96 protein-coding genes, 2 tRNA genes and 2 pseudogenes (2 of these 100 running past the window's edge) are annotated in these 112719 nt (G+C 64.6%); 49 read left to right on the top strand and 51 right to left on the bottom strand.

Going from position 1 to position 112719, the window contains the following annotated elements; all coding sequences use genetic code 11:
- Positions 1-1089: the 5' portion of a murein transglycosylase A gene (locus ACFJI2_RS30825; protein WP_377703222.1), read on the bottom strand. 174 nt of this gene lie to the left of the window's left edge; the window shows 1089 of its 1263 coding nt (coding positions 1-1089); it begins with the start codon at positions 1087-1089; the stop codon falls past the left edge of the window.
- 163 nt (positions 1090-1252) lie between these two features.
- Positions 1253-1627, bottom strand: a complete 375-nt coding sequence (apaG, locus tag ACFJI2_RS30820; protein WP_107876034.1) for a Co2+/Mg2+ efflux protein ApaG — start codon at positions 1625-1627, stop codon at positions 1253-1255.
- A gap of 150 nt (positions 1628-1777) precedes the next feature.
- On the opposite strand from apaG, the gene rpe reads away from it, so the two are divergent.
- The 8 genes from rpe (at position 1778) to ACFJI2_RS30780 (ending at position 8649) form a co-directional block, all read left to right on the top strand.
- Positions 1778-2443 carry a ribulose-phosphate 3-epimerase gene (gene rpe / locus ACFJI2_RS30815; protein ID WP_107981289.1) on the top strand — a complete coding sequence of 222 codons (666 nt, stop codon included), beginning with the start codon at positions 1778-1780 and terminating at the stop codon, positions 2441-2443.
- Entirely contained in the window at positions 2443-3216 is a 774-nt protein-coding gene (gph, locus tag ACFJI2_RS30810) for a phosphoglycolate phosphatase (RefSeq protein WP_377703221.1), read from the top strand. The genes rpe and gph overlap by 1 nt, the downstream gene beginning before the upstream one ends.
- Positions 3217-3416: 200 nt before the next feature.
- A complete protein-coding gene (trpE, locus tag ACFJI2_RS30805) occupies positions 3417-4913 on the top strand; it encodes an anthranilate synthase component I (protein ID WP_107981288.1) in 1497 nt (498 codons plus the stop codon).
- Between the two features lies 1 nt (position 4914).
- A complete protein-coding gene (locus ACFJI2_RS30800; RefSeq protein ID WP_377703220.1) occupies positions 4915-5478 on the top strand; it encodes an anthranilate synthase component II in 564 nt (187 codons plus the stop codon).
- An 83-nt stretch (positions 5479-5561) separates the two neighbouring features.
- The gene (gene trpD, locus ACFJI2_RS30795) at positions 5562-6632 is read left to right on the top strand and encodes an anthranilate phosphoribosyltransferase (protein ID WP_107981287.1); all 1071 of its coding nucleotides are present in this window, start codon (positions 5562-5564) and stop codon (positions 6630-6632) included.
- An 11-nt stretch (positions 6633-6643) separates the two neighbouring features.
- Complete coding sequence (locus tag ACFJI2_RS30790; protein WP_377703219.1) at positions 6644-7303, top strand: LysE family translocator; 660 nt, start codon at positions 6644-6646, stop codon at positions 7301-7303.
- A 10-nt stretch (positions 7304-7313) separates the two neighbouring features.
- A complete protein-coding gene (gene trpC, locus ACFJI2_RS30785; protein WP_377703218.1) occupies positions 7314-8114 on the top strand; it encodes an indole-3-glycerol phosphate synthase TrpC in 801 nt (266 codons plus the stop codon).
- A gap of 19 nt (positions 8115-8133) precedes the next feature.
- Positions 8134-8649: a hypothetical protein gene (locus ACFJI2_RS30780; RefSeq protein ID WP_377703217.1), complete on the top strand. Its 516-nt coding sequence runs from the start codon at positions 8134-8136 to the stop codon at positions 8647-8649.
- Positions 8650-8660: 11 nt separating this feature from the next.
- Here the strand turns inward: ACFJI2_RS30780 and ACFJI2_RS30775 are convergent, their stop codons facing one another.
- On the bottom strand, positions 8661-9230 hold the full coding sequence (locus tag ACFJI2_RS30775; RefSeq protein WP_377703216.1) for a GGDEF domain-containing protein: 570 nt from the start codon (positions 9228-9230) through the stop codon (positions 8661-8663).
- Positions 9231-9502: 272 nt separating this feature from the next.
- Here ACFJI2_RS30775 and ACFJI2_RS30770 point away from each other — a divergent pair, with 272 nt between their 5' ends.
- The 5 genes from ACFJI2_RS30770 (at position 9503) to ACFJI2_RS30750 (ending at position 17384) form a co-directional block, all read left to right on the top strand.
- Positions 9503-10528, top strand: a complete 1026-nt coding sequence (locus ACFJI2_RS30770; protein ID WP_377703215.1) for a restriction endonuclease — start codon at positions 9503-9505, stop codon at positions 10526-10528.
- A gap of 299 nt (positions 10529-10827) precedes the next feature.
- Positions 10828-13059, top strand: a complete 2232-nt coding sequence (locus tag ACFJI2_RS30765) for an ATP-dependent endonuclease (protein WP_377703214.1) — start codon at positions 10828-10830, stop codon at positions 13057-13059.
- Positions 13041-14939 (top strand): UvrD-helicase domain-containing protein, encoded by a 1899-nt coding sequence (locus ACFJI2_RS30760; protein WP_377703213.1) that lies wholly within the window; start codon positions 13041-13043, stop codon positions 14937-14939. Before ACFJI2_RS30765 ends, ACFJI2_RS30760 begins: the two co-directional genes overlap by 19 nt.
- Positions 14940-14992: 53 nt before the next feature.
- Positions 14993-15949: a hypothetical protein gene (locus ACFJI2_RS30755; protein ID WP_377703212.1), complete on the top strand. Its 957-nt coding sequence runs from the start codon at positions 14993-14995 to the stop codon at positions 15947-15949.
- A gap of 67 nt (positions 15950-16016) precedes the next feature.
- The gene (locus ACFJI2_RS30750) at positions 16017-17384 is read left to right on the top strand and encodes an RES family NAD+ phosphorylase (protein WP_377703211.1); all 1368 of its coding nucleotides are present in this window, start codon (positions 16017-16019) and stop codon (positions 17382-17384) included.
- Between the two features lie 316 nt (positions 17385-17700).
- Here the strand turns inward: ACFJI2_RS30750 and ACFJI2_RS30745 are convergent.
- The 4 genes and pseudogenes from ACFJI2_RS30745 to tnpA (ACFJI2_RS30730) all read right to left on the bottom strand — a co-directional run.
- Positions 17701-18126, bottom strand: a pseudogene (locus tag ACFJI2_RS30745) (transposase); the annotation flags it as partial.
- Between the two features lie 83 nt (positions 18127-18209).
- Complete coding sequence (gene tnpC, locus ACFJI2_RS30740) at positions 18210-19751, bottom strand: IS66 family transposase (protein WP_377700834.1); 1542 nt, start codon at positions 19749-19751, stop codon at positions 18210-18212.
- A gap of 29 nt (positions 19752-19780) precedes the next feature.
- Positions 19781-20128 (bottom strand): IS66 family insertion sequence element accessory protein TnpB, encoded by a 348-nt coding sequence (gene tnpB, locus ACFJI2_RS30735; RefSeq protein WP_377700833.1) that lies wholly within the window; start codon positions 20126-20128, stop codon positions 19781-19783.
- Positions 20125-20511, bottom strand: coding sequence for an IS66-like element accessory protein TnpA (tnpA, locus tag ACFJI2_RS30730; protein ID WP_377700832.1), 387 nt, complete (start codon positions 20509-20511; stop codon positions 20125-20127). The genes tnpB (ACFJI2_RS30735) and tnpA (ACFJI2_RS30730) overlap by 4 nt, the downstream gene beginning before the upstream one ends.
- A 424-nt stretch (positions 20512-20935) precedes the next feature.
- Here tnpA (ACFJI2_RS30730) and tnpA (ACFJI2_RS30725) point away from each other — a divergent pair, with 424 nt between their 5' ends.
- Genes tnpA (ACFJI2_RS30725) through tnpC (ACFJI2_RS30715) form a run of 3 tightly spaced genes read left to right on the top strand, consistent with a single transcriptional unit; the run spans position 20936 to position 23237 of the window.
- On the top strand, positions 20936-21322 hold the full coding sequence (gene tnpA, locus ACFJI2_RS30725) for an IS66-like element accessory protein TnpA (RefSeq protein WP_377700832.1): 387 nt from the start codon (positions 20936-20938) through the stop codon (positions 21320-21322).
- Complete coding sequence (tnpB, locus tag ACFJI2_RS30720) at positions 21319-21666, top strand: IS66 family insertion sequence element accessory protein TnpB (protein ID WP_377700833.1); 348 nt, start codon at positions 21319-21321, stop codon at positions 21664-21666. Before tnpA (ACFJI2_RS30725) ends, tnpB (ACFJI2_RS30720) begins: the two co-directional genes overlap by 4 nt.
- A gap of 29 nt (positions 21667-21695) precedes the next feature.
- The gene (gene tnpC / locus ACFJI2_RS30715; RefSeq protein ID WP_377700834.1) at positions 21696-23237 is read left to right on the top strand and encodes an IS66 family transposase; all 1542 of its coding nucleotides are present in this window, start codon (positions 21696-21698) and stop codon (positions 23235-23237) included.
- Positions 23238-23898: 661 nt separating this feature from the next.
- On the opposite strand, the pseudogene ACFJI2_RS30710 reads toward tnpC (ACFJI2_RS30715), so the two are convergent.
- The 11 genes and pseudogenes from ACFJI2_RS30710 to ACFJI2_RS30660 all read right to left on the bottom strand — a co-directional run.
- Positions 23899-24830, bottom strand: a pseudogene (locus tag ACFJI2_RS30710) (IS3 family transposase); the annotation flags it as partial.
- Positions 24831-24893: 63 nt separating this feature from the next.
- Positions 24894-25625, bottom strand: a complete 732-nt coding sequence (locus ACFJI2_RS30705) for a hypothetical protein (RefSeq protein WP_377703210.1) — start codon at positions 25623-25625, stop codon at positions 24894-24896.
- Entirely contained in the window at positions 25625-27445 is a 1821-nt protein-coding gene (locus ACFJI2_RS30700) for a M61 family metallopeptidase (RefSeq protein ID WP_377703209.1), read from the bottom strand. Before ACFJI2_RS30700 ends, ACFJI2_RS30705 begins: the two co-directional genes overlap by 1 nt.
- A gap of 2 nt (positions 27446-27447) precedes the next feature.
- Positions 27448-28023, bottom strand: coding sequence for an NTP transferase domain-containing protein (locus tag ACFJI2_RS30695; protein ID WP_377703208.1), 576 nt, complete (start codon positions 28021-28023; stop codon positions 27448-27450).
- Positions 28023-30284 (bottom strand): molybdopterin cofactor-binding domain-containing protein, encoded by a 2262-nt coding sequence (locus ACFJI2_RS30690; RefSeq protein ID WP_377703207.1) that lies wholly within the window; start codon positions 30282-30284, stop codon positions 28023-28025. The genes ACFJI2_RS30695 and ACFJI2_RS30690 overlap by 1 nt, the downstream gene beginning before the upstream one ends.
- Positions 30285-30294: 10 nt before the next feature.
- Positions 30295-30753, bottom strand: a complete 459-nt coding sequence (locus ACFJI2_RS30685) for a (2Fe-2S)-binding protein (protein WP_107875966.1) — start codon at positions 30751-30753, stop codon at positions 30295-30297.
- Positions 30754-30780: 27 nt separating this feature from the next.
- The gene (locus ACFJI2_RS30680) at positions 30781-31506 is read right to left on the bottom strand and encodes a DsbC family protein (protein ID WP_107875964.1); all 726 of its coding nucleotides are present in this window, start codon (positions 31504-31506) and stop codon (positions 30781-30783) included.
- A gap of 25 nt (positions 31507-31531) precedes the next feature.
- A complete protein-coding gene (locus ACFJI2_RS30675) occupies positions 31532-32767 on the bottom strand; it encodes an FAD-dependent monooxygenase (protein WP_377703206.1) in 1236 nt (411 codons plus the stop codon).
- Between the two features lie 44 nt (positions 32768-32811).
- Complete coding sequence (locus ACFJI2_RS30670) at positions 32812-33762, bottom strand: TIGR03571 family LLM class oxidoreductase (RefSeq protein WP_377703205.1); 951 nt, start codon at positions 33760-33762, stop codon at positions 32812-32814.
- A gap of 2 nt (positions 33763-33764) precedes the next feature.
- Positions 33765-34577 (bottom strand): 2,5-didehydrogluconate reductase DkgB, encoded by an 813-nt coding sequence (gene dkgB / locus ACFJI2_RS30665; RefSeq protein WP_377703204.1) that lies wholly within the window; start codon positions 34575-34577, stop codon positions 33765-33767.
- Positions 34578-34679: 102 nt separating this feature from the next.
- On the bottom strand, positions 34680-35831 hold the full coding sequence (locus ACFJI2_RS30660) for a ScyD/ScyE family protein (RefSeq protein WP_377703203.1): 1152 nt from the start codon (positions 35829-35831) through the stop codon (positions 34680-34682).
- Between the two features lie 166 nt (positions 35832-35997).
- On the opposite strand from ACFJI2_RS30660, the gene ACFJI2_RS30655 reads away from it, so the two are divergent.
- The 3 genes from ACFJI2_RS30655 to ACFJI2_RS30645 all read left to right on the top strand — a co-directional run bounded on the left by ACFJI2_RS30655 (position 35998) and on the right by ACFJI2_RS30645 (position 37729).
- Positions 35998-36073: transfer RNA gene (locus ACFJI2_RS30655), tRNA-Phe, on the top strand.
- Positions 36074-36280: 207 nt separating this feature from the next.
- On the top strand, positions 36281-36913 hold the full coding sequence (locus tag ACFJI2_RS30650; RefSeq protein WP_377703202.1) for a DUF1326 domain-containing protein: 633 nt from the start codon (positions 36281-36283) through the stop codon (positions 36911-36913).
- Complete coding sequence (locus ACFJI2_RS30645; protein WP_377703201.1) at positions 36914-37729, top strand: DUF2182 domain-containing protein; 816 nt, start codon at positions 36914-36916, stop codon at positions 37727-37729.
- Positions 37730-37784: 55 nt separating this feature from the next.
- On the opposite strand, the gene ACFJI2_RS30640 is transcribed toward ACFJI2_RS30645, so the two are convergent.
- From ACFJI2_RS30640 to ACFJI2_RS30625, 4 genes are read right to left on the bottom strand one after another with little or no spacing between them, the layout of a single operon-like run.
- Complete coding sequence (locus ACFJI2_RS30640) at positions 37785-38123, bottom strand: YkvA family protein (protein ID WP_377703200.1); 339 nt, start codon at positions 38121-38123, stop codon at positions 37785-37787.
- Complete coding sequence (locus ACFJI2_RS30635; RefSeq protein ID WP_377703199.1) at positions 38116-38400, bottom strand: YkgJ family cysteine cluster protein; 285 nt, start codon at positions 38398-38400, stop codon at positions 38116-38118. The genes ACFJI2_RS30640 and ACFJI2_RS30635 overlap by 8 nt, the downstream gene beginning before the upstream one ends.
- Positions 38397-38789 (bottom strand): hypothetical protein, encoded by a 393-nt coding sequence (locus tag ACFJI2_RS30630; RefSeq protein ID WP_132138856.1) that lies wholly within the window; start codon positions 38787-38789, stop codon positions 38397-38399. Before ACFJI2_RS30630 ends, ACFJI2_RS30635 begins: the two co-directional genes overlap by 4 nt.
- A 16-nt stretch (positions 38790-38805) precedes the next feature.
- Positions 38806-39660, bottom strand: a complete 855-nt coding sequence (locus tag ACFJI2_RS30625) for a hypothetical protein (protein WP_377703198.1) — start codon at positions 39658-39660, stop codon at positions 38806-38808.
- Positions 39661-39935: 275 nt separating this feature from the next.
- Between ACFJI2_RS30625 and ACFJI2_RS30620 the strand changes: the two genes are divergently transcribed.
- The 6 genes from ACFJI2_RS30620 (at position 39936) to ACFJI2_RS30595 (ending at position 45856) form a co-directional block, all read left to right on the top strand.
- Complete coding sequence (locus ACFJI2_RS30620) at positions 39936-40763, top strand: type 1 glutamine amidotransferase domain-containing protein (protein WP_377703197.1); 828 nt, start codon at positions 39936-39938, stop codon at positions 40761-40763.
- Between the two features lie 117 nt (positions 40764-40880).
- Positions 40881-41294, top strand: a complete 414-nt coding sequence (locus ACFJI2_RS30615; protein ID WP_377703196.1) for a MarR family winged helix-turn-helix transcriptional regulator — start codon at positions 40881-40883, stop codon at positions 41292-41294.
- A complete protein-coding gene (locus tag ACFJI2_RS30610) occupies positions 41291-43048 on the top strand; it encodes a chloride channel protein (RefSeq protein WP_377703194.1) in 1758 nt (585 codons plus the stop codon). Before ACFJI2_RS30615 ends, ACFJI2_RS30610 begins: the two co-directional genes overlap by 4 nt.
- Before the next feature lie 62 nt (positions 43049-43110).
- Entirely contained in the window at positions 43111-44124 is a 1014-nt protein-coding gene (locus tag ACFJI2_RS30605; protein WP_377703193.1) for a cyanophycinase, read from the top strand.
- 44 nt (positions 44125-44168) lie between these two features.
- Positions 44169-44753 (top strand): TetR/AcrR family transcriptional regulator, encoded by a 585-nt coding sequence (locus tag ACFJI2_RS30600; protein ID WP_377703192.1) that lies wholly within the window; start codon positions 44169-44171, stop codon positions 44751-44753.
- Between the two features lie 80 nt (positions 44754-44833).
- A complete protein-coding gene (locus tag ACFJI2_RS30595; protein WP_377703191.1) occupies positions 44834-45856 on the top strand; it encodes an NADP-dependent oxidoreductase in 1023 nt (340 codons plus the stop codon).
- Positions 45857-45869: 13 nt separating this feature from the next.
- On the opposite strand, the gene ACFJI2_RS30590 is transcribed toward ACFJI2_RS30595, so the two are convergent.
- Both ACFJI2_RS30590 and ACFJI2_RS30585 read right to left on the bottom strand, forming a co-directional pair.
- Positions 45870-46382 carry a YgjV family protein gene (locus ACFJI2_RS30590; protein WP_377705932.1) on the bottom strand — a complete coding sequence of 171 codons (513 nt, stop codon included), beginning with the start codon at positions 46380-46382 and terminating at the stop codon, positions 45870-45872.
- On the bottom strand, positions 46382-48199 hold the full coding sequence (locus tag ACFJI2_RS30585; protein WP_377703190.1) for a DUF885 domain-containing protein: 1818 nt from the start codon (positions 48197-48199) through the stop codon (positions 46382-46384). The genes ACFJI2_RS30590 and ACFJI2_RS30585 overlap by 1 nt, the downstream gene beginning before the upstream one ends.
- A 120-nt stretch (positions 48200-48319) precedes the next feature.
- On the opposite strand from ACFJI2_RS30585, the gene ACFJI2_RS30580 reads away from it, so the two are divergent.
- The 3 genes from ACFJI2_RS30580 to ACFJI2_RS30570 all read left to right on the top strand — a co-directional run bounded on the left by ACFJI2_RS30580 (position 48320) and on the right by ACFJI2_RS30570 (position 51568).
- A complete protein-coding gene (locus ACFJI2_RS30580) occupies positions 48320-50083 on the top strand; it encodes a tetratricopeptide repeat protein (protein WP_377703189.1) in 1764 nt (587 codons plus the stop codon).
- Between the two features lie 92 nt (positions 50084-50175).
- Entirely contained in the window at positions 50176-50922 is a 747-nt protein-coding gene (locus ACFJI2_RS30575) for a 3-oxoacyl-ACP reductase family protein (protein WP_377703188.1), read from the top strand.
- A gap of 52 nt (positions 50923-50974) precedes the next feature.
- Complete coding sequence (locus tag ACFJI2_RS30570; RefSeq protein ID WP_377703187.1) at positions 50975-51568, top strand: TetR/AcrR family transcriptional regulator; 594 nt, start codon at positions 50975-50977, stop codon at positions 51566-51568.
- Here ACFJI2_RS30570 and ACFJI2_RS30565 read toward each other — a convergent pair.
- Positions 51528-53003: a tetratricopeptide repeat protein gene (locus tag ACFJI2_RS30565; protein WP_377703186.1), complete on the bottom strand. Its 1476-nt coding sequence runs from the start codon at positions 53001-53003 to the stop codon at positions 51528-51530. The genes ACFJI2_RS30570 and ACFJI2_RS30565 overlap by 41 nt on opposite strands.
- Before the next feature lie 140 nt (positions 53004-53143).
- Between ACFJI2_RS30565 and ACFJI2_RS30560 the strand changes: the two genes are divergently transcribed.
- Positions 53144-54496 (top strand): diguanylate cyclase domain-containing protein, encoded by a 1353-nt coding sequence (locus ACFJI2_RS30560; protein WP_377703185.1) that lies wholly within the window; start codon positions 53144-53146, stop codon positions 54494-54496.
- A 66-nt stretch (positions 54497-54562) separates the two neighbouring features.
- Here the strand turns inward: ACFJI2_RS30560 and ACFJI2_RS30555 are convergent, their stop codons facing one another.
- Positions 54563-56821 (bottom strand): pectinesterase family protein, encoded by a 2259-nt coding sequence (locus ACFJI2_RS30555; protein ID WP_377703184.1) that lies wholly within the window; start codon positions 56819-56821, stop codon positions 54563-54565.
- A gap of 227 nt (positions 56822-57048) precedes the next feature.
- Here ACFJI2_RS30555 and ACFJI2_RS30550 point away from each other — a divergent pair, with 227 nt between their 5' ends.
- From ACFJI2_RS30550 to ACFJI2_RS30540, 3 genes are all read left to right on the top strand, one after another.
- Positions 57049-59865: a TonB-dependent receptor plug domain-containing protein gene (locus tag ACFJI2_RS30550; protein ID WP_377703183.1), complete on the top strand. Its 2817-nt coding sequence runs from the start codon at positions 57049-57051 to the stop codon at positions 59863-59865.
- 2 nt (positions 59866-59867) lie between these two features.
- Positions 59868-63359 (top strand): family 43 glycosylhydrolase, encoded by a 3492-nt coding sequence (locus tag ACFJI2_RS30545; RefSeq protein WP_377703182.1) that lies wholly within the window; start codon positions 59868-59870, stop codon positions 63357-63359.
- 77 nt (positions 63360-63436) lie between these two features.
- Entirely contained in the window at positions 63437-65074 is a 1638-nt protein-coding gene (locus ACFJI2_RS30540; protein ID WP_219915198.1) for a M28 family metallopeptidase, read from the top strand.
- 78 nt (positions 65075-65152) lie between these two features.
- On the opposite strand, the gene ACFJI2_RS30535 is transcribed toward ACFJI2_RS30540, so the two are convergent.
- The 7 genes from ACFJI2_RS30535 to ACFJI2_RS30505 all read right to left on the bottom strand — a co-directional run bounded on the left by ACFJI2_RS30535 (position 65153) and on the right by ACFJI2_RS30505 (position 73331).
- Positions 65153-65644, bottom strand: coding sequence for an SRPBCC domain-containing protein (locus ACFJI2_RS30535; protein WP_377703181.1), 492 nt, complete (start codon positions 65642-65644; stop codon positions 65153-65155).
- Positions 65641-65970 carry an ArsR/SmtB family transcription factor gene (locus tag ACFJI2_RS30530; protein WP_377703180.1) on the bottom strand — a complete coding sequence of 110 codons (330 nt, stop codon included), beginning with the start codon at positions 65968-65970 and terminating at the stop codon, positions 65641-65643. The genes ACFJI2_RS30535 and ACFJI2_RS30530 overlap by 4 nt, the downstream gene beginning before the upstream one ends.
- 114 nt (positions 65971-66084) lie before the next feature.
- Positions 66085-68619 carry a TonB-dependent receptor plug domain-containing protein gene (locus ACFJI2_RS30525; protein ID WP_377703179.1) on the bottom strand — a complete coding sequence of 845 codons (2535 nt, stop codon included), beginning with the start codon at positions 68617-68619 and terminating at the stop codon, positions 66085-66087.
- Between the two features lie 279 nt (positions 68620-68898).
- Entirely contained in the window at positions 68899-69120 is a 222-nt protein-coding gene (locus ACFJI2_RS30520; protein ID WP_107875915.1) for a hypothetical protein, read from the bottom strand.
- A gap of 13 nt (positions 69121-69133) precedes the next feature.
- Positions 69134-70765: a M28 family peptidase gene (locus ACFJI2_RS30515; RefSeq protein ID WP_377703178.1), complete on the bottom strand. Its 1632-nt coding sequence runs from the start codon at positions 70763-70765 to the stop codon at positions 69134-69136.
- Positions 70766-70784: 19 nt separating this feature from the next.
- Positions 70785-71483: a glutathione S-transferase N-terminal domain-containing protein gene (locus tag ACFJI2_RS30510; protein ID WP_377703177.1), complete on the bottom strand. Its 699-nt coding sequence runs from the start codon at positions 71481-71483 to the stop codon at positions 70785-70787.
- A gap of 204 nt (positions 71484-71687) precedes the next feature.
- A complete protein-coding gene (locus ACFJI2_RS30505; protein ID WP_377703175.1) occupies positions 71688-73331 on the bottom strand; it encodes an isovaleryl-CoA dehydrogenase in 1644 nt (547 codons plus the stop codon).
- 69 nt (positions 73332-73400) lie between these two features.
- On the opposite strand from ACFJI2_RS30505, the gene ACFJI2_RS30500 reads away from it, so the two are divergent.
- The 4 genes from ACFJI2_RS30500 (at position 73401) to ACFJI2_RS30485 (ending at position 77784) form a co-directional block, all read left to right on the top strand.
- Positions 73401-74153 (top strand): TetR/AcrR family transcriptional regulator, encoded by a 753-nt coding sequence (locus ACFJI2_RS30500; RefSeq protein WP_377703174.1) that lies wholly within the window; start codon positions 73401-73403, stop codon positions 74151-74153.
- Positions 74154-74251: 98 nt separating this feature from the next.
- Positions 74252-76114, top strand: coding sequence for a hypothetical protein (locus ACFJI2_RS30495; RefSeq protein ID WP_377703173.1), 1863 nt, complete (start codon positions 74252-74254; stop codon positions 76112-76114).
- A 207-nt stretch (positions 76115-76321) separates the two neighbouring features.
- Entirely contained in the window at positions 76322-76996 is a 675-nt protein-coding gene (locus ACFJI2_RS30490) for a DUF4197 domain-containing protein (protein WP_377703172.1), read from the top strand.
- A gap of 125 nt (positions 76997-77121) precedes the next feature.
- A complete protein-coding gene (locus tag ACFJI2_RS30485; protein WP_377703171.1) occupies positions 77122-77784 on the top strand; it encodes a PEP-CTERM sorting domain-containing protein in 663 nt (220 codons plus the stop codon).
- Here the strand turns inward: ACFJI2_RS30485 and ACFJI2_RS30480 are convergent.
- A complete protein-coding gene (locus tag ACFJI2_RS30480) occupies positions 77759-78664 on the bottom strand; it encodes a LysR family transcriptional regulator (RefSeq protein ID WP_377703170.1) in 906 nt (301 codons plus the stop codon). The two genes, ACFJI2_RS30485 and ACFJI2_RS30480, sit on opposite strands and share 26 nt — an antisense overlap.
- Before the next feature lie 110 nt (positions 78665-78774).
- Between ACFJI2_RS30480 and ACFJI2_RS30475 the strand changes: the two genes are divergently transcribed.
- Positions 78775-79563, top strand: coding sequence for an SDR family NAD(P)-dependent oxidoreductase (locus ACFJI2_RS30475; protein WP_377703169.1), 789 nt, complete (start codon positions 78775-78777; stop codon positions 79561-79563).
- 10 nt (positions 79564-79573) lie between these two features.
- Here the strand turns inward: ACFJI2_RS30475 and ACFJI2_RS30470 are convergent, their stop codons facing one another.
- Positions 79574-81103, bottom strand: coding sequence for a histidine kinase dimerization/phospho-acceptor domain-containing protein (locus ACFJI2_RS30470; RefSeq protein WP_377703168.1), 1530 nt, complete (start codon positions 81101-81103; stop codon positions 79574-79576).
- Positions 81104-81276: 173 nt separating this feature from the next.
- Between ACFJI2_RS30470 and ACFJI2_RS30465 the strand changes: the two genes are divergently transcribed.
- Entirely contained in the window at positions 81277-81906 is a 630-nt protein-coding gene (locus ACFJI2_RS30465; protein ID WP_377703167.1) for a GIN domain-containing protein, read from the top strand.
- Between the two features lie 153 nt (positions 81907-82059).
- Here ACFJI2_RS30465 and ACFJI2_RS30460 read toward each other — a convergent pair whose 3' ends face one another.
- Both ACFJI2_RS30460 and ACFJI2_RS30455 read right to left on the bottom strand, forming a co-directional pair.
- The gene (locus ACFJI2_RS30460) at positions 82060-83346 is read right to left on the bottom strand and encodes a hypothetical protein (protein ID WP_377703166.1); all 1287 of its coding nucleotides are present in this window, start codon (positions 83344-83346) and stop codon (positions 82060-82062) included.
- A 122-nt stretch (positions 83347-83468) separates the two neighbouring features.
- Entirely contained in the window at positions 83469-84932 is a 1464-nt protein-coding gene (locus ACFJI2_RS30455; protein WP_377703165.1) for a cytochrome P450, read from the bottom strand.
- Between the two features lie 88 nt (positions 84933-85020).
- Between ACFJI2_RS30455 and ACFJI2_RS30450 the strand changes: the two genes are divergently transcribed.
- Positions 85021-86064: a hypothetical protein gene (locus tag ACFJI2_RS30450; protein WP_377703164.1), complete on the top strand. Its 1044-nt coding sequence runs from the start codon at positions 85021-85023 to the stop codon at positions 86062-86064.
- A 35-nt stretch (positions 86065-86099) separates the two neighbouring features.
- On the opposite strand, the gene ACFJI2_RS30445 is transcribed toward ACFJI2_RS30450, so the two are convergent.
- Positions 86100-86909 (bottom strand): substrate-binding periplasmic protein, encoded by an 810-nt coding sequence (locus ACFJI2_RS30445; protein ID WP_377703163.1) that lies wholly within the window; start codon positions 86907-86909, stop codon positions 86100-86102.
- Positions 86910-87015: 106 nt separating this feature from the next.
- On the opposite strand from ACFJI2_RS30445, the gene ACFJI2_RS30440 reads away from it, so the two are divergent.
- Positions 87016-87091, top strand: a tRNA-Phe gene (locus ACFJI2_RS30440).
- A gap of 434 nt (positions 87092-87525) precedes the next feature.
- On the opposite strand, the gene ACFJI2_RS30435 is transcribed toward ACFJI2_RS30440, so the two are convergent.
- The 3 genes from ACFJI2_RS30435 to ACFJI2_RS30425 all read right to left on the bottom strand — a co-directional run bounded on the left by ACFJI2_RS30435 (position 87526) and on the right by ACFJI2_RS30425 (position 89963).
- A complete protein-coding gene (locus ACFJI2_RS30435) occupies positions 87526-87888 on the bottom strand; it encodes a hypothetical protein (RefSeq protein WP_377703162.1) in 363 nt (120 codons plus the stop codon).
- Positions 87889-87897: 9 nt separating this feature from the next.
- Complete coding sequence (locus tag ACFJI2_RS30430) at positions 87898-88089, bottom strand: hypothetical protein (RefSeq protein WP_377703161.1); 192 nt, start codon at positions 88087-88089, stop codon at positions 87898-87900.
- 98 nt (positions 88090-88187) lie between these two features.
- Positions 88188-89963 (bottom strand): ABC transporter ATP-binding protein/permease, encoded by a 1776-nt coding sequence (locus tag ACFJI2_RS30425; protein WP_377703160.1) that lies wholly within the window; start codon positions 89961-89963, stop codon positions 88188-88190.
- A 303-nt stretch (positions 89964-90266) separates the two neighbouring features.
- On the opposite strand from ACFJI2_RS30425, the gene ACFJI2_RS30420 reads away from it, so the two are divergent.
- The gene (locus ACFJI2_RS30420) at positions 90267-92366 is read left to right on the top strand and encodes a GDSL-type esterase/lipase family protein (protein WP_377703159.1); all 2100 of its coding nucleotides are present in this window, start codon (positions 90267-90269) and stop codon (positions 92364-92366) included.
- 74 nt (positions 92367-92440) lie between these two features.
- Here the strand turns inward: ACFJI2_RS30420 and ACFJI2_RS30415 are convergent, their stop codons facing one another.
- Positions 92441-92848, bottom strand: a complete 408-nt coding sequence (locus tag ACFJI2_RS30415; protein ID WP_377703158.1) for an SRPBCC domain-containing protein — start codon at positions 92846-92848, stop codon at positions 92441-92443.
- Positions 92845-93168 (bottom strand): metalloregulator ArsR/SmtB family transcription factor, encoded by a 324-nt coding sequence (locus ACFJI2_RS30410; protein WP_107875884.1) that lies wholly within the window; start codon positions 93166-93168, stop codon positions 92845-92847. The genes ACFJI2_RS30415 and ACFJI2_RS30410 overlap by 4 nt, the downstream gene beginning before the upstream one ends.
- A gap of 159 nt (positions 93169-93327) precedes the next feature.
- Between ACFJI2_RS30410 and ACFJI2_RS30405 the strand changes: the two genes are divergently transcribed.
- Both ACFJI2_RS30405 and ACFJI2_RS30400 read left to right on the top strand, forming a co-directional pair.
- On the top strand, positions 93328-95007 hold the full coding sequence (locus ACFJI2_RS30405; RefSeq protein ID WP_377703157.1) for a hypothetical protein: 1680 nt from the start codon (positions 93328-93330) through the stop codon (positions 95005-95007).
- Positions 95008-95076: 69 nt separating this feature from the next.
- Positions 95077-95328 carry a DUF1059 domain-containing protein gene (locus tag ACFJI2_RS30400; RefSeq protein ID WP_377703156.1) on the top strand — a complete coding sequence of 84 codons (252 nt, stop codon included), beginning with the start codon at positions 95077-95079 and terminating at the stop codon, positions 95326-95328.
- Between the two features lie 15 nt (positions 95329-95343).
- Here the strand turns inward: ACFJI2_RS30400 and ACFJI2_RS30395 are convergent, their stop codons facing one another.
- Complete coding sequence (locus ACFJI2_RS30395; RefSeq protein WP_377703155.1) at positions 95344-96171, bottom strand: class I SAM-dependent methyltransferase; 828 nt, start codon at positions 96169-96171, stop codon at positions 95344-95346.
- A 111-nt stretch (positions 96172-96282) separates the two neighbouring features.
- Positions 96283-97230: an MYG1 family protein gene (locus ACFJI2_RS30390; RefSeq protein ID WP_377703154.1), complete on the bottom strand. Its 948-nt coding sequence runs from the start codon at positions 97228-97230 to the stop codon at positions 96283-96285.
- 184 nt (positions 97231-97414) lie between these two features.
- Between ACFJI2_RS30390 and ACFJI2_RS30385 the strand changes: the two genes are divergently transcribed.
- Complete coding sequence (locus ACFJI2_RS30385) at positions 97415-97756, top strand: DUF1840 domain-containing protein (protein ID WP_132138816.1); 342 nt, start codon at positions 97415-97417, stop codon at positions 97754-97756.
- Between the two features lie 19 nt (positions 97757-97775).
- Here ACFJI2_RS30385 and ACFJI2_RS30380 read toward each other — a convergent pair whose 3' ends face one another.
- The gene (locus tag ACFJI2_RS30380) at positions 97776-100334 is read right to left on the bottom strand and encodes a hypothetical protein (protein WP_377703153.1); all 2559 of its coding nucleotides are present in this window, start codon (positions 100332-100334) and stop codon (positions 97776-97778) included.
- Positions 100335-100629: 295 nt separating this feature from the next.
- Between ACFJI2_RS30380 and ACFJI2_RS30375 the strand changes: the two genes are divergently transcribed.
- On the top strand, positions 100630-102207 hold the full coding sequence (locus ACFJI2_RS30375; protein WP_377703152.1) for a hypothetical protein: 1578 nt from the start codon (positions 100630-100632) through the stop codon (positions 102205-102207).
- Here ACFJI2_RS30375 and ACFJI2_RS30370 read toward each other — a convergent pair.
- Together ACFJI2_RS30370 and ACFJI2_RS30365 are read right to left on the bottom strand one after the other, a co-directional pair.
- Positions 102179-102850, bottom strand: a complete 672-nt coding sequence (locus tag ACFJI2_RS30370; RefSeq protein ID WP_377703150.1) for an acetyltransferase — start codon at positions 102848-102850, stop codon at positions 102179-102181. The two genes, ACFJI2_RS30375 and ACFJI2_RS30370, sit on opposite strands and share 29 nt — an antisense overlap.
- Before the next feature lie 2 nt (positions 102851-102852).
- On the bottom strand, positions 102853-103695 hold the full coding sequence (locus ACFJI2_RS30365; protein ID WP_377703149.1) for a 3-keto-5-aminohexanoate cleavage protein: 843 nt from the start codon (positions 103693-103695) through the stop codon (positions 102853-102855).
- A 285-nt stretch (positions 103696-103980) separates the two neighbouring features.
- Between ACFJI2_RS30365 and ACFJI2_RS30360 the strand changes: the two genes are divergently transcribed.
- Positions 103981-105561 carry an isocitrate lyase gene (locus ACFJI2_RS30360; protein WP_377703148.1) on the top strand — a complete coding sequence of 527 codons (1581 nt, stop codon included), beginning with the start codon at positions 103981-103983 and terminating at the stop codon, positions 105559-105561.
- 97 nt (positions 105562-105658) lie between these two features.
- On the opposite strand, the gene ACFJI2_RS30355 is transcribed toward ACFJI2_RS30360, so the two are convergent.
- Positions 105659-106627, bottom strand: coding sequence for a GlxA family transcriptional regulator (locus ACFJI2_RS30355; RefSeq protein ID WP_377703147.1), 969 nt, complete (start codon positions 106625-106627; stop codon positions 105659-105661).
- Positions 106628-106733: 106 nt separating this feature from the next.
- On the opposite strand from ACFJI2_RS30355, the gene ACFJI2_RS30350 reads away from it, so the two are divergent.
- Entirely contained in the window at positions 106734-107342 is a 609-nt protein-coding gene (locus ACFJI2_RS30350) for a cysteine hydrolase family protein (RefSeq protein WP_377703146.1), read from the top strand.
- 17 nt (positions 107343-107359) lie between these two features.
- Here ACFJI2_RS30350 and ACFJI2_RS30345 read toward each other — a convergent pair whose 3' ends face one another.
- Positions 107360-107896 (bottom strand): DUF2058 domain-containing protein, encoded by a 537-nt coding sequence (locus ACFJI2_RS30345; RefSeq protein ID WP_377703145.1) that lies wholly within the window; start codon positions 107894-107896, stop codon positions 107360-107362.
- A gap of 152 nt (positions 107897-108048) precedes the next feature.
- Between ACFJI2_RS30345 and ACFJI2_RS30340 the strand changes: the two genes are divergently transcribed.
- Both ACFJI2_RS30340 and ACFJI2_RS30335 read left to right on the top strand, forming a co-directional pair.
- Positions 108049-108492, top strand: coding sequence for a nuclear transport factor 2 family protein (locus ACFJI2_RS30340; RefSeq protein ID WP_107875862.1), 444 nt, complete (start codon positions 108049-108051; stop codon positions 108490-108492).
- A gap of 71 nt (positions 108493-108563) precedes the next feature.
- Complete coding sequence (locus ACFJI2_RS30335; protein ID WP_377703144.1) at positions 108564-109817, top strand: erythromycin esterase family protein; 1254 nt, start codon at positions 108564-108566, stop codon at positions 109815-109817.
- Positions 109818-109823: 6 nt separating this feature from the next.
- Here ACFJI2_RS30335 and ACFJI2_RS30330 read toward each other — a convergent pair whose 3' ends face one another.
- Positions 109824-112719 carry the 3' portion of a TonB-dependent receptor gene (locus ACFJI2_RS30330; RefSeq protein ID WP_377703143.1) on the bottom strand. The gene runs 92 nt beyond the window's last position, so the window shows 2896 of its 2988 coding nt (coding positions 93-2988); the start codon falls outside the window, past its right edge — the gene reads right to left on this strand; its stop codon occupies positions 109824-109826.

Here is a 112719-nt window from a genome sequence, read left to right as displayed (position 1 = left end):
CATGACCAGGCGCTGCAGCGGGATGTCGCTGTTGGGCTGGGTGGTCGACAGGAACACCGGCGCCCCCAGCGGCAGCTGCGAGGCGTCGATGGCCACCGAGCGCTGCGGCGTGAGCGGCACGCCCAGCGCGCCTTTCGGGCCGACTTTCGGGTCCGGCAGCTTTTCTTCCTTGAAGAACACGTAGGACGGGTTGGCGTTGAACAGCTCGGACTGGCGCGTCGGATGGCCGGCGATCCAGGCCTTGATGCCCTGCGCGGAGGCTTGCTCCAGCGTCAGCTCGCCCTTGTCCACCAGGTAGCGGCCGATCGATTTATACGGATGGCCGTTCTGGTCGGCGTAGGCCACGCGCACGGTTTCCTGGGTGTCGGTCAGCTGCACGCGGCCCGAGCCCTGCACTTGCAGGAAGAACGCTTCCACCGAATCGTCCACCCACAGCAGCTCCTTGCCGGTGAAGCTGGCACGCTCGATCTCGGCGCGGGTGGAGTACGGCACCACTTTCTTGCCCTGCAGGCGGCCGCGCAGGCGCATGCCTTTCAGCTCGGGATAGACGCTGGCCAGCTCCACGGTGAGCAAATCGTCCGGCACCTTGTACAGCGGGGTCTGGTAGGGGCCGCCCTTTTTGCGGGCGCCGCGCAACAGCGGCTCGTAGTAGCCGGTGACCAGGCCGTTGTCCGCGCCGTCCGGCGCGATCACTTGCTGCGGCTCGAAGAAGCTCTCGAAGAACAGGCGGATGGCTTTCTCGTCGTTGGCGTTGACCTGGCGCGCCACGCCGCACGGCTCCTTCCATTCGGCGCGCTTGGCCAGCACCGCGCACGACGACATGAACGCAGGCCAGGCCGCGCGCAGATCGTCGCGCTCCCAGCCGGGCAGTGCCGAGAAGGCGGACGGCACGAAACGGATGGCGGCGGGCGGGGCCGGGGTCTGCGGCGCGGCGGGCGGCACAGGCGGGGCCGGCGGCTGCTCCGGCGGGCGCGGCGGCGCCGGCGGCGCGGGCTGAGAAGGCGCTTGCGGCATCGGGGAAGTACAAGCTGAGAGCGCCAGCGCCACAGCGCTCAGGGAAAGGATTAAACTACTGCGTGCAAATAACATGGGGGACTGGATATGTGGGTGTTGATGTTGGAAGCGTTTGTGGCGCTGTTCCTGCTGGTGTTCATCGTCTGGTGGACTTTGCCAGCCAAGAAAAGCCGGCCGCCAGGCAGGCCGCCAAGCCGCTGCCCGGTCCCGATGCAGGCGGCAAGGACGACAAACAGGCTTAATGCAGCGTGCGCGGCAGCGACAGCACGAACTCGGGGATCTTGGCTTCGAACTGGTGGCCGTCCTCGGCCACGCAGAAGTACTCGCCGACCATGGAGCCTTGCGGCGTAGCCAGCGCGGTGCCGCTGGTGTACTCGAACTGTTCGCCCGGCTGCAGCAGCGGCTGGTGACCGACCACGCCCAGCCCGCGCACCTCTTCGGTGTGGTTGTTGGCGTCGGTGATCACCCAATGGCGCGAGATCAGCTGCGCGGCCACCGTTCCCGTGTTCTTGATCGTGATCGAGTAGGTGAACACGAAATTGGTGCGTTCGGGATCGGACTGTTCGGGCAGATACTGGGTTCTGACCGACACAGTGAATTCATAATTGGCCATCTGCAATCCTTAGTAATTCCTCGGTAATTCTTCAGTAATTCTTCAGCAAGCGTAACGAATTGTTATCGTCTATCTGACATTGCACCGCAAATCCGGCGCGCGCGCAAGGGTCAGCGTAAAATAGCGCATCTTTTTATCGCAGGCCCATCCATGACTACCTTCCGTATCGCCCCGTCCATCCTGTCCGCCGATTTCGCCCGCCTGGGTGAAGAAGTGCGCAACGTCGTCGCCGCCGGTGCCGACATCATCCACTTCGACGTGATGGACAACCACTACGTGCCCAACCTGACCATCGGCCCGTTGGTGTGCCAGGCCATCCGCCCGCACGTGGACGTGCCGATCGACGTGCACCTGATGGTCAAGCCGGTGGACCGCATTATCCCCGACTTCGCCAAGGCCGGCGCCAACATCATCACCTTCCACCCGGAAGCGTCGGACCACATCGACCGCTCGCTGCAGCTGATCCGCGACCACGGCTGCAAGGCCGGCCTGGTGTTCAACCCGGCCACGCCGCTGAGCTACCTGGAACACGTGATGGACAAGGTGGACATGATCCTGATCATGTCGGTCAACCCCGGCTTTGGCGGCCAATCCTTCATCCCGCAGGCGCTCAAGAAGATCGCCGAGGCGCGCCGCATGATCGACGAGTCCGGCCGCGACATCCTGCTGGAAGTGGACGGCGGCATCAAGATCGACAACATCGCCGCCGCCGCCAAGGCCGGCGCCGACACCTTCGTCGCCGGTTCGGCCATCTTCGGCCAGCCGGACTATAAAGCAGTCATCGACGCCATGCGCGCACAACTGGCGGGCGTGTAATGACGATGGCGGCCCCTGCTCCGGCATCGCACCCGCTGCGCGGCGTACGGGCCGCCATCATCGACCTGGACGGCACAATGCTGCACACCATGCCGGACTTCCACGTCGCCATCAACCGCATGCTGGCCGAGCTGTCGCCCCAGTGGCTGGCATGGGGTCAGGTCCGGCATCGCGCCATAAATGGCGCGATGCCGGACCTGACCCCGGAGGTGATTGCGCTGATGGTGGGCAAGGGGTCGGAGCATCTGATCCGCTCGGTGCTGGCGGTGTTTCTGGAGCCGGAGGGGGTGCAGCAGCACTTCGGCGCGGCGATGGAGGCTTATCAGCGCCATTATCTGGCCATTAACGGCGACCACAGCACGCCGTATCCGGACGTGGCCGCCGGGCTGGACGCGCTCAAGGCGCAGGGGCTGCGCCTGGCTTGCGTGACCAACAAGCCGATCGCTTTCGCCAGGCCGCTGCTGGAGCAGAAAGGCCTGGCCGGCTATTTCGACGTGGTCTATGGCGGCGATTCGCTGGCGCAGAAAAAGCCCCATCCGCTGCCGCTGCTGCAGGTGTGCCGCGATTTTTCGCTGGAACCGGCCCAGGTGGTGGCCATCGGCGACTCGTCGAACGACGCGCAAGCGGCGCGGGCGGCCGGTTGCCCGGTTCTGACAGTGCCGTACGGATACAATCACGGCGAGTCTATACACGACACAGATTCCGATGGTATAGTTGACACGCTGCTACACGCGGCCGACTTGATACGCTTGCACAACCAGATAGCAAACTGATCCTAAACACAGCATGTTTCTCAACAAAAGACACAATGTCACGCACCAGGGCTCGATTGAGGCCTGGCTATGGCGACGCTGGCAATCCTGGGCTAACTGACCCGCGCTGATTGCTGTCGCCCGCATTTCCGTGCGCGACAGGTTTTTTGAACTACCCCCGCCCGAACTCCACCTATCGCTTTGGGCGGCATGGAGAGAACATGACCGAACTCGAATTCAAATCGCTGGCCACGCAAGGCTACAACCGTATTCCCCTGATCGCGGAAGCCTTCGCCGATCTCGAAACACCGCTGACCTTGTACTTGAAGCTGGCGCAAACCCAGAACCACGGCAAGAACACCTTCCTGCTCGAATCGGTGGTGGGCGGCGAGCGCTTCGGGCGCTACTCCTTCATCGGCCTGCCGGCGACCACCCTGCTGCGCACGCACGGCAGCCGCACCGAGATCGTCAAGAACGGCGCCGTCATCGAGACGCACGAGGGCAATCCGCTCGACTTCATCGAGCAGTTCCAGGCCCGCTTCAAGGTGGCGCTGCGCCCCGGCATGCCGCGCTTCTGCGGCGGCCTGGCCGGCTACTTCGGCTACGACACGGTGCGCCACATCGAGAAGAAGCTGGCCGACAGCGCGCCGAAAGACGACCTGAACCTGCCGGACATCCAGCTGATGGTGACTGAAGAGCTGGCCGTGATCGACAACATCTCCGGCAAGCTGTACCTGATCGTGTACGCCGACACCAGCCAGCCTGAAGCCTATTCGAAAGCCCGCCAGCGCCTGAAGGACCTGCGCGCGCTGCTGCGCCGCGGCGTCGATGCGCCGGTCACGTCGGCCTCGGTGCGCACCGAAACCTTCCGCGATTTCGACAAGGAAGACTACCTGAAGGCGGTGGCGCGCGCCCACGAATACGTGATGGCCGGCGACCTGATGCAGGTGCAGATCGGCCAGCGCCTGCGCAAGCCCTACGTGGATTCGCCGCTGACCTTGTACCGCGCGCTGCGTTCGCTGAACCCGTCGCCGTATATGTACTTCTACAATTTCGGCGACATGCAGATCGTCGGCGCTTCGCCCGAGATCCTGGTGCGCAACGAGACGGCGGCCGACGGCCAGAAGAAAGTCACGCTGCGCCCCATCGCCGGCACCCGCCCGCGCGGCGGCACGCCGGAGCGCGACGCCGAGCTGGCCAAGGAACTGCTGGCCGACCCGAAAGAGATCGCCGAGCACGTGATGCTGATCGACCTGGCGCGCAACGACCTGGGCCGCATCTCGGACATCGGCACCGTGAAAGTGACCGACCGCATGGTGATCGAGAAGTACTCGCACGTGCAGCACATCGTCTCCAACGTGGAAGGCACGCTGAAGGAAGGCATGTCCAACCTGGACGTGCTGCGCGCCACCTTCCCGGCCGGCACCCTGACCGGCGCGCCGAAAGTGCGCGCCATGGAAGTGATCGACGAGCTGGAGATCACCAAGCGCGGCATCTACGGCGGCGCTTGCGGCTACCTGTCCTTCGGCGGAGAAATGGACGTGGCGATCGCCATCCGCACCGGCGTCATCAAGGACGGCATGCTGTACGTGCAGGCGGCGGCCGGCATCGTGGCCGACTCGATCCCGGAAATGGAATGGCAGGAAACCGAAAACAAGGCGCGCGCCGTGCTGCGCGCCGCCGAACAAGTGCAAGATGGCCTGGATGGGGAGTTCTGAGATGCTGCTGATGATCGACAATTACGACTCCTTCACCTACAACATCGTGCAGTATTTCGGCGAGCTGGGCGAGGATGTGCGCACCTTCCGCAACGACGAAATCACGATCGCCGAGATCGAAGCGATGAACCCGGACCGCATCTGCATTTCGCCCGGTCCGAAAGACCCTGCGCAGGCAGGCATTTCCATCGAGGTGCTCAAGCACTTCGCGGGCAAGAAGCCCATCCTGGGCGTGTGCCTGGGCCACCAGGCCATCGGCGAAGCCTTTGGCGGCAAGGTGATCCGCGCCAAGCAGGTCATGCATGGCAAAACTTCCGCAATCGCGCATACCGGCGTGGGCGTCTTCAAAGGCTTGCCCAGCCCCTTCACCGTGATCCGCTACCACTCGCTGGCGATCGAACGCGCCTCGCTGCCTTCCTGCCTGGAAGTGACGGCGTGGACCGACGACGGCGAGATCATGGGCGTGCGCCACAAGGAATATGACATCGAGGGCGTGCAGTTCCACCCCGAGTCCATCCTGTCGGAGCACGGCCACGCGCTGCTGAAGAACTTCCTGGAACGCTGACCGGGCCGGCGCGCCCGCGCGCGCCGACAACACCCTGGCCCGAAGTCCGTCCCGAGCTCAATACGAATTGAAGAGGAAACGCCATGCCTACGTCTAAAAATACGCCCCAGAGCATCCACCAGATCACCCCGCAGGAAGCGCTGCTGCGCTGCATCGAGCACCGCGAAATCTTCCACGACGAAATGCTGCACCTGTTTCGCCAGATCATGTCCGGCGAAATGTCGCCCGTGATGGTCGCGGCCCTGACCATGGGCCTGCGCGTGAAGAAGGAAACCATCGGCGAAATCGCCGCCGCCGCCCAGGTGATGCGCGAGTTCTCCACCAAGGTGCCGATGGCCGACACCACCAACCTGCTCGACATCGTCGGCACCGGCGGCGACGGCGCGCACACCTTCAATATCTCCTCCACCGCCATGTTCGTGGCGGCGGCGGCCGGCGCGCGCGTGGCCAAGCACGGCGGGCGCAGCGTGTCGTCCTCGTCCGGCTCGGCCGACGTGATCGAATCGCTGGGCGCCAACATCAACCTGAAGCCGGAGCAGATCGCGCAGTCCATCGCCCAGACCGGCATCGGCTTCATGTTCGCGCCCAACCACCACGCCGCCATGAAGCACGTGGCGCCGGTGCGCCGCGAACTGGGCGTGCGCTCCATCTTCAACATCCTGGGACCGCTGACCAATCCGGCCGGCGCACCGAATATCCTGATGGGCGTATTCCACCAGGATCTGGTGGGCATCCAGGTGCGCGTGCTGCAGCGCCTGGGCGCGCAGCATGCGGTGGTGGTGTACGGCAAGGACAATATGGACGAAGTGTCGCTGGGCGCCTCCACCATGGTGGGCGAGCTGGTGAACGGCGAAATCCGCGAATACGAAATCCACCCGGAAGACTTCGGCATGCAGATGATTGCCAGCCGCAACCTGAAAGTGGCGGACGCCACCGAGTCCAAGGTCAAGATGATGGAAGCGCTGCGCGGCGAAGCCGGCGCGCCCTACGACATCGTGGCGCTCAACGCGGGCACGGCGCTGTACGCGGCCGGCGTGGCTTCCTCCATCGAGGACGGGCTGGCCAAGGCGCGCGCGGCCATCACCTCCGGCGCGGCGCTGGCCAAGGTGGAGCAGTTCGTGTCGGTGACGCAGCAGCTCGGCGCGGCCAACTAAAGGGGAACGCAATGTTCGGCATCCACGACCTGACCCTGTTCATCGTTTCCGGCCTGCTGCTCAATATCATGCCGGGGCCGGATACCCTGCTCATCATGGCGCGCAGCGCCACCCAGGGCTGGCGCGCGGGCTGCGCCGCCGCGCTGGGCATCGGCGCCGGCACCATGGTCCATGTCACCGCCGCTGCCGTCGGCCTGTCCGCGCTGCTGTCCACCTCGGCCATGGCCTTCAGCGTGGTGAAGTGGGTGGGCGCAGCCTACATCGTGTACGTGGGCATCGGCATGCTGCGCGCGAAGCCGAAGACTGAAGACGGAGAGCCGTCCGCCGCCGCGGGCCATGCGGCCAGCGCCCTGCCCGCCGCGTCGAACCGCCGCATTTTCGCGCAAGGCTTCCTGACCAATGTGCTGAACCCCAAGGTAGCCCTGTTCTTCCTGGCCTTCGTGCCGCAGTTCATTTCCGCCGATTCGCCCAACAAGGCGCTGGCCTTCCTCATCCTGGGCTGCATCTTCAACTTCAACGGCATGCTGTGGTGTAACGGGCTGGCGGTGTTTACCGCCTTCGCCAGCGCGCGCCTGAAAGTCCAACCGCTGGTGGCACTGTGGCTGAACCGGGTGACCGGCGGCCTGTTCCTGGCACTCGGTGCGCGCCTGGCGCTGTCCGAACAACATTGAAAGCAAGACCATGTCCGACATCCTGAACAAGATCCTGGCCACCAAGGCCGACGAAGTGGCGGCGGCCAAGAAGCACCGCAGCCTGGCCAGCCTGCGCGCCGAAGTGGAAGGCGACGCGGAACTGCGCGCCAATCTGCGCGGCTTCGAAGCGAACCTGCGCAAGAACATCGCCGCCGGCAACGCGGGCGTGATCGCCGAGGTGAAGAAGTCGTCGCCATCGAAAGGCGTGCTGCGCGCCGACTTCCGCCCGGCCGAGATCGCCGAGAGTTATGCCAAGCACGGCGCCTCCTGCCTGTCTGTGCTGACCGACGTGCACTATTTCCAGGGCGCCGACGACTACCTGAAGCAGGCCCGCGCCGCCTGCGACATCCCGGTGCTGCGCAAGGACTTCATGATCGATATGTACCAGATCTATGAAGCGCGCGCGATGGGCGCCGATTGCATCCTGCTGATCGTGTCCGCACTGGACCATGGCCTGATGGCGGAGATGGAAGCCTGCGCCCACGAACTGGGCATGGGCGTGCTGATCGAGTCGCACGACGGCGAGGAGCTGACCGCCGCGCTCAAGCTGAAAAGCAATCTGATCGGCATCAACAACCGCAATCTGCGCACCTTCGAGACCTCGCTGGACACCACGCTGAACCTGCTCGGCCGCATCCCAGCCGAGCGCCTCGTGATCACCGAATCTGGTATTCTGAACAGTGACGACGTGCAGCGCATGCGCAACGCGAATGTCCACAGTTTCCTGGTGGGCGAAGCCTTCATGCGCGCACCGGATCCGGGCGCGGAACTGCGCCGCCTGTTCAGCTAAACACTCCGGGAGGCCCGCCATGGGCAAATTACAGCACACCACCGCGTCGGGCCTCGCGGTGATGATGTGTGCATCCCTGCTGGCCTCTTGCGGTAAAGAACCTCCCCGGCGCACCGAAGCGGCCACGCGGCCCGCCGCCATCCCCCGCACACCCTTGCCGGCCGAACAAGTGCCGGTGCCGCCGCTGCCGCCCCCCATCCACACGCTGGACGATTACAAGCGCGCGCTGGCGGCCAGGATCCTGGCCGCCACGCCGGACGGTGCGTTCACCGGCGCGCTGCCGCCACTGCTGACGTCCATCGTGGTGGTGGAGGCGAAAATCGGGCGCGACGGCGACCTCGTCAACCTGCGCGTGGTGCGCTCGCGCGACCAGAAAGCCAGCAACCTGGCTCTGGCGGCCATGCGCGCGGCCGAGCCTTATCCCAAGCCGGGCAAGCTGATGGAAAGCCATCACAAGACCTTCGATATGTCCGAGACGTTTTTGTTCAACAAGGATTACCGCTTCCAGATCCGTACGCTGGCGCCGGTGCAGTGAGTGGCGCGCGCTCAGGCCAGTTCCACCCGGTCGCGGCCGTTTTCCTTGGCGCGGTACAGGGCCGCGTCGGTGCGGCCCAGCAGGCTGTCCAGCGACTCGTCGCGCGACACATGCGTGCCGATGCCGATGCTCACCGTGCAAGGCGGCAGCTGGTCGTTCCAGCCGGTGCGCAGCGCGTCGCGGATGCGCTCGGCCACCATCACTGCGCGCGGCACTTCCGCGTCCGGCAGCAGCACCACGAATTCCTCGCCGCCGAAGCGCGCCACGTAGTCGCTCTCGCGCAAGGCCTGGCCGATGAGGTTGGCAATCTGCACCAGCACCCGGTCGCCCATCACGTGCCCGTAGCGGTCGTTGATGGCCTTGAAGTGGTCCAGGTCGATATTCATCAGCGACAGCGGACGCCCCTCGCGGCCCAGCTGCACGCGCTGCTTGCTGTAGAAGATGTCGAAGCCGCGCCGGTTCAGCACCCCGGTCAGCGGGTCGTGCGTAGAACGCTCTTCGAGGATGCCCTGCAGGCGCCGCATGGCCATCATCAGGAAGCCGACCGCCAGCATCAGCGACATGAAGCTGGCCACCGCCATGAACACATTGTTTTGTAGAAATACAGATTATTGTGGTCACGGCCAGCCCACTCTCCCAACGGATAGCCCGACGAAGAGCTTATGCCTACCTCCATAGCCCTGCGATTCGCCCTCCGGCCAAATCCTCGACTGCTCACTCGTGGTACAGAGTTTAGGTGTAGATATTGTGACAACTTGCTATGAACGGCGTAGACTGGAACGCATTCAAGCGACATCACTACCTTAGACCGGTAGGTTCGCCTATCGTTAAATAAATTTTTTGAGAGGAAAGAATGGGCGGGATCTCTTTTTCAGCGCAGCACTTGCCTGACCTTTTGTCGGAGACGGCAGGATATAAAGCCGGACTAACGCTTTCGGTTGAACAGATGTGCGATCTATTTTCAGGTACGGAATACGCAGACATAATTCAACAGGCTGAAAAACAGGGCATAAGACTTCGGTCTGAAGAATGCGAGGAATTATTTTACGCTTTATATCATCGTATCGGATATACCGAGGAAGAGTACCGAGGCTGGATGGTTGAAAGTGCCCGGCTCTTTCACAAATACAAAGGTGATCCAACACAACTAAAGCTCTATACAGATATCTCCGACTTATTTGTTAAACGATGGCAAACGATGCTCGAAGACGCAGCTAAGAAAGGTTCAAAGTCACTTGATCCAGAGCCGATGCTCCTCGAAGCAAGAAAAAAATTCGGAAATGCCGGGCTGAAGATTATGTGGGAGAAAATAGAGATAATGGATAGAGCCCAACGACTTTCTCCTCACTCCACGCCTCAATATGAGGAATCCCACTCAAGCATTTCTCTCGATGGATTGTATGACGGCAATGCACCAAAGCCCGAATTCGGAACATATATAGATCAAAGATACATAAATTTTTTGTATAGAAACCCAGATAAACTCGCAGTCATGCATTGGCGGAAGTTCGAGGAGCTCACCACTGAATTTTTTCACCGAGAAGGATACCAAGTCGAACTTGGTCCTGGGACCGATGACGATGGTGTCGATGTTAGGATTTGGAACCCTAAAGATGTGACAAGCAATCCGCCACTTTGTATCGTCCAGTGTAAGCGAACAAAAGCAAAAGTAGACAAGCTAGTGATCAAAGGGCTATACGCGGATGTTGAGCACTTCAACGCTAAGCAGGGTTTAATTGTAACAACTTCGGAACTAACTCCGGGGGCGCGTGCCACTATTACGACAAGAGGCTACCCAATAGAAGAGGTGAACAAGACTGGAGTGTACGAATGGCTGACCAAACTGCGCGTGTGCGGCACCGGTATAGTGCGGATATAGTGCGGCTCGTCACGATGCGGCCAGGTGGTGTGGCTACATACCATCAATGTCATGCCTACCGAATTTTCATTGTGAGATATCAAGTCTAACAGAGGGAATTGCTGGCCCTACTGATTGGCAGGATACCCGGTCTACTATGGGACTAGTTCTCGCAGGAAACTCTCTGTGCGCCCTTCGTAGTCACCAGGAAAGTGTCTCCTGTGACATTCTGTGTATTTTTTCCCATTGGCAAGATGCTATTCTCAGTAACGTTTTGTTCACGCCCATTAGTGGTGAACGTCCATTCCTGAGAGAACGCCGTGAAGCTCATAAAACTCCATATCAAAAACTTCCGATCACTCAATAATCTTGAGGTTGACCTCGAAGAGTACCTCTCAATCATCGTTGGCAAGAACAATTCAGGAAAGACGTCGCTCCTACTAGCGCTGGAGCGGTTTCTAGGAGGGGCGCAAGCGCGCTTCGAACTGGACGACTTCAATATCGACTTTCAAAAACACCTCGTTGAGTTAGCAGAAAATCGTGTGCAGCCAGACGATCCCTATCCTTTCTGCGGTATATCGTTAAGACTATTTATTGAGTACGGCAGCGATGACGACTTAGCGAATGTAGGTAACAAAGTCATCATGGATCTTGATCCAGATAACCGATGGATAATTTTGGATTTTCTCTACCATCTACCGTCAGAGAACCTCGACATTCTTAAGCGAGACTTCGCCGCGCAGCGCACAAAAAAAGGGCCAAAAGCCAAAGAAGCACTTGCTTTTCTGCAGGACAGCTTTGGTCGCTACTTTAAGGTCTCGCGTCGAAGTGTGCGATTCGATCACATAACGCAGAGCGTGCAAGAAGCCACTTACGTCGACTTAGCCAAAGAAGAAGTGCGGGTCGAAGACATCATTTCGTTCAAGCGCATCAACGCGCGACGCTCCGTCTCGAATAAAAATTCGGACCATAGTCTTTCCACGATGTCGGCAAAGATCTACTCAGCAATGTCTGAGGATGCTGGCACCGAAGAGGTCTTTGAAACATTCAAGGAAGCCCTTGGAGATACGGATGGCAAGCTTGATGTGATATACAGCGATCTCTTCAAAGATGTCATTTCCGATGTCCAGCGATTCGGTGGAATTAAGGAAGGCGAAACGCAAATCAAGATCAAGTCAACGTTGCAGCAACGCGAACTTCTGGAGGAAAACACTACGGTAATGTATGGCCAAGGTGCGGAACCTCATACGTTACCAGAGAGTCACAACGGCTTAGGCTATCTAAACCTTATAAGCATCATCTTCGAGATCAAGATAATCCTGAATGAATTCAAACGAGGCAAGCAACCGAAGCCTGCCGATATAAATCTATTGTTCATTGAAGAACCTGAAGCGCACACTCACCCACAAATGCAAGCTGTCTTCATCAAGAACATCAAAAAATTGATCGGTAAGACGATAACGAATGCTCATGGGATTACGAGGCCCCTCCAGACCCTTCTGTCGACCCATTCATCACATATCGTTGCCGAATCAGACTTCGACGACATCAAGTACTTTTTGAAGAGCAGCTCTGGTACTCGGTCACGGAGCCTTCGGGATCTGGATCAGCTCTATAAAGCTGCAGGGAAAATAGGCTATTACAAGTTCCTTAAACAATACCTAACGCTTCATCGCTCCCAACTCTTCTTCGCGGATAAAGCGATTTTGTTCGAAGGAGATACAGAGCGAATTCTCTTACCGGCGATGATGCGCAAGGTAGATATTCAAGATGAAATGAGCGCCTGGGAGAAGGGTGTACCGGCTCCCCTTCCACTACTCTCACAAAATATATCGCTAGTTGAGGTTGGCGCTCACGCACAGATCTTTGAGATTTTTTTGGACTTTATTGGAGTCAAATCGCTAATCATCACAGATCTAGATGCGGCAATTGAGAAGCCACGTCTTGACGATAGCGGAAAGCCAAAGCACAACAAAGAGGGGAATGCAATCGTGGATCCATGTGCGCATGCGGTTGAAGGGGCGACCCGCACAACCAATTACGCGCTTCAGTTCTTCTTCGGTGTTGGTCCCGAATTGCCGTACTTCATAGGGCTCACTGCCGCCCAAAAGACTGTCCACAAGAATGAAGCAACTGGCGCGTGGGCGCCGCACCCTGACGGCCGTGTTATGTGCATCTATCAAGTTGTAGAGTCTAACAAAGAAGAAAAGCAGTACCACGCTCGCAGCTTTGAAGATGCGTTCTTCCACATTAATCGCCCGTTCATGAGCGAAGCAATTGACGCCGATGGCGACGTAGATTCGGCCAAGTTTCCGAGCTTGGTCGGAAAACACTTAAAGCCCTACTTAGCCGGAGGCGACTCCTTTGAGATGGCGGCAAACGGCATTACCAAGAAACCGTCCTTTGCAATCGAGATTCTTCTCAACAGTCAGACAATCAAGTCGAACAAGCAAGACCCTATTGGTGAGCAAAAAGAGTTCGACGTAGAGTTCAGCAATTGGCTGACTCCTAAATATATTGAGGAGGGCCTCTCATGGGTCAAACTGGGGTAGAACTTGAGCCTGAAGTCATCCAGGTACTAGAACATGTCGATGCGGGTAGAAGCTTTCTATTGAGCGGCGGTGCCGGGAGTGGCAAGACTTATTCCTTAGCCCAGGTAATTGGAGAATTCCTTCGGCGCGATCCGGCTTCGTCCATTGCCTGTATTACCTATACCAACGCTGCCGTTAGGGAGATCGAGTCGCGCATCTCTAGCGAGCGTCTTCACGTCAGCACCATCCACGATTTCTTGTGGTCTGCGATCAGCCCTTATCAGTCAGAGTTGCGCAAGGTCCTGATCGACCTAACAAATGGCGATACTCCTCTAATCAATCCCGGCAGCCTCGAGGTCACGGACGAAATATTGGATGGAAAGGCGATACAGTACAAGGAATACAGAATTTTAGACAAATGGATTGTTTCACATGACGAAGTGATCGTCCTTGCGTGCGCAGTCTTCGATCGATACACGAAGATCCGCGATATCTTGCGCGACAAATATAGATACATTCTTGTTGACGAATACCAGGATACCGCTGTTGACGTCATCAAGATTCTTCTCGACTACCTTCCGCAGAGCTCCCGCAAAGGCATTTGCGGCTTCTTCGGTGACGCGATGCAGTCGATCTATGATGATGGTATCGAATCGATCAAAGACTATGTTGACAGCGGAAGCGTAAGCGAAGTAAAAAAAGAACAGAATCGCCGCAACCCTCGCTTAGTTTATGAGTTAGCCAATCGGCTCCGCTTTGATGGGCTTCAGCAACATGCGTCCAATGATGAGAAAGCGCCCAACATGAGTGAAGGAGCAGTGAAAGAAGGAACGATACGTTTTTACTATTCCGAGGGCGACACAAATAAACTTGGCGACGTTCGCGCTGATTTGAAGTGGGACTTTGCTGACGTGCTTGAAACTAAGGAGCTGAATCTGACCCACAATCTGATAGCTCCACAAGCCGGGTTCAATGAACTCATGGAAATCTACGATAAGGACTGCGTCCTAGCGTTCCGCGATCGTATAGTTAAGCACCTAAAAGAACATGACGACGTCAGCAAATACGACGGGATGTTGTTTGGAGAGGTGGTCGCTGCAGTTCAAGAGGGCAAGACCGGCCCAGCATTGAAAACTGTAAGCCCAACTCCAGCCATGAATGTCTTTATCGCTGCCCATCCGCATCTCCTGGAGGACGCAAAGAAATGCAATTTCCTTGAATTCCGTCGGATGTATGTCGACAAAGATCAGCTCATTGACGATAAGAAGCACAGCGAAGCTGATATCGCGCGGAAAGGTTCGCAGCGATGTGACTTCATCAAGCACGTGTTCAAAATCCTAGCGGTGGTTCATCTATATGAAGGGCGACAGTACAATGAGTTTCTGAGGAGAACAGAATTCCGCCTGCACCGCCACAGCGATAAAGCACGTCTTCGTGCCTGCATTGACACCATTATTTCGATGTCTGGCGGCCCAATTATCGATGTTATCGAGTACGCTCACCAACAAGGTCTATGCATAAAAGACGACCGATTTGAAGATTTTCGCAATCGAAAGAGCTACCTCTTCAAACGATTAATTGAAGTTCCATGCGCAGCCTATCAGAAACTCTACGACTATTTGGAAGGGCGTACCGCATATTCAACACAGCATAAGATCAAGGGGCTAGAGTTCGAACGCGTGCTGGTCGTTTTGGACAATGGGAACTGGAGCAAGTACAACTTCAATTATTTGTTTGAGGGCGGCGGCACCGACACAGTCCGGCACCGCACTCAAAAGCTTTTCTACGTTTGTTGCACGCGTGCGAAGGACTTTTTAGCGGTCTATTTCCGTGATCCATCGCCAGCCACCATCGCAAAGGCAGATGATTGGTTTGGGTCGAACAACGTGATCAAGCTCTAACTGCTGCGACTACTAGTTGACCAGCAACATAATCCCTTACTTTCCGGATAGCTATGCCTGAATACAAATACGTGAGTCAGAACGGACATAACCTCTACTGCCATTTGGTTGCTGTACCAGCTTCGGCGTTGTTTCATGAGTTGCACAGTTCCCCGCTGGCGCATCCTGCAGATTTGCTCTCAGAGAAGCTTAAGGAGGTCGTTGACTTGTACGTCCGCTTGGCGGATGACGTAAGGGATGGCGAAGCCAATGCGCATCGTGCTGACCTGACCAAGGCTCTAGTACTGTGTGTGAACGAGTTTTACGACCAACTCTTTCTTATCATAAAGTGTCTGACGCCACCTGGGTCTACTGAAGGACAACGGCAAGCGGATATTCTGTCGCTCCTTCGCGACTCCAACGGCGCCGTGCTCAACAAATTCTATGCTCCGACGAAGGGAGAGCACAGCCTCATCCGTGATATCGCAAATGTCCTCAAGCATCAGCCGTCTTCGATTGGACTTCTACAGGTCGTGAACCATCGAGGCGTGTCAGTCCAAGGTTTCGTTGTCCAAAGTGTTATTGGTCCTGACGATTTGCGTGGACCAAATCGTCAAATCCATCCGATGTACAGATTGAAGGTCAATACAGGCATCTCGTTCAATCACTTCCTGCTCAATGTCTTAGGTCGGATGTTTAGCTATATGGAGCGCTTGGACGCGGCGCTTTTTACCACATCGTCCCCAACGGCTGAGTGCCATCTTGCGAACCTAGATCTCCTGCTTGAGACCGCGCAGACGATTGAGTATGAGTTCTTCCCAGACGAATATAAAAAGCCTCTTGCTCAGCTGACGACACGGCGGGAGACTAAGGTTGTGACGTTCCCATACAGGAGCCGTCCTGTTCGCGGTGAAAACCCTGACCATATCCAGTCTGTAAATTCTCATGCACTCATAAATCCTAGAACTTCGAGGTCTCATCAAATGCTGCCTTACTTGCAACTCACTAGACCTGATAGCGACTGGGTGTAATCGACGAGCACTTCTACAATGAAGGCACCGCTTTCGCCCCCTTAACTTGACTTGTAGGAGCCTTTCGGTGCCTTTCGATCAAAGAATCTGTTCAAACTGCATTCGAGACGAGCATTTGAAGCAAGAGATTGCTCAAAAAATTGGAGAGCTAGATGAATGCGCCTATTGCAATGCCAGCGCCCCAACTATCAGCATCTGGGACCTTGCGACTCGCTGTGACGATGTAATCGACGTATTCTTCGAAGTATCGAGCCTGACCATGGCAGTGGTCCATTTTGATCGGACACCAGAAGGAGGAGACCTAAGTACTATCCTGCATAAGTTAACGGGACTCGACGGCGCGGCGTTAGAAGACCTCCATGAGGTACTTTCAGACCACTGGTTTGATCGCGATTCGCAAGAGGAGAAATACGGCGAAGACCCGTGGTTTGTAGAGGCATCTGAAACTACGGCTCAAATAAGCCTTGAGTGGGAGCAAATGGAGCGATCACTAAGAGATACTGCTCGCCTCTTCAATCCTGCCGCAGCCAGATTGCTGGAAAAGGTCTTCGGTCCCGTCGTGGAAGATCGCACTCATGAGGGAGACTCGGTAGTAATAAAGGTCGGGCCTGGCCATCCGATTTCCTCACTGTCCAGAGCCAGAGAGTTTGAAACACTTCAAGAACTCCAGGATGCTCTCAACCATCCCGAGTCCAAGCTGGGGCCACCTCCTGTTGGAAGAGGAAGCGCGGGCCGCATGAACTGCGCCGGAATCCCCGTATTTTATGGCGCAACAAAGGCATCTACTGCGATCGCAGAAGTGCGTCCAGCAGTGGGCGCCAACGTGGCAGTTGCGGTTTTCAATATCATTCGCGAGCTTAGTCTCTTGGATCTGTCGAAGCTTGGTGCTCTCTCACTTGCAGACGCAAGTAAGTTCTCTCCCATCACAGTAGAGCGTGCTACAAGAAGAAATTTTTTGGCGACCTTAATTGGTCGCCTGACGATGCCTGTTTTACCAGGGATGGCTAACAATGATTACCTCATTACGCAAGCAATCGCGGATTTCTTGGCAACCCACCCTAACCTGAACATTGATGGCATTCTCTTCCCATCTACCCAAGACGCTAAAAAAGACTCTAGTACGAGGAACGTCGTTCTTTTCCGAAAAGCCTCAACTGTCCTCCGATCTGAGCCCGAATATCGCGAGACCGCTACAGCATACTTAATGGAATATGACGAGCACTCAGCTTGGCTCTCTCCCAGTATCGAGAGCCGGCCTCTAGCAGAGGATCAACAGCAGATATTCAGGTGGCCAGGAGAAGAAGATAGATTCGAACCAGCCTTGGAGTTGGACCGCAACCTTATTACGATTCACGAAATCGAGGCGGTAGAGTATCGAACTGTCGAGAACCGCGTAGTTCATACTTTCAAAGAGCTACCTCAAAAGAAATCTTAGTAGCCAAAAGAAAGGAGATGCATTGTGTCCAGTTTCTTCGGCGAGCGAACTGCCGAATATGCGATAGTTCCAGTACTTCAGCGTGCTCTTAAAAGCCGCTTCGGATCGGCACTTCCACTCTTCTACTGGAAAACGCGTGAAGGGAACCGAACCTCATCTGAAATTCACGGAAAATGCTTTGTCAAAGTAGTAGCAATGTTCGCTCGTCGCCCAAAGATAGCAGCACAGGAAAACGTAAGCGTCCGCTCAGCGCCGTCTTGAGTGCCTTGGCAATTTGATCGATGATGGCATCACACCGCTGGGAAGCGGCGTAATCTCAGAGGGCTGCTGGCAGGCCGCAGTTCCACGGCAAGAATTCATCAACCCGGTTGACGGGATGATCGGCGATATGCGTCAGCACATGGCGCAACCAAGCTTCGGGGTCGACACCGTTCAGCTTGGCCGTCCCGATCAACGAGTAGATCGCGGCGGCGCGCTCGCCGCCGCTGTCGGCGCCGGCAAACAGGTAGTTGCGGCGGCCTATCGCTACGCCACGCAAGGCGCGCTCGGCCGCCGAGTTGTCGATCTCGATGGCGCCGTCATCGCAATAGCGCAGCAGCGCCGGCCAGAGTTTGAGCGCGTACAGGATCGCCGCCGCAGTGTCGGACTTGCGCGACAGCGTATCGAGCGTGGTGCGCAGCCAGTGTTCCAGGTCATCGAGTAGCGGGCGCGAGCGGGCTTGCCGAACCTGCCTTCGTTCGTCGGTAAGCGTCCGCTCAGCGCCGTCTTGAGTGCCTTGGCAATTTGATCGATGATGGCATCACACCGCTGGGAAGCGGCGTAATCTCAGAGGGCTGCTGGCAGGCCGCAGTTCCACGGCAAGAATTCATCAACCCGGTTGACGGGATGATCGGCGATATGCGTCAGCACATGGCGCAACCAAGCTTCGGGGTCGACACCGTTCAGCTTGGCCGTCCCGATCAACGAGTAGATCGCGGCGGCGCGCTCGCCGCCGCTGTCGGCGCCGGCAAACAGGTAGTTGCGGCGGCCTATCGCTACGCCACGCAAGGCGCGCTCGGCCGCCGAGTTGTCGATCTCGATGGCGCCGTCATCGCAATAGCGCAGCAGCGCCGGCCAGAGTTTGAGCGCGTACAGGATCGCCGCCGCAGTGTCGGACTTGCGCGACAGCGTATCGAGCGTGGTGCGCAGCCAGTGTTCCAGGTCATCGAGTAGCGGGCGCGAGCGGGCTTGCCGAACCTGCCTTCGTTCGTCGGGAGGTTTGCCTCGGATATCTGCCTCGATCACATAGAGCTCGGCGATCCGGCGCAATGCCTCGGTGGTCAGCGCCGTCGGTCGCGCCGCGTGCAGGTCATGGAACTTGCGTCGCGCGTGCGCCCAGCAGGCGGCTTCGCGGATCGTTCCATTTTCAAACAAGGCATTGAAGCCAGCATACGCATCGGCTTGCAGCACGCCTTCGAACTTGGCCAGGTGGGTCTGCGGATGAATGCCCTTGCGGTCGGGCGTGTACGCAAACCAGACTGCTGGCGGTGCGGTGTCGCCCGAAGGCCGGTCGTCACGCACGTAGGTCCACAAGCGCGCCGTCTTGGTTTTTCCGTTGCCGGGCGCCAGCACAGGGATCGGGGTGTCGTCGGCATGCAGCTTCGACGCTGCCAGCACGTGGCGCCGAACGGCGTCAACTAACGGACGCAGCAGTGCGCTGGCCGAACCGACCCAGCTCGCCAACAGGGCGCGGTCAAGGTCGACGCCCTCACGGGCATAAATGACCGACTGGCGATACAGCGGCAGGTGATCGGCAAATTTCGCCACCAGGATGTGGGCCAGCAGGCCGGGACCGGCAATGCCGCGCTCAATCGGCCGGCTCGGTGCCGGTGCCTGGACGATCGCATCGCAGCAGGAACAAGCAAGCTTGGGACGCACATGGCGGATCACGCGGAAGCTGGCCGGCACGAAATCCAGTTGCTCGGCCACGTCTTCGCCCAGCGGCCGCAGGCCGCCACCGCAGGCCGGGCAGGCGTCGGCCGCTGGCGCATAGACCTTCTCGTCACGCGGCAGGTGATCGGGCAGAGGCCGACGCACCGATTTTTTGCGCGGCGCCTGGTCGGCCGCCGGCATCTCGCGCGCCGCCTCGGCCTCGTCGGCCTGCAGGTCTTCCAGTTGCAATTCCAGCTGCTCGATCTGGTGGTCCAGCTTTTCCGACTTGCGGCCGAACTGCATGCGCCGCAACTTCGCGATCTGCAGCTTGAGGTGTTCGATCTCGACGGCGCGCGTGTTCAGTTGTTCGCGCAGACCTTCCACCACCTCGTTTTGAGCGAGCAGCAGCGCCTTCAAGGCGGCGATTTCGTTGGGCAGGTCGGCTGGGCTGAGCATGCGCCGAGTTTACGCGAGGCGTATCACGTTTACAAGGCCGAGGTTGGTTTCCAAGTTCGCTCGGGGCGCCGCCAGTCTATGCCCTCGAGCAGCATCGACAGCTGCGCCTGCGTCAACGCCACCGAGCCGTTGCTGGCCTGCGGCCAGATGAAGCGGCCACGCTCCAGCCGCTTGGCCAGCAGGCACAGCCCGTCACCGGTCCACCACAGTAATTTGATGAGATCGCCGCGCCGGCCACGAAACACGAAAACGTGCCCGCTGAACGGATCTTCCTCCAGCGCCGTCTGCACTTTGGCAGCCAGCCCATTGAAGCCGGAGCGCATGTCGGTGGTGCCGGCGGCGAGCCAGACCTTGGTGCCAGCGGGCAGGCCGATCATCGTAGAACCCGATCCAACACTTGCGCCAGCGCAGCGGCATTGGGCTGACCTTCGATCCGCACGCGGACCTGGCCCAACTCCAACACGATAATGCCGCTGGCGTCGGAGGTGTCGTTATTCGGAGCAGGCGCCGTTGGCGCCAGCACCACCGGCAACAAGCCATCATCCCGCATTAACGCAGGCACGCCGAGGCGCCCTTGCTCATAGAGACGGCGCCAGCTGAACACCTGGTTAGCGTTGACGCCGTGCTCGCGCGCGATGCGCGCGACCGAAGCGCCCGGCTCCAGCGACAGCGCCACCAATGCGCGCTTGAACTCGAGCGGGTGCTGGCGGTAGTGGCCGCGTGGATTCTTGGAAATGATCGGTTGAAAATTTGTGTCCATAATCGAAAATTGTGGGCACAACGCTGTGCCAAAATTCGATCATGGATTACGCTGGTCAGGCAGTCCAGACGGCGCTGGGAAGACGCTTACAGGAAAACTGCATCTGGGGAAAGATCAATTCCGAGCTATTCAAGTTTGCAGACGCTTCACGCGCAGTAGGAATCCCGTGCATAGCGGCATTTCCGGCGGTGGCCACTCTTTGCGATCTTTATAGTGACCCACCTATTTTTTGGCTACCACTTGACCGACCAGACGAGGGAGAACTTGTTTTCTTTACGGATATCGGACCTCCCCCCGTAGCGCTAAAAGATGAAGAAGGTCGTCCAATTCGAACGTAAGCGTCTTCCCAGCGCCGTCTGGACTGCCTGACCAGCGTAATCCATGATCGAATTTTGGCACAGCGTTGTGCCCACAATTTTCGATTATGGACACAAATTTTCAACCGATCATTTCCAAGAATCCACGCGGCCACTACCGCCAGCACCCGCTCGAGTTCAAGCGCGCATTGGTGGCGCTGTCGCTGGAGCCGGGCGCTTCGGTCGCGCGCATCGCGCGCGAGCACGGCGTCAACGCTAACCAGGTGTTCAGCTGGCGCCGTCTCTATGAGCAAGGGCGCCTCGGCGTGCCTGCGTTAATGCGGGATGATGGCTTGTTGCCGGTGGTGCTGGCGCCAACGGCGCCTGCTCCGAATAACGACACCTCCGACGCCAGCGGCATTATCGTGTTGGAGTTGGGCCAGGTCCGCGTGCGGATCGAAGGTCAGCCCAATGCCGCTGCGCTGGCGCAAGTGTTGGATCGGGTTCTACGATGATCGGCCTGCCCGCTGGCACCAAGGTCTGGCTCGCCGCCGGCACCACCGACATGCGCTCCGGCTTCAATGGGCTGGCTGCCAAAGTGCAGACGGCGCTGGAGGAAGATCCGTTCAGCGGGCACGTTTTCGTGTTTCGTGGCCGGCGCGGCGATCTCATCAAATTACTGTGGTGGACCGGTGACGGGCTGTGCCTGCTGGCCAAGCGGCTGGAGCGTGGCCGCTTCATCTGGCCGCAGGCCAGCAACGGCTCGGTGGCGTTGACGCAGGCGCAGCTGTCGATGCTGCTCGAGGGCATAGACTGGCGGCGCCCCGAGCGAACTTGGAAACCAACCTCGGCCTTGTAAACGTGATACGCCTCGCGTAAACTCGGCGCATGCTCAGCCCAGCCGACCTGCCCAACGAAATCGCCGCCTTGAAGGCGCTGCTGCTCGCTCAAAACGAGGTGGTGGAAGGTCTGCGCGAACAACTGAACACGCGCGCCGTCGAGATCGAACACCTCAAGCTGCAGATCGCGAAGTTGCGGCGCATGCAGTTCGGCCGCAAGTCGGAAAAGCTGGACCACCAGATCGAGCAGCTGGAATTGCAACTGGAAGACCTGCAGGCCGACGAGGCCGAGGCGGCGCGCGAGATGCCGGCGGCCGACCAGGCGCCGCGCAAAAAATCGGTGCGTCGGCCTCTGCCCGATCACCTGCCGCGTGACGAGAAGGTCTATGCGCCAGCGGCCGACGCCTGCCCGGCCTGCGGTGGCGGCCTGCGGCCGCTGGGCGAAGACGTGGCCGAGCAACTGGATTTCGTGCCGGCCAGCTTCCGCGTGATCCGCCATGTGCGTCCCAAGCTTGCTTGTTCCTGCTGCGATGCGATCGTCCAGGCACCGGCACCGAGCCGGCCGATTGAGCGCGGCATTGCCGGTCCCGGCCTGCTGGCCCACATCCTGGTGGCGAAATTTGCCGATCACCTGCCGCTGTATCGCCAGTCGGTCATTTATGCCCGTGAGGGCGTCGACCTTGACCGCGCCCTGTTGGCGAGCTGGGTCGGTTCGGCCAGCGCACTGCTGCGTCCGTTAGTTGACGCCGTTCGGCGCCACGTGCTGGCAGCGTCGAAGCTGCATGCCGACGACACCCCGATCCCTGTGCTGGCGCCCGGCAACGGAAAAACCAAGACGGCGCGCTTGTGGACCTACGTGCGTGACGACCGGCCTTCGGGCGACACCGCACCGCCAGCAGTCTGGTTTGCGTACACGCCCGACCGCAAGGGCATTCATCCGCAGACCCACCTGGCCAAGTTCGAAGGCGTGCTGCAAGCCGATGCGTATGCTGGCTTCAATGCCTTGTTTGAAAATGGAACGATCCGCGAAGCCGCCTGCTGGGCGCACGCGCGACGCAAGTTCCATGACCTGCACGCGGCGCGACCGACGGCGCTGACCACCGAGGCATTGCGCCGGATCGCCGAGCTCTATGTGATCGAGGCAGATATCCGAGGCAAACCTCCCGACGAACGAAGGCAGGTTCGGCAAGCCCGCTCGCGCCCGCTACTCGATGACCTGGAACACTGGCTGCGCACCACGCTCGATACGCTGTCGCGCAAGTCCGACACTGCGGCGGCGATCCTGTACGCGCTCAAACTCTGGCCGGCGCTGCTGCGCTATTGCGATGACGGCGCCATCGAGATCGACAACTCGGCGGCCGAGCGCGCCTTGCGTGGCGTAGCGATAGGCCGCCGCAACTACCTGTTTGCCGGCGCCGACAGCGGCGGCGAGCGCGCCGCCGCGATCTACTCGTTGATCGGGACGGCCAAGCTGAACGGTGTCGACCCCGAAGCTTGGTTGCGCCATGTGCTGACGCATATCGCCGATCATCCCGTCAACCGGGTTGATGAATTCTTGCCGTGGAACTGCGGCCTGCCAGCAGCCCTCTGAGATTACGCCGCTTCCCAGCGGTGTGATGCCATCATCGATCAAATTGCCAAGGCACTCAAGACGGCGCTGAGCGGACGCTTACATTCGAACTGTATCTCTTGAAAAATTGTTCGATGAAGTTGCGGAGAAAGCAAAAATATTCTCATGGGATGAGGCAATGGGGCACATTGCTAGGCTCCGAACCGAAGATCACCGAGAAACTGAAAGCTTCTTCGGATTTCGCTGGTTTGGAGGATACAAGCCAGTGTACTTTCTTATAGTTCACAATAGCAGCGATTAGCTGTACTAAGTCAAATTTGATCTGACAGCGCACGTCCGTTCAAGTTGAGTCGAGTCCTTTTCCGTGATCGACAGGGTTCGACTGCGGTTTCAACCGGTCGACCTCCGGGCAATTGCTAAGAGCCCCACAGAGGAATCGGCAAAAGCAGCAAAGCCGGCATCAGAATAAAGAGTTAAGCAGTGAGGGGGCATAAATGCAGGGCGAAGAAATGAATCAGGAGCCAGATTGGAAAAGCTGGCTTAGGGAGTGGTCAAGCACAATTTATCCAGAAGACGAGGCGCTGCTTCGGTCCATTGAATCGGGCAGTGGCGTTCTTGATGGGGTCATGTCCCCCCTGACGAAGGCCATGGTTAAGAGCTATGGATGTACTGGTGTCGACACACGCCGGCTCATGCTCGGCTCAAGCCGGTGCTCAGTCAAAAAGTCGCGCCAGTCTTTGCTGGTGAACTGCGTGCCCTGATCCGAATGAACCATCACAGGATCTGCGGGCTTACGCCGCCAAACCGCCATCAGCAGCGCATTCATCGCCAGCTCAGTATCAATCCGTGAACGCATCGACCACCCGACGACCTGACGTGAAAACAGGTCGAGTACCACTGCCAGGTATAGCCAGCCTTCATGGGTTCGAATGTAGGTTATGTCCGTCACCCAGACCCGGTTTGGCTCAAGCACGTCAAATTGCCGCTGCAGATGATTTGGCGCTACTACTGATGGCACGCCGCCACCTTTCCACTTGCGCTTGCCGTATCCGGTCTGCGAGCGCAAGCCCGCTGAGCGCATGATGCGGTGAACGCGATTGATCCCGCATCGTTCTCCCAAGTCTCGCAGATCCTCGGACACCTTGCGGTAGCCGTAAACCGCGCCGCTTTCCAGCCATGATTGTTTAATGTGACCGAGCAGGCGCTTGTCCTCCTTGGCCCGCTTGCTTTCCGGCTGAAGGCACCATGCATAGAAACCGCTGGGATGAACTCCCATCATCTTGCACAAGCGCCGCACCGGAAATTCGTCCTGTACTTCCTGAATGAAGGCGTACCTTACCCGGACGTCTTGGCAAAGTACACCGCGGCCTTTTTCAAGATGTCACGCTCCTCGGTCACGCGCTTCAGCTCGGCCTTGAGTCGCCGCATCTCGTCAGACTGCGCGTCTTGGGCTTTGCGCTCCACCTCTGGCACGCCATACCGTTTTGTCCACGCATAGATGCTGTGAATGCTGACGCCAAGCCTTTCAGCGACCTCGGCCGCTGGGTGCCCGCGCTCAACAACCTGCTTGATCGCAGCGACCTTAAATTCTTCCGTATACCGCTTCCCGCTCATTATTTCTCCTTTGCCTAAATTATGGCTCAGGAGTGTCTACAATGGTCGTGGCGATTCAACTAGCTAACGGCGACCAAAGGATTCGAGGACATGTAGCATGTCGTTCTTGGTCACGGAAAATCGTCCGAACAGAGGCGCAGCTTTAGACAAAGGCTCTATGCTATCGGGGGTAAACGATGACCAATTTTGTATTTCTACAAAACAAGCCACCAGCGGGCCGTTGCGCAGCGCCTCCATGTTGACCGCGTCGACCGAGAGCGCGGTCACCAGGCGCGCCAGCACGGCAAGCGCCTGCACCGTCATCAGCGCGCCGAAAAAGCAGTATGAGAAATGACGCATGCCGTGGCGCCACACCAGCCAGCACTGCACGGCATAGAAGATGAATGCGGCCAGCGAAAACACCGCGATGCGCGCGCCCAGATGCGGCTGCGCCAGCAGCAGCCAGCCGGTCAACAGCATGCCCACCAGCCACACGCCATGAAACAGGCCCCAGGCGGGCCGCCGCGCGAAGAATTCCTGCGTGCCTATCATGCTCAGGCCCACGCCCCAGAACATCAGCGCGCTGCCCGCCAGTATGGCTGCATTTTCCAGCGCCGCTCCATGCAGGGAGAACGCGATGCCCGCGCCGACCACGCACAGCAAACCCAGCGACCAGCGGTCCAGGCCGCGCACTTCGCCGCGGAAGCTGCGGTGCACCGACAGCATGACCATGCTCATGACGCTGCTCATCACAGTCGTCATCAGCAGCAGGGTCCGCAGATCCAGTTGCAGGGCCGACGCGGGCCAGAAGCTCATCAACGGGCCGCGCCGGGCCGCAGCGGTAAGGTTTTCTTGCCGGCGGCTTCCAGCGCCAGCGTGACGGTCGGCACGCGGTCGCCCTGCAGGGTCACGCGGAAGGTGTGCAGCTCGTCGCGCCGGAAGGCGTGCACCTCGACGGCTGCGCCCACCTTGTAGCGCGACAGCAGCGTGTCCAGGTTGCCCGGCGTGACGCGCAGCCCGTCGATGGCCACCAGCAGGTCGCCGGCGGACAGGCCGGCCGCATGCGCGGCGCCGCCTTCGTGCACGGCCGCCAGCTTGGCGTCCGCGCCGTCGCGGCCGAGATTGGCGTCCAGGCTGGGCTTGGCCGATTTGCGGTCGTCGCTGTACTTCACGCCGAACGGCGCCAGCAATTTCGCCAGCGGCAGGTCTTCGGTGCCGCGCACGTATTTGTCGAAGAAGGACTTCAGCCTGGCGCCCGCCACTTCGTCGCACAGCGCTTCCACCTCAGCCGGGGTAACGCCCGCGCCGCGCGCCGCGCCTTCGTAGAAATCGCGCCCGTAGCGCTGCCACAGCGCCTGCATCACATCGTCCAGCGATTTCTTGCCGGCGGTCTTGGCGCGGATGGTGAGGTCGAGCGCCATGCACACCAGCGAACCCTTGGTGTAGTAGCTGACGATGGCGTTGGCGGCATTCTCATCCTGGCGGTAGTACTTGCCCCAGGCGTCGAAACTGGAATCGGCCACGCTCTGCTTCAGGCGGCCGGCGCCGCGCAGCACGCCGCCCACGGTTTTGCCCAGCAGCTTGTAGTAGGCCGGCTCGCCGATGATGCCGGCGCGCACCAGCATCAGGTCGTCGTAGTAGCTGGTGCCGCCTTCGAACAGCCAAAGCAGCGGCGTGTAGTTTTCCGTGCTCAGGTCATACGGCGCGAACGCGGCCGGCTTGATGCGCTTGACGTTCCAGGTGTGGAAGTACTCATGGCTGCACAGGCCGAGGAATTTCAGGTAGCCCTCGCTGATCTCCGCGCCCTTCGGCGTGGCGGCGGTGGGCAGGTCGGCGCGGGCGCAGATCAGGGCGGTGGAGGCGCGGTGTTCCAGGCCGCCGTAGCCGTCGCCGACGGCCATGGTCATGAACACGTAGCGGTTCATCGGCGCGCGCCTGGTCTTCGGCTCGAAGAAGGCGATCTGGGTTTCGCAGATGGCTTTCAGGTCGGCGCACAGGCGCGCCATGTCCAGGCCCGGCACGCGGCCGGTGATCACCACGTCGTGCGGGACGCCGTGCGCCTTGAAGGTGGCCAGCGCGAAGTCGCCCATCTCCACCGGATGGTCGATCAGCTCATCGTAATTGGCGGCGGCGTAGGTGCCGAAGCCGTAGCGCCTGGCCTTCAGTTCCGGCAGCGCGGTGGCCACGCGCCAGGTTTTGGCGGCCGGGTCGGCCGGGCGCTGGATGTCCACCACGTGCTGGGCATCCTCCTGCCCCGCCACGCGCAGGAACACGCTGGTGCCGTTGAAGAAGGCGTGGGTCTGGTCCATGTGGGCGGCGCGCACCGACAGGTCCCAGGCATAGACCTCGTAGACCACGGTGAGCCTGCCGCTTACCGGCGCGGCTTGCCAGGAGTGCTTGTCCACCTTTGTCAGCGGCACGGCCTGGCCGCCGGACTCGGCGCGGATGCGCACGATGTTGCGCGAGAATTCGCGGATCATGTAGCTGCCCGGTATCCACGCCGGCAGCGACAGCAGCTGGCCTTCCGGCGCCGGCTGCTCCACGGTCAAAGTAACTTCTAACATGTGGCCGGCCAGATCCTTGCCGACGATGGCGTAATGGACGCCTGGCTTATTCTTGCTTGTAGTTTTTTTCATTTCTAGTCCTTGGGGGGCAGGTCGGCCGGGGTATCGATGTCTTGCAGGATGCCGCTGTCGTCCACCTCCAGCTCCGTCACTGCCGAATGCTTCAAAATGCCGCGCGCGCCCTGGTCGCCCTCCAGCGCCAGCAATTGCGGCAGGTACTGGCGGCTGAACCCGACCGGGTTGCCGCGCCGGCCACGGTACATGGGCGCGGCGATGCCTGCGCCTTGCTCCAGGGCGGTTTTCAGTGATTGTATTGTAGATGGCTGCACATGGGGCATATCGCCGAGCGCGACTATCCATCCGTACGTGTCGCGGGCATATCCGACGGCATGCGCCAGCGAGGCGGCCATGCCGGTATCGGCTAGCGGACAGGTAGTGACTTCGCAGCCCAGCGCCAGCAATTGCGCGGCCACGGCGTCCGCGCCGGGACGCACCACCGCCACCACGCGCGGCAGCACGGCCAGCATGTGGCGCGCGCTGCGCACCACCACGGCGTCATCGCCCAGTGTCTGCAGCAGCTTGTTGCGCTGGCCGGAAGGATCGAAACGCTTGCCCCTCCCGGCCGCCAGCAGGATGCCGCAAATGCTCACTAGGCCTTGGCCGTCTTGGCCAGGTCGAACGGCAGCGTGCGCAGGCGCTTGCCGGTGAGCTTGAAGATGGCGTTGGCGTAGGCCGGCGCCAGCGGCGGGAAGCCCGGTTCGCCCATGCCGGTGGGCGGTTCGGTCGATGGCACGATGCTGACATCCACTAGCGGCATGTCCGGCATGCGCGCCACCACGTAGTCGCCGAAGTTCTGCTGCTCCACCTGGCCGTCCTTCAGCGTGATGGCGGCGCCCGGCAGCGTGGTGCCGACCGCCATCAGCACGGCGCCCTGCACCTGGGCTTCGATGGTCAGGGGATTGACCGCCGTGTTGCAATGCACGCCGGCGGTGACCGTGTGCAGATGCGGCACGCCGCCTTTCACCGAGGCGGTGACCACGTAGGCGACCACGGTGCCGAACGACTCGTGCACCGCCACACCCCAGGCCTGGCCTTTCGGCAGCGTCTTCTTGCCGTAGCCGGATTTGGCCACCGCCAGGTCCAGCGCGGCGTGATGGCGCGCGTGCTTGGCGTCGATCACCTGCTTGCGGTAGGCCACCGGGTCCATTTTCGCCGCGTGCGCGGCTTCGTCGATCAGGGTTTCCATCACGAAGGCGGTGTGGGTGGAACCCACGGAACGCCACCACAGCACCGGCACATTGGCCTTGGCGTTGTGCACGGACAAATTCATCGGCAGGTCATACGGCTCGCCCATGCCTTCGATCATGGTGGCGTCCACGCCGTCCTTCACCATCATAGGCTCGAACGGCGAGCCGGTGATGATGGACTGGCCCACGATGCTGTGGTTCCAGGCCAGCAGCTTGCCCTTGGCGTCGAAGCCCAGCTCCGCGCGGTGCACGTGCGCCGGACGGTAATAGCCGCCGCGGATATCGTCCTCGCGGCTCCAGATGATTTTCAGCGGGCCGGACTTGCCGGCCGCCTTGTAGGCCAGCGCCACATTGGCCGCTTCCACCAGGTAGTCCGACGTCGGCACCGCGCGGCGGCCGAAACCGCCGCCCGCCATCATGGTATGCAGCGTCACCTGCTCCGGCTTCAGGCCGGCCGTGCGGGCGATGGCCATCTGGTCCAGGGTCTGGAACTGCGAACCGGCCCATACTTCGCAGCCGTCCGCCTTCAGGTCGATCACGCAGTTGAGCGGCTCCATCGGCGCGTGCGCCAGATAGGGGAACTCGTAGACGGCGGTGACCTTCTTCGCGGCCTTGGCCAGCTTGGACGTGTCGGCCTTCTTCACAGGCAGGCCGGGCTTTTGCGCCAGCGCCTTGTATTCAGCCATCTGCTTGGCCGTCGTGACCTTTTCCACCGCGCTGGTATCCCACTCCAGCACCAGCGCCTCGCGGCCCTGCTTGGCGGGCCAATAGCCGTTGGCGATCACGGCCACGCCGCGCCCGCCCCGGTCGGTGGCCACTTCCAGCACGTCGATCACGCCGGGGATGGCCTTGGCCTTGCTGGCATCGAGCTTGGCCACCTTGGCGCCGAACACCGGCGGACGCGCCACCACGGCCACCTTGGTGCCCTCGGGCTTGAAGTCCATGCCGAACTGCTGCTTGCCGGTGGATTTGGCTTGCGCGTCCAGGCGCTTCACCGGCTGGCCGATGATGACGAAGTCTTTCGGGTCCTTCAGCTTGACGGTGGCCGGCACCGGCTGCTTCATGGCTGCGTCGGCGAAGGCGCCGTACTTGGCTTGCTGGCCGCCTGGGCCGATCAGCATGCCTTTCGAAGTGCGCACCTGGTCCGGGCTGACCTTCCATTCGGCCGCCGCAGCAGCCACCAGCATGGCGCGCGCCTTGGCGCCGATTTCGCGGTACTGGATGAAGGAGTGGGCCACGGTGCCCGAGCCGCCGGTCATCTGGATGCCGAAAGCCGGGTCCTTGTACTGCTCGCCCGCGTCGGCCAGTTCGCCGCGCATCTGCGCCCAGTCCACGTCCAGCTCTTCGGCGATCAGCATCGGCAGCGCCGTCTGCACGCCCTGGCCGAACTCCAGGCGGTTCACCTGCACCGTGACGGTGTTGTCCGGCGCAATGCGCAGGAATGCATTCGGCGCATAGACCTTGGCCGGCGCCGCCGCTTCGGCCGCGCGCGCCATCTTGTTGCCGCCGCTGACGAAGAAGCCCAGCACCAGGCCGCTGCCGGCCAGCGCGCCGGCCTTCATGAAGGAACGGCGCGACAGGCCCGCAGCCTGCTCAGCCACGGCGCCGCCCACGCTGCCTACGCTGCCCATGGCAGTCCCTTGATTCAACCATTCTTTGCGCATGGCGTTCTCCTCAGGCGATGGTTTTGGCAGCGTCTTTGATGGCGGCGCGGATGCGCTGATAGGTACCGCAGCGGCAGATATTGCCCGCCATGGCGCTATCGATGTCCGCATCGCTCGGCGACTTGTTGGTGCGCAGCAGCGCCGTGGCGCTCATCACCTGGCCGCTCTGACAGTAGCCGCATTGCGGCACGTCGTGCTTGACCCATGCATCCTGTACCGCCTTGCCCACCGCGTCGCCCTCCATCGCCTCGATGGTGGTGATCTTCTGGCCCGCCACCGCCGAAATCGGCGTGATGCAGGCGCGCGTCGGATTGCCGTCGATGTGGATGGTGCAGGCGCCGCACAGCGCCATGCCGCAGCCGAACTTGGTGCCCGTCATATTCAGGTTGTCGCGCAAGGCCCACAGCACCGGGGTGGATGGGTCCGCGTCTACCTGCACGTCCTTGCCATTGACATTCAATGTGATCATCTACCGCGCTCCTATTCTTGGACTGTCTTACTGTTTAATAGAGGACAACTTGGATTCCAGCGTCTTGATATCGATGGCGCCCGGTACACGGCTGCCATCGGCGAAGAAGATGTTCGGCGTGCCGTTGATGCGCAGCTTCTGGCCCAGCGCCAGCACCTGCTCGTTTGGCGTGGTGCAGCCGGCCGGCGCGGCCGGCGCGGCTTTGCCGGATACCATCCAGTCGTCCCAGGCCTTGTTGCGGTCGGCCGAGCACCAGATGTTCTTGGACTTGACGAAGGAATCCTCCGCCAGGATGTTGTACATGAAGGTGTAGATGGTGACGTTGTCCACTTCCTTCAGCGCCTGCTGGCGGAAGCGCTTGCAGTAGCCGCAGTTCGGATCTTCGAACACGGCCATCACGCGCTTGCCGTTGCCCTTCACCGTCTTCAGCGCCATTTCCAGCGGCAGGTCGGAGAACTTGATCTTGTTGATATCGTCGATGCGGGCCTGGGTCAGGTCTTCGGACGTCTTCAGGTTGAACACGTGGCCGACGATCAGGTAGCTGCCGGTTTTGTCGGTGTAGCGGATCTCGTCGCCGATGCGCACTTCGTACAGCCCGGCGTACGGCGTCTCTTTGACGGAATCGACTTTCACGTTGGTGCCGAGGCGCGGCTCGATGGCTTTCTTGATGGTCGCTTCGGTGGAGTTCTCCGCGCCGACACAGGATGCCATCATGGCGGAGGCGAACAGTACTGCGGTCTTGCTGAATTTCATAGGGGCTCCGGGAGGTACGGCTAGTTTATTGCTTACCGAGTGCGTGGGAAATCAGCCGGCGCTTCAAGCCCGGCAATTTGTCCAGCAAGTTTAATCCGAAATTGCGCACAATGCGCAAAGGCTCGAGATCGGTCCCGAACAATCGGTCCAGGCCGTCGGTGGCCAGCTGCATCAGCAGCACGTCTTCCTTGCGCGCGCGGGCATAGCGCGCCAGCACGCGGTCGTCGCCCATGCCGCGGTGCGGCTCGCGCTCGCTCACCGTGCGCACCAGCTGCTCCACGTCCGCAAAGCCGAGGTTCATGCCGTGGCCGGCCAGCGGATGCACCACGTGCGCCGCGTCGCCCACCAGCGCCACGCGCTGCGCCACCATGGCGTGCGGGCGCATCAGGCGCAGCGGGAAGCTGCGCACCATTTCCGGCTGCACCGGCGTAAGCTTGCCCAGCTTTTCCTGCGCGTACACCGCCAGGCGGTCGGCCAGCTGCTGAGCCGACTGCTCGCGCAACGAGTCGGCCAGCGCTTCGGGCGCGGACCAGACCAGCGACACCAGGTTGCCCGGCAGCGGCAGCAGCGCCACGATGCCTTCGGCGCCCGTGAACCACTGCTGCGCCGCGCCGTGGTGCGGACGCTCGCAATGGAAATTGGCCACGATAGCGTGCTGGCCGTAGGAGCGGTAGTCCATGCCGATGTCGCACTGGCCGCGCACCCACGAGTCGGCGCCGTCCGCGCCCACCACCAGCTCGGCGCGGATGGCAGCGCCGTCGTCCAGCCGCACGGTGATGTCGTCCGCGCCGCGCAGCAGGCCGATGGCGCGGCCGCTGACGGTGGTGACGTTGCTGGCAAAGCGCAGCGCGGCGTCCAGCGCCTGGTTCAGGTTGCGGTCTTCCACGATCCACGCCAGCGTGCCGGTATGGGCGCCGTAGGCGTCGAAGGCCAGGCCGCCGGGCTGGCCGCCGTCGCCGTTGACCAGCATGGCGTCCACCGGCGCCACCCGCGCCGCGTCCAGCGCGCCCCAGACCTTCAGGGACGACAGCAGATTGTTCGCAGTGTGGTTCAGCGCATAAACGCGCACGTCCCAGCTGGGCTGCACGGCCGAAGCAGCTGAAGCAGCTGAAGCGGGAGGGGATGGAGGGCAGAGCAAGGTGACGCTCTGCCCGGCCTGGGCGAATCCGAGCGCCGCCGTCTTGGCGATGGCGCCGTTGCCAACGATGCAAATATCGCTTTGAACGACGCGCTGCAAAGCGGGGGAAGATGGATTATTCATCCGGCCATTATAGCGGCGGCGGGCTTCGCGCGGGCGCGGGGCCGCTAGGCGGCCAGCGGCTGCGCCGCGCCATGGAACTGCGGCAGCACGAACTCGGCGATCTCCTGCATGGCCTCGGCCACCGGGCGCTGGTTCTGGCGCAAGTGCAGGCCGATATGCTGCGCGCCGGCCGCATGCAGCGCCTCCAGCTCCAGCACCAGCCCCTTGCGTCCTACCCGGCCGCCGAAACGGTGGTAGCGCATGGGCGCGTCCGGGTCGTCCGCCAGGTCCAGGTGGAAGAAGCTGATGTAAGGCTTGTCCGGCCCCGCCACCGCGCGCCAGGCCGCCGCGCGGCGCAGGTGGTCGTGCGGCATGCCGGGGTAGGCCAGGCAGCCGTCCATATGCGCACCCACCCATTCCGGCGTTTGCTGGGCCAGGCCCGCCACCAGCAAGGGCAGGCCCGGCTGCGCGGGACGCGGCAGCAGCGCAACATCCTGCGGCAGCGCCGCCGCACCCCAGTCGCGCGCCATGGCCACCTGCTCGCGGAAAGCCGCGCCGCGCGCATCGAAATCGCGCCCGAAGACCGGGTATTCCACCGGCCGGTCGCCGCTGGCCACGCCCAGCAGCAAACGCCCGCCGCTCAGCTGGTCCGCGCTGGCGGCCGACTTCAGGGTCAGCACCGGCTCGCGCAGCGGCAGCACCACGGCCGCCGTGCCGAGCAGGATATGGCGCGTGACGCCCGCCAGGTAGCCGAGATAAGTAAAGGCCTCGAACACCTGCGCCGCATCGCCGAACGACGGATCGTACAGCGGCACGTCGCGCACCCACAGCGCGCGGTAGCCCAGGCGGTCCGCCAGCTGCGCCAGTTCCGCGTGGCGCTGCATGTCCGGCTCGCCCGGCACGCGGCCGGAAGCGCGGTTGGCCATGCGGCCCGCCATGGACCAGTCGTTATCCAGCGGCAGTTCCAGGCCCACGCTGAAACCGCCCTGCTTCAGCTTATCGAGTGCGGAGGCCATGGTCAGTCCCACTGCGGCGCGATGCCGTCCGGGTTGGCGATGCGCTCGTTGCGCTCCAGCGCGGCGATGGCCGCCATGTCGTCATCGCTCAGCACCAGGCCGCGCGCCGCCAGGTTGCCGGCCAGGTTGGCGCGGCTCGTTGACGAGGGAATCACGGCAAAGCCCTGCTGCAGCGACCAGGCCAGCGCCACCTGCGCCGGGGTGGCGTTGTGGCGGCGCGCGATCCCGGCGATCACCGGCTCCTGCATCACCTTGCCGTAGGCCAGCGGCATGTATGCGGTCAAGTGAATACCCTGGCTGCGCGCGTACTCCACCACCTTGCGGTTCTGCAGGAAGGGATGGATCTCGATCTGCTGCGTGGCGATCTGCTGCGCGCCCACGGCGGCCACCGCCTGCTGCAAGTGCGCGATGGTGAAGTTGGACACGCCGATCTGCTTCGTCAGCCCCTGCTCTCGGGCTTGCGCCAGCGCCGCCATGTACTCGGCCACCGGCACCGCGCCGCCCGGCGACGGCCAGTGGATCAGCGCCAGGTCCAGCTGTTCCAGGCGCAGCTTGCGCAGGCTTTCCTTGAGGCTGGGAATCAGCTTGTCGCCCGCCAGGCTGTCGACCCATACCTTGGTGGTGACGAACAGCTCGGCGCGCGGCACGCCGCTGTCGGCCATGGCCTGGCCCACTTCCGCCTCGTTGCCGTAGATTTGCGCGGTGTCGATATGGCGGTAGCCCGCCTCCAGGCCGTTGCGTACCGAATCGATGACAACCTGGCCTTGCAGGCGGAAAGTACCGAGGCCAATTGCGGGGATGGTGGTGTGCGTCATGGGGTTTTTCCTTGTTCAGATGATGGCTCACACTATGCCCTCACCCTTTGTTGAGAAAAACCCCGCATACCTCAAATTATATTTGCCCCCGAAGCAAAGAACTCAATCCAGCGGAATGCGCAGCACCTGCCCGCCGTCCGGGAAGCTGCCCGCCACCGGCCCCGGCACAATGCCGAAATTGGTGACATAGGCCGCGCCATCCGGCCCTATCGCCAGGCCGCCCGGATAGTACAGGTCCTGGTAGATGACGGTCTGGCTGCCGTTCGCATTCACGCGGACCAGGCGCCCCGGCGGCAGCAGCGGCGGCCCGCCGGCGCCAGCCAGCCCGCTGCCCACCTGCAGCACATACAGGCGGTGATTCGCGTCAAACGCCAGGCCGATGATGTTGGTGAATCCGCTGGCGTACACCTCCGGCGTCCCGCCATGAGGCGACACGCGGTACACATTGGCAGCCCCGGCCGGGAACGGGAAGCCGGTCAGCTGGCCCGCGTACAGCCAGCCGTCACGCCCGTCGATCACCGTGGTGGGCACGGCCTGCATGGGAATGGTCGCGCCCGGCGGCAGGCCGAGGAAAGGCGGCGCCGGCACCGGCCGCGCCTCGAACTTGGCCAGCGTGCTGATCTTGCCGTTGGCCGCCACCGAGAACAGCGCATTGGCGCCGGCGTCGGCCACGATGTGCTGCTGGCCCAGCGCCGCCACCGCGTACGGATTGCTGTCGGTGCCGCCGCTCACAGGATTGGTGGCAGCTTCGAACGCGGCAATGTCGGCCGACACCTTCCAGTTGCCGCTGCTGCCCACCTGCAGTACCTGCCCCAGCAAGTTGGCCTTGGCGCCCAGGCCCGTGCGGGCGGACGCGTCGGCGGCCAGGCCCATCACCAGCCGCCCGTTGCCCGCCCCCGTAAATACGATGCCCTGCGCCCCCAGCGCGCCAAAGCCGCCTGGCGCCGCCATCGACGGCAAGCCGCTGATCACCCGCACCGGCGCCGCCTTGCCCGTCGGGTCGACGCGGGTCAGCGCACCGGTTTCGCCGTAGCAAGCGGTGCGCGAGTCGGCCAGCACGATGCACTTGCCATCGCCGCCGCTGCCCGCCTCGGCCACGAACAGCTGGCCGTTCGGCGCGAATGCCAGCCCGCGCGGGTTGCTCAGTCCCTTGGCGATCACTTCAACTTGCGGCGCCGCGAGCGCCGGCGGTGCGGCGGCGGAAAAGGCAGCGGAAACGATGACACTGGCGAGTGTAAGGCGGAATCCTTGCATGACGAGCTCCTCTTGGCGGGATAAACTGCAGGAATGGCAGTATCAAAAATGCAAATCCAGTTTAGCCCGGCAGTTTGCCAAGTCAAGCACGCTCCTGCGGCCGGCGGCAGTTTCTTTAAGGAAGGCCCTTGCATTCGCGAAATCATCTGCTATAATTCTGCTCCTTGGCCTGGTAGCTCAGTTGGTAGAGCAGAGGATTGAAAATCCTTGTGTCGGTGGTTCGATTCCGCCCCGGGCCACCAAGAATTCAGAAAACGCCACCTTCGGGTGGCGTTTTTGTTTCTGGCGTACGGTCCTCCTGCTGACGAAGAAAAGGCATTGTCGCCACTCCAAAAGCGACATAAAGTGAAAGATCAGACGCGCAACGGGAACTGCTTCGGCCCCTGCAGTCCGGCTCGCGCCCCCCGCACGCGCGGCGCTTGGGGCACTGTAACCAGGAGGATGCGATCATGGCACTAGCAAACTGGCGGCTCGAAGGCGAATGGATCAAGAACTGCAATTGCGCGTTCGGATGCCCGTGCGATTTCAATGCGCGACCCACCAATGGCGAATGCAAGGGCCTGGTCGGCATGCACATTATCAAGGGAAATTTCGAGACTACCAGCCTGGACGGGCTGAACTTTTTTGTCACGGTCCACTTTCCCGGCGCATTGCATGAGGGCAACGGCGAAGCGCAAGCGATTATCGATGAACGCGCCTCGCCGGCGCAACGCGAAGCGCTGCTCGCGATCCTGTCCGGGCATAATTCTGCGGAAGGCACGCTGTTCAATATTTTCAGCCTGATCGTGACCACGATGCACGACCCGATCTTTGCCCCCATCCAATTTGCATTCGACAAGCCCGGCAGGCTCGCGCGCGCCATCATTCCGGGCGTGCTCGAAACCGAGGTGGAACCGATCAAGAATCCGGTGACCGGCGCCCCGCACCGCGTCCAGGTTGTCATGCCGGAGGGGTTCGAGCACCGGGAAGGCGAGGTTGCCGCGGCGAATATCCTCAGCAACGGCGCAATCCGGTTTGACACCAAGGGGACGCATAGCACGCTGGCCCATGTTGTGCAAACACCGCAAGGCGTGGAAGCGTAGATGGACAGCACGCGCGGGCTGGACGATCGCATTGTAGAGCGGGCCTTGCGGCACGATCGCATTTTGCTGGTCGCCGGAGTGTCCACCGTCGTGGTGCTGTCATGGGCTTACCTGCTGGCTGGCGCCGGCACCATGCAAGAAATGGATGGCATGCTGATGCCCATGAGTACGGGGCCGTGGACACTCGGCCATGCGCTGCTCATGCTGCTCATGTGGGCCGTGATGATGGCGGCCATGATGCTGCCGAGCGCAGCACCGACGATCCTGCTCTACGCCACGATCGCGCGCGGCCGTAACGCAAGCGGCATGCCGGCCACGGCCTCGGGCATTTTTGCCGCCGGATATGTCGCAATCTGGACGATATTCAGCCTGGCGGCAGTGGCGCTCCAATATGCCCTGCAGCGGCTCGCCCTGCTCTCGCCCATGATGGAGACAACCAGCATGGCCTTGGCTGGCGGGCTGCTGATAGCCGCAGGTATCTATCAATGGCTGCCGCTCAAGAAGACATGCCTGCAAACCTGCCGCTCGCCACTGGAATTCGTGCTGACCCATTGGCGTGCCGGCACGCGTGGCGCGTTCGTGATGGGGCTGCAACATGGCGGGTACTGTGTCGGCTGCTGCTGGATGCTGATGCTGCTGCTCTTTGTCGGCGGCGTCATGAACCTGGGCTGGATTGCCGGGCTTGCCGTCCTGGTTTTGGTCGAGAAGCTTGCTCCCGCCGGCCACTGGATCGGGCGCGGCGCGGGCATTCTATTGGCCGGGTGGGGTATTGCGGCCCTATTGCATGCCTATTCGGCCGGACCCGGCACGCTGTAGCATGCCTGAAGCCTTCTCCCAGCCCATATTGCGTCACCAGCCACCGCTTCCCCGCTTATGAGAACCACTGAGCCAGGGTAGTCCTTGCCTTTTCCACGTGCTCGTCCTTGATATGGGCGGCGGTGGCGGCAATTGCGGCGGTCAGCACGCCCAGGTCGTCGGTGTAGCCCGCCAGGGGCACGATGTCGGGGATGGCGTCGATGGGCGAGATGAAATAGCCCAGCGCTCCGTAGATGGCGGTCTTGGCCCAGAGCGGCGTGTCCGCGTCGGTGGCGGCGTAGTACATCTTGAGCGCAGGCGTCAGCACGCCCTCGCCCGCCGCCTTGGCGTAGTGCTTGACCTTGACCCAAAAGCTGTCGTCGGAATAGCTTGCGCCGTAGTTGGTGTCAGACATTGTCCGTCCTTTCAGTGATGATGCGGCGCAGCTGCTCGCACGCCACCAGATTCAACTCCACAAACGCCGGCCACTCCATGCCGGCGCGATAGTGCCGTTCATACATGCCGCGCACATTGCATACATCTGGCCGCTGCTCGTAGATGGCGCAGCGCGCGCTGGCCATGTCGAAATGGGTGCACACGCCGTCGCCCCGGTCCAGCCACGCGGTTTCCGGCGCCAGCCGGACCGATTTGCAGCACGCGCCGCAGCCGTTGCAGGGAAACGCGTCGCTCATATCTCGATGTGGCTGATGCGCGGATTGTGTATGTCCGCAATCAGCTCGCGCGCGCCCGCCAGCGGCGAGCTTTGCGTCACCTTCACGATGGCCTCGATCGCCTTCGACGCCAGTTCCATATTACCGCTATCCAGGCCCTGGTCCAATTGCGAAAACATGTTGTCGATCACGTGGCGGCGCTCGGCAAACACATGGTCCAGATAGCCCTTCAGGATCGCGGCGTTTTCCTCGATCATCTTGACCTGCACGTCGCGCGTTGCGTTGATGTGCGCACGCTTGGTCTGCTCGATGGCCTTGGTGGTTTCGCAGGTGCGCCAGGCATCGACCAGGTTGTCAAACGACTTGACCACGGTGCTGACGGCGTCTGCCCCTTGCAGGATTTTTTTCATGGCTTCGCCTTTCCGTTCACAGTTCCAGTTGGCCGGAAATCTGCGCCTTGATGTTCGCGGTCGCGTTGCCTTCGGTGTCCATCGCCGCGATGTCCAGCAAGCCTTTCAGGCCCTTGCCCAGCATGACCATCTGTCCGAACGCATCCGCGTCGCTGTCGTCATCGACGCGCGCCGCGTCGTAGCGTTTTGCCAGTTTGCCCAGCGCCAGGCGCAATTCGTTGGCGTTCTCCTGCAACGCGCCCAGCACCACCTCCGAGCGTGCCATCTCGGCCAATGCAGTGTCGACCTTGGCAGCATAGGCAGTGGCCCTGGTCAGCGCTTCCTCCGCCTTGCTGGCCATCATGAAGCCGCCCACCGCCAGCGCCGGCCCGAGTACGATACCGCCCAGCGCGATGGCGCCCCCGGCCATGCCGTAGCCGCCCGCAGTCAGGGCACCGCCGCCCAGCCAGGCCAGCGTAGCATTGGTGGCGGCCACGCCGCTCAAACCTGAAATGGCCGCACCGGTCGAGGCGGCAGCCAGCGTGCCGACGCCGCTGTATGCGCCCATCGCCGCCAATGCCCCGGTCGCCGCGCCAGTAGCCAGGCCGCGCTCGATTTCCAGCGATTGCAGCACCAGCCGCTCCATCTCCTTCAGTTCGGTGACGGTGATCTTGACCTTGAAGCCGCGCAGGGTGGAGCTAGCACTCTTGGAACGCCGGATCACGTCGAGCAAGTGCTGGATCTGGTCCTTGAAGATAGCCAGCTTGACCTTGCCCAGCTTGGTGAAGGCGGCATTGGTCTTGTCGCGCCCGGCATTCAGTTGCTCCTCGCCTTCACGATAGCGCCGCGCGGCGCGCTCGCCCTTGTTCTTCGCCTCGTCGAAGTCGCTCATCGCGCCCACTCCCTTTACCACCCCGGTTCCCGCCAACAACGCGGCGGCGCCCCACAAGATCACTGGCAACGGCATCTGTTCACTCCCCTGTTGGTCATTGTTTCCACATGGATACATGGTAACAGTTGGGATATGCAAAATACTCACACTTTGTCACGAACACAATAGTTACACGACGTAACAAGTGAAGTAATTTCCAACGCATTTACAGCGCAGCGCGATAGCAATAGGCTGTCGATCCATGGGCAAGCCGCCCGTTCACTCTGGAGTCTCAAATGAAAAAAACCCTCATCGCCGGCCTGCTGGCCGCCGCCGCCAACTTCGCCAACGCAGGCACCGTGCTGGTCGTGGTGTCCGACCAGGACAAGCTCGACCTCAAGGACGGCAAAGTCATGCAAACCGGCTTCTTCCTCAACGAGCTGATGGAACCGGTGCAGACCTTCATCGCCGCCGGCCACACCGTCGTCTTCGCCACGCCGAGCGGCAAGGCGCCCACCGCCGACCAGAAATCGGACGACGTGGCCTTCTGGGGCGGCAACGACAAGGCGCGCCAGGAAAGCAAGGCGCTGCTGGCCACGCTCAAGCTGACCTCCAAGACCGGCTCCCCCGCCATCAGCCTGGCGCAAGTGAAGAAGGCCGGCTACGACAAGTTCGACGCCGTCTTCGTCCCGGGCGGCCATATCCCGATGCAGGATCTGCTGAAGAACAGGGACCTGGGCGATCTGTTAACCAACTTCCACAACAACGGCAAAGTCACCGGCCTGACCTGCCACGGCACCATCGCCCTGCTGTCCGCCATTCCGGATGCACGCGGCTACGTGGGCAAGCTGGAAGCGGGCCAGCGTCCGCAGCCTGCGCAATGGATCTACAAGGGCTACAAGATGACGGCCTTCACCAACGAAGAGGAAGAGCAGGCCAAGGGCTTCCTGAACGGCGGCCACATGAAACTGTTCCCGCAAGACGGCCTGGTCGCCGCGGGCGGCAACTTCGTGGAAGCCAAGGCGTGGAGCGAAAACGTGGTGGAAGACCGCGAACTGATCTCCGGCCAGAACCCGCAGTCGGCCAAGGCGGTGGCGCTCGCCATGCTGAAAAAACTGCACTGATCCCGGCAGGCAGGAGCAGGACCGGCGCGCGGCACCGGTGTGGCACGCCGCACACCCGGCTGTGCTCAGCCGTGGTATGATCTCCGGAAATTACATCACAATATGATATAAATTCCGATGCCATCCCCTGCCCTGAACAAGGCGGACTTTACGGCCCTGTCCGAATTCCGCTACCAGATGCGGCGCTTCGAGCGCTTTTCCGAAAACGCGGCGCAAGCCGAGGGCATCACGCCCTTGCAGTACCTGCTGCTGCTGCACATCAAGGGCTTCCAGGGACGCGACTGGGCCACCGTCGGCGAGCTGGCCGAGCGCCTGCAAGCGCAGCAGCACGGCGTGGTGGCGCTGCTCACGCGCTGCGAAACGGCCGGCCTGGTGCAGCGCAAGACCAGCGCCACCGACCGCCGCCGCGTCGAGGTGCACCTGCTGCCGGCCGGCGAAACGGTGCTGTCGCGCCTGGCCGCCGTCCACCGCGCCGAGCTGCAATCGCTCAACGGCGTCTTCGTCATCCCCAACCTGGCGCCGCAAGCATGACCCAATACGATTCCCGCCGCGACTTCAGCGGCGACGCGCGCCTGCTGCCGATTGCCGCCATTGCCGCCGTCATCGGCGTGCTCAGCACCGGCACCGCCTGGCTGCTGCTGCGCGCCATCAACCTGTTCACCAACCTGTTCTTCTTCCAGAGCCTGTCCACCGCGTTTCACAGCCCGGCCGCCCATACGCTAGGCGCGTGGGTCATCGCCGTGCCGGTGATCGGCGGCCTGGCCATCGGCCTGATCGCGCGCTACGGCTCGGAGCAGATCCGCGGCCACGGCATACCGGAAGCGATTGAAGCCATCCTGTTCAACCGCAGCGCCATGTCGCCCAAAGTGGCCGTGCTCAAGCCGCTGGCGTCCGCCGTGGCCATCGGCAGCGGCGGCCCGTTCGGCGCCGAAGGCCCCATCATCATGACGGGCGGCGCGGTGGGCTCGCTGATTGCCCAGCACTTCCACGTCAGCGGCGCGGAGCGCAAGACGCTGCTGGTGGCGGGCGCCGTGGCCGGCATGACCGCCATCTTCGGCACGCCCATTGCGGCGCTGCTGCTGGCGGTGGAGCTGCTGCTATTCGAACTGCGCCCGCGCAGCCTGCTGCCGGTGGCCATTGCCTGCGCGGTGGCGGGCTTCCTGCGCCCGCTGATCATGGATGCCGCGCCCCTGTTCCCGCAACAGTCGCTGCCGCTGCAGCCGGTTGCGCTGCTGTCCTGCGTCGTCGCCGGCGTGCTGTGCGGCGCGCTGGCGTGGCTGCTGTCCACCGCGCTGTACCGCGTGGAGGACGGCTTCCACAAGCTGCCGCTGCACTGGATGTGGTGGCCGGCGCTGGGCGGGCTGGCCATCGGCATCGGCGGCTACTTCCAGCCGCGCGCGCTGGGCGTGGGCTATGACGTCATCGGCGACCTGCTGCAAAACCACCTGGCCGCCGCCGTCGTGGTCAGCCTGCTGCTGGCCAAGGCCGTGATCTGGCTGATCGCGCTGGGCTCCGGCACGTCCGGCGGCGTGCTGGCGCCGCTGCTGATGCTGGGCGCCGGCCTGGGCGCGCTGCTGGCGCCCTACCTGCCGGGCGGCTCGCCGGCCGTGTGGCCGCTGGTGTGCATGGCCGCCACCTTGGGCGGCATGATGCGCGCCCCTATCATGGCCACCGTGTTCGCCTACGAGCTGACGCACGACGCCAACGCCCTGCTGCCGGTGCTGGCTGCATCGGCGGTGGCGTACGGCTTCACCGTCATCACCATGCACCGCTCCATCCTCACCGAGAAGATCGCGCGGCGCGGCCGCCACATCTACCGCGAATACGGCATCGACCCGCTGGAACGCCACAGCGTCGGCGAGGTCATGAGCGCGACGCCGGAAGCCATCGACGCCGGCGCCCTGGTGGCCGACGTGCTGCAGTCGCACTTCGGCGCCACGCAGCGCCACCGCGCCTATCCGGTCACGCAGGACGGCGCCGTGATCGGCATGCTGGACCGGGCCGGCCTGGAGGCCGCGGGCCACACGGCCGTCCACGTACGCGAGCTGTATGGCGTGAACGCGCCCATCGTGGCGCTGCGCGGCGAGACGTGCCGCACGGTGGCGATCCGGCTTGCGGTGCACGGCCTGGAGCGCATCCCGGTGGTGGCCGACGCCGCCGGGCGCCAGCTGGTGGGCGTGGTGAGCCGCAGCGATTTGATCAAGTCCACCCTGATCCTGCACGACGAGGAGAACACGCGGCACCGCTTCCGCCGCCTGTCCCTGCGCAACGCCCGGACGGATTGAGCGCACGCCGGCTGAGACCGGCGTACAATCGAGCGCACCACAACCCCACGCCGGAGCCTCTGATGCGCGCACCTTTCCTTCGCGGTCTGCTGTCTGCCCTGTCCATCTCCCTGCCGGCGCTGCTCTTGCCGCTCCAGGCATGGGCTGCCAAACCCTACGACTACGCCGTGGTGGGCAATCCCGCCGACGTGACGCGGCCCAAGCCGGCCCTGCCCGCACTGGTGCTGATGGGCGGCGGGCCGGACGTGGACGACGCCTTCAAGTGGATGATCCAGAAGTCCGGCGGCGGCAACTTCGTCATCCTGCGCGCGCGCGGCACGGACGCCTACAACCCTTATGTGTACGCGATGGGCGGCGTCAGTTCGGTGGAAACCATCGTCATCCCCAGCCGCGAAGCCGCCAGCGATCCCTTCGTGATTGCGCGCATCCAGGGCGCCGAGGCGCTGTTCATCGCCGGCGGCGACCAGAGCGACTATGTCAAATTCTGGAAAGGCACGCCGGTGCAGACGGCTATCGAGGCGCTGGCCACCCGCAACATCCCCATCGGCGGCACCAGCGCGGGCCTGTCGGTCATGAGCAAGTTCTCGTTCACTGCGCTGAACGGCTCCATCACCTCGGACGCCGCGCTGGCCAATCCCTTCAGCAAGGACATCACGCTGGGGCGCGATTTCCTGTCCCTGCCCGACATGGGCGGCCTGATCGCCGATCCGCACCTGGACGCGCGCGACCGCATGGGCCGCCTGGTCACTTTCATGGCGCGCATCGTCAACGACGGCTGGGCCAGCGGCGTGCACGGCGTGGGCGTGGACGTGGAAACGGCGCTGCTGGTGGAAGGCGGCAACGCCACCCGCGTGGGCGCCGGCTCGGCCTACTTCCTGCGCACGGTGGGCCTGCCGGAAGTCTGCAAACCGAAAACCCCGCTCACCTACCGCAACATCACCACCCAGCGCCTGTCCGGCAGCGGCGTGTTCGACATGCGCAACTGGGCCAGCTACGACGGCGGCACCGTCAACTACAGCATCTCGGCCGTCAACGGCGTGCTCACGTCCACCCAGCCCGGTGGTTCGGTCTACTAGCACGGACACTAGACGACCGGTCTAATTGCTGCTAGCATGGGGCCATGAACACTGCCATCGACCTTCGCCAGCACATTCTCGACACCGCCAAGCCGCTCATGCTGCGCAAAGGCTTCACGGCGGTCGGCCTGACCGAACTACTGGCCGCCGCCGGCATACCGAAGGGTTCCTTCTACCACTACTTCGCGTCCAAAGAAGCGTTCGGCGAAGCGCTGCTGAGCTGGTATTTCTCCACCCACCTGGCCCAGCTCGACAGTTTGCTGGAGCGTCCGGCGCCTGCGGCCGAGCGCCTGATGGATTACTGGGAGTACTGGCTGGCTTCGCATGCCGGCACGGAACCGGAGGCGAAATGCCTGGCGGTAAAACTGAGCGCGGAGGTGTCCGACTTGTCCGAGCGCATGCGTGCTGAACTGGACCAGGGTACGCAGGCCATTATCCGGCGGGTAGCCGCCTGCATCGCCGCCGGCAAGGAAGACGGTTCGCTGCCGGCCACGCTGGACGAACAGGCCGTCGCCATGACGCTCTACCAGACCTGGCTGGGCGCCAGCCTGATGGAAAAGATCAGCCGGCATCGCGCGCCGCTGGATACGGCCATGGCCAGCACGCGGCAATTGCTGCAGTTGAGCTAAGCAGGACCAGCGGGGCGCGGCGCGCCCTTTCTTTCACCCACCGATTAGACGACCGGTCTAATACAATCAAGGAGCAGAACATGACGCAATATGCCAACCGCAGCATCGTCCTCGCCGCCCGCCCGCAGGGCGCGCCCACGCCGCAGGATTTCCGCCTGCAGCAAGGCACCGCGCCCGAACCGGCCGAAGGCCAGGTGCTGCTGCGCACCCTGTACCTGTCACTGGACCCGTATATGCGCGGCCGCATGAACGAAGGCGCGGCGTATGCGCCGCCGCTCGCGCTGGGCAGCGTGATGGTGGGCGGCACCGTCAGCCGCGTCGTTGCATCGCGCCATCCGCGCTTCCGCGAGGGCGAACTGGTGCTGGGCGCGTCCGGCTGGCAGGACTATGCGCTGTCGGACGGCGCCGACCTCACGCCGCTGGGCGATATCGCCCGCCCCTCCTATGCCCTGAGCGTACTTGGCATGCCCGGCTTCGCGGCGTACCACGGCCTGCTGCACATCGGCCAGCCCAGGGCCGGTGAAACCGTGGTGGTAGGCGCGGCCAGCGGCGCGGTGGGCGCGGTCGTGGGGCAGATCGCCAGGATCAAGGGCGCGCGCGTGGTTGGCATCGCCGGCGGGGCGGACAAATGCGCTTACGTGGTCGACGAACTCGGCTTCGATGCCTGCGTGGACCGCAACGATCCCCGCTTCGCCGCGCTGCTGGCCGCCGCCTGCCCGGATGGCATCGACGTCTACTTCGAGAATGTCGGCGGCGCGGTATTCGACGCCGTGCTGCCGCTGTTGAACGACAACGCCCGCGTGCCCGTGTGCGGCTTCATCGCCCACTACAACGAACGCGAGCTGCCGCCCGGCCCGAACCGCGTGCCGCTGCTGATGGCCACACTGCTGAACAAGCGCGTGCGCATGCAGGGCTTCATCATCCTGGACCACTACGCGGACGGCTACGCAGCCTTCCAGCGCGACATGGGCGCCTGGGTGGCCGAGGGCAGCGTCAAGCTGCGCGAAGACCTCACCGACGGCCTGGAGCACGCACCGCGCGCACTGATCGGTCTGCTGGAAGGCCGGAATTTCGGCAAGGTGGTGGTGCGCGTGGCGGAATGAGGGCGGCGCCCTTTCAGGCGGCCTGCGCGCGCGCCTGGCGCGTCAGGCGCCAGATCGTTACTGAATTCACGGCCGCGATCACCACTTCCAGCGCGGTGCCGCCGATGGAACCGGCAATGATGTTATTGGCGATCCACAAGCAGGTTCCGCACAGCATCACCAGGCGCATGGCCACGCCCTGCAGCTGGAACAGCGCGTAGGTGCCCAGGCAGGACGCGGCCAGCGGCAGCCAGTCGCTGGGCTGCTTTGCCAGCGCCAGTCCCAGCGCCAGGTTGGCCGCGATAACGCCGGCCATCACCCACTTGGAGCGGGTGCGCAGCGCCAGCAGGGAACGCAGCAGCGACATGGTGGAACTGGCCACCGCCGTCGGATTGCCGAGCAAGGCGAAGTGCAGCACGTAGGCCAGGCACTCGCCGGCCATGAACAGCTTTAAGCGGCGGTCGTCCGTCTGCAGGAAAGAGCCAACGCCCAGCACGAACGCCACGTAGCCGACGCACTGCGCCGGCGAGAACCAGTCTATCGCCATCACGATGCCGCCTTGCCCGCGCCGGCTTCGGCTATCCACTGGTCGACGATCTTCGCCAGAACGTCCATCGGCACCGAGCCAGCGCGCAGCACCACGTCGTGGAAGGCGGGCAGCGTGAAGCGCGGACCCAGCGCGGCGCGCGCTTTCTCGCGCAGTTCAAGGATGCGCAGCATGCCGAGCAAATAGGAGCAGGCCTGGCCGGGGTTGGCGACGTAGCGGTCCACTTCGGAGGCCGGCATGCCGTAGTCGATGGCTTGCTGGCGCGTCCAGCCCTTGGTATGCAGGCCAGTGTCGACCACCAGCCTGCGAGCGCGGAACAGCTGCTCTGACAAGCCGCCCAGCATGCCCACGGTGTCGCCGTCGTACCAGCCCTGTTCCATGGCCAGCTGCTCCACGTACAAGGCCCAGCCTTCGCTGTTGGCGCTGCCGCCGCTGAAGATGCGGCGCGCGCGGTACTTCGGCAGGTCCGTCATCTCCTGCTGCAGCGCGATCTGGAAGTGGTGGCCCGGCACGCCTTCGTGGTAGGACAGGGTGCGCATCACCACCATCTCGTATTCGGGGCCGGGCAGCGGCATCCAGAACACGCCGGGGCGGCTGCCGTCGGGCGCGGGGGCGCTGTAGCGCGCCGAGCCGGTGGCTTCGGTGAGCGCCGGTTCGCGCCGCACTTCAATCGGCGCGCGCGGCTTCAGGTTGAACAGGGCCGTGCTGCGCTGCTCGGCGTCGCGCACCAGTTCCGCATAGCGCGCCAGGATGGCGGGTCGCGGGTCGGGATCGGCCGGCGGCTGCAGCGATTTATCCAGTTTCACCATGCGCTGCTGGATGCTGCCGTCGGCAAAGCCGAGCTGGCGCAGGTATTTGTCCATCTCCGCTTCGATGCGCGCCACCTCGCGCAAGCCGATGGCATGCACCTCGTCCGCCTTCAGGCTGGTGCCGGCGTTGCGCGCCAGCAGATAGTCGTAGGCGGCGGCGCCGTTGGGCAGGCGCGAGATGCCCGCTTCGCTGCCGGTGCGCGGATGCAGCCCGGCCAGCATGGCTTGCACGCGCGCATAGGCGGGGCGGATGCGCTGGCCGACGATGCGGGTGGCGCGCGCGATGGCGGCGCTGCGCGCCTGCGGCGACAGGTCTTTCAGTCCGGCGCTGCGTTCGGCCAGCGACGTGACCAGCATGTTCTGGTCAGGATCGGGCTTGAGGAAGGCGTCCACCTGCCCTTGCGCCTTTTCCAGGATGAAGCGCGGCGGCAGCAGCGAACGCGCGGCGGCGGCGCGCGCCAGCGCCACCGCTTCGTCCAGCCGCAGCGGAATCTGTTCCAGGCGCGCCAGGTAGCTGTCCACGTCGGCGGCCCGGCGCATCGGATGGATCTGGGTCATCAGGCGCGGCAGGCCCACCTGCGGGCCGCTCAATTGGGAGAAGATGAACAGGTGGTCCTGGAAGGGGCGGCCGGCCAGCTCGTTGGCCAGCGTCCAGCGCATGGTTTCGGCCGAGGCGCGCTGGGTGGCGGTGAGCGGACCGGCCAGGAAGGTCTTCAGCCTGGCCAGGCCGCTGCGCGCCAGCGCGGCCTGCTTGTCGCGCGCGGCCTGCGTGACGGGTGCCAGGCGCGCGTCCAGACGGTCCTGCTCGGCGCCGGTGAAATACTGGCTGGCAGTGGCGTACTCGGGGTTCAGTCGCATGTAGTCCGCCGCGAACGCTTCCGACCAGGTGTCGAACGCGGCGCTGGCAGGCGCACTGCGCGCGGGCGGCGCGGCCGGCACGGCGGCTGCGGGCGCGCCGGCAACATACATGGCGAGCGGCAGCAATGCGGCGGCGAAACGAGGGGACATGGTGGCCTTTCAATTGGACTGAGCCCGCTATTTTGCCTTGCCTTTGCCCTGTGCGCACCTAAACTCTATAGGTCCAATCCGAAAAATCGAGGAGGCACCATGCTTTGCTCACGCACTATCATGGCCACCGCCCTGCTGTCGCTGTGCCCGGTGGCGCTCACGCAGGCGGAACGTCCCGGAGCGGGATTCGATCCCCTGTTCGACCAGGCCATGTGCACGCCGGCCCAGGCCGGCCGTCCGCCGCTGCTGCTGGCCATGCTGGCCGCGCAGACTGAAACAGCGCCCTTCCGCGCCACCCAGCAGGAGCGCAAACCGGCAGCGGCAGGCGATCCGCCCCTGTACGGCAATCTCGGCAGCCTGCACCTGCAGATCAGCACATCCAGTCCCAAAGCCCAGGCATATTTCGACCAGGGCCTGCGCCTGGTGTTCGCCTTCAATCACGCCGAGGCGGCGCGCGCCTTCCGCGCAGCCCAGCGCCACGATCCGGACTGCGCCATGTGCTACTGGGGCGAAGCCCTGGTGCTGGGCCCCAACATCAACGCCCCCATGTTCCCGGAAGCGGCGGCGCCCGCTGCAGCCGCGGCAGCCAACGCAGTCAGCCGCGCCGCGCGCGCCACGCCGCCCGAGCAGGCGCTGATCCGGGCCGTGGCCCAGCGCTACCAGGCCACGCCGCCTGCCGAGCGCGCCCCGCTGGACCAGGCCTATGCCGCCGCCATGACGGAAGCGGCGCACGCCTTCCCCAACCACGACACCATCCAGGTGCTGTTCGCCGAAGCGCTGATGGACCTGTCGCCATGGGATTACTGGGAAGCGGCGGGCACACGCGGCAAGGGCCGCACGCCGGAAATGGTCGATGCGCTGGAGCGCGTACTCGAACGCAACCCCACCCATCCGGGCGCGGTCCACTACTACATCCACGCCATGGAAGCGTCCAGCCACCCGGACAAGGCGCTGCCCTACGCGCGCACGCTGGCGCGCCAGATACCGGGCGCCGGCCACATCGTGCACATGCCTTCGCATATCTACTACCGCGTGGGCCTGTACAAGGAAGCGCTGCAGTCCAACCTGGACGCCATCGCCATCGACGAGAAGTATTTCAGCAAGGCCGACAGCGACCCTGTCTACAAGGGCGCCTACTATCCGCACAACATCCACTTCGCCATGGTGTCCGCACTGATGGGCGGCGACGGGCCGAGCGCGCTCGCTGCCGCCGCCCGGCTGGACAAGGCCGTCCCGGCGGACTCGCTGGCCGCTTTCGGCGTGCTGCAGCCGGTGAAGGCGGCGCCCTATTTCTCGCATGTGCAGTTCAGCAGCCCGGACCAGCTGATCGCCCTGCCCGCGCCCGACCCGCAGCATGTGCTGGTGCGCGCCATGTGGCATTACGCGCGCGCCATCGGCTATGCGCGCAAGGGCATGCAGGCCGAAAGCCAGAAGGAGATCGACGCGCTGGCGGCCATCGAGCGCAATGGTGATTTCAAATCCATCACCAGCTGGGGCGTGCCGGCGCCGGACATCGTGCACGCGGCACGCGCCGTGGCCACCGGCCGCCTGGCCGAGGCGCGCGGAGACCTGCCGGGCGCCATCAAGGCCTATGAAGAAGGCGTGGCGGTGCAGGACAGCCTGCCCTATACCGAGCCGCCGTACTGGTACTACCCGGTGCGCCAGTCGCTGGGGGCGGCGCTGCTGCGCGCCGGCCGGCTGGACGAAGCGGAGAACGCCTTCCGCACCTCGTTCGCGCGCACGCCGAGCAACGGCTGGGCCTTGCGCGGGCTGATGGAGGTGTACCGCAAGCGCGGCGACCAGGCCGCACTGGCCGCCGCGCAGAAGCGCTTCGACGCGACATGGCTGGGGCGCAAGGAAGGGCCGGACTTATCACGTTTATAAGGACGAAAATAGTTATTGACCAAACTATCCAAAACAAACTACACTCGGGCCAGTTCTTGACAATTCAGTCCAGAACCAACCCGGAGGTAGTGATGAAACAAGCAAACTCAGCAAAAGCAATCAAAGCGGCATTGGTCACCGGCGGTTCGCGCGGCATAGGCGCGGCTATTGTGGAACGGCTGGCCCGTGACGGCGCGGCAGTGGCGTTCACCTATGCATCGTCGGAAACGGCCGCGCTGGACCTGGCGGCGAAAATCGAAGCGGCCGGCGGCCGCGCGCTGGCCATCAAGGCCGACAGCGCCGACGAAGCCCAGCTGCGCGCCGCCGTGAACCGCACGGTGGACGCCTTCGGCTCGCTGGACATCCTGGTCAACAGCGCCGGCGTACTGGAGATGGCGCCGGTGGAGACCTTCGCCATCGCGCAACTGGACCGCAGCTACGCCGTCAATGTGCGAGGCGCCTTTATCGCCATCCAGGAAGCGCTGCGCCACATGCAGGCCGGCGGCCGCATCGTCACCATCGGCAGCATCACCGCAGCGCGCGCCGGCTTCGCAGGCAGCAGTGTGTACGCGATGAGCAAGGGCGCCCTGGCCTCCATGGTGCGCGGCATCGCCATCGACGTCGCGCAGCGCGGCATCACCATTAACAATGTGCAGCCCGGCCCCACCCAGACCGACATCGTGCCCGCCGAATATGTCGACGCGCTGGTCAACATGCTGCCGGTGGGCCGCCTGGGCAAGCCGGAGGAAATTGCTGGCATGGTGGCATACCTGGTCTCGCCCGAGGCGGGCTACGTGACGGGCGCCAGCCTCACCATGGACGGCGGCATGACCGCCTGACCGCGTGCCCTCTGCCCTATAATGGCGGCCTCCCCAGAACCGATTGCATCCCATGGCCCGACCCAAGGCATTTGACCGAGACACCGCGCTGCTGCGCGCCATCGCACTGTTCCGCAACAAGGGCTATGCCGGCGCATCCACGGACGAGCTGCTGGGCGCCATGGGCATCGGCCGCCAGAGCATGTACGACACTTTCGGCGACAAGCGCGGCCTGTACCTGGCCGCGCTGGAACGCTACAACACGGACAACGTGGCGGCCTTCGTGCAAGATCTGGACGCGGGCGGCACGCCGCTGCGCGGGCTGGAAGGCGCGCTGCGAGGATTCGCCCACCGTGCGGGGGCGGCGGCCGAGGGCTGCATGGGCATAGGCGCGGTACTGGAGTTCGGCCTGTCCGACGCGGAAGTGACCGCGCTGACCGGGAGCAGCTCCGGCACGCTGCTCGCCGCGCTGGAGCGCCAGCTGCGCAGTGCGGCGGCCGCCGGCGAAGTGGCGCCCGACCTGGATGTGCAGGCCGCCGCCGCTTTCATTGCATCCGCCCTGGCCGGCATGCGCGTGGCCGCGCGCGGCGGCGCAAGCGTGGCCGCGCTGGAGCAGACCGCGCGCTTTACCGTGCAGGCGCTGCGGCCGGCTTCGCGGCCGGCTTGAGCACCGCGTCCACGCGCACCTTGTCCTGCGCGGTCAGCTGCGGCGCCACCGCCTTCAGCGCCGCGTCGGCGTCGGCGTAGCCGGACGATTTGGCCAGGCTGAACCAGACGTAGGCCAGCGCCATGTCCTTGCTGCCGCCCTGCCCTTCCATTGTCATCACCGCCAGGTTGAACATGGCGTCCGCCTGCCCCTGCCTGGCCGCTTCGTTGAACAGCTTGCGCGCGGTCGGATAGTCCTGCGGCACCAGCTTGCCTTCGTAGAAGTAGGTGCCCAGCGCGCCCTCGGCGGCAGGATGGCCTTTGACGGCGGCCTGCTTGTACAGCCCGATGGCGCGCTGCTGGTCCACCGCCACGCCCTGGCCCAGGTCATACATGCGCGCGGCGGCGTACGTCGCTTCCACGTGGCCGGCCTTGGCGGCAGCGCTGAAATAGGCGCCCGCCAGCTTGTAGTCCTGCGGCAGGCCGTCGTCGCCCGTGTAGTACAAGCGGCCCAGCTCGAACAGCGCCGGCACATAGCCCTCTTCACCCGCTTCCTGCAGCCGCGCGCGCGCCTGCGCCACGTCCTTGCGGCCGCCGAAACCGGTCAGGTAGGCCACGCCCAGCATGCTGGCTGCCGGCGCATAGCCCACTTCCGCCGCCTTGGCGTACCACTTGCGCACTTCGGCCGCGTCCTTCGGCACGCCGATGCCGAGCAGGTTCATTTTTGCCAGCAGCATGATGGCCTCCACCCGCTCATTGATCATGTCGGGGTTGGCGGGATCGAACTTCAAGCGGTCGAAGGTGGGGTGGTAGCGCGTGTCCACCACCTGCTGCAGCCAGTAGACGGCCTGCCTGGCGTCGCGCGGCGTGCCCATGCCGTACAAGTACATTTTCCCCAGCATCAGCGCGGCCGCGTCGTAGCCGATCTTGTCGTAGGCCGCCTTGAACTGGGCCATGGCGGTGGCGTAGTCCTGCCGGTCCAGCGCGGCGAACGCAGTGGTCAGCGTCTTGTCCTTGCGCAGGATGCGGTTGCGGCCCGCAGCGAAGCGCATGTCGGACTGGCCGCAGCCCACACTGCTGCCGCCGAAGGAGTCGGCCGGCGCCGCGAAGCCGGCGGAGGGACGGCCGTCCGGGCCTTTGGACGCATCGCCGTCGGGGCTGCGGTCATTGAAGTACTCAGCCGGGTCGGCCAGCGTGCCGGTGTGGTTGAAATCGCTCATGTAGCGCAGCATCACGTCGTCGTCATTGCTGCTGTAGCCGCTCATGAAGGCGCAAGAGGACGCCAGGCTGCGCGACAGGACTTTGCTCTTCGCCGCAATGACCTCGCTCGCGTCGCCGGCCGCGCCGCGCTGCCCCTTGACGGTGACCTTGGCGTCCGGCGCCTGCTGGGCGCAAGTGAAGGCCGGCAGCGCCAGCAGCGCGGCCAGCAGCAGTTTCGGCGTGCAGAAAGACTTCATCGTCGGCTTCCTCGTGGATTGGGAATGGATGGCGGCCTTCGATGCTAGCGCGTTCCGCGCCCGCCGGGTAATCAATCCCTTGATCGCTTTGCAACAACGGCGGCGCTACCGCAAACGAAAAGGGACTAGAATGGCTTCCTATGAATCCGCTAGTCAGCGCCCCTGTCGCCAGCTTCACCGATCTCCTGCTCGACGCCGTCTGCATGGTCGACGCGGGCGGACGCTTCGTTTTCGTCAGCGCCGCGTGCGAGCGCATCTTCGGCTACCGGCAGGATGAAATGGTGGGCCTGGCGATGATAGACCTGGTCCATCCCGGCGACCGCGAACGCACGCTGGCGGCCGCGCGCCGCATCATGGACGGCCAGCCCAACTCGCAGTTCGAAAACCGCTACGTGCGCAAGGATGGCAGCGTGGTTCACATCATGTGGACGGCGCGCTGGTCCGAGGCCGACCAGCTGCGCGTGGCGGTGGCGCGCGACATCACGGCACGCAAGCAGGCGGAGGCGATGCAAGCGGCGCTGTACGCCATCTCCGAGGCGGCGCACACCGCCGAAGACCTGCCGGCCCTGTACCAGCGCATGCACCACATCATCGGCGAGCTGCTGCCGGTGCAGTCCTTTGCCGTGGTACTGCGCGACGCGCCGGACGAATCGCTGTACTTTGCCTATCACGCCAACGCGAGCGGCCCGGAATCGGATGCGCAGCTGGCCGTGCTGCTGTGCGAGGAGGCATTGCGCAGCAACCGGCCGCTGCGCGTGGCGCCGGACACGCTGGCGGCGCTGCCGCCCGCGCTGCTGGCTGCGGCGCGCCCGGATCACGGCTGCTGGATGGGCGTGCCGCTCACCACGCCGCAAGGCACCATCGGCGCGCTGGTGCTGCGCGACGCGCCCGCCGGCGCCGGCTGCGCAAGCTATACCGACGAGCACCAGGAGCTGCTGCTGTTCGTTTCGGCCCAGGTGGCTACCGCCATCCAGCGCAAACAGCTGGAGGCACGCCTGCACTTCATGGCCCAGCACGACGAGCTGACGCAGCTGCCGAACCGGCGCCTGTTCCATGACCGCCTGGGTACGGCCATCGCGCGCGCCGAGCGGCACCAGGGCCGCCTGTCGCTGCTGTTCATCGACCTGGATAAATTCAAGCTGGTCAACGACCTGTACGGCCACACCGCGGGCGACCAGCTGCTGCAAACCGTGGCGCGCCGCATCCAGGACTGCGTGCGCCATGCCGATACGGTGGCCCGCATCGGGGGCGACGAGTTCGTGGTGGTGCTCGAGCAGGTATCGAGGCCCGAGTTCGCGGCGCTGGTGAAAGAAAAAATCCACGCGGTGCTGGCCGCGCCCATCGACCTGGGCGAAGGGCGCATGCTGCAAGCGACTGCGAGCGTGGGCGTTGCCCACTATCCCGAGCACGGCGCCGACATGGCGCAGCTGCTGCGCCACGCCGACCAGGCCATGTACGCTGCCAAGCAGAAGCCGGAACAATCGGCGGCTTGAGCAGGCGCGCGGTTGCGCCGGTATGCGCGCTCGCGTGCACGCGCCGCCTGATCCGCCTTGTCCACCTTAAGGCGCAGGGTTCCAGCCGCTGCCGCCGCCGTAATCCGCAAAGATGGCCGCGCGGCTGCCGAATTGCGCGGCCGCTTCCTGCGCAGTGAGCAAGCGCACATGGCGGCGCGCGCTCAAGTCCAGCGGCTTGCCATCCATATCCATGCTGCCGTACTCGCGCCAGCCGGCAACCGCCGTGCCTTGTGCCGGATTCGGCGCCGGCTGCCTGCCCACGCCCTTGCCCGCCCAGCCGGACGGCGCGATATGCGCATCCATTTTGCAGTTGATGAAAGCCACATGGTCCCAGGCCGTTTCGTAGCCCGCGCTGCGCGCCAGCCAGGTGACGCCATCCGGCACGCTGTTGCCGGCGGGGCCGGGGCCGCGCGTCAGGCGGCTGTTCAGGAACACGAAGCCCTTGTCGCGCGCGCCTACCGTGCGCGCCTGCAGCAGGTAGCCGCCGCCGTTCGGATTGCCGCTGTCGCCCACGGTGCGCAACTCGCTGTCCTCGAACAGCGCCGCATGGTTGTTGCCCCATACGTAATCGACATTGCCGGCGATGAGCGAACGGTAGAACCAGGCGTAGCCTTTCACCTGCACGGTGTCCTGCTCGCTGTACAGGCTGGCGTTCTTCACGGCCAGCCGCCCCTCGCTGCTGAAGAACAGCGCTTCGGCCTGGCCGCCGGTGGGCGAGGCGCGCAGTGCGCTGTTGCGCAGGGTGAGCGTGTCCAGCGTCAGCAAATCGGCATCCTCCACCAGGAACAGCGCGCGCCCGCCGCCGATGGCCGGCGCGTCCTCCGCCTGCGCCGCGCCGGACCCGGGATTGATGCCGTCGCTGTTGATGGCGTCGATCACCACGCCGTCGCGGCTCTGGCCGCGCAGCGTGACGGCGTTCCTGCCGCGCAGGTACAGCAGTTCCTGGTAGCGGCCGTCGCGGATGTCGATGGTGACGGGATGCGCGCCCTGCGGCTGCTGCATTACGTGGTTCAGCGCGCCCTGCACGGTGCGGAAGTCGGCCGCGCCGTCGTCGTCCACGGTGATGGCCGCACGCTGCGGCACGGCGCTGCGGGTCCGGAAACTCCAGCCGTCTTCGCGCGCGACGCCGCCAAAGGTCCGGCCGCCCATTGCGCCATTGAACACGCCGTTGTCCACGGTCACATAGTATTCCTCGCCGGGCTGCAGGCGCGCGCTGTGCAGGTGGATGATGGCGTTGCGGCCTTCGATGGCAATCGGCTGTCGGCGCACGGCGCGCCGGTATGGCTGGCCCTCGTAGCCCAGCACATCATATTCGTCGGCCACGCGGATGGTGTCGGCCAGCGCGTTGTCGCGCTTGCGCAGCACGCGGATGGCGCCGCCCGTCCCCAGCACCGGCGGCTGGTCGAAGCGCAGCCGCAAGGGCGTGTCGTAGGGGACGCCGCGCTCGCCCGGCTCCGGCGCCGTCGCGCCGCGCAGCGCCTGGGCGATTCCCCCGCCAAGTGCACGCGGCGCCGCCTGCGGAGGCGCTTCCACTACCACCTCCACCACGCTGAAGGCGTTCGGGTCCTGCGGGCTGGCCAGCGTCAGCGTGGTGGCGCCGGGCGCCAGCGGTGTGAGCGCCAGGTTGCCATCGTCCGCGTCCACGCGCAGCAGCGCGGCATCGCCGCTGCGGGCGGCGAAGGGCAGGCGCGCGCTGTCGTCGGGCCGTAGCGCGCTGACCTGCAGCCGCACCGGCGCCTCGCCGGCCTGCAGGCGCAGCCGCTGCGGCGCACGTGCCAGTGCGATGCGGGCCGGCTTGAGCGCCGCGTCGCCGGTCGCTGGCGCGCTGGCCTCGAACGCCACGCCGCTGGCCATGACGCCGGCGGCGCCGGCCTGCGGCAACGCCTGGTCCGCCACGCTGGTGATCTTCTCCCCGTTCAGGTAGACGGACAGCGTGGCGCCCGCCATTTCCAGCCGCACCGCGTACAGGCGGCCGTCGCCGGCCGCCTCGCGGCCGAACTGCTTCAGGCGCGTCAGCGCGCCATCCTGCATGCGCACGATTTCCACCTGCATGCGCTTGCCGCCTGCGGCAAACGCCAGGCCCGCGCCATACCAGTTGGCAGGGTCCCGATACCGGCCCACCACATAAAACTGCCCCGCCCCGGCCTGCGCCGGACGGAAGCGGCTTTCAACGTAGCTGTCGGCACCCGGCGCCGCCTGCGCCAGCTGCACCGCACCGGGCGGAACCGGCGCCAGGTCCGGGTTTTGGGCGGCTGCAGGGCCGACGGCAAGCATGAAGAAGTAGGGCAAAAGACGGCTGGTCATCGCGGCTCCTGAAGGGTGAGCGGCCAGAATACCGCAACCGGCCTGACCAATCAACACCAACGATTTTCATAGCGCAATCATTCATTTTCATGAGCAATGTCGTGATTTTTCGACAAATTTACAAAATAATGTTTGCGCAATCATACGTTCTCAAGCATGCTTTGGAAAATCTGGTCAGGCCAATAAACTTGCGGCCTGACCAGCACAAAAATACTACAGGAGACCTTATGACCCGCAGCAAGCACTTGCAGTGCCGCCTGGCGCTGTCCGCCATTTCCATGGCAGTCCTCACCCTGGCCAACAGCGCGTCCGCGCAGAGCGCCGGCGACAGCATGACCCGCGTTGAAATCACCGGTTCGTCGATCCGCAAGGTGGCCGCCGAAAACGCCCTGCCGCTGACCACCATCAACGCCGAGGAGCTGGTTGCGCGCGGCTTGACCACCATGTCCGAAGTGGCCACGTCGCTTACCGTGGGCGCCACCAATGAACCGGTGGGCGGCGGCGGCGGCGGCACGCAAATCAACCTGCGCGGGCTCAATACCAACCGCTCGCTGGTGCTGCTCAATGGCCGCCGGCTGCCCAACGAAGCCATCGGCGACAGCTCGATCAACGTCGACGTGATGCCAATGAGCGCCGTCGAACGGGTCGAAGTGCTGCGCGACGGCGCTTCGTCCATCTACGGCACGGACGCCATCGCGGGTGTGGTCAACTTCATCACCAAGCGCACCTTCAAGAACACCACCATCAGCGGCGGCCTGGTGCAGCCGGAACGCCACGGCGGCGGCGACCAGCGGCGCGTGAGCATCATCTCGGGCTGGGGCGACCTGCAGGAACAGGGCTGGAACGTGTACGCTGCGCTGGACGTGCAAAAGCGCGACTCGCTGCTGCAAAAGGACCGCCCCAACATCAGCGATCCCAACCTGATCGCGCAACTGGGCGGCAATCCCTTCAGCACCAACACTTCCGGCTCCTCCTCCGCGCCGGCCAACTTCACCGTGTACCAGAACGGCAAAGCCACCACGACCACCGGCAACCCCTACTTCGCCGCGGGCTGCAAGGCGCCGTACGACGCGCAGTACACGCTGGCCTCCACCAAGGCCTCCGGCGCCGGCAGCAGGACCTGCATCCTGGACCCGGACCTGTACCCGCAACTGCTGGCCGACGCCATGCAGGCCACGCTGTTCAGCAAAGCTTCGCTGCGCCACGGCGAGGGCAAGCTGCTGACCATGGAACTGCTGGCCACCGAGTCCTACATCGACGCGCTCAATCCGCCGCAGCCCTTCGGCGCGCAAACCGACTACGATAAATACAACCCCGGCCTGCGCAAGCCGCTGTTCATCACCAAGACCAGCAAGTGGTACCCGGGCGGCAGCGGCGGCGTGCCCGCCGTGGCGGGCGTGACCGGCCAGGACCTGGCGCTGACCTGGAGCCTGGACGAGGCCGGCCCCGCCATCACCGATGACCGCCAGCACACCACCCGCATCATCGTGGCGGACGAAGGCGAAGTGATGGGCTGGGACTACCGCGTGGGCATGAACGCCTCGCGCAGCCGGCGCGACGTCAGCTGGAAGAGCGGCTTCTTCACCACCGCCGGCATCTACAAGGGCGTGGCGGACGGCGTGCTGAACCCGTTCGGCAAGCAGGACGCGGCCGGCCAGGCTTACCTGGACAGCATCCGCGCCGACGGCACCACCTACCGCCGCGCCACCGTCGAATATTTCGGTCCCGATTTCAACCTGACGCGCAGCCTGATGCCGCTGGCCGGCGGCTCGCTCGCGCTGGCGGTGGGCGGCGACTGGCACAAGGAAATCTACAACGACGGCACCGATCCGATCGCCAACGAAGTGGTGTACAAGGTGTCCGGCACGCCGAACACCTACCCGAGCGCTTCGCGCACGGTGGCCGGCCTGTACATGGAAATGGACGCGCCGCTGACCAAGACGCTGGACCTGACGGCCGCGGTGCGCGCCGACCATTTCAGCGATTTCGGCAACACCGTCAACCCGAAGCTGAGCGTGCGCTGGCAGCCGGCCCAGGAAGTGATGCTGCGCGGGACCGCCAGCACCGGCTTCCGCGCGCCCACGCTTCCGGAGCTGTACGGCACGCCGCGCACCCGCACCAGTTCCACCGGCAAATGGGACGATCCGCTGCTGTGCCCGAGCGCCACGCCGTCCATTCCCGGCACCGGCTCGGTGACCAAAGACCCGAAATACGCAGGCCTGAACCTGGACCCCACCAAGGTCTGCAACACCACGCTGGTAACGCTGACCGGCGCCAATCCGGACCTCGATCCCGAGAAGGCGCGCACCGTCACCGCCGGCATCGTGCTGGCGCCGGTGAAGAACATGATGGTGTCGTTCGACGTCTGGTCGATCAAGATGAAGGGCACCATCGCGCAGATCGGCGAAGACACCATCTTCAACAACGTGGCCGGCTACAACAACCTGTTCGTGCGCAACCCCGACGGCACGCTGGACTACATCGTGAAGACCCGCCTGAACATGGGCGGCCTGCGCACGCGCGGCATCGACACCAGCATGAGCTACACCTGGCCGAAAACCGACTGGGGCAAGTTCGGCGTGAGCCTGGACGGCACCTATGTGGACCGCTACGAAGGCCAGAACGAAGCGGGCGGCGCATGGATAGACAGCGTGGGCAAGCCGGGTTCGCTGGCCACCGGCGCCACCTCGGCCAATACCTACGTCTACCGCTGGCGCCACAACCTGCGCGCCTCGTGGGCCTACCAGGGCTTTGGCTTGCAGCTCACCCAGGCTTACACTTCGCACTATGAGGACACCAATGCGCTGCCCACCCAGAAGGAAGGCCAGCCCTACTTCAACGTGATCGAGCCCTACATCCTGTACAACCTGACCAGCAGCTACACCATCAAGGAAAAGCTGAAGATCACCTTCGGCATCAACAATCTGCTGGACAAGGACCCGCCGCTGTCCAACCAGCGCCTGGGCTCGCGCGTGGTGTTCGCGCAGAACGTTTCGAAACCAATCGGCCGCGCCTACAACGTGCGCGTGAACTACACTTTCTGATCATGAAGAAACCATTCCTGACCTGCGCGCTGCTCGGCGCGCTGAACCTGGCACTGAGCACGGCGCACGCCGCCGAACCCTGGGTCGCGGACCTGGGCAACGGCAGCTACCAGAACCCGGTGCTGAACGCGGACTATTCGGACCCGGACGCGGTGCGCGTCGGCGACACCTACTACATGACCTCGTCCAGCTTCAACAGCGCGCCCGGCCTGCCGCTGCTGCAGTCGAAAGACCTGGTGAACTGGGAGCTGGTCGGCCACGCCTTGCCCAAGCAAGTGCCGGCCGCGCATTTCGCCGTGCCGCGCCACGGCGCCGGCGTATGGGCACCCTGCCTGCGCTACCACGACGGCAAGTTCTGGATCTTCTACCCGGACCCGGACTTCGGCATTTACGTCATCACCGCCACGAACTTCAGCGGCCCGTGGAGCGAACCGCACCTGCTGATGCCGGGGCGCGGCCTGATCGACCCCACTCCGCTGTGGGACGACGACGGCAAGGCCTGGCTGCTGCACGGCTGGGCCAAGAGCCGCGCCGGCTTCAACAACGTGCTCACGCTGCACGCCATGTCGCCGGACGGGCGCAGCGTGCTGGACCCGCAGGGCAAGGTCGTCATCGATGGCAACAAGCTGCCCGGCTACCGCACGCTGGAAGGACCCAAGTTGTACAAGCAGGATGGCTGGTACTACGTGTTCGCGCCGGCCGGCGGCGTGGAGGAAGGCTGGCAGGCGGTGTTCCGGTCGCGCAGCATCGCCGGGCCGTACGAGGACCGCGTGGTGATGGACCAGGGCAGCTCGCCGGTCAACGGCCCGCACCAGGGCGCGTGGGTACGCGCGCAGGACGGCAAGGACTGGTTCCTGCACTTCCAGGACCGCAAGGCCTACGGCCGCGTCGTGCACCTGCAGCCCATGGCGTGGAGCGATGGCTGGCCGCTGATCGGCCAGCCGGGCGCCAAGCCGGGTGTCGGGAATCCGGTGGCGACTTACCGCAAGCCGGTGGCCGGGCAGCCGGTGAAAGTGCCCGCCACTACCGATGAATTCAGCGGCAAGACACTCGGCCTGCAGTGGCAGTGGAACGCCAACCCGCAGGAGGGCTGGTACTCGCTGGCGGCACGGCCAGGCTACTTGCGCCTGCCGCTGCTGGCCGCGCCGCAGGCGGACGGCTACGTGCGGGCTGCGCCCAACATCCTCAGCCAGAAGCTGCCGGCCAGCGTGTTCACGGTGGACACCCGCATCGAGCTGCATGGCGCGGCGGAAGGCGACCGCGCCGGCCTGATCCTGCACGGCATGAGCTACGCCTGGCTGGGACTGCGCAAGCAAGGCGCGGGCACGCAGCTGGTCTACACCACCTGCACGCCGTTCGCGCCGCGCTGCAAGGAGCAGAGCACGGTGCTGCTGGCGAAGGCGCCATCCGCGCTGTCGCTGCGCATGGTGATGGCCGACGGCGCGCAGGCGCAGTTCCACTACAGCGTGGACGGCAAGGACTACACCGCCGCCGGCGCGCCCTTCGCCGCAACCAAGGGGCACTGGGTGGGCGCGCAAGTGGGCCTGTTCAGCGTGGGGGGCCGGTGCGGCGGCGAATGCCGGCTACCTCGACGTCGATTACTTCCGCTTAAACCGTTAAAGACAGCCAGCATGAAGAACACCGTTATCGACCAGCGCCGCCGCGCGCTGCTGAAAGGCGCCTCGGCCGCCGCCGCACTGGCAGCCGGCGCACCGGCCATGTCGGCAGGCCAGCCTGCCCCCGGCGCCAGCGCTACGGGCACTGCGGGTGCTGCGGGCGACCCGTGGGCGCGCGCCGGGCGCATCATCGCCGCATTCGCCAAGCCGCTATCCTTCCCCGCGCGCGACTTCGCCATCACCGCGTATGGCGCCAAGCCCTGCGCCATGGCCGACGTGGCGCCGCTGGCCGGCGCGCACGGCACACCGCCCGCCACCCAGCCGTCGCCTGCGCCGGGTTCGCCGGACAGCCACCCCGCCATCCGCGCCGCCATCGCCGCTGCCAGCAAGGCTGGCGGCGGCCGCGTGCTCATCCCGGCCGGCGACTGGTACTGCAAAGGCCCCATCGTGCTGCTGTCGAACGTGAACGTGCACCTGGCGGCCGGCGCGCGCGTGCACTTCAGCGCTAACCCGGCCGATTACGCGCGCGACGGCGAGTTCGACTGCGGCCCGAACGGCAAGCTGGTGCTCTCGCGCTGGCAGGGCAACGACTGCCTGAACTACTCACCCATGGTGTACGCCCGCAACCAGAGCAACATCGCCATCACCGGCGAAGACTGGACCAGCATCCTGAACGGCCAGGGTAACGTGCCGTTCGAGGACGCCAGCGCGGGCAGCGGCGGCTGGTGGGGCTGGGCGGCCCGCAAGCCAGCCGGCGTCGCCGCGCGCCAGAACGTCGCCAACGAAGCCAACCCCGCCTCGCTGTCCGCGCTCGCGCCGCAGCTGGGCGCAGCCGAACTCGCGCTCATCAAGGGCGGCCATGCGGACTGGCGCAGCGACGAGAAATACCTGCCCGCGCTGTCGGAAGCGCGCGTGCCCGCCGAGCGCCGCGTGTTCGGCATCGGCCACTACCTGCGGCCGTGCATGGTGGAATTCGTCGGCTGCACCGATGTGCTGATGCAGGGCTACCAGGTGGTCAACACGCCGTTCTGGCAGCACCACCCGGTCAACTGCCGCAGGGTGCACATCCGGAAGGTGCGCATGGAAAGCATGGGGCCGAACTCGGACGGCTTCGACCCGGAATCCTGCGACACCATCCTGGTTGACGGCTGTTTGTTCAACACCGGCGACGACTGCATCGCCATCAAGGCCGGCAAGAACACCGACGTGCAGTACGGCCCCACGCGCGACATGGTGGTCCAGAACAGCGTCATGAACACCGGCCACGGGGCCATCACGCTGGGCAGCGAAATGGCGGCCGGCATCGAGCACGTCTACGCGCAGAACCTGGACGTGCGCAATATGCACTGGGCCACCGACCCGCTCGGCACCGCCATCCGCATGAAGACGAATATGAACCGCGGCGGCTTCCTGCGCCACTTCTACGTGCGCCATCTGACGCTGGCCAACGGCGTGCGCACCAGGCCGGGCTTCTACACGCCCATCCCGGGCGGCGTGCTTGCCCCGAAAACCGTGGCCACCAGCGGCGGCGCCGTCATCACCATCGACTGCGACTACACGCCGGCCTTCGACAGCGTGCGCACCCGGCCGCCCGAAGTATCGGAGATCCATATCTCGGACGTGCGCGTGTCCGACGTGCAGACCGAAGACGGCGCCTACTCCTGCTACCAGGCTTTCGTGTTGCTCGGCCCCGTGGCGCACAGCTACAACGGCCCGGCCGGCGTGCCGCTGCTGCCGCTGACGAACGTCAGCATCAGCCGTTGCCATTTCGGCACGCCGCGCAGCCCCCAGCCCTGGTTCGTGCACAACGTGCGCAACGTGGTGCTGAGCGAGGTCACGATAGCGGGCAGGCGCTACGACACAGCGATCAAGGTTTGACCTCCGCAATGTTTAGGCCGATACTTGCACCGTTTTTGCCTATCCATTACCCAAGGAGGTTCACAGTGAAAAACGCCATGCTAGCCACCCTGCTGCTATCCGCAGCTGCGGCGCAGGCCAACGAAACGCCCAAGTTCGATCCGAAACACCTGTCGCAGGACGTTAAGGTTTTATCATCGGACGAATTCGAAGGCCGTGGGCCGAACACCGCTGGCGAAACCAAAACCGTGGACTACCTGATCGAACAGTTCAAGGCGGCCGGCATGCAGCCGGGCGGCGACCTGGTCAAGGGCAAGCGCAGCTGGACGCAGGAAGTGCCGCTGGGCCGCTTTGAAATCCAGGGTCCGGTAACGCTGTCGCTGAACGACGCCAAGGGCAGCCAGCCCTTCCTGCAGGGCGATCAGATGGCAGTGCGCGCCGCCATGAACGGCGCCAAGCGCGTGGACTTCGACAAGGCGCCGCTGGTGTTCGTCGGCTACGGCGTGAACGCGCCGGAGCGCAAGTGGGACGACTTCAAGGGCGTGGACCTGAAGGGCAAGCTGGCTGTGGTGCTGATCAACGACCCGGACTTCGAAACCGGCGACGGCGATTTCGGCGGCAAGGCCATGACCTACTACGGCCGCTGGACCTACAAGTATGAAGAGATGGCGCGCCGCGGCGCGCTGGGCACCATCATCGTGCACGAAACCGCGCCGGCCTCCTACGGCTGGGCGACGGTGAAGAACTCCAACACCAACACCATGTACGACATCGTGCGCAAGCAGCCGGGCAAGGCGCACGCGCCGATGGAAGCCTGGATACAGCGCGACGTGATCGTGGACCTGTTCAAGCGCGCCGGCCTGGATTTCGAAGCGGCCAAGAAGCAGGCGCAGACGCGCGCCTTCAAGCCGGTGCCGCTGACCGGCCTGTCGCTGTCCGCGCATTACGCGGTGGACACGCAGGTGATCAAGTCGAAGAACGTGGCAGCCCTGCTGCCGGGCAGCGAGCGTCCGAACCAGACCGTGATCTACAGCGGCCACTGGGACCACCTGGGCGTAGGCCTGCCGGACGCCAAGGGCGACAAGATCTACAACGGCGCGGTGGACAACGCCACCGGCATCGCCGCCCTGCTGGAACTGGCGCGCGTGTACGGCAAGCAGCCGGCGCCCAAGCGCAGCGTGGTGTTCCTGGCCGTGACGGCCGAAGAGAAAGGCCTGCTCGGTTCCGAGTACTACGGCGCCTACCCGCTGTACCCGCTGGACCAGACCGCCGGCGTGATCAATATGGACGCCCTGAGCCCGATGGGTCCGGCGCGCAACTTCACCATCTCCGGCAGCGCCAAGCTGGAGCTGATCGACCAGACCATCGAGAAAGCCAAGCAGTGGAACATGGCCTACACGCCTGATCCGAAACCGGAAGCGGGCCACTTCTTCCGCTCCGACCACTTCTCCATGGCCAAGCGCGGCGTGCCGGCGTTCTCCATCGGTTCCGGCGAAGACTGGATCGACGGCGGCCTGGCGGCAGGCAAGGCGGCCGAGGAAGCCTATAACACCAACAACTACCACCAGCCGTCCGACGAGTGGAGCGCGCAGTGGCCGTTCACCGGCATGGCGCGCGACCTGGAGCTGTTGTACAAGGTGGGCCGCGACCTGGCCGACTCCAAGGACTGGCCGAACTGGGGCAAGGACTCCGAGTTCCGCGCCATCCGCGACCAGAGCGCCAGCAAGCGCAAATAAGCGGAAACGCAAACCAGCGCAAACCAGCGCAAGCAAGCCCCGCAAGACCCCAAACCCGCGCAAGCGGGTTTTTTCATGTCAGCGCAAATGGGCTTCCAGCTGGTCGAAGGTGCCGCCGTAGCCTTGCTGCAGCGAGGGGCGGAGTTCGTCGAAGAACTGGTATTCCGGCGCGGTTTCGCCAAACGGAACGGCGCTCAGCGCGACCGTGGTGACGCCGTCCTGCTCGCTGAACACCACCGTGTTTTCTATCTCCAGCGGGCACAGCGGGCTGAACGGCGCCCGCTCGATGCCGCAATACTCATTGGCGAAGGAGTTCAGCCATACGATGCGCTGCTGCGGCACGATTTCGCGGTAGTTGAAACGGCCGAACATGGCCGGTGCGCCGTCGAAGCGCATGGCGTAGTGGAAGAAGCCGCCAGGGCGCAGCTCCAGCCGCTTCACTTCCACCTTGCAGCCGGCCGGTCCCCACCACTGCGCCAGGCGCTCGGCTTCGGTCCACGCTTGCCACACGGTGGCCAGCGGTTGCGGGTACTGGCGGGTGATGGTGAATGCCTGTTTTGCGGATGTCATGGTTTGTTCCCTTCCTTGTTGAGGTAATCGCCCAGCCGGTCGAAGCGCGCTTCCCACATGCCGCGATAGGTGTCCAGCCAGTCCGACACGTCCTTCAGCCGCGCCGTCTCCAGCTTGCACGGCCGCGTCTGCGCGCTGCGGCTGCGCGACACCAGGCCGGCCTGCTCCAGCACCTTGATGTGCTTGGAGATGGCAGGCTGCGTCAGCTGAAACGGTTCGGCCAGTTCGTTGACGGTGGCCTCGCCGGACGCGAGCCGCCCCAGGATGGCGCGCCGCGTGGGGTCCGCCAGCGCGGCGAAGGCGCGGTTGAGTTGATCGGTCTGCATGGCGTGCTTTTCGTATATAACCATGTTGGAATATAAGCCTAGTACTGCGCCGTGTCAAACAAAAAAGCCGCCCCGGCTTGCACCGGGCGGCTTCGAATGACAGTGGCGTAGTGTTTAGAAGCGGTAGTTCAGCGACGCGGCGAAGGTGCGGCCCAACTGGCTGAACTGCGAGCCATCGTAAGTCACCATCGAGTAGCGGCCGTTGAAGGTGATCAGATTGCTCTGCACTTCCGCCGGCGTCATGCCATAGGCGTCGCGGGTGGTGCTGTCGAGCAGCTTCTGGCCCTCGGCGTTCATGGCGCGGATGCGCCATTTCGGCGTCACGTTGAACATATTGTTCACGTTGAAGGACAAGGTGGTGGACTTGGTGAGGTTGTAGTTCAGCGCGAAGTCCGTCAGGGTCTTGGTCTTGAACGCCGTTTCCAGGTTCGAGTCCAGGCCGGCCTGGTGGAAATAGGTCGGGCCGAACACCGTGTTATTGAGCGAGAAGTTCACGTTCTTGTAGTCCAGGTCCGCGCCGATGATGGTCTTGAACTTGGGACGCGACGTGAACATCAGCGCTTCCTGCGTGGCGTCCAGCACCGACTGGTTGGCAGCCGCCACCGGACCCGGATTGTTCACCGCGCCGTCGCGCTCGTTTTTCAGCGAGTAGTTGCCGGACAGGTTAAGCGTCAGCTTGCCGTCGGCGAACGGGATGTTCTTGCGCGACACCACATAGTCGATACCCGAGGTGACGCTGTCGAGCGCGTTGACGAAGAAGCTGACGGAAACGATGCCGTTGGCTTTCAGGATCTGGTCCAGCGCTTGCTTCGGATCGCCGCTCGGCTTGATTTCCTTGCCCAGGATGATGCGGTCTTTTACCTTGATGTGGTAGAAGTCCACCGTCACGCTGGTGTCGGCGTCCGGCTTCAGGCCCAGGCCGATGGTGATGTTGTTGGACTTCTCCGCCTTCAGCTTGGGCACGCCCAGCGCCACGGCCTGCGCCGACACGTTGTTTACCAGGCCCGACACCTGGATGCCGGAGCCCGGCACGAAGGAATACTGGGCCTTCTGCGTGAAGGTCTGCGCCAGCGACGGCGCGCGGAAGCCGGTCGAGGCCGAGCCGCGCAGCGTGATCTGCTCGTTCACTTTCAGGCGCGACGACGCTTTCCACACGAAGGCGCTGCCGAAGTCGGTGTACTTCTCGAAGCGGCCGGTGCCGTCCACCAGCAGCGCGTCGCTGACGTCCCAGGTGGCGCCGCCGTACACGCCGTAGTTCGAGCGCGACGAGGGGAAGGAGTTTTCCGGCGAATTGCCCGCGTACGAGTCCGCGCCGCCCAGGATGTAGGACGCTTCCTCGCCCGCTTTGACCTGGTATTTTTCGTGGCGCAGCTCGGTGCCCGCGTAGGCGTTGACGTTGGGCGCGATCTGCTTGGAGATATCGCCGTTGAACACGAAGTGCTCGAACTTCACGCCGCCGGCGTTGAAGCTGGTGGGCGAATGCACTTTGCTGGTGCCGGCCAGGAAGGCGTCTTCCATGCCGCGGTTGACCGAGTTGCTCACGCCGTATTCCTGCTCGTTGCCGCCGTAGGTCAGGCTCAGGTCCACGCCCCAGCCGGCCACGGGGAACTTCACGCCGCCGGTGGCGTTGTAGTCGTCCAGCTTGCCGATGAAGCTGGGCACATAGCCCAGGTAAGGCGTGCCGGCCGCGTGCAGCAGGCCGTAGTCGGTTGGGCGCCAGTACGGCGTGCGGTAGTTGGCGTAGGAATCGATCTTCTTGTGGATGTAGGCGGCGTTGCCGTACAGGGACACGCCGTCGTCCAGCTCGTAGCGGCTGTTGACCAGGCCCTTGAACGCCTCGGTGGCCGGCGAGCCGTTGATGTTGCCGGCGTCCGGCTTGATGGCCAGGAAGTTCTGCACCTCCTTGATGGTGGCGCCGAAGTCGCTGGCGTCGCCGCGCGCGTCCACCAGGCCGGGACGGTTCGACAGCTTGGTCTTGGACACGTCCACCGTGTAGTTGATGAAGCCGCGGTCGCCCAGCGGCACGCCCTGGTTCAGGCTCAGGCCGCCCATCTGGCCGTCGCTCTCGTGGGTGATGCCGGCGCGCGCGGTGGCGGAGCCGCCTTCGGCGTTGTCCTTCAGGATGATGTTGACCACGCCGGCGATGGCGTCCGAGCCGTACTGGGCGGACGCGCCGTCGCGCAGCACTTCGATGCGCTTGATGGCGTCGGTCGGGATGGCGGAAATGTCGGCGCCGCTTTCGCCGCGGCCTGGGGAAGTCTGGGTGTAGATCAGGGAGCTGGAGTTCTTGCGCTTGCCGTTAATCAGGATCAGCACGCGGCTCGGCCCCATGTTGCGGATCTCGTACGGGTCCAGCAGGGAGGTCGCATCATTGACCGGCGTCTGCACGGTGTTGAAGGACGGCACGCGGAACTGCATCGACTTGTCCAGCGTGTTCTGGCCGGTCTTGGTCAATTCGCGCGAACTGAGGATGTCGATCGGCACCGGGGTATCAACCAGGGTGCGCTGCGCGCCGCGGCTGCCGGTCGAAACGATGACCACCTTCTGGATATCTTCCGCCGGAGCTTCGGCGGCGGGCTGGACTTCCTGCGCCAGGATGTAGGGGCTGGCGGACAACATCAACACGGCAAACGGAAAACTTTTCTTCATGGATCTTCTCTCTTGTAACGTTGTTTTCTGGGTATGGTGATCGCTTGTGGCGGTGTTACCGAGGCTGAATGTATATGTAACATTTCTATGCGTCCATTCATTCCAGTTATGGAAGCATGAATACAACGTTCCGAGAAGTTTCTGCGTGCTGCTTGTGATACTTGGTACATTTTGTGTGTAACATGGCGCGTGGCTCGTCCGCGTGGCGCGACGATACCACTTTATTTTTTCTGTTTGACTGTGGAGGGAATCGGGCCGCGCGAACGGCGGCCCGATGGATCAGCGGCGCGGCTTGCCGCCGGCCGGGAAGGCCGATGTATACAGGGTTTTGGCGTCCTTGTGGGCCTGGTCGATATTACGCAGGGCCTTGTCGTCGTCATGCTTGACGAAGAATTCCGCATCCTGCGCGGCTACTACCAGTTTGATGGCGGCCGCATCCGCCAGATTGTATTTCTCGACGATCAAGGTGGTCACCTCGTCGAGATACTCTTCGTATGTCATAGCACTGCTCATGTCATTTCCTGAATGTGTCGCCGAAGAAGTCACCCTTGTTCCAGGTAGGCTTCTCGGCCGCGTTGGCGATCTCCAGCGCGATGTTGTAATTGAGCTGCGCAAAGCGCGCAGCGGCGTCGAAATTGAAGGGCAGCTGCAGGTCGTCCGTCGGCTGGTGGTAATTGGTGGTGAGGAAGTGCTCCCATTGCTTGGCGCCGTCCTCGCCCTTCTGGAAGGACGCCATGCCGGTGGCCAGGAAGATGGACGGGATGCCCTGGCGCACGAACATGTAGTGGTCGGAACGGGTGAACAGGCCCTGCTCCGGCCACGGGTCGGGAATCAGCTCCAGGTTCATCGGCTTGAGCGCGCGCGTCAGGTTGCCCTTCAGGCTGGAATGCTCGGCGCCGAAGGCCATCACGTTCCTGAAGTCGAAGGTCAGCAGCGGCATGTCGAGGTTGACGTTGGCCACGATGGCGCCGGCCGGCACGGTGGGATTGCTGGCGAAATAGTCCGCGCCCAGCAAGCCTTTTTCCTCGCCGGTGACGGCAACGAACAGGATGGAGCGCTTGGGCTTGACCTTGCCCTGGCTGAACAGGCGCGCGGTCTCGATCAGCGTGGCCACGCCGGACGCGTTGTCCATGGCGCCGTTGAAGATGTTGTCGCCGCTCTTTTCCTTCACCTGACCCAGGTGGTCCAGGTGGGCGCTGAACACCACGTACTCGTGCTTCAGCTTGGGGTCGCTGCCTTCTATCATGCCGACCACGTTGCTGCTTTTCAGGTCGCTGCGCGTGCTCTGCGAAGCCATGCGGGCGGACACGCCCAGGTCGCCGCGCGGCACCGGCTTGTCGGCCGCCACCTGCTCGTAGATGCTGTCGAGCTGCATGCCGGATTGCGCGAACAGCTTGCGCGCGGCCGCCATGCTGAGGGTGTAGCGGTTCTGCAGCGTGGGCTGCTGGTGCGCCGCTACGCCGCGCTTGTCCACCCAGCTCATGCTGGGAATGTAGCGGTATTCCTTCAGCTTGGCGAAGGGCACGGCTTTCTCCGAGCCCGGCGTGGGGATGGTGATCATGCCCGCGGCGCCGTGGCGCGCCGCCACTTCGCGCTTCTGTTCGCCGCTGGCGAAGTGCGCGCCTTCCTCGGTGGGGAAGCTGCGCGGCTTGCCGGACAGGACCACGACGATCTTGCCCTTCACGTCGATGCCCGCGTAATCGTGGTGCTGCAGGCGGTCGGCCTCGATGCCGTAGCCGACGAATACCAGCGGCGCAGCGGCGGCGGATTTGTCTTCCAGCAGGCTGCCGGAAGTCATGTAGTCGTCGAGGTAGGCCAGCTTCTCGGTGCCGGCCTTGCCGCTCAATTCCAGCAGCGGCGATTCCTGAACCAGGCGCGTGGCGCGCAGCGGCACCTGCTGCAGGAAGCCGCCCTGGTCGCCCTTGGGCGCCAAGCCGTATTGCAGGAACTGCGTGGTGACATAGTGCGCCGCGATGTCGTAGCCCCGGCTGCCGGTTTCGCGGCCTTCCAGCAAATCGTCGGCCAAAAAGGTCAGGTGGGCCTTGATCATGTTTTTGTCGGCGCGCACAGGGGTTGCGTCCTGCGCGTGGGCGCCGGCGGCCATGGCCAGCAGGCCGGCGGCCAGTATCGAGCGATGTTTCAGCACTATGTCTTCCTCAGTCTTGTTAAGTTGGGCGCTTCGGGATATCCAGGCCGCGCTGCACGGCGGGTCGCGCCAGGCAACGTTCCAGCCAGGCCGGCACGCGCGACAGGCTGGCGTAGTCCACCAGCTCGCCCGCGCCGTAGAAGCCTATCAGGTTGCGCACCCAGCCTATCATGGAGATGTCGGCAATGGTATAGCTGTCGCCCATGATGTAGTCGCGCCCTTCCAGGCGGGTTTCCAGCACGGCCAGCAGGCGCTTGCTCTCGTTCACATAGCGTTGCAGCGGGCGCTTGTCCTCGTATTCGCGGCCGGCGAACTTGTGGAAGAAGCCCACCTGGCCGAACATGGGGCCGATGGCGGCCATCTGGAAGAACACCCACTCGATGGTTTCATAGCGGCCGGCCGGGTCGGCGGGCAGGAACTGGCCGGTTTTCTCGGCCAGGTAGAGCAGGATGGCGCCGGATTCGAACAGCGCCAGCGGCTTGCCGCCCGGGCCGTTGGGGTCGACGATGGCGGGAATCTTGCCGTTCGGGTTGAGCGACTTGAACTCCGGCGTGTTGTTTTCGTCCTTCATGATGTCAACCAGGTGCGGCTCGTAAGGCAGGCCGGTTTCTTCCAGCATGATGGACACTTTCACGCCGTTCGGCGTGGGCAGCGAGTACAGCTGGAGGCGGTCGGGGTGCTGGGCAGGCCAGCGCTGGGCAATGGTAAGGTCGGACATGGGGGATCTCCATCTTCAGTGAGAGACGGGAGTGTAGCGCTAGTCGGCGCCGCGTGCTGGCGGGTTACGCGGTGCCCGCTAACCCGCCCTACATCCAAGCGTCCCGGAGACCCGGGGACCCGGCGGCCCGGCGGCCTGGCGTCCCGCAGGCCCGTAGGGCGGGTTAGTGCGAAGCACGTAACCCGCCGGGCGCGGCCGGCGGCGCTAAGCCTGCCACGCCTGCGCCAGCACCGCGCCGGCGTCCACCCGCGCATCCAGCGCGCCGAACACCCGGCCCCATTTGCTGTCGTAGCGCGTGGCCAGGAAAGCCTCCGCGCCGGCCTGGGCGGCGGACTCGCGCATCAGCACCGCCTGCACCGCCAGCATCAGCTTTTGCGTATAGCGGCGCGCCCCCGCTTCCAGCTGCTCCGGCGGCTGGCGCAGCGCGTCGCGCAGGGCGGCGATTTCCGCGTGCAGGCGAACCTCATCGCCGGCGCGGCGCAGCAGATCGTCCAGCAAGACCTGCATGCTGTCCGCATGGCGCGCGATGGCGCGCAGCACGTCCAGGCACATCACGTTGCCCGAGCCTTCCCAGATCGAATTGACAGGCGCCTCTCGGAACAGGCGCGCCATCGGCCCATCCTCCACGTAGCCATTGCCGCCGAAGACTTCCATCGCCTCGCCCGTCATCTCCACCGCGCGCTTGCAGATCCAGAACTTGGCGGCCGGCGTGACGATGCGCTTCCACGCCTGCGCCACCTCGCCCTCCTGCCCAAACGCCTGCGCCAACCGCATGGACACGCGCAGCGCCGCCTCGCTCTCCAGCGCCATGTCCGCCAGCACGGAGCGCATCAGCGGCTGCTCGATCAGCGTACGTCCGAACGCCTTGCGCTGGCGTGTGTGGTTGAGCGCCTGCACCAGCGCCTGGCGCATGAAGGCCGCGCTGGAGATGCTGTTGTGCAGCCGCGTGTTGGTGGCCATCTCGATGATAGTGGGGATGCCGCGCCCCTCCTCGCCCACCATCACGCCCCAGGCGCCGTGGAACTCCACTTCGCTGCTGGAGTTGGAGCGGTTGCCCAGCTTGTCCTTCAGGCGCTGGATGTGGATGGGGTTCTTGCTGCCGTCCGGGCGCCAGCGCGGCACATAGAAGCAGGACAGGCCGGCGTCCGTGCGCGCCAGCACCAGGTGCGCGTCGCACATGGGCGCAGAGAAGAACCACTTGTGGCCGACGATGCTGTACTCCCCGCCGCGTCCCGCCGCGCCGCCGGTGTGGACGGCGCGCGTGGTGTTGGTGCGCACGTCCGTGCCGCCCTGCTTTTCGGTCATGCCCATGCCCACCATCATGGACTTCTTGGCAGCGGCCGGAATGTCGCGCGGGTCGTGCTCGTTGGAGAACAGCAGCGGCTGCAATTGCGCGAACAGCGCCGGCTCCTGCTGCAGCACCGGGATGCAGGCGAAGGTCATGCTGGCCGGGCAGAAAGAGCCGGCTTCGATCTGGTTGTGCATGTACTGGCTGGCCGCGTAGGCAGTCCAGGCGCCGGCGCGCGGCTCGGTGAACGGCTGCGACACCAGGCCGTGGCGCCGCGTGATGGCCAGGAACTCGTGCCAGGCGGGGTGGAATTCCACCACGTCGATGCGCTCGCCGGTGCTGCTGTGGGTGTGCAGCTCGGGCGGGTGGCGGTTGGCCAGTTCGCCCATGCGGATCACCGCCTCGCTGCCCAGCAGCGCGCCCTGCCCGGCCAGCGCCTCCGCATGCCAGCCGGCGCCGCCGCGCTGCACCGCGTCCTGCAGCAGCGGGTCGGTGAGGTAAAGGTTGTAGTCTTTCAGTTCAGCGGCCTGGTTGCTGATTTCGTGGGTTTCCCATTGCATGGCGGTCTCCGGTATCCTGATCGGTTTAGTATAGGATTAAAGTCTGTTCAGCATGTTCGGATTCCACCCATGACAGATTCCAGCCGCGCGGCGCGCCAGAAGCCCCGCCGCAGGCCGCGCCAGGCGCGCTCCTGGGCCACGTCGCTGGCCGTGCAGGAGGCCTTTGTTCGGGTTTTGCTGGAGCGCGGCTACGACGGCGTGACCATCCGCGACGTGGCGGCCGTGGCGGGCGTGGGCATCGGCACTTTTTACGAGTATTTCCCCAACAAGGAGGCGCTGGCCGCCGTCTGCCTACGCACGCGCATGAAGGCCATGGTGACCGAGGTGGCGGCGTTGGCAGAGGACCGGGAGCCTGGCGCGCCAGCCCACGCCACGCTGGCCGGCCTGGTGGACGCCATGCTGGACCGCATGGTGGCCGGCTTCGCGGGCAAGGCGGCAGAGTGGCAAGCGCTGCTGCACCTGGAACGCCGCATTTCCACGCCGGAGGCCTATGCGCGCCTCTACAAGCTGGCCACCGGCATGTGGAGCGCCGCGCTGGAGCGCGCAGTGCAGCCGGTGCAGCCGGTGCAGCCCATGCAGCACGTGCAGCAGGTACAGCCGACGCAGTTGCCACCGGCCGCATCCGCAGCAGCGCTGCAGCAGACCGCCTGGGCGGTCCACACCGCCTCCTACGCCCTGCTCACCCAGCGCATCATGGCGGACGGCCCGCGCACCGATGCCGCCGCGCTGCGGCGCCAGCTGGGCGTGCTGGTGCACGCCTACCTGGCCGCCGAGGGCTACGCCGGCCTGGCGTTGCCGGCGCGCGACTACGGCCGCGTTTAACCAGAAATCGCTTTCTTGCTGCAACTTAGCAATTTATAATCGGCCTCTTGCACTCGCTTTCCGGGCACGTCCACGCTGTGATCTCGCAGGAGCACGCAATGGCTGGTTTTCGATTGTCTACCGCAAGCTGGAAATGGCTGATCTGCACGCTGACCGCCGTCGCCGCCCTGCTGCTGGTGATGGATGCCAGCCGCGCCTTCCGCGCCCTCGTGCTGGCGCAGCAGCAAGGCACGCTGGGCGCCCTGCTTAACGACCACATTGGCCTGCACCCGGAAAGCCAGGGCACGCACCGGCTGCAAATCCTCCAGCTCGATCCCGGCTCGCCGCTGCTGGCCTACGGCGCCAGAACCGGCGACACCGTGCAATTCGACCGCGTGCAGGACCGCTGGCGCCGCTTCGACGCCGGCGAAGCCATCACGCTCACGCTGTACCAGTCCGGCCGCATGCAGCACCTGACCGTGCAGGCCGTAGCCAGCGCCATCCCCTTCGCCGAGGCGTTCGATTACTGGGCGCGCCTGGCGCTGGCCCTGCCGGCGCTGCTGTTCAGCGTGCTGATCGGCCTCAAGCAGGGCGAGCACCGCTCGCAGCGCGCGCTGGCCATGGCGCTGTGCGCGCAGAACTTCACGCTGTACATGACCATCAATTATCTGCCGGCCGGGGCCGCGTTCGGCCTGGCCAAGCTGGCGCAGCTGGCCGCTTTCCCGCTGCTGTGGTACTGCTCGGTGCTGTTCGCGCTGCACTACCAGCAGTACCCGGACACGCCCGCGCGGCGCTGGCTGTGGCGCCTGCTGCCGCTGCTGCGCGCGCTGTGCTTCGGCATGGCGGCCTATGCGCTGTGGTTCGGCCTGGGCAACGAGGCGCCGCTGCTGCTGCCGGGCACTGGCCTGGTGATCGTGCTGGGCGTGTCGATGTGGATGGCCAGCCTGCTGGACGGCTGGCGCCAGTCGCGCGGCGAAATGCGCCAGCGCCACTACTGGCTGCTGCTGTCCTTCCTGGTGGGGACGATTCCGCCGGTGCTGGTGTGGGTGCCGGAACTGGACGCCGGCTACCGCGGCATGCGCTGGACCGTCATGGCGATGTTCGCCGGGCAGCTGCTGATGTATGTCGGCCTGGTGTACGCCGTGCTGAGGCACCGCGTGTTCCACTTTGAATTTGCCATCAGCCGCATGGTGATCTTCAGCGTGGTCAGCGTGCTGCTGCTGTGCGTGTTCGGCGTGGTGGAGCGGCTCTCGTCATCGCTGCTGCACGGCGGCGGCCATGCGGACGCGCCCACCTTCACGCTGGTGCTGGACGGGCTGATCGCGCTGGGCGTGTACCTGGCCTTCCATCACATGCACGGACGGGTGGAGCGCTGGGTGGAAAGGGTGTTCTTCCACCAGTGGCACGAGAATGAACACAAGCTGCAGCAGTATGTGAAGCAGGCCGCCCACATCACCACGGTGGGGGCGCTGCTGGATTCTTGCCGACAGGCGATGGACCGGTTCACCGGCCAGGCCGGCTGCGCCATCTACTTGCGCCAGGCCGACGGCGCTTATGCGCTGGCCAACGACAACACGCTGCGCGGCGTGCCCGCCCGCGTCGCAGCCGACGCCGATGCGGCCGTGGCCCTGCGCGCGGAGATGGCGCCGCAGCTGGTCAGTATTGGCGATGCCAGCGGCGGCCAGCTGGCGCTCCCGATGAACCATCGCGGCGCGCTGTACGGCTTTGTGCTGCTGGGTCCCAAGCCGAACGGCGAGAGCCACCGGCCCGACGAATGCGAAGCGCTCGACTTCGCGGTGCGCCAGATCGGCCTGGACCTGCATGCGCTGCGGGTGGAGCTGCTGGAGCGCGAGGTGCAGCAGCTCACGCAGCACACCGAGCAGCAGCGCAACGAGCTGCGCCTGATGGCGGGCCGGCGGCAAGCGCCGCGCCACCTGAGCAGCGTGTCCGCGCCCGCGCCGGCGCAGGAGGCCAGCGCCTAGCTGGCAGCCGCGACGCGACGCCGCAGACCGCTGCGGACCGCTGCATGTCGGTGCCGCCGCTGCTACCCCTGCTGCCTCTGCTGCCTCTGCTGCCTCTGTTGTTCCTGCTGCCCTGCTGCCCCTGCTGGCCGTTGCCCCTGTGGCCGCTGGCCCTTGCGGCGCGCATGGCGTACCATGCTCCTCATCCCTACTATTTGCGAGGCCGCCATGTTCAAATCCATCCGCCTGCTGCCGCTGCTGCTGGCCGCATCCAGCGCCTGGGCCGTATCGCTGGCCGACCTGTCCAACCAGGACGTGAACGGCGCGCTGAAAGCCGCGCTGGAACGCGGCTCCACCGCCGCCGTGGCCAAGCTGGGCGCCGAGAACGGCTTCCTGAACAACGAGAAGGTGAAAATCCCCTTGCCGAAAGTGCTGGAGCAAGCCCGACCCATCCTGAAAATGACCGGCCACGCGCAGCAGCTTGACGACCTGGTGGTATCGATGAACCACGCAGCCGAAGCGGCCGTGCCGCTGGCCAAGCCGCTGCTGGTGGACGCCGTCAAGAACATGACGCTGACGGACGCCAAAAACATCCTCAGCGGCGGCGACACCTCGGTGACGCAGTTCTTCCGCGAAAAGACTTCCGCCCAGCTGGGCGTGAAATTCCTGCCCATCGTGAAAAAAGTGACCGATAAATCCGACCTGTCGGCCAAGTACAACGGCGCCATGGCCAAGGTGTCGAAAATGGGGCTGGCGCAGTCCGGCACGGTGGAGGACTACGTGACCCAGCGCGCGCTGGACGGCCTGTTCACCATGATAGGCGAGGAAGAAAAAGCCATCCGCAGCGACCCGCTCGGCACCGGCAGCAAACTGATCGGCAAAGTATTCGGCGCGCTGAAATAACTGTCGGAAAACTTTACAGGCGAGCCAGCGAGTCCCACGCAAACCGTTGATGTTCAAAGGATATTATTATCAGGCATGAAACATGCTTAATATTTCCTAACTGTAAATATTTTTCGGGATTAAGCATGAAACGCCTGTTCCTTGCGGCCCTGCTGGCCGCCTGCACCGCGCTGGCGCACGCCGACGTTATCTTCGACAACGGCCTGGGGCAGGACGACGCGCGCAGCGGCTACTATTCCACCGCGCTCCAGCAGCAGCGGCTGTACGACGACTTCAGCCTGCCCGGCACACGCACCATCGATAGCGTGTTCTTCCAGATGGGCCTGACGGAAGACCCCTTCTTCGGCGCCTTCACCTTCACCGTCTACAACGACGCCGGCGGCGGCGCCATCGGCAGCGCCATCTTCAGCCAGACGCTGAATATCGGCGACTACACGGCCATCCCGAACGCCATCATCAGCTACCCCTACACCACGTTCTACGACGTCGCCTTCGCCACCGGCGGCCTGACGCTGGGCGCCGGCAACTACCTGCTGAGTTTCTACGGCCTGGACCTGGAATTCCGCACCGCCAACACCGGCGACCCCAACGGCAGCTTCCTGCTGCAATGGGAAGACACCGGCGACCTCTTCACCATCGAAGGCGGCATGCCGTTCCGCCTGGAGGGCAGCGCGCCGCCGCCCGCCACCGTGCCCGAACCTTCCAGCCTGCTGCTGATGGCCGGCGCGCTGCCCGCACTGTGCTTCGCACGTCGCAGCCGGGCTAGGCCGGCGCCAGCAAGGGGCTGACCCGCTCCAGCAGGAAGTCGATGAACACGCGCACGCGCAAGGGCATGTAGCGCTGGCTGCTGAAGATGGCCGTCACTTCCTCCGTGTCGCCCGGGTTGTAGTCGGCCAGCAGTTCCACCAGCCGCCCGGCCTGGAGGTCGGCAGCCACGTGGAACATGGCCAGCCGGCTGATGCCCAGGCCGTCCAGCGTGAGCTGGCGCATGGTTTCGCCGTTGTTGGCAAGGATGCCGCCCCGGACCGGCATGTGCACCGTCTGCCCGCCCAGGCGGAACGGCCACTCGTCCAGCGCGCGGCGGAAATTGAAATTGAGACAGCGGTGCCCTGCCAGCGCGGCAGGTTCCTGCGGCACGCCCCACCGCTCCAGGTAAAGCGGCGCCGCCACGACGGCGCGCCGGCTGCGGCCCAGCACGCGGGCGCGGAAGCTGGCGTCGGCCAGCGGTCCCATGCGGATGGCCACGTCGACCGCCTCGCGCTGCAGATCGGCCAGCGCATCCGACAGCGACAGGTCCAGCGTGATGTCCGGGTAGCGCCGCACGAATTCCGGCAGCAGCGGCAGGATCATGTGCGTGCCGAACGGCAGCGACACATTCACACGCAGCACGCCGCCCGGCGCGACCGCGTCGCCCGCCACGCCCTGCTCGGCCTCCTCGATATCGGCCAGGATGCGCGCGCAGCTGTCGTAGTAGCGCCGCCCTTCCGGCGTGAGCGCCAGGTGGCGCGTGGAACGCTGCAACAGCAGCACGCCGAGGCGCTGCTCCAGCCGCGTCACCAGCTTGCTGACGGCGGACGCGCTCAGGCTCGCCAGCTTGCCGGCAGCCGAAAAACTGCCGGTCTCGACGACCTTGGCAAATACCAGCATTTCGCCGCTGCGGCTGTCCATGGTGGCCTCATATGTGAATCAGATTCCAAAATCATATTCCATTACAGCGGATTATCAAAGCAATCGCCGCGCGCCATACTGCCTCCCATCAACAACCAAGGAGTGCTGCAATGGATCTGAAACTGCAAGGCAAAACCGCGCTGGTGAGCGCATCGACTTCCGGCATCGGCTACGCCATCGCCGCCCAGTTGCTGGAGGATGGCGCCACCGTCATCGTCAACGGCCGCAGCCCCGCAACCGTGGAGCGCGCAGTGGCCGCGCTGGGCGAGCGCTACGGCGCCGGCCGCGCGCTGCCGCTGGTGGCCGACATGAGCGTGGCCGGCGGCGAGCTGGCGGCCGCTGCCGCGTATCCCCAGGTGGACATCCTGGTCAACAATATGGGCACCTACGCGCTGAGCGACTTCTTCAGCACCTCGGACGCGGACTGGCAGGCCATGTTCGACACCAATGTGTGGAGCGGCGTGCGCCTGGCGCGCACCTATATGAAAGGCATGCTGGAGCGCGGCCACGGCCGCGTCATCTTCATCTCCAGCGAAGTGGCGCTCACGCCCATGGCCGCCATGGCGCACTACAGCGCCAGCAAAGCCACCCAGCTGTCGATCTCGCGCAGCCTGGCCGAGCTGACCAAGGGCACCGCCGTCACCGTCAACGCGGTGCTGCCGGGGCCGACCGAAACGGAGAGCCTGAAAGGCTTCATCGAGTCGGTCAACCCGGGGCTGCCGTACGCCGACGCGGAGCGCAAGTTCATGCAGGAGAACCGGCCCTCATCGCTGATCTATCGCCTGGCCAAACCGGCCGAAGTGGCCGACGTGGTGGCCTTCCTGGCCAGCGCACGCGCGGCGGTCATCAACGGCGCGGCCATCCGCGCCGAGGGTGGCACGGTGCAAACCATCGCCTGACGCGGCCGGTTCAGGCTGCGCGCGCCTGCTGCAGCGCTTCCCACAGCTCACGGTATTCAAGCCGCTCGGCCATGGCTTCGATGCCGCGCGCCAGCACCGGCTGCTGCGGAGCCAGGCGCAGCAGCAGTTCGTTGAGCTGCTTGCGGTCCAGGTGCTGCACGGCGGCGCACAGCGCGCTATAGGTGGCCTCGTCCAGCGCCTGCACGTCCGCCGCCAGCACGGCGGCCCGGGCCGGCTCCGCCGCGACGGGCGCTGCCGCCGGCAGCGGCGGCACGGCGGGCAGCGTGCCCAGTTCGCCGACATCGCTGAGCGCGCCCGGCGCCGGTTCCGCGTCGGTGCGCGACAGTGCCAGCACCTGGTCGATCAGCGCCAGCAGGTGCTGGCCTGAATAATGAATGAAATGCAGGTTTTCCAGTTCGTCCTCGCTGAGCGTCTGCGAGCGCGTCATCAGGTGCGAAAAACCGATGATGGCGTTGAGCGGCGTGCGCAGCTCGTGGCTCATATTCGACAGGAACACGCTCTTGGCCCGGTTGGCCGCCTCGGCCCGGTCCAGCGCCGAGGCCAGCGCCCGCGTGCGCTCGTCCACCAGCTGCTCCAGGCGGCTGCGGTAGCTGGCCAGCTCCCGCTCGGCCAGCGTGCGCTCGGCGTCGGTCTGCGCCAGGCGCTGCTGGGTCTCGCCTATCCAGCCCAGCACGCTGTCGCGCGGCGCGGCCGGCAGCGGCGCCGAAAAGTCGCCGCTGCCCAGGCGCGCGATGTGGCTGTAGAGCTGCGGCACCGAGCCGCCCAGCACCGACAGCACTTCGCTGCGCGCCATCCATACCAGCGCCAGCAGCATGGCCACCAGGCCCAGGAACACCACGCGCAGCTGCAGCGCGCGCTGCTCGCTCAGGCGCACCGCATTGAGCGTGCGCTCGTCCGTCATGGTGGCGAAGCGCCGGATCGGCTCCATGATGCCGGCCTTGGCGCTGTGGTAAGCCGCGTCGTACAGCATGGCGGTGGCCCGCGCGCGGGCCGTGTCGGCGGCCAGTGTGCCGGCCCTGGCGCTCTCCGCCAGGCGCATCGCGGCCAGCTCCGTGACCGTCAGCGCATCCGAGCGCAGCTTGGCCTGCTCCAGCACGGCGATCTCTTCCGGCGTGAAGCCGGCGCGGCGTATCAGCTCCAGCAAGGGCAAGGCGTCGCCCGGCGGGCCGGTGACGCCGGCGTCGGCCGGCAGCAGGTCCCAGTAGATGTCCGGATGCTTGTCGGCGCGCGGCAAGCGCCCGTCGCGCACCGCCAGGATCTGGTCGTAATGGCGCTTGTATACCGGCTCGCCGGTGGCGGCGAAGCTGCGCGCCATGCGGGTCAATTCGTCCGACGACTGGCGCAATTCGTTGGCCAGGAAAGTGGAGCGCTGGCGCAAGTCGTTGGCGGCGTCGATCTTCTTTTCGGCGCGCACATAGAAGGCGAAGCTGGCGGCCAGCAGCAGCGACACCCCGAGCGTAAGCCAAAGGTGCACGGTGAGGCGGGACAGGCGTCGGTTCGGGGCGGCCGTGCTGCGCATAGTCGATCAGGTCAGTGAAGGCGCGCCCATGGTATGCCTATCATCCGGTGCGGGCAAGCTATGTTGCAATTGACCCCAGCGAATTTGCAGTTCGTCGCAAAAACCACCACGCCGCTGCGCGCGAAATTACAATGGCTGCACTGACAACTCACCATGACTTTTAAGGGAAAACCATGCGCCGTCTCTTGATCCAAACCGCCATCGCCACGCTCGCTTTCGCCGCCCATGCGCACGCCGATGAACAGCTGCGCTCGGTGCAGCCGTTCACCGCCATCGACAGCAAGGGCGCGTACAGCATCGTGGTGGAAGCCGGCAAGACGCAGTCGGTGAAAGTGTCCGGCAACGAGAAATTCATCGGCAACCTGGTCACCGAGGTGGTGAATGGCGAACTGAAGATCTACCACCGCGAAAGCAGCGGCAAGAATACCAACGGCGATCCGCGCATCGTCATCACGGTGCCGTCGCTGGTCAAGTTCATCGGCGAAGGCGCGGGGGAAACGGTATTGAAGAATATGTCCGGCGACCGGCTGGACGTGAGCTACCAGGGCGCGGGCCGCTTCGCGGCGCAGGGCAAGGTCAAGCTGCTGCGCCTGAAGGCGCAGGGCGTGGGCGAAGTGGACACCAAGGAACTGGAGGCCGAGCGCGCCGACGTGAACTTTAACGGCATCGGCAACGTGAAGGTCACTGCGCGCGATACGCTGAATGCGGTGGTGAACGGCATGGGTAGCTTGAACTACTACGGCAAGCCACGCCATGTGAACAAGACGGTCAACGGCATCGGCAACGTCAACGCCGGCGACTGAGCTCTGGCGGGTTACGGCTGCGCCTAACCCGCCCTACGAACGCCGCCTGCCCGAGTGCCCGTGTTGCCCGTGTTGCCCGTGTTGCCCGTGTTGCCCGTGTTGCCCGTGTGCCGGTGTGCCCGTAGGGAGGGTTAGCGCAGCGTAACCCGCCGCTCAGCGCAAGCTGCCGGCCAGGCGCGGCGAGGACAGCAGCTGGCGGAACGCCGTCCAGCGCTGGGCGCGCGCCGTGTCCGGGTCGGCCGAGGTAGCGTGGCGCTTCACGTAGTCGCCCACCAGGTCGGCGCCCACCGTGTAATTGATAACGTAGCCACGATTGGCGTCGTAGAAGCGAATGCGCTGCTCGGCCTTCTCGGGCGGATACAGCAGCACATTCACCAGCCACTCCACCGTTTGCGCGCGCGTGGCCTTGCCGTCCAGATAGGCACGCGCGGCGTCGTTGTCGGCGTAGGCCAGCTTGCCAAACAGCTGCGTCAGCGCCGCGTATTTCTCGGCCAGCGCCGGGTCCAGGCCAGCCAGCGGATACAGCACGTCGCGCTCGTAAGCCATGCGCTCTTCCGGCGTGAACGCCATCAGGATGCCGTAGTTGGCGCTGCCCTCGGCCACCAGCGACATCGGCGAATACAGCGGATAGACGCTGAACTCCTGCCAGCCCTTGCCCTTGACCAGGGTTTGCTCCAGCAACGCGTTGTAGACGTGGTGCCCGGGATAGCCTTCGTGGCAGCCCAGGTCCACGGCGCGGTCGATGTAGATCGGGAACTCGGTGTTTATCTGGATCAGGCTGTGCGCGTCGCCCTTGTACCAGTTGTAGCCCGACCACGGCTGGTTCTGCACGAACTCCAGCACGAAGCTTTCGTTGGCCGGCATGGCGATGTACTTCGCGGTGCGCTCGCGGCAGGCGCGGATGGCGGCCTCCATCACGGGGCGCAGCTTGTCCTTGGGGATTTCAACGCGGGCACGGAAGGCTTTCACGCGGTCCGCCAGCGGGCCTTCTCCGCCCAGCAGCTTGCCGATGCGGTCCTGCAGTTCCAGGTAGTAGGCGCGGCTGTGCTGCGGCGCCACCGCGTTGTACATGGTGGCGGTTTCCTCGTCGAAGGTGAACTTTTTCCCGTTCAGCATATCGACCCGCATCACCATGGACTGCAGCTGCTTGTCCAGGAAAGCGATGCGCAGCGCTTCGTCGCCATCGGTATCCGCGCCGGCCGGCGGCAGCGCCTTGCGCGCCGCCTCCGCCTCGCTGCGGATCGCGGCCAGGCTCAGTTTCTCCCGCGCCGCCTGCTCCTGCAGCAGGGGCGGCCCGTAATAGGCGTCCACGTAGGACGCGTCGTGCTGGCCCACGGCCAGCACCAGCTTCATATAACGGTCCCCCACTTCCTGAACCGAGGCCGCCCAGGCACTGCCCGCGATCAGCATGGCCACTCCTCCCGCAAGCAGTTTATGCATGCACTATCCTCTACTTTTTCCTGGTCCTTCTTAGCAGGAGTCTGGAGGCCGGCGTGCTGCCGCCCTGCATGCCACTTCCTGCGCCTTGTCGTTGCGCACCGCTTTCACCAGGGATTTTACCCTCAGCCGTGCTGAAATAGCCACCGCCGCCTGCGCAGGCGCAGCGCCAGGCTTTCGGGCGACATGACGAAACCCATCACTTCCTCCGCTTCCGCGCCGGATGCCGTCTGAACGGCGGCGATGTCGTAGCGCGCCAGGACCATGGCCACGGCGATCTTAATCTCCAGCAGCGCCAGATAGCGCCCGGGGCAGGTGCGCGGCCCCGCGCCGAAAGGCACGCCCACCTTCTTGTCGGCGGCGATGGCGCCCTGCGCGTCCGGCAGCCAGCGTTGCGGGTCGAATTCGGCGGCGCGCGGGAAGTGGCTGTCGGCCACGCTGTGGTGGCGCAGCACGCACCACACCAGCGCGCCCGTCTTCACCTCGATGTCCGCCACCGCCGTGTCGCGCAGCGCTTCCAGCGGGATGAACGGGGCCACAGGTTTGAGCCGCATGGCTTCCTGGATGCAGGCGTCCAGGTATTCCAGCGCATCCATCTGCTCGATGCTGAAGGCGGCGGCGTCCGGCGCGTGGCGCAGCACCTCGTCGCGCGCCGCCTGCATGGCGTGCGGATGGCGCTGCAGCAGATACAGCAGCCAGGCGATGGTGTTGGCCGTGGTGTCCTCGCCGGCCAGCAGCATGGTGGACACATTGCCTGCCACGGCGCGGTCGTCCACGCCGCTGCCCGGCTGGTCGGCGGCGGCGATCATCGCCTCCAGCAGGTTGGCCGGATGCGCGGCGCGCGCCGGGTCGGCCGCCATGCGTGCGCGGGCCTGGCCAATCAGCTGGTCCACCGCATCGGCCAGCGCGGCCACCGAGCGGTCCAGGCGGCGGTCCTGCGGCAGCTTCACGTAGCGCCAATACGGAAACAGCGCGATGCTGCGGCGCGCGATGGCCGGCAGGATGTCGTCCAAGTGGCGCTGGATGGTGTCTTCGCCGCCGTCGATGGTGTTGACGTCGGTGCCGAACGCCAGGCCGGCGATGATGTCCACCGTGTAGCGCTTCAGGTCGGCCGCCAGGTCGATGTCGCGCCCGGCCTGCGCGGCGCCGTCCCAGCGGCGCTGGAGGCGCAGCGCCACCTTGACCAGCGCAGGGAAGTAGGCCTTGATGGCGTGCGGCGCGAAGCCCTGCATCACCATGCGGCGCTGGTTGCGCCACTCGCCGCCCTCGGCCATGAACAGGCCCGGCAAGCCGCCCATTTCTTCCGACACCCGTGCCGTGACGCTGGGGCGGCGGAACCCGTCCGGGCGATCGCGCAGGATGGCGGCAACGGCTTCGTGGTCAGCCACCACCAGCACCTGGGTGCGGCCGAAATACACCGGGAAGAAAGTGCCGTAGCGCAGGCACCAGCGCTCGATGTCGCGGTGCACGCGCAGCGGCTTCACTTGCAGCAGGTTGCCGACCAGCGGCCAGGGGTGCGGCCCGCGCAGCGACGAAATGCGGCGCAGCGGCGGCTGGCCTCCAGTGGAAAGCGTGGCGGATGTAGTCATCCTGACATCATAATGGATGATGCGCCTGCCGTGTGAAGGACGGCTGAGCGGCGCGGCAAAACTGCCCCAACAGGCGTAACATCGGCGCATGGACCCGCAACGCATTCTTGCGCGGCTGGCAGCGGCCGCCCTTCTGCTGATCAGTTCACCCGCCGCCCTGGCGCAGGCCGGCGGCAGCGCGGCGTCGTCCGCGCCCATCCCTACCGTGACGGTGCCCAATACCCGCGACCCGGTCGACAAGTCCTACCGCCGCATGGTGCGCGGCATGGACCGCTACGAGCGCGCGCACACGCTGGCGCCGCGCTCCTCGCTGCGCTTCCAGGTGCTGCCGCGCCTGCCCGGCGTGAAGCTCGACGGCGTGACGCTGAAAGTGGTGGGCGACAACATCGCCATCCCGGTGGAGATGGCGCCGGACCACAGCTTCATCCTGGAGCGCAACGAACAGGCCCTGCGCGAGAATGCGGCCCTGGTGGCGAACCGCAAGACCAGCAGCATGACCTGGCGCGCCATGGTGCGCAGCATCGGCGTGCCGGACGGCATGCGGCGGCTGGGCGACTTGCGGCTGGAGTGCCTGGTGGGGATGGAAGCCGGGCTGGTGTCGAACAATGCCGCGCTGTTCGAGTGGCTGACCGATTTGCTGGCCGACGCCGACAAGGTGTGCGCTTCGCCGGACGGAAATTACCTGCAGTTCGCGGACCGGCCGCTGTTCGGCGTCACGCTGCATGCGGGCGGCCGCACGATGGCGCTGCCGTTCCGCGCCTTGTATGCGGGCGGCACGCAGACCAAGGCCACCCTGCCCTATTGCGATTGCCAGGTGCTGCTGGACCGCAGCTACTATGCGCCGGTGTGGGACAGCAGCTGGCCGGACGACACGCTGCTCAGCTTCGAGTACATGGATGAAGCGGCAACGGCCATGCCGCCTGGCATAGCCAGCAAGGAAGCGGCGCGCGCGGCGCTGGGCGAGCCGGCAGCCGCGCTGCGCTTCGACAGCGGCTACGAGGTGTGGCAGTACCAATACCCGCCCGCCGCGCCGCTGCCGAAGGGGAAGGACGGCAGACCGCAAATGGCGGAACTGGTGCTGCTGTTCGACAGCGCCGGCGTGGGACTCCAATACCGGCGCCGCGAACCATAGCGGCGCTTGGCGGGCGCATGCCGCGTGCGCGGTTTTCAGTGCGGTACCACGGCGAACTTGAGCATGTCCGGTGGGTAGTACTGCTGGAAGTAGCGCCACAACGCGCCCCTGGCCGATTCCGCCAGCAAGGACTGCAGGATGTGCTGGTCGGCAGCGGACAGCGACCGGCGCGACACGTAGGCACCGCTCTCGGTCATCGGCATGCCCGCCAGCGGCCGATACTCCAGCTGGGCCAGCAGGCCGCGCGCGGCGGGGTCCTCGCTGAGGGTGGACATGAAAATTGACGGCGCCATAACAGTGAAGTCCGCGCGCCCGGCCTGGAGCAGGCGGCCGACGGCGGCCAGGTCGTCGGCGTAGTCGATGCGGCGTTCCGCTTGCAGCTGGCGCAGCAGCGCGTTGTATTCGTCGCCGAACACGTAGGAGCGCACCACCACGCCGCGCAGCCTCTTCTGCGCCAGCAGCGCCTGCACGCTGGGCGCCACCACCTTGCGCGCCTTCAGCGTGATGAGTTCGACCTTCCATTTCATCATCGGCACGAAGGTGGCCTGCCGGTCGCGCTCGGCGCTGCGCGAAGCAGGCACCATGATGTCGGACTGGCCAGACTCGAGGAACTGGAACGCCATGCGGGCGCGCGGCATGACGGGGAACTCAAAGGTGCAGCCGGCTTTCGCGCCCAGCTCGCGCAAGGTGTCCGGTATCACGCCCGACACGCTGCCTTCCTGCACGATCACGCTATAGCCGGTAGGCGACGCCGGGACCTTGATGGGACGCGAACAGCCCGCATGGGCGGACTGCGTGAACAGCGTTGCGGCAATCAAGAGGGACAGAGGCGGGAACGTTCGCATGTGCCCCATTCTACCTGCGCTGGCGCGGCGGCAAACGCTTACGAAAATTACAAGGCCATCAGGGGCTTGGCAAAACGAATTTTGGTTTGTATAATTGCGGGCTCTTGGCCTGGTAGCTCAGTTGGTAGAGCAGAGGATTGAAAATCCTTGTGTCGGTGGTTCGATTCCGCCCCGGGCCACCAAGAACATCCCAAGCAAAACGCCGATCCATGCAGATCGGCGTTTTTGTTTCCAGTACAAGAAGTCCTCCTGTCCGCTCCATTCCTGGACAACTACTCTTAGTCCGTACAGCGACCAGATCATCCTATAGATCGAGGGGGGAACGATCTCACGTCATGCTACTATTTCCTGCTTTTGCCGTTCCCATCTTGCGAAGACGGCCGAGATTAATTCATCAGGAGATTCAAATGAGTCCCGACAACAATAAGATCTATTATCACTATACGAGTGTGCAAGCTTGTCACAGGGCGGCGTTTAAGGATATTCATAAAGTTGAGCGCTATGACTGCGGCTACGTGTAGCGCGAATTCCCCTCGACTCACAGCCCCCGAAAGCGCTGGACTGCGACGAGCATACGACCAAGTGCCAGCGTTCGCCCCGCTCGCAAGCGGGGGCATCATATATGCAGAGATTTTCCTGAGCTCACAAACCGCGCCTCCGCGTCGCGAAACAGCGCCTTTACTTTTTCAATATTCCACGGGAGTTCGGCCAGACTTTCGTGATCCCACTCGCTGCGGGGCGAGCCTGGGTTGAAGAAGTCACCGCCATAGACGTGTATGGCGCAAGTCATCTTGGCAATGGGGTTCGTCACTGAATGGATGGTCGTGTCGTCGAGCATCGTGACGTCGCCGACGCCCAGGGAGGCTGCGCCTGCCGCCTCGATGGTGCGGTCCGACCGGCGCCAGAATATATTGTCTTCGCGGCCGGAATAGATGCCGGCTACGGCAAACATCTGGTGGTTGTGGGGCATCAGATTCATGCACGGCGCCTACACAAAATTGATGATCGTCAGTTCCGGCGACCGGTAGAGCGGGGTGATCCCCGCATGGCTTGGTATGCCGAGCTCGTCGAACAACGCAGCGCCGTGGCCGACTGCTTCTTGCACTAGCTCCCGAATTGCCATGGCCCCATCCGGTAAGGCGTTGATGCAGTCATGGATAAAGCGCTCTTTTTGGAACATGGCATCCTCCTTCACAGAACAAGGCGTCGCCTTCCAAGGATACACCTCCGGGCGGAATTCAAAGCGCTGATCGGGAAAAAATGCGGGCAACTGTATTGTCAGCCGGCGACCACCCTGAGCACTTGCTCAGGCGCAGGATTGCTGCCACCGGCGGCCAAATCAGGCACCGGCTCGTCAAAACGGTATCCGCTGGCTTCGTGCATGGTCCACGCACCTTCGCCCTGCAAGTGCAGCACATGGGTATGGTGGCGCAGCACCGCCGGGCGGTGGGCGATGCTGATCAGGGTGGCGCCCCGCTTGCGCAGCCGTTCATACAGCAGCGCTTCGTTGCCGCTGTCGAGCGCGCTGGTCGCTTCGTCCAGGATGACGATGCTCGGCTCGTGCACCAGCACGCGGGCAAACGCCAGGCGCTGCTGCTCGCCGACCGACAGCAGCTTTTCCCAGTCTTGCACCGCGCCCAAGCCGCCCACGCGCTCGGCCAGCAACGGCAAATGCACCTGTTCCAGGATGGCCAGCAGCCGCTCGTCGCTCAGGCTGCTCTCGGCGCTCGGGTAAATGAGCTGGCTGCGCAACGTGCCCGGCTGCAGATAGGGCTGCTGCGGCAGGAAGAAGAAACTGTCCAGGGGCGGGTGCTGGATCACGCCGCTGCCGGTATCCCACAACCCGGCAATCGCCCGCAACAGCGAACTTTTTCCGCAGCCGCTGTCGCCGGTGATGAGCAGCGCGTCGCCCGGCCTTAGCGCCAGCGTCAGCTCCTTGATGAGCACGCGCTCGGATGCGGGCGGATACAGGGTCAGCGCTTCGAGCGCGAGGTGCGCGCCAGGCCGCAGTTCGATGCGCGGATACTGCTTGCCCGCCGTTTCCGCCGGCTCCGCGCTTGGCAGCACGAGGTTGGAGAGCACCTGCAGGCGGCCGATGCCGGCCACGAAGCGGCTCAGGCTCTCGAAATTGTCGACGATCACCGCCACGGCGCCGAGCACGGCGGTAAATGCCCCGGCTGCCTGCACCGCGCGCCCCACTTCCAGCTCGCCGGACAGGACGCGCTCGGCCAGTATCACGCCCGGCAGCACCAGCGTGAGCTGGCTGAACGTGCGCTGGAACAGGTTGAGGGAACGCTGCTTCCTGATCAGCTTGGCGAAGTTGTGGAACACCTTCTCGAACCTGCCGTCGATGTGCGCGCGCTCCTGCGCCTCGCCGCGGTAGAAGGCGATGGATTCGGCTTTCTCGCGCAGGCGCATCAGGCTGAAGCGGAAATCCGCTTCCCGCCGCAGCTGCAGGAAGTTCAGGTGTATCAGCGGGTTGCCGAACACGTAGAGGGCAACCACCGTCCCCATCAAGGCGTACACCGCCAGCACGCCGACCAGCAGGTGGGAAATCGACCACAGCACGGCGCTGAAGGCCACCAACTGCATGATGGAGCCGAGGAAGATCAGCAGGAAGTGGATGGACCGCCCGGTGAAAGTGTTGATGTCTTCGCTGATACGCTGGTCCGGATTGTCGATCTCGCTGTCCGAGCCCAGCTGGTAGTATTTCCGGCCCTTTAGGTAGCCGTCAAGGAAGCGGCCGGTAAGCCAGCGCCGCCAGTGGTTGGCGAACAGATCCCGCATGTAGTAGTAGAGCGCATAAATCGGCACGGCGAACGCGAGCACGAACAGGCAGGCGCGCACCGAACTCCAGAAGCGGTCGCCGTTTTTGGCAGCCAGCGCCGATGTCATCTCGCCGGCCTGGTTGTTCAGCATGACGGCGAACTGCGTCTCGGCCAGCATCAGCACGATCAGGACAAAGAGCAGCGACCACGCTTTCTTCCTCTCCTCGCCAAGCCAGTATGGTTTGGCCACGCTGACGAATTGCCGCCACGCGGCGAGGGACAGCACGGGAATGCGGCGTTTTTCTTCGGCGACGGCGCCTCGCTGGTCGAGGCGGCCGTGCCGGTGGAGTTGGGCGTGCTCATGGTTTACACCGCAGTCATAGTCCAGGGTCGGGTTTCATGCTCCCCCCAGAATACGGCCCGGCACAAAGCCGTTCAGTGCGGAAACGGACATAGCGGCAACTATCAGCAAAAAAGGAACAACTCGCCCGGCGGCGCACAGTCTCGACAGTAGCGGTTCTGCTTGCGGCATTTGGTCAGTCCAATTAACATTGTGGCCAGACCAAACTTTAATAGTGGCCGCCGCTCCATGTACAGTCTCCTTCCATCAGCCGGCAGCGCCGCCATGGCGCTGCTTGGCGCCGGCCTGCTCTGGCTGGCCAATCCGACACTCGCGGCCGCGCAGCGAAACAGCGCTGCCGGTGAGTTGCATTTCAACTTCACCAGCCAGCCTGCGCCCGGCGCCGTCCGCGTGGCATGGGATGGCCAGGGCGGCGCGCCGCTGTATGACGCGGCGGCCGGCTACGGCTTCGTGGACCGCACCGCCGCGCTCCCCGCCCGCGCCGTGCACACGGCGGAAATCCGCAGCGACGCCGGCGGCGCCCGGATCAGCGAGCCGCGCTTCGAAGGCGACGCCAGCAGCGACCACTACAACAACTATGGCATGACCTTCCGCGTGAAGGCGGCGCCGGGCGCCTACGCCATCCGGGTGCGCACCACATCGGACGCGGCCGATACCATCGTGTCCGTCAGCGGCATGCAGGCCAGCCGCCTGAATCCGGGCGTGTTCTGGGACGCGGCCGGCCTGCTGCCCAACCGCACCACGGCGGCCTGGCGGGGACAGGAGTGGTCCTTCCGCTATGTCAACGGGCGCAGCTACATCGACATTGAAATCGAACCGCGCAAGCTGAATGTGCCGGTCGGCGTGGCCGAGATCAGCATCACGCCCATCGCGGCGCAAACGCGCCCGGCCGGCGCCCTTCCCGCCATCTATACGCTGGGCGATTCCACCGTTAAATCCTACACTTTCGACGAAGCGCCCATGAGCGGCTGGGGACAGGTGTTCGACCGGCTGTTCGACCTGCAGCGCGTGCGCGTGGTGAACTATTCAATGGGCGGGCGCTCCTTCCGCAGCGCCTACGCCGAGGGCCGCCTGAACGACCTGCTGCTGCAAGCGCATGCGGGCGACTATCTTCTGATCCAGTTCGGCCACAACGACGAAAGCACCGACGAGACACGCCGCTTCGGGCGCGGCGCCACCGAGGCCATGTACGAGTCCATGATCCGGGAAGTCTACCTGCCGGCGATCCGGGCGCGCGGCCTGGTGCCGCTGCTGGTCACTCCGATGTCGCGCGTAAACGGCGCTCCCAAGCCCGGCGAGCCGTTCGTGAACTCATTCCAGAAGCGGCGCTTCCCTGAACTGATGAAAACTATCGGCGCCGCCGAAGGCGTGCCGGTGCTGGACCTGAACAGCCGCAGCGTGGCGTACTACAACGAGGCGGGCGCGGCCGCCATCGGCGCCATGATCATGTCGATCGAGGCCGGCGAAACGCCAGGCAAGACCAACGATGGCAGCTACGCGAACGGCCATCCCGCCAACAAGATCGACGGTACCCACTTCAAGGAATCCCTGTCGAAGCAGTATGCGCGCATGGTGGCCGCCGAACTGGCCGGCCTGGCCAAGGCCGGCGATCGTGCGGCCGCCGGCATCGCCGCCTATTTGCGCCCTGCCGTGCAGGCCGCGATCGACCACGGCGACTGGACCGGCGTGTATCCGGAGATCGCACGCGACATCGCCAGCGGCGAGAACGCTTACTACCGCAACCAGATCGAAAAGCTGCTGCAGCTCGGCGCGCTGCACACGGATGCGGACGGCAACTTCCGGCCCGCAGACACCATGTCCACGCGCGAGTTCATCCACGCCTTATGCATGGTGATGCGCACGCCCTGCAGCGCGCTGGCCGGCTACGGCGAAAGCCCTTTGCGCCGCGAGGTGATGGGCGCCATCCTGCACGACGCCTACCGCGAAAAATTCCGCGCCAAGCCGGCCTACATGACGGACTACAACGGCAAGACCGTGGTTCCCGGCGCGCCCGGCTACGACCCCAACCTGGACAGCGGCGCGCAGGGCGCCATGTACTACCCGCTGCTGCGCTGGGAACAGCTGGCCGATACCGCCGCGGCCGATCCAGCCTACGCGGACAAGCTGCGCGCGGCGTATGAGCTCGGCCTGATCCGCGCGGAATCGGGCATTGCCCGGGGCCGCATGGTCAACGGTCGCGCGCTGGAACCGGCCGCGCCGGTCAACCGAGGCAAGGCGGCCAAGGCGCTGTACTTCATGTGGGTGCTGGCGCAGCCGCCCAAGGCGGAAAACGACGTCCTGCCCGTGCAGCAGGACACCGTGCAGTAGGTTAGCCGCCGGCAGCCGGCCGCGCTGCGGGCGGGCAGCGCGGCAGCGTCCACCTGGCGGAGCCGCCCCTACACCTACGCTGCCGCCACCACCTGCTCCAGCTGCTTGAAGAAGTTCTGCCAGCCGTACTGCGCGCCCCGGTAAGCCTGTTCCTGGTCCTGGCGGAAGCCGGCTTGCTCCATGCGCAGGCGGGTGCCCTTGTCGGTCGGATTTAGCGTCCAGGTGACGACGCTTTCCAGGCCCATGGCGGACCAGGTATAGGACAGCGTCTTCAGCGGTTCCACTTCCTCCACCTGGCAATCGACCGAGCCCCAGTCGGCGCTGAGCTTGAAGCGGTGGCCGGCCACGGGCAGGAAGTCGTTCTTCATCAGCCAGGCCTCGATCAGGTGCGGCTGGGTGAGCGCGCGCCACAGCTTTTCCGGCGGATGTGCAAATTCGCGTTCGACTACGACGGTGCGGAGTTGTTGGTCAGCTTGGTTCATTGGTCCATCCTTTTCAACAGGTCATCAAGATCGTCGAACCGGCCTTCCCAGAAGCGGGTCATCTGGTTGGTCCAGTCCAGCAGAGGTGCCAGCGCGTGGAGCTGTGCGCTGTAGTGGGTCTGGCGCCCCTGGTGCCGGTCCTGTACCAGACCGGCTTGCTTGAGGACCGCCAGATGTTTGGAAACGGCCGGCTGCGATATCTGCGCGTGCCCGGTCAGCCCGCCTACCGTCTGTTCGCCGCCGGAGCAGAGCTGTTCGAAGATGGCCCGCCGCGTGGGGTCGGCCAAAGCACGAAAGAGCGCGTCATGTGAGTTCGTCATTTGCAATCCATAGCCATCGAGTTATTAATTAAGTATAGCCATGCGGTTATGGGTTAGTCAAGCGATGTTCAAATCGATATGGAGGACGGCAAAATTGTTATTAGACCGGCGCCGCGCTCCGGCCTACCATCGGGCCACGCCCATTCCAAGAGAACAATAATGAAGAGACTCCTCACCGCGCTGAGCCTGGCAGCCAGCGCCTCCCTGTGCCTTGCCGCAGCGCCGGCGCCGGCGCCAGTCCAGCTGACCATCGACGCCGGCCGCGTCCAGGGGCCGATGACGCCGATCTGGGCCTGGTTCGGCTACGACGAGCCCAACTACACCACCGCGCCCAACGGCAAGAAGCTACTCAGCGATATCGCGGCGCTGAGCCCGGTCCCGGTGTACGTGCGCGCGCACAACCTGATGACCTCGGGCGATGGCAGCTACGCGCTCAAATGGGGGTCGACCGGCATGTACAGCGAGGACAAGGACGGCAAGCCGGTCTACAACTGGACCATCATCGACCAGATCTTCGACACCTACGTGGAGCGCAAGATGAAGCCGCTGGCGCAGATCGGCTTCATGCCCGAGGCGCTGTCGCAGCGCCCCCAGCCCTACCAGCACCGCTGGAAGCCGGGCACGCCCTACCAGGAGATCATGACCGGCTGGGCCACGCCGCCCAAGGACTACGACAAGTGGGCCGAGCTGATCTACCAGTGGGTCAAGCACAGCGTGGCGCGCTACGGCCGCGAGGAAGTGGAAAGCTGGTACTGGGAAGTGTGGAACGAGCCGGACGGCCTGTACCTGATCGCCCCCGACACCAAGCTGGAATACTTCAAGATGTACGACTACGCGGCCGACGCCGTCAAGCGCGCCCTGCCGACTGCGCGCATGGGCGGCCCGCACACGGCCGGCGCCGGGCGCTTCATGGACGACTTCCTGCAGCACGTGCTGCATGAAAAAAACCTCGCCACCGGCAAGACCGGCTCGCCGCTGGACTTCGTGGCTTTCCACGCCAAGGGCTCGCCCAAGGTGGTCAACGGCGTGGTGCAGATGGGCATGGGCACGCACTTCAAGCGCCTGGACCAGGGCTTCGCGCTGGTGGAGAAATATCCGGAGCTCAAAGGCATCCCCGTCATCATCGGCGAATCGGACCCGGAAGGCTGCGCGGCCTGCGGCATGCAGACCAATCCGGAAAACGCCTACCGCAACGGCACGCTGTATTCGAGCTATACGGCGGCATCCATCGCGCGCGAATTCGACCTGGCCGCGCGGCGCGCCGTGAACCTGATCGGCGCCGTGAACTGGTCCTTCGAGTTCGAGGACCAGCCCTGGTTCGCCGGCTTCCGCGACCTGGCCACCAATGGCGTGAACAAGCCGGTGCTGAACGTGTTCCGCATGCTGGGCATGATGCGCGGCGAGCGTGTGGCGGTGGGCGGCGACCAGGCTTACGATGCGGCCGCCATCATGGCCGGCGGCGTGCGCGGCGCGCGCACCGACATCAATGCACTGGCCAGCAAGGACCAGCACAGCATAGCCGTGCTGGTGTGGAACTACCATGACGACGACGTGATCGATGCCGGCTCGCCGGTGGAGCTGCATATCGCCGGCATCCCGGCCGGGCAGGTGCAGCTGCGCCATTACCGCATTGACAGCGACAACAGCAATTCCTACACGGCGTGGAAGCGCATGGGCTCGCCGGCCAGTCCGACGGCGGCGCAGGTGGCGGAGCTGCAGAAGGCCAGCGAACTGGCGCAGCTGGGCGCGGCCAGCACGCTGGACACGCCCGGCGGCAAGGCCACGGTCAGGATGCAGCTGCCGCGCCAGGCGGTGTCGCTGGTCACATTGCGCTATTGACGCCGCATGCCGTGGCTATACTGGAAAGAGCGGACACCGCGTCCGCCCTGTCCAGTGAAGGAGTTGATCATGACGCGTAAATTCATCGATTGCCGCGAGTTCCCGAGCGATATGCACTGCTCGGTTGCGATTTCGGCTGACAGCGAGGAGGAACTAATGAAGATTGCTGTGGAGCATGCGGTCTCGACGCACGGCCATAGCGACACGCCCGAGCTGCGCGCGCAACTGCGCCAGCTGTTCAAGGACGGCATGCCGCCGGAGCACCTGCCCCCGCCCGGGCAGGCCGCCGGCGCCGCTACCGCCGCGCCGCTGCATCACTGAGCGCGGCAGCCGCCGTCAGGCGCCGCGCTTGGTGATCACCACTTCCAGGTATTCGGCGGGCACCACCAGCGACGCGGCGCCCGCCGTGTTCGAACGTTCCAGCAAGGCCAGCAGGTCGCCCTCCAGCGCCTGCTTGGCTGCGTCGTCCAGCGCGCCGAAGGCCTTGTGCACGGGGCCGTAGAAATCGCGGAATACCTGCAGCCAGTGCGCGGCCGACTCATAGCGGAAGTTGAAGATTTTGCGCCGCGCTCCGATGCGCGCCGCGCGCTCCCCGAACAGCTGCTGCAGATGGGCTTCCGTGCCCCACAGCCCGGGGGACTTTACCCCGGCCGGCGGCGGGACATGCTTGCCTATGGTTTTGAACAGCTGCCCGATAAAGCCTTCGGGGGTCCAGTTCGCCATGCCGGCGCGCCCGCCGGGACGCAGCACGCGCATCATTTCGCTGGCAGACTGGGCATGGTTGGGCGTGAACATGATGCCGAAGGTGGATAGTGCCACGTCGAAACTGGCGTCGGCGAAAGGCAAGGCTTCCGCATCGGCCTCGCGGAATTCCACCGCCAGCCCTTCGGCGGCGGCGCGCGCGCGGCCCTTCTCCAGCAGCGCCGGCACATAGTCGGTGGAGGTGACGCGCGCGAAGCGGTGCGCGGCGGCCAGCGTGGCGTTGCCGTTGCCGGCCGCGATGTCGATCACCTGCTCGCCGGCGCGGACATCGGCCGCTTCGGCCAGCGCTTCGCCGACTATCTGCAGGGTGACGCCGATGACGGCGAAATCGCCGCTGGCCCAAGTGGCCTGCTGGCGTTGCTTGATGGCGCCGAAGTCCGGCGAAGGTGTCGCGTCTTCCATGGCTGCTCTCCTGGCGAATGAGATCCAGTATAGACGCTGCGCGCTGCCCCGCAGTCCAACTTCGCCGGTTTCCACACCACTACCACGCCGTTACCACGCCAACGCCAAGGCCTACGCCAGTTCCAGCTCCTGCAGCGCCAGCCTGGCCATGGTGCGCGCGCCCTCGTAGGATTTCACGGCGGCGATGAACCTGCCGTTGTGGCAGAAGCCCGCGTCCGGCACGCCGGTCACGGCCGCCAGCTCCGCATCGCGCAGACCGGCCCAGGACGCCGGCAGATCGGCGCGCGCCTTGAAACTCTCGGGGCTGACCGGCACCGTATGCAGCACATAGCGCTGCTCGGCCACGCTGTGGCTGATGACGAACAGCACCTTGGGCATTTCCTTGCGCACCACCTGGGTCCAGGGTAAGGCGCTGTTTTTCAGGAACAGCACCTTGCCGTCTTCCAGCACCTCGCCTTGCCGCACCTGCGCCACCGCCAGCATGGCGGCGACACGGTATTTCACGGAATTGACCAGGATGTCCGTCAGCAATTCCATCGCGCGCCGGAACTGCTCCAGCCGGTAGGCATCGGCGGCTGCGCCGTAGCCCAGCCTTTGTTCGTCCAGCCAGTTGGGGTTGAAGCCGGACACCACCGCCGACAATCCATATCCGCCGGGCGCGCTTTTCGCCGCGCCCACGTCCGACAAGTCCAGGTACTGCACGATGTCGGCGTCGATGCCGTAGGCGATCTCGCGCGCCTCGCTGTCGGCGAGCTGCTGCCCGGTGTGCGCGGCGGCCAGCGCGCTGACGCAGCGGGCACCGTATTCGCGCCAGACCAGCCCTGCGCTGGCATAGGGCACGCCGCTTGCGCGGGCGCCGCTGAAGCCTTTCTGGTGATGGTCGAAGCGGCCGGCGGCCGGGTCCCAGATGCCGCCCACGTCGATCGCGAAATCGGCCGCTTCGATGGTTGCGGCGTCGCGCGTGCGGACAATCTCGCATCCGGGGAACAAAACATTCAGTACCGCGACCGCCCATGCGTCGTCCGCATGGAATTTGCCGCTATGCGTCACGATGACCATAACAATTCAACCTTCTCGCTATCTATAAGACCGCATCATACCGGCATTGCAACGCGGGCTGCGCCTTAAAGGCTGCTTAAACGAGCCGATTTCGTTTGGGAATTATTGCGAACAGGTCTAATGTCTACTCAACAGGCGGCACAATCCAGGCGTCCGCCCGGGACAATGACTTAGGAACGAGCACATGTTAATTTCATTCAAATCCAAATCCTCCCCCGAAGTGTTGATGTACCAGGAACACGCCGAGCGCATCCTGCGCCTGCTGCACAAGAGCCCCCAGCGCGGCGTGATCACGGCGGCAGAAGCGACCGAAGCGCTGTCGCTGCTGGAGCAGGAAGTGACCTACACCAAGCAGCACCCGAAAGAGGACGTCGAGCACGACGTGCACACGCCCGAGCAGGAAGCCGGCGAAAGCACCGAGCACGCGCTGCAGCAGCGCGTGAGCTTCTCGGCGCGCGCCTACCCGCTGCTGGAAATGCTGCGCTCGGCCAGCCGGGAAAACGAATACATCATGTGGGGCGTGTAAGCGCCCCGGGCCCTGCCGCTTAGCGCTTGGCCGGCAGGACGACCCGCTGCATCAGCGCGCGGCTGGCGCCCAGCGTGGCCGGCACCGGCGCCACCACCAGCTTGGCATCGCCGACGAAGAACAGCGTCTTGCCGTCCGGGCTGATGGCGCCCAGCGCCCGCGTATTGCATCCATAGCTACCGTTATGGCAAGTAGGATAATCGGCCAGGTCGAACGATCCCAGCAATGGCAAGTTGGTGGTGGTTACCATGCGTGTGCTGCTGTCGAAGATATACACGCGCGGCATCACGGTACTACTTGGGTTCAGGTCGTTAATGCTGTAGGCCAGCACATAAAGTCGTGTGCCGTCCGGCGAGAACAGCGGCGTGCGGCCGAAGTAGTTCTGGTCCGGCAGGGCGACCTTGCCGATGATGTTGAAGTCGCGGTCCCATACCGTATAAGTGCCTTCGGCAAAGCGTTCGCCGCGCAGGCTTTGCGCAGCCTCGTACCAGAACGTCAGCCCGACTTTGCTGGGCTTGGCGACACTATCGGTGCCGTCCAGCGTCACCATCGGCGGCTGCGGCGACAAGTCGGCCCGCTGAACGATGTTGATGTGCGAACCATCGCCGGAAGCGACCGCCCAGCCGAAACCATAGCTGCCGCCAATGCTCCCGAAGCTACGGGTGCTTACGTCAAAGTACGGCATGCCGCCGCCGCTGCCCTCGCCGGTGAAGCCGGCGAACAGCAGCTTCCCGTCGTTGCGCATCACGCTGCGCGGCAGGCTATTCAGCGGTTCGCTGCCGATGTACATGGTCTTGTAGCTGCCTTGCTGCACCAGCGTGGCCGGATCAAGCAGCACCACCTGGCCGGGGGCCGCAGTCACCACCAGGCTGGCGCCATCCGGCGACAGCGCCACCGTGTCGATGCCCGGCACGGAGACGCTGCTGGCATCCCAGTTGGCGCCGTTGCGCTTGAAGCGCATCAGCGCGCCCAGCGTCTTGTTGACGGTGAACAGCGCCTGGCGTTCCGCGTCGAACACCAGGCCGCCCTTGCTGCCTTCGGTGACCGTGGCGGCGTAGGCCAGCGCCGGCTGTGCCACCACTTTCAAGGCGACGCTGCCGGTGTTTGCGCCCAGCGCGTTGGACAGCGAAAACACCGCCTCGCCCTGTTGCGCAGGCGCCATGGCCAGTTCGAATTGCGTGTCATTGACGCGCGTGATCTTGCTGGCGGCGGCCGCGCCGGCGCCCAGCGCCTGTTCCAAGTCGGCCACGCTGTCGAAGCCGCGCCCCCGCACGATGTAGGTGCCGGCTTCGCCCGGCAAACGGGTGTGCGGGCTGATGAAGTTCAGTTCGGGCAGCTTCTTGTTCAGCGTCACCGTGTATTTAAGCGGCGCAACTTTGCCGCTGGCCAGGCTCAACGTCAGCTCGGCAGGATGCGCGGTGAAGTTCGCCAGCTTCAGCATCTCCGCCCTATCGACCGTCCAGCCAAGCTGGTCCGTTCGGGTGGAACCACTGCTGCGCGACAGCTTGAGCCAGCTCGCATTGCTGCTGGCCTGCCAGCCTTGCACCGGCAGGTTGGGAATATCGATGCTCAAGGCGCCACCCAGATCGGCCGCCTTGCTCGCGCCGTCGACAGTCAGGCTGGACGTGCCTGCGATGGCCCAATTAGCGGGCAGCACGTTGACATAGACCGGCACCGTCACGGGGAAGAGCTCGCCGCCGGCGCTGAGCGTCAGTTCAGCGCCGTAGTTGCCCGCCGCAAGGTTGGTCGCGGCCGCTACCACACTCAGCGTGCCGGGTGCACCCGGGGTCACCGCCAACCAGCCGCTGACCGTTCCGAAGTAGCGCACACTGGTAGTGAGCGCGTTGCCCGAACTCGGCACGGCGACACCCAGCGTGACTTTCTCGCTGGTCAGGCCAGTGGTCACGTTCATATTCAGCACTTTGAGCGCTGGCGTGATGGCGGTCAGTCCACTGCCGTCCGGTTTGACCGTATAGGTCACCTGCAGTATGGCCGCCTTGCCGCCAGTGTAGAGCGAGACCGCCCCCTGATAGATCCCGGGGGCCTTGGCGATCGTTCCGAGGGTGAAGCCGGTGCTGGTGACGTTCGAAACTTTCAGCCATGGATACCCGCCTGTGCTGTACGTGTAGCTGCTTGCGCCCGGCGGCAGCGAAACGCCGATATTGGTGGCCGTCGCCGTCGCGCCGGCCACCGCCTCCATTTGCACCACTCTCGGCGTCGTTGTGAAGCCCTTGGCAATACTCACGGTGTACGGAACCTCCACCGGCGAGCCCTTGATATGGCGCGCGCAAGGCTCGTCGGCACAGGCGAACAAGCGCAAACTGCCTTTGTATTCGCCGGCCGCCAGTTGCGTTTTCGGGTACACCGTGAAGCGGACCTGCTCGCCCACCACCTGCACCAACACGCGGTCGAGCGCACTGCCCAGATCCTGGCCTCCTGTGTAAATCGTGCTGGGAGGAGTAGGGCCGCTGCCGGTGCCGATGACAAGCTGCGATGCAGATCTGCCGCCCTCTTCGCCCGAAAAGCGCAACTCGCTGCGGTCTATCGAGACCGAAAAGCCCGGTGCTGGATCGGGCACAGCAGCAGGGCCGGAACCGCCCCCGCCGCCTCCCCCGCAAGCGGCCAGCAATGCCGCAAGTGTGGCAATCGCTGCCCAATGGCAGAACCCGGTGTGCTTGATCAATGTCATATACGCGTTGTCAAAATTTGCAAAAGACGAATTGTAGAGGTAATTTTGATAATTTCTTCTATGCATCAAATATTAACGAGAAAAAAATTCTCCGTGACAATTTGCGCATTTTCGGTCAACCAGGACGTGTTAGCATGCCGGCCCCGCATCGCCCCTCCCGGCACGCCTGTGCGATAATCGGCGCGTGCCCTCCGACCCTCATTTCCTGCTACTGCTAAGCGACGCCGTAGACCGCACGCTGGCCAATCCCTGCGGCAGCCATTGCTGGCTCAACCTGATGGGGCGCACCCGCGCCATCGAGGATGCAAACGTGCTTGCCCAAGTGGTGGCCGCGGTCACCGCCGGCGTGCCCGACCAGGGCTTGCCCGGCTACTACCGCGCGCTCTACCTCGACCTCACCACCGGCGACTTGCGCCACGCAGGCCGCGCCGCCGCCATTGCCACCACGTTGGCGCCACGCGATCCGGACCGCTTGGCTGCCCTGTTTGACAGCAACTGGAAACGCGCCCTGCTGTACGCGGACGACCGCAGCGCTTTTATCGCCAACTTGCACACCGTGGGCGTGCCCGCCCTGGCCACGCTGATGGGAGCAGAAGACAGCCCGCCGCCGGTGCCTGCGGGTGCCAGCGGCGCGCTGCGCCACGTGGTGCTGGTGGCGCCCACGCTGATCTCGGCGCGCCATCCGCCCACGCGCATGCTGCTGGACCAGGCCGAAACGCTGCTGCGCCATGGCGTGCGGGTGACGCTGGTTTCCTGCCAGGAGTACACCGGTCCCGATTTCGAACACTTGCTGGGCCGCGAGCCGGGTTCGCAAACCGAGCCGGTCAACCTGGACGACTGGCGCGCCGGCGCCGGCGCAGCGGCCGGGCTCTACCTTGCGTCGCCGAATGCCAGCCTGCAGCGGCGCTGGCGCGACATGCTGCCGCTGATCCATGCGGCCGGACCCGACCTGATCATGCTGGTCGGGCTGCATTCAGGCCTGGTCAATGCGCTGTACCGGCACTATCCGGTGCTGGGACTGGCCACCAATTCGGTGCCGCCGATGGCCGCCACGGATGTGTGGCTGACGGCGCTGGCCGGCATGCACGGCCGCCAGGCCGCACCCTGGGAGAGCGGCCTGCCGGCCAGCGAGGCTTATTACCACCCGTTCCGCGCGCGCCGCAAGCCCTGCGCCGGGCCGCTGCCGCGCAGTGCAATGGGGGTGCCGGACGATGCAGTGCTGGCCATCAGCCTGGGCAGCCATCTGGACGTCAAGATCGCGGGTGAGTGGGCGCAGCGCATGTGCCGCACGATGGAGGCGCATCCGCGCCTGCACTGGCTGCTGCTGGGCGGCGCCGGCAAGACGCCGCCGGCGCTGGCTGCACTGGACCCAGCGCGGCTGACCTGCCTGCCCTATTCCACCCAGGCCACGGAAATGCTGGCCGCCAGCGATCTTTACCTGAACCCGCCCATGATGGGCGGCGGCATCTCGGTGGCCGAGGCTATGTCGCTGGGCCTGCCCGTTCTGAGCCTGGCCGGCAGCGACGGCGGCGACAAGCTGGGCGAGGAAGCCATGCAGGACGCGGACGCGTATTTCGCGCAGCTGCATGCCTGGCTGGCGGCGCCCGGCCTGCGCCGCGCCGCCGGCGCGCGCCAGCGCCAGCGCTTCGACAGCGCACTGGACCTGGAGCAGGCCGGCGCCAGCCTGCTGGCTGCCTGCGAACTGGCGCGGCAGCGCTACCGGCTGCGCAGCGCTAGTCCGGCGCTGCCAGCGCTTTCTTGAACTTGGCGGGAATGCCCACCATGAGCACGCGCGGTTCGACGTCGCCGGTGACCACCGCACCGGCGCCGATGAAAGCGCCGTCGCCGATCACCAGGCGCTCGATCACGGTGGCGCCGATGCCCACCGTAACGCCGGTGCCAAGGCGCGTCAGGCCGCCCACGTTGGAGCCCGGCTGCACGCGGCTATAGGCGCCGATGCTGGTGTCATGGCCTATGGTGACGCCGCGGTTGATGAAGACGTGCGGCGCCAGCGCGGCGCCTGGCCCGATCACGCTGTTTGCGCCGATGAACACGCCCGGCGACAGCGTGCTCAGCGGAGATACGTAGGCCGTCGGATGGACCAGCGTGCAAAATTCCAGTCCGTGGCGCTGTTGCAGCAGCCGCGCCAGCGCGGCGCGCGCCGGCGTGGTCGGCCCCAGCAGGTATTGCTGGCCGGGCTGCGGCGTGAAATCGTCCAGCGCCACCACGCCGGGCCGCACGCCCAGCGCCGCCAGCGCATCCAGGCGCCGCGCCAGCGGCAGGCTACGCGCGTCGTCCGGCTCGGGCAAGTGCGTCACCACCTGCTCGATCGGCATGCCCAGCGCCAGCGCGCAATCGAACAAGTCCGACACAATATTACTACCGCCAAAAATGACCAATCCCATGGTTATCCTCTTGCCGGCAGATCCAGACGCGCCCGCGCCTCAGCCGGCGTGGCCAGCGGCCGCCCCTGCGCGCGCGCCAGGGCCGCGATCCGTTCCACCAATTGAACGTTGGTGGCCTTGACCGTACGCGCCTGGTCCAGCCACAAATTGTCTTCCAGCCCGGTGCGTACGCCGTCGCCCATGACACTGCCCAGCGCGGTGGCCTGGTCCTGGAAGCGGCCGATGCCGGCCACTGCCCATACCGATCCCGGCGGCAGGTCGTTGACCAGCATGCCCAGGTGCAGCAGCGTGGCCTGCGCCGTGGCGGGGTTGCCCAGCAAGATATTGAAGTAATACGGCGCCTTGAGCAGGCCCTTGTCGATCAGCATGCGCGCCACGTTGACCATGCCCAAGTCAAACACTTCCAGTTCGGGCTTGATGCCGCGCTCCAGCATGATGCCGGCCAGCCGCATGACGGTGGCTGGCGCATTCACGCTGGCGTCGCGCGCAAAGTTCATGGAGCCGAGCGTCAGGCTGGCCATGTCGGGCTTGGCGTCGCCCTCCAGGTACAGGGCCGAGGCGCGGCGCTCCACGTCCGCCACGTTGCGCCCGCTGGTGGTGGCGGTAATGACGAGCTCCGGCGCCGCAGCGCGCACCGCGCGTATCAGTTCGGCGATGCTTTCCGGGTCGGTAGTGGGCGCACCGGCCGCATCGCGCGCATGCAAGTGCACCATGGAGGCACCCAGCGCGGCGCAGCGCGCCACGTCGCTGGCGATCTCGGCGGGCGTAAGGGGAACGTGGGGCGTGTCGGCCCGGGTCGGCAACATGCCGGTCGGTGCCAAATTGACAATGAGAGGGGGCGTCATGGGCGACATGATAAGCGAAAACAGTCCGACCTCATCCAAAAGCCGAAAAAGCGTTTCATATGCTGAAATTGCGCACAAAAATCGGTCGCCCAATCTATCCCATTTTTTGAAAATTTATTCCACATCGCAGAATTATGAAGTTAACTTGTTGAATTTTAAGGGATAAAATTTACTTATATGTCTTATATAAGACCCTGTTGCGCCGCAATAAAAAGGCCTACTATTAATGCATGCGGTTTCACTTTCTTGCATCACTTTCTTGCATTACTACTTAGGAGATTCACCATGTCCCAGTACCAAGACGACATCAAAGCCATCGGCGCCCTGAAAGAGCAGCAAGGCAGCGCCTGGAACGCGATCAACCCGGAATCGGCCGCCCGCATGCGCGCCCAGAACAAGTTCAAGACCGGCCTGGACATCGCCAAGTACACCGCCAAGATCATGCGCGCGGACATGGCGGCCTATGACGCCGATCCCTCCAAGTACACGCAATCGCTGGGCTGCTGGCACGGTTTCATCGGCCAGCAAAAAATGATCTCGATTAAGAAGCACTTCAACAGCACCGACCGCCGCTACCTCTACCTGTCGGGCTGGATGGTGGCCGCGCTGCGCTCCGAGTTCGGCCCGCTGCCGGACCAGTCGATGCACGAGAAAACCGCCGTCTCCGCGCTGATCAAGGAACTGTACACCTTCCTGCGCCAGGCCGACGCGCGTGAACTGGGCGGCCTGTTCCGCCAGCTGGACGCCGCCGAAGGCCCGGCCAAAGCCGCCATCCAGGCGCAGATCGACAACCACGTGACCCACGTCGTGCCTATCATCGCCGACATCGACGCCGGTTTCGGCAACGCCGAGGCGACCTATCTGCTGGCCAAGCAGTTCATCGAAGCGGGCGCCTGCTGCATCCAGATCGAGAACCAGGTGTCGGACGAGAAGCAGTGCGGCCACCAAGACGGCAAGGTCACCGTGCCGCACGAGGACTTCCTGGCCAAGATCCGCGCCATCCGCTACGCCTTCCTGGAACTGGGCGTGGACGACGGCATCATCGTGGCCCGCACCGACTCGCTGGGCGCCGGCCTGACCAAGCAGATCGCCGTGACCACCAAGCCGGGCGACCTGGGCGACCAGTACAACTCCTACCTCGATTGCGAGGAAGTGTCGGCCGACGCGCTGGGCAACGGCGACGTGATCATCAAGCGCGACGGCAAGCTGCTGCGTCCGAAGCGCCTGCCAAGCAATCTGTTCCAGTTCCGCTCGGGCACCGGCGAAGCGCGCTGCGTGCTGGACTGCGTGACCGCGCTGCAGAACGGCGCCGACCTGCTGTGGATTGAAACCGAAAAACCGCATATCGCCCAGATCGGCGGCATGGTCAGCGAAATCCGCAAGGTCATCCCGAACGCCAAGCTGGTGTACAACAACAGCCCGTCGTTCAACTGGACCCTGAACTTCCGCCAGCAGGTGTACGACGCGATGAAGGAAGCGGGCAAGGACGTGTCGGCCTACGAGCGCAGCAAGCTGATGAGCGTGGAATACGACCAGACCGAACTGGCCATCGCGGCCGACGAGAAGATCCGCACCTTCCAGGCCGACGCGGCCCGCGAAGCCGGCATCTTCCACCACCTGATCACGCTGCCGACCTACCACACCGCCGCGCTGTCGACCGACAACCTGGCCAAGGAATACTTCGGCGACCAGGGCATGCTGGGCTACGTGGCCGGCGTGCAGCGCAAGGAAATCCGCCAGGGCATCGCCTGCGTCAAGCACCAGAACATGTCCGGTTCGGACATCGGCGACGACCACAAGGAATACTTCAGCGGCGAAGCGGCCCTGAAGGCCGCCGGCAAAGACAACACGATGAACCAGTTCTAATCAGTTTTCGGTAGCAAGTTTTACCCTCGCCCACAAGGCAAACGGTCGCAAGCCCCCGCGCTGTATCCAGCGCGGGGGCTTGTTCATTTGGGCGCCGTTATTTGGGTCTGAACTGCTTGCGGTAGGCGGCCGGCGACAGCGAGAACGCGGCCGTGAACTGCTGGCGCAGCGACACGGTGGAGCCGAAGCCGGCGCTCTCGGCAATGCGGTCGATGGCATGGTCGCTGGTCTCGAGCAGGCGCTGGGCGGCGGACAGGCGGTGGTTCAGCAGCCATTGCGCCACCGTGGCGCCGGTGCGGGCCTTGAAGCGGCGCGTGAAATTCCTGCGGCTCATGGCAGCGCGCTCGGCCAGCTTGTCCAGGCACAGCGGCTGGTCCAGGTGCGCCTGCGCCCATTCCAGCACGCCGTCCAGCGGATCGCCGCTGCCGGCCCTGGGCAGCGGCTGCTCGATGTACTGCGCCTGGCCGCCGTCGCGGTGCGGCGCCACCACCATGCGGCGCGCCACGCGGTTGGCCACGTCGGCGCCGTGGTCGGTGCGCAGCAGGTGCAAACAGCAGTCGATGGCGGCGGCGGTGCCGGCCGAGGTGAGGATGTCGCCGTCGTCCACGTACAGCACTTTGTGGTCCAGCTTGACCTTGGGGTATTTGCGCGCGAAGTCCGCGCTCCAGACCCAGTGGGTGGAGGCGGCGCGTCCGTCCAGCAGGCCAGCTTCGGCGAGCACGAAGGCGCCCAGGCACAGGCCCACCACGCGCGCGCCGCGCGCATGGGCGGCGCGCAAGGCCTGCAGCAGCGCTTCGGAGGGGCGTTCCTCGGGGTCGCGCCAGGCCGGCACGATGACGGTGTCGGCGCGCTCCAGCGCGGCCAGGCCCTGCGGCACGTCGATATTGAAGCCGGACATGGTGGGGATCAGCCCGGCTTGCTCGCCGCAGATCAGCAGCTCGTAGCGCGGCACGCCCAGGCGCGCCAGGTCGTCGCCGAACACCATGCAGGGCACGGACAGGTGGAAGGGGCTGATGCCTTCGAAGGCGATGACGGCGACGGTATGGCCGGTGATGGAGTCAGGCATGGCCCGATCCTATCACATGTTGTCCTGAGGGCCACTTTCGCGGGCGGGGCCGCGGCGCGATACTGGCTGCACCAACCACGCAGCTCATCACCCAAAAGGAGATCACATGAACCATCCCACCATCCGCACCATGGCCGGCGCCGGCGCGCCGCAGGCACTCGCAGCCAACAGCACCGCCCTGCTGGTGATCGATTTTCAGAATGAATACTTCAGCGGAAGGATGCCGATCGCGGACGGCATCGCCGCCCTGCGCAACACGCAGCGCCTGATCGCGCACGCGGACCGCGCCGGCATGCCGGTGTTCCATATCCAGCACGTGACGCCGGCCGGCAGCCCCATCTTCGCGGAAGATGGCGACACGGTGCAGTTCCACAGCGAGCTGCAGCCCGCGCCGCACCATGCGGTGGTGAAGAAGTCGCAGGTGAGCGCCTTCCAGGGCACGGACCTGGACCAGCGCCTGAAGGCGGCCGGCGTGAAGACGCTGATCGTGTCCGGCCTGATGACGCATATGTGCGTGACCGGCGCGGCGCGCGACGCCGTGCCGCTGGGCTACGCCGTCATCGTGCCGGACGACGCCTGCGCCACGCGCGACCTGGACGGCCCGTCCGGCCTGGTGCCGCACGCGGAACTGCACCGCGCCGCGCTGGCGGCCATCGCGGACGCCTTCGGCCCCGTCATGAGCACGGGACAAGTGCTGGAGCTGCCTGTAACGTAAGCGTTACAAGGACAGGCTTACCACATCAGGTCGTCGGGGATCTTGAAGGCTGCGTACGGATCATCCTCGTCGACCTCGGTGCTGCTCTGCTTGACGCGCACGACGATCGATTCATCGCGCTCGGCGATCTTGTCGGCGATCACGCGCGGCACCAGTTCCACCGTGCCGTTCAGGCACACGATGACCAGCCGGCCGGCGATCAGGTGGGCCTGCACTTCCGGCGACACATAGATGCGCTCGATTTTCGTGCCGTGCGTGAAGTTGTAGGCCACGTCGCCCTTGCCCTTGTTCTGGCGGTTCTGCTGCACCATTTGCGCGATCTGCGCCTGGATCGCCTTCTGGGCGGCGGCCGCGTCGCGCTGCGCGTTCAGCTCGCGCGCGCGCTCGGCCTGCTTGCGCTGGATTTCCAGCGCCGCCAGGCGCGCCTCGTCCACGCTCTCGGTGCCGCTGCGGCGCTCGTCCTTCTTCTGCTTGCTCTTGTCCTGCTGGACGACCTTGACCTTCTTTTTATCGACCAGGCCGGCCTTGAGCAGTTGATCTGCCAGTGAAACCATGTCCATTACTCCGTACGAAAGACGCTAGCATAGCAAACCTTGGCGGGGGGCCTTGACTTCCGGTCCGCCGGCACTAGGCTGAAAAGATCGGCTCTCTGCGGCACGACCATCCGCGACTGCTGTCGGACTGCCGAGTTATCAGGAGGCGTGTCATGGATATACAGCAAAACAAAAAGCTGGTGATGGAGGGCTATCGCCTGTTCCAGGCCGGGGATATCCGCAACCTGCTGGACCGCTACCACGACGATGCAGAGTGGATCGGCCCCGATTCGGAGTTTGTCCCCTTCGCCGGCAGCTATCACGGCAAGGCAGAAATTGCGCAGTTCTTCCAGAAGCTGGACCAGGCCGTAAAACCGGTCAGCTTCGTACCGAAACAATTCATTGCCGAAGGCGACCAGGTGGTCGTCGCAGGCGACGCCACCTGGCAAGCCAGGCAGACAGGGCTGACCTACGACAGCCCCTGGGTCCACGTGTTTACCATCCGCGACGGGAAAGTGGCACGCTTCCAATCCTATTACGATACCGCAGCGAGCGAGCGCGCCCTGCACACCGACCAGCCCGGCCAGGCCCTGAGCGCGGCCCAGCTGCACCACTAAGGCATTGCTTCCCCCGGACATTGGTACTACATTGTGGTACTACATTGGTATTTTTTCAAACCGGGGGAAACATGCGACGCACAGCCCTGGCCGCCTTGGCCCTGGCGGCAATTCTGCCGCACGCCCAAGGCCAGGCCAGCCAGCCCTGGCCGGTGGCCAGCACCGATCCGCAGTATTACGACGACAGCGACCTGAAACCGTTTGCCGAAGCCATCGGCGGTGCGCGCATCGTGGCGCTGGGCGAGCAGACCCACGGCGGGCACGAGGAGTATCTGCTCAAGACGCGCCTGCTCAAATACCTGCACGAGAAAATGGACTTCGATGTGCTGCTGCTGGAAAGCGGCTTCTACGACATGGCCCGCCTGGCCGAACGCGTGGAGGCGGGCGAGAAGCTGGACGATATCGCGCCCGGCAATGTGTTCTTCATGTACGCCAACACGGCCGAGGGGCGCGGCATGCTGCAGTACCTGGACCGCCAGCGCGCGCTCGGCCAGCCCATGGCGCTGGGCGGCATCGACAGCCAGCACACCGGCGAGACCAGCAGGAAGGAGCTGCTGCCGGCCCTGCACGCTTATCTGAAAGGCGCCGTGCCGGCGCTGGCGGACGGCGCGGCATGGCGGCAATACGCGCAGGCGGTCCAGCCGCTGCTGGAGATGCAGCGCACGCCGCCACCCGCGCCGCAGCAGGCCGCGTTCCGCCAGCACACCGCCGCGCTCAGGCGCGCCCTGTGCCGGCCGGCATGGGGTCCCGACAGCCCTCCGGGGCAGGCCGCCGCGGCGGACTCGCGCACCGGAGCCGCGTTCTGGTGCCAGACGGTCAAGAGCGTGGAGGCGCAGGCAGCGGGCTACTGGAGCGCGGACCAAGACTACCAGCGCGACAACCAGATGGGCGACAACGCTATCTGGCTGGCGGACCGGCTTTACCCGGGCCGCAAGGTGGTGATCTGGGCGCACACGGTGCACACGGCGCGCGGTTTCCAGCGCACGCCGGTGCATCTGCAGGCAGGGGAAGTGATGCACCGCCACTGGGCTGCGGACTACAAGGTGGTGCAGTTCAGCGGCGCGGGCGGCCGCATCCTGGACTATGTGAGCCTGCAGCCGCAGGCCCTGCCCGCCGCGCCGCCGGACAGCCTGGAAGCCAGCCTGGCGGCCAGCCTTGCCAATTCACCGCACGCCGTGCTCGGCCTCACGGCCAGCGCGCTGCCCCGGCCGGGACAGCCGCAGTTCAGCTACGAGTACCAGGCGCAGCGCGGCGGACAGCTGGGCGTGAACTGGGATGTGCTGTTCTTCATCCGCCAGCTCACGCCTGTCAGCATGGCGCGCTAGCCGCGCTTAGTACTTGTACGTCAGCCCCAGTACGAAGGTGCGGCCGGAGTGCACGTACAGCAGCGTGTCGTTGCGCTGCAGGTCGCGGCCGTAGCGCAGCGGGGTATCGGTCAGGTTCTGGCCTTCCAGGCTCACGCGCAGCTTCGGCGTGATGTTGTAGGACAGGCTGAAGTCGATATTGGTCGAGCCGTCCACCACGGTGAAGTCATGGCCTGCCACGTCGCCCAGCACGTTGAGCAGATAGGCCGAACGGTGCGCCGCCGACACCCGCGCGCTGAACTTCGGATCTTCGTAGAACAGCGTGATGTTGTGCGCGTTCGGCGACAGGCCGGTGAAGTTGGCCTGCTTGCTGAGCAGCTCGTTGGCCGGCGTGTTCGGATTGTCCACCCGCGTCACGTAGGTGATCTTGGAATCGACGTGGGTGTAGTTGGCCAGCAGGCCGAAGTTGCTCCAGACGCCAGGCAGGAAGCTGAACGGCGCCTGCAGGTTCACTTCGAAGCCGTTCAGCGGACCGCCCGGCGTGTTGACCTTGCGCGCCACCGTCACCACGGTGTCGGGCAGGGTCGGGCAGGCCGGCGTGCCGCCGGTGATGCTGCAGCCGCCGCCGATCAGCACCGAGTCCGGCAGGCCCAGCGAGGAGAACGGCGCGCGCTCGGACACGCCCTGGATGAAGGTGTTGATCTCCTTGCGGAAGTAGCCCACCGACAGCAATGCGTTCTTGGCGTAGTACCACTCGGCCTGCAGGTCATAGGTACGCGCGCGGATCGGGTCCAGGTTGGGATTGCCGATCGAGACCGACTGGCTCTGCGTGGTCAGCGTGGCGGTCGGCGCCAGGTCGGTGTACTCGGGGCGCGACAGCGTCTTGCCGGCCGAGAAGCGCAGCATCACGTCCTGCGGCAGCGAGGCCGTCACGTTCAGCGCCGGCAGCACGTCGCGGTACTTGTGCTCCACGGTGGCCGGCGTGAGCGTGCCGTTGGCGTTGATCAGCGCGAACGACGTGGCCTTGGTTTCGGCGCCGCGCACGCCGACGTTGCCGCGCAGGCCGACCGGGCCGACGTCGTACTTGAAGTCCACCATGCCGTACAGCGCGTTGATGTCCTCTTCCACGCCGCGGTTCACCTGGCCCAGCACGTTGTATTCGGAGCCCGGCACTTTCGAGCAGTGGCATTCGATGTCGTACACAGCGCGGAACTTGTCCAGGTCCACCGCCGCCCACGAGGTGGGCACGCCGGTGCCGCCCAGGCCGCGGCCGAAGTTGTCGATCTGGCGCGAGATACTGGCCATGGTGGTGCCGGCCGGTAGCGCCAGGCCGTTGCCGCCCGAGCCGATCTCCACGTTGGTCCAGGTGTTCTTGCGGTTCGACAGGCCGCCGCGCAGCGTGATGTTGTCGTTCACTTCAAAGCTGGCGTTGATGGCGTTGGTGCGCAGCTTGTTCTTGGTGTGCAGGTAGCGGCCCACGAACTGGCCGTGGAAAGTGCCGTCCGCTTCCTGCGGCGCGAAGGTGAACAGGTTGGGGTTGGACACGTCCATGCCGAAGTTCAGCGTCGGCACGTTGCGGTTGTTGCGGAAGTCGAAGGAGAAACCGTTCACGTTGGGCGTATCGAATTGCACGGTGGCGCGCATCGGCTCGTCCAGGTCGGAATTCGACACGCCGGTCAGGAAGTCCACCTTGAGGCGGTCGGTGATCTCGCGGCTGCCCGACAGCACGTTCTGGCGGAACATGGTGGTGTACTTGTCCAGCAGGCCTTCGGTGCGGATGTCCACCGCGTTGAACTTGCCGTAGTCCCAGCTGCCGTTGCTGTCGAAGTGCGCATCGAGGATGGACGATTGCGGCTTGCCGTTGGCCTGGCCCAGGGTGCGGCCGAAGGAGATGGCGGAGATGTAGTTGTCGTAGCGGTCGTTGACGAATTTGCCGCCCATGAAGTCCAGGTTCAGCTCCGTCTTGGTGTCCGGGCGCCATTGCGCGGACGCGGTGATGCCGGTGCGCTCGTAGTTGGTGAGCGAGCGGCGGTAGCGCGGGATGCGCGGCGCGAAGGCGCCCGAGCCGGCGGCCGGCGTGGCCACGGTGCCGCCGTAGTTGTCCAGGCGGCCCATCACGTCGTTGTAGGCGGCCACATTGGAGGTGCGCGGCACGCCGAAGCCGCAGCTGGTGGCGGTGATGCCCTTGGCCGGCGTGTTGACCGGGTTTTGCGGCGTGTAGCCGAGCGGCGAGCAGAAGCCGCCGTCCTGGCTGGCACTCAGCAGCTCAACCGCCTCGTAGCCCTCTTCCTGGATGGTGCGCTTGGAATAAGCCACCGAGGCCAGCGCGCCGATCTTGCCGATCGGCGTGTCCCAGCGGTCCGAATACAGCGCCGTCACGCGCGGCTCGGCCTTGCGCGACAAGCCGTTCCACGATTCCTGGCCGCCCAGGCTGAAGGTCTGTCCCTTGAAGTCGAACGGACGCGCGGTGCGCAGGTCCACCGTGGCGCCCAGCGAGCCTTCTTCCACGCCCGCTTCGGACGTCTTGCGCACTTCCAGGCTGTTGAACAATTCCGAGGCGAACACGCTGAAGTCGAAGCCGCGTCCGCGGTTGGTGCTGCCGTTGATGTCCGAGGCGCCGGTGGCGGTCACGCCCTCGATGCCGTTGATGCGCACGCGCGTAAAGCCCGCGTTCAGGCCGCGCACGGTGATCTGCTTGCCCTCGCCGCCATCGCCGCGCGTGAGCGATACGCCAGGGACGCGCTGCAGCGATTCGGCCAGGTTGGCATCGGGGAATTTGGCGATGTCTTCAGCCTTGATGACGTCGACGATGCCGTCGCTGTTCTTCTTGGTGTTCAGCGCGCTGTTCAAGCTGGCGCGAAAGCCGGTGACGACCACCACGTTGTCGTCCGCCTTGGCGTCCTTGGCTTCCTGGGCTTGCGCC

The sequence above is a fragment of the Pseudoduganella sp. UC29_71 genome (assembly GCF_042693265.1).
Lineage (GTDB): Bacteria > Pseudomonadota > Gammaproteobacteria > Burkholderiales > Burkholderiaceae_D > Rugamonas.
This window is presented reverse-complemented; position numbering and strand designations above follow the sequence as displayed.

What these genes read in the sequence shown, in the direction of transcription:
- apaG (WP_107876034.1), bottom strand. Translation starts at nt 1,627, where the DNA reads ATGGCCAATTATGAATTCACTGTGTCGGTCAGAACCCAGTATCTGCCC.
- rpe (WP_107981289.1), top strand. Translation starts at nt 1,778, where the DNA reads ATGACTACCTTCCGTATCGCCCCGTCCATCCTGTCCGCCGATTTCGCC.
- gph (WP_377703221.1), top strand. Translation starts at nt 2,443, where the DNA reads ATGACGATGGCGGCCCCTGCTCCGGCATCGCACCCGCTGCGCGGCGTA.
- trpE (WP_107981288.1), top strand. Translation starts at nt 3,417, where the DNA reads ATGACCGAACTCGAATTCAAATCGCTGGCCACGCAAGGCTACAACCGT.
- ACFJI2_RS30800 (WP_377703220.1), top strand. Translation starts at nt 4,915, where the DNA reads ATGCTGCTGATGATCGACAATTACGACTCCTTCACCTACAACATCGTG.
- trpD (WP_107981287.1), top strand. Translation starts at nt 5,562, where the DNA reads ATGCCTACGTCTAAAAATACGCCCCAGAGCATCCACCAGATCACCCCG.
- ACFJI2_RS30790 (WP_377703219.1), top strand. Translation starts at nt 6,644, where the DNA reads ATGTTCGGCATCCACGACCTGACCCTGTTCATCGTTTCCGGCCTGCTG.
- trpC (WP_377703218.1), top strand. Translation starts at nt 7,314, where the DNA reads ATGTCCGACATCCTGAACAAGATCCTGGCCACCAAGGCCGACGAAGTG.
- ACFJI2_RS30780 (WP_377703217.1), top strand. Translation starts at nt 8,134, where the DNA reads ATGGGCAAATTACAGCACACCACCGCGTCGGGCCTCGCGGTGATGATG.
- ACFJI2_RS30775 (WP_377703216.1), bottom strand. Translation starts at nt 9,230, where the DNA reads ATGGCGGTGGCCAGCTTCATGTCGCTGATGCTGGCGGTCGGCTTCCTG.
- ACFJI2_RS30770 (WP_377703215.1), top strand. Translation starts at nt 9,503, where the DNA reads ATGGGCGGGATCTCTTTTTCAGCGCAGCACTTGCCTGACCTTTTGTCG.
- ACFJI2_RS30760 (WP_377703213.1), top strand. Translation starts at nt 13,041, where the DNA reads ATGGGTCAAACTGGGGTAGAACTTGAGCCTGAAGTCATCCAGGTACTA.
- ACFJI2_RS30755 (WP_377703212.1), top strand. Translation starts at nt 14,993, where the DNA reads ATGCCTGAATACAAATACGTGAGTCAGAACGGACATAACCTCTACTGC.
- tnpC (WP_377700834.1), bottom strand. Translation starts at nt 19,751, where the DNA reads ATGCTCAGCCCAGCCGACCTGCCCAACGAAATCGCCGCCTTGAAGGCG.
- tnpB (WP_377700833.1), bottom strand. Translation starts at nt 20,128, where the DNA reads ATGATCGGCCTGCCCGCTGGCACCAAGGTCTGGCTCGCCGCCGGCACC.
- tnpA (WP_377700832.1), bottom strand. Translation starts at nt 20,511, where the DNA reads ATGGACACAAATTTTCAACCGATCATTTCCAAGAATCCACGCGGCCAC.
- tnpA (WP_377700832.1), top strand. Translation starts at nt 20,936, where the DNA reads ATGGACACAAATTTTCAACCGATCATTTCCAAGAATCCACGCGGCCAC.
- tnpB (WP_377700833.1), top strand. Translation starts at nt 21,319, where the DNA reads ATGATCGGCCTGCCCGCTGGCACCAAGGTCTGGCTCGCCGCCGGCACC.
- tnpC (WP_377700834.1), top strand. Translation starts at nt 21,696, where the DNA reads ATGCTCAGCCCAGCCGACCTGCCCAACGAAATCGCCGCCTTGAAGGCG.
- ACFJI2_RS30705 (WP_377703210.1), bottom strand. Translation starts at nt 25,625, where the DNA reads ATGAGCTTCTGGCCCGCGTCGGCCCTGCAACTGGATCTGCGGACCCTG.
- ACFJI2_RS30700 (WP_377703209.1), bottom strand. Translation starts at nt 27,445, where the DNA reads ATGAAAAAAACTACAAGCAAGAATAAGCCAGGCGTCCATTACGCCATC.
- ACFJI2_RS30690 (WP_377703207.1), bottom strand. Translation starts at nt 30,284, where the DNA reads ATGCGCAAAGAATGGTTGAATCAAGGGACTGCCATGGGCAGCGTAGGC.
- ACFJI2_RS30685 (WP_107875966.1), bottom strand. Translation starts at nt 30,753, where the DNA reads ATGATCACATTGAATGTCAATGGCAAGGACGTGCAGGTAGACGCGGAC.
- ACFJI2_RS30680 (WP_107875964.1), bottom strand. Translation starts at nt 31,506, where the DNA reads ATGAAATTCAGCAAGACCGCAGTACTGTTCGCCTCCGCCATGATGGCA.
- ACFJI2_RS30675 (WP_377703206.1), bottom strand. Translation starts at nt 32,767, where the DNA reads ATGAATAATCCATCTTCCCCCGCTTTGCAGCGCGTCGTTCAAAGCGAT.
- ACFJI2_RS30670 (WP_377703205.1), bottom strand. Translation starts at nt 33,762, where the DNA reads ATGGCCTCCGCACTCGATAAGCTGAAGCAGGGCGGTTTCAGCGTGGGC.
- dkgB (WP_377703204.1), bottom strand. Translation starts at nt 34,577, where the DNA reads ATGACGCACACCACCATCCCCGCAATTGGCCTCGGTACTTTCCGCCTG.
- ACFJI2_RS30660 (WP_377703203.1), bottom strand. Translation starts at nt 35,831, where the DNA reads ATGCAAGGATTCCGCCTTACACTCGCCAGTGTCATCGTTTCCGCTGCC.
- ACFJI2_RS30650 (WP_377703202.1), top strand. Translation starts at nt 36,281, where the DNA reads ATGGCACTAGCAAACTGGCGGCTCGAAGGCGAATGGATCAAGAACTGC.
- ACFJI2_RS30645 (WP_377703201.1), top strand. Translation starts at nt 36,914, where the DNA reads ATGGACAGCACGCGCGGGCTGGACGATCGCATTGTAGAGCGGGCCTTG.
- ACFJI2_RS30640 (WP_377703200.1), bottom strand. Translation starts at nt 38,123, where the DNA reads ATGTCTGACACCAACTACGGCGCAAGCTATTCCGACGACAGCTTTTGG.
- ACFJI2_RS30635 (WP_377703199.1), bottom strand. Translation starts at nt 38,400, where the DNA reads ATGAGCGACGCGTTTCCCTGCAACGGCTGCGGCGCGTGCTGCAAATCG.
- ACFJI2_RS30630 (WP_132138856.1), bottom strand. Translation starts at nt 38,789, where the DNA reads ATGAAAAAAATCCTGCAAGGGGCAGACGCCGTCAGCACCGTGGTCAAG.
- ACFJI2_RS30625 (WP_377703198.1), bottom strand. Translation starts at nt 39,660, where the DNA reads ATGAGCGACTTCGACGAGGCGAAGAACAAGGGCGAGCGCGCCGCGCGG.
- ACFJI2_RS30620 (WP_377703197.1), top strand. Translation starts at nt 39,936, where the DNA reads ATGAAAAAAACCCTCATCGCCGGCCTGCTGGCCGCCGCCGCCAACTTC.
- ACFJI2_RS30615 (WP_377703196.1), top strand. Translation starts at nt 40,881, where the DNA reads ATGCCATCCCCTGCCCTGAACAAGGCGGACTTTACGGCCCTGTCCGAA.
- ACFJI2_RS30610 (WP_377703194.1), top strand. Translation starts at nt 41,291, where the DNA reads ATGACCCAATACGATTCCCGCCGCGACTTCAGCGGCGACGCGCGCCTG.
- ACFJI2_RS30605 (WP_377703193.1), top strand. Translation starts at nt 43,111, where the DNA reads ATGCGCGCACCTTTCCTTCGCGGTCTGCTGTCTGCCCTGTCCATCTCC.
- ACFJI2_RS30600 (WP_377703192.1), top strand. Translation starts at nt 44,169, where the DNA reads ATGAACACTGCCATCGACCTTCGCCAGCACATTCTCGACACCGCCAAG.
- ACFJI2_RS30595 (WP_377703191.1), top strand. Translation starts at nt 44,834, where the DNA reads ATGACGCAATATGCCAACCGCAGCATCGTCCTCGCCGCCCGCCCGCAG.
- ACFJI2_RS30590 (WP_377705932.1), bottom strand. Translation starts at nt 46,382, where the DNA reads ATGGCGATAGACTGGTTCTCGCCGGCGCAGTGCGTCGGCTACGTGGCG.
- ACFJI2_RS30585 (WP_377703190.1), bottom strand. Translation starts at nt 48,199, where the DNA reads ATGTCCCCTCGTTTCGCCGCCGCATTGCTGCCGCTCGCCATGTATGTT.
- ACFJI2_RS30580 (WP_377703189.1), top strand. Translation starts at nt 48,320, where the DNA reads ATGGCCACCGCCCTGCTGTCGCTGTGCCCGGTGGCGCTCACGCAGGCG.
- ACFJI2_RS30575 (WP_377703188.1), top strand. Translation starts at nt 50,176, where the DNA reads ATGAAACAAGCAAACTCAGCAAAAGCAATCAAAGCGGCATTGGTCACC.
- ACFJI2_RS30570 (WP_377703187.1), top strand. Translation starts at nt 50,975, where the DNA reads ATGGCCCGACCCAAGGCATTTGACCGAGACACCGCGCTGCTGCGCGCC.
- ACFJI2_RS30565 (WP_377703186.1), bottom strand. Translation starts at nt 53,003, where the DNA reads ATGAAGTCTTTCTGCACGCCGAAACTGCTGCTGGCCGCGCTGCTGGCG.
- ACFJI2_RS30560 (WP_377703185.1), top strand. Translation starts at nt 53,144, where the DNA reads ATGAATCCGCTAGTCAGCGCCCCTGTCGCCAGCTTCACCGATCTCCTG.
- ACFJI2_RS30555 (WP_377703184.1), bottom strand. Translation starts at nt 56,821, where the DNA reads ATGACCAGCCGTCTTTTGCCCTACTTCTTCATGCTTGCCGTCGGCCCT.
- ACFJI2_RS30550 (WP_377703183.1), top strand. Translation starts at nt 57,049, where the DNA reads ATGACCCGCAGCAAGCACTTGCAGTGCCGCCTGGCGCTGTCCGCCATT.
- ACFJI2_RS30545 (WP_377703182.1), top strand. Translation starts at nt 59,868, where the DNA reads ATGAAGAAACCATTCCTGACCTGCGCGCTGCTCGGCGCGCTGAACCTG.
- ACFJI2_RS30540 (WP_219915198.1), top strand. Translation starts at nt 63,437, where the DNA reads ATGCTAGCCACCCTGCTGCTATCCGCAGCTGCGGCGCAGGCCAACGAA.
- ACFJI2_RS30535 (WP_377703181.1), bottom strand. Translation starts at nt 65,644, where the DNA reads ATGACATCCGCAAAACAGGCATTCACCATCACCCGCCAGTACCCGCAA.
- ACFJI2_RS30530 (WP_377703180.1), bottom strand. Translation starts at nt 65,970, where the DNA reads ATGCAGACCGATCAACTCAACCGCGCCTTCGCCGCGCTGGCGGACCCC.
- ACFJI2_RS30525 (WP_377703179.1), bottom strand. Translation starts at nt 68,619, where the DNA reads ATGAAGAAAAGTTTTCCGTTTGCCGTGTTGATGTTGTCCGCCAGCCCC.
- ACFJI2_RS30520 (WP_107875915.1), bottom strand. Translation starts at nt 69,120, where the DNA reads ATGACATACGAAGAGTATCTCGACGAGGTGACCACCTTGATCGTCGAG.
- ACFJI2_RS30510 (WP_377703177.1), bottom strand. Translation starts at nt 71,483, where the DNA reads ATGTCCGACCTTACCATTGCCCAGCGCTGGCCTGCCCAGCACCCCGAC.
- ACFJI2_RS30505 (WP_377703175.1), bottom strand. Translation starts at nt 73,331, where the DNA reads ATGCAATGGGAAACCCACGAAATCAGCAACCAGGCCGCTGAACTGAAA.
- ACFJI2_RS30500 (WP_377703174.1), top strand. Translation starts at nt 73,401, where the DNA reads ATGACAGATTCCAGCCGCGCGGCGCGCCAGAAGCCCCGCCGCAGGCCG.
- ACFJI2_RS30495 (WP_377703173.1), top strand. Translation starts at nt 74,252, where the DNA reads ATGGCTGGTTTTCGATTGTCTACCGCAAGCTGGAAATGGCTGATCTGC.
- ACFJI2_RS30490 (WP_377703172.1), top strand. Translation starts at nt 76,322, where the DNA reads ATGTTCAAATCCATCCGCCTGCTGCCGCTGCTGCTGGCCGCATCCAGC.
- ACFJI2_RS30485 (WP_377703171.1), top strand. Translation starts at nt 77,122, where the DNA reads ATGAAACGCCTGTTCCTTGCGGCCCTGCTGGCCGCCTGCACCGCGCTG.
- ACFJI2_RS30480 (WP_377703170.1), bottom strand. Translation starts at nt 78,664, where the DNA reads ATGGACAGCCGCAGCGGCGAAATGCTGGTATTTGCCAAGGTCGTCGAG.
- ACFJI2_RS30475 (WP_377703169.1), top strand. Translation starts at nt 78,775, where the DNA reads ATGGATCTGAAACTGCAAGGCAAAACCGCGCTGGTGAGCGCATCGACT.
- ACFJI2_RS30470 (WP_377703168.1), bottom strand. Translation starts at nt 81,103, where the DNA reads ATGCGCAGCACGGCCGCCCCGAACCGACGCCTGTCCCGCCTCACCGTG.
- ACFJI2_RS30465 (WP_377703167.1), top strand. Translation starts at nt 81,277, where the DNA reads ATGCGCCGTCTCTTGATCCAAACCGCCATCGCCACGCTCGCTTTCGCC.
- ACFJI2_RS30460 (WP_377703166.1), bottom strand. Translation starts at nt 83,346, where the DNA reads ATGCATAAACTGCTTGCGGGAGGAGTGGCCATGCTGATCGCGGGCAGT.
- ACFJI2_RS30455 (WP_377703165.1), bottom strand. Translation starts at nt 84,932, where the DNA reads ATGACTACATCCGCCACGCTTTCCACTGGAGGCCAGCCGCCGCTGCGC.
- ACFJI2_RS30450 (WP_377703164.1), top strand. Translation starts at nt 85,021, where the DNA reads ATGGACCCGCAACGCATTCTTGCGCGGCTGGCAGCGGCCGCCCTTCTG.
- ACFJI2_RS30445 (WP_377703163.1), bottom strand. Translation starts at nt 86,909, where the DNA reads ATGCGAACGTTCCCGCCTCTGTCCCTCTTGATTGCCGCAACGCTGTTC.
- ACFJI2_RS30435 (WP_377703162.1), bottom strand. Translation starts at nt 87,888, where the DNA reads ATGAATCTGATGCCCCACAACCACCAGATGTTTGCCGTAGCCGGCATC.
- ACFJI2_RS30430 (WP_377703161.1), bottom strand. Translation starts at nt 88,089, where the DNA reads ATGTTCCAAAAAGAGCGCTTTATCCATGACTGCATCAACGCCTTACCG.
- ACFJI2_RS30420 (WP_377703159.1), top strand. Translation starts at nt 90,267, where the DNA reads ATGTACAGTCTCCTTCCATCAGCCGGCAGCGCCGCCATGGCGCTGCTT.
- ACFJI2_RS30415 (WP_377703158.1), bottom strand. Translation starts at nt 92,848, where the DNA reads ATGAACCAAGCTGACCAACAACTCCGCACCGTCGTAGTCGAACGCGAA.
- ACFJI2_RS30410 (WP_107875884.1), bottom strand. Translation starts at nt 93,168, where the DNA reads ATGACGAACTCACATGACGCGCTCTTTCGTGCTTTGGCCGACCCCACG.
- ACFJI2_RS30405 (WP_377703157.1), top strand. Translation starts at nt 93,328, where the DNA reads ATGAAGAGACTCCTCACCGCGCTGAGCCTGGCAGCCAGCGCCTCCCTG.
- ACFJI2_RS30400 (WP_377703156.1), top strand. Translation starts at nt 95,077, where the DNA reads ATGACGCGTAAATTCATCGATTGCCGCGAGTTCCCGAGCGATATGCAC.
- ACFJI2_RS30395 (WP_377703155.1), bottom strand. Translation starts at nt 96,171, where the DNA reads ATGGAAGACGCGACACCTTCGCCGGACTTCGGCGCCATCAAGCAACGC.
- ACFJI2_RS30390 (WP_377703154.1), bottom strand. Translation starts at nt 97,230, where the DNA reads ATGGTCATCGTGACGCATAGCGGCAAATTCCATGCGGACGACGCATGG.
- ACFJI2_RS30385 (WP_132138816.1), top strand. Translation starts at nt 97,415, where the DNA reads ATGTTAATTTCATTCAAATCCAAATCCTCCCCCGAAGTGTTGATGTAC.
- ACFJI2_RS30370 (WP_377703150.1), bottom strand. Translation starts at nt 102,850, where the DNA reads ATGGGATTGGTCATTTTTGGCGGTAGTAATATTGTGTCGGACTTGTTC.
- ACFJI2_RS30365 (WP_377703149.1), bottom strand. Translation starts at nt 103,695, where the DNA reads ATGACGCCCCCTCTCATTGTCAATTTGGCACCGACCGGCATGTTGCCG.
- ACFJI2_RS30360 (WP_377703148.1), top strand. Translation starts at nt 103,981, where the DNA reads ATGTCCCAGTACCAAGACGACATCAAAGCCATCGGCGCCCTGAAAGAG.
- ACFJI2_RS30355 (WP_377703147.1), bottom strand. Translation starts at nt 106,627, where the DNA reads ATGCCTGACTCCATCACCGGCCATACCGTCGCCGTCATCGCCTTCGAA.
- ACFJI2_RS30350 (WP_377703146.1), top strand. Translation starts at nt 106,734, where the DNA reads ATGAACCATCCCACCATCCGCACCATGGCCGGCGCCGGCGCGCCGCAG.
- ACFJI2_RS30345 (WP_377703145.1), bottom strand. Translation starts at nt 107,896, where the DNA reads ATGGTTTCACTGGCAGATCAACTGCTCAAGGCCGGCCTGGTCGATAAA.
- ACFJI2_RS30340 (WP_107875862.1), top strand. Translation starts at nt 108,049, where the DNA reads ATGGATATACAGCAAAACAAAAAGCTGGTGATGGAGGGCTATCGCCTG.
- ACFJI2_RS30335 (WP_377703144.1), top strand. Translation starts at nt 108,564, where the DNA reads ATGCGACGCACAGCCCTGGCCGCCTTGGCCCTGGCGGCAATTCTGCCG.